Genomic DNA, 83,106 nt, shown 5'->3' with positions numbered 1-83,106 from the left:
CGCAGGAAAGATCCCACTCCCCACCCGAACCCCGTCCAAACCCTCACCGCCGGCCCACGAATAGGACTCAGAACGATAAGTCTCGTTCCCGCTTGAAGTGATCCAATTGCAGAAATCTGCAGGATAAGCACCCCGCTGAAGGGCCACCCCCGATTTCAAGGACCCCGACTGTAAACCAACCTTAGAGAGGCATCGCTATCGGGTCGCAGCGCCGGCTTGGAGGATAAACGGGACCCCGTTGTGCTCGCACACCAACTGGATACTGCTAAGAAGCAGTCCCGGCAAGGGAACGCCCGATCGCATCCTTTGTTCTCGGCAACGCGCCTCAGGTTCTTCTCCGACGAGAACAGGCCGCTCTGGTTTCACGGGCAACGTCGAGTGCATCAGGTGGATCAAGTCAGCCGTGTAATCGAGCGCTTTACCACCGGGATTGAATATTTCGGGATCAAGTGCAAGAACGAAGTGGCCAACATTGTCCCCAAGTTCCGGCGACGAACCGGGAAGGGCAGCGTTTGATAAGGCTGCGCTGAGAACCTGCACCATCACCGAGAGCCCATATCCTTTATGTCCACCTGTCTGGGTGGTCGTTCCACCTACTGGCGCGTCCACCTTCGCGCCGTGTGCGCAGTTATTCGTAGGCGAGCGTGGAGTCTGTGATCGACTTGCCTGCTCCGTCTACAACCCATCCTTGAGGCAGTTTTTCTTTCTTGAGGGCATACATCTTGACTTTGTTCATCGCGACCGTGCTTGTGGACATATCCAGCACGAACGGTTCTCCACCGCTGGACGGCGCTGCGAACGCAAGTGGATTGATGCCAAGCGCCGGATGCATCCCGCCGGTCGGGATTACCGCGACCGATGCGGCCGTTGTAGTAATCATGCCAATCAGTCCCCTGGCGGCAGCGCGTCGGACGTAGTACCCGGCAGCGCCGAAATGATGCGAGTTAAACACAGCGACAGCGCCAACACCCAAAGTTTGAGCCTTATCGATTGCGAGATCCATCGCTTTCATCGCGGCAGGGTGACCTAGGCCAGCCTTCGCATCCAAGACAGCAATCGCCGGTGTCTCGGTAACTATTTCCGTCTGTGCCCGCATGTCCAGACGGCCACCGCTTACCAGCGCGTCGTACTTCATCAGCATTGAAATGCCGCGGGAGTCGATTCCGGATAAGTCGGCGTCACTCATGGCGATGGCAGTTATGTTGATATTTTCCTCGGACATTCCCCAGTGCCGGAGGATGATTTCGATCTGCTCGCGGATCTTTCCAACACCAGAGAATTGCATGGTGGTCTCCCTTTTTTGTGTTGATACCTTCGGCAGTTCCCTATTCCAGCGTTTTTCAGCTATCGCGCAACTGAGAGAGCTGGTTGACCACCGCGGACGGAAATTCACCGCGGAGAACCTGACAAATGTAGTCCGCTGCCTCTAGCGCTACCCGTATGAGTGATTCCTCGGTTTGTCCACCGATGTGGGGTGTAATGATCACATCGCATCGTGCCAGCAGAGGGTGCCCATCGGGCAGTGGTTCCACCTCCGCCACATCAAGCCCCGCACCACCTAGATGGTTCAAGTTAAGAGAGTTCAACAGCGCATCATCGTCTACCACTCCCCCGCGCGCCGTATTGATAATGACCGACCCTTGCTTCATCTTCGCCATCTGGCTTTCACCAATGAGATGCCTGGTCTGCGGTATCAGCGGTACGTGAATGCTCAGAGCATCTGAGTCTTGGAGCAAGTCCTCGAAAGATACAGGTCGAGCACCTCGCCGCTGAATCTCCTCACTGGTGAGACCCGGATCGAAAGCGATAACGTTCATGCCGAATCCTGAGGCGGCGATCCGTGCCACTTCAGCAGCGATTCGGCCGAACCCAACGAGCCCTAGAGTACTGCCACGCAACTCGCGACCGGTTAGTTGGGAACGCGAATTCGAACTCGAACCAGCTTGGTTGGCCCTATCAGCCGAAATTAGATTTCGCCGCAAAGCAAGTAGTAAAGCGATAGCGTGTTCAGCCACAGCGACCGTATTGGCCTGTGGGGTGTTCGTCACCACTACTCCGGCCGCGGTAGCGGCGCGGACATCGACCGTGTCGGTCCCGACTCCATGCCGAGCAATAATTTTGAGTAGGGGCGCCGCATCAATCTGCTCGGCCGTGACGCGTGCGGTACGCAACAGAATGCCTTCCACCTTCGATGCGACCGCACCGAACTCCACTTTGTTGGGGCCGTAGCCTAGAGCGACATGGGCCAGACTGCTAAGGTTCTCCAGCGCCTGTTCGTGGACGGGATGGGGAATCCACACGAGCGGTCTACTGCTACTCATATAACGTCAGCTCCGGGTTTCCAACGGCGTCGAGGTACTGATGAGCCTAAATGGCTCCTACTTTCCTTGACGGAACCATATTTTTCTCATAGTATGAGAAAAGTTTTCATACTATGGTAGAATTTACCAGATTGTGCTAGCGCTGTCAATGCCGTGCACCGATATGAATGATCGGCAACCGTCAGTGCAGAAGCTGGCCCGAACCGATAATCACCATATGAAAAATAGGGTCCGCTTTGGGTGTGCCTGTAGACAATAAGACCGAAGGAGGCAACCGTGGTTACCGAGAAGGATCATGTGACGATGCGTTCATTGGAACGTGCAATTGACATACTTGAGGTCCTTGAGGATGCAAGTATGCCATTGCGTTTGGTTGACATAGCTTCCAGGACTGGCCTGCACAATGCCACCACCCAGCGCATTCTTGCAGTGCTTGAAACCCGGCGCCGGGTCGAGCGCGATGGTGCAGGCTATCGAGCCGGAGTTTCACTGATTTTCGGTGCTCACGCTTACGTCACCACCAATCCCCTGGTTGCGGCCGCACGCCCGGTGCTTCAGGAACTTGCCAGCCGGACCACGCTGACGACCTCGTTGTTCGTGCGCAGCGGCTGGCACCGCGCCGCCGTCGCCCGTGTCCACGGGTCAAGGCCGTTGGGATATGAGCTACCGATCGGAGCGAAGCTTCCACTGTTTCTAGGATCCGGAAAGACTTTGATAGCCGAACTGTCAGCTGAGGAGTTGGACGCTTTTCTTACGGCTGTGGAACCAATGATCAATGCCGATCGGAAGGTGGTCAGCAGCGAATCGCTTCGGTCTGACCTTGCGCAGGTCAAAAAGCAGGGGTTTCATGTTTCACGTAGCGAAAGGCAGATCGGAGCGCTGTCGATTTCTGCTCCTGTCCGCAGTGCGCGTACGGCCAACATCATAGGCGCTCTCGCCATCGGCGCAGCTCGGGAAGATGTCCCCGAGCACGAGACTGAGGCGCTTACCGTCGAAGTCCGCCGAGCTGCTGCCGCCATCGTCGCTAATTAGGCGCGGTTCAGATACGTGCTCTTAAAATGATGGGACTGGTAGCTGCGAGAAATACGGCGTTGGTCCAGAAGATCCCCGACACTCCGAGCGGTGCAGCGATAGCGCTTACGACAAGGGGAATCGCCGTTTGAGCGAGGCGATTGGCTGTGATCCGGAGGCCCAGCGCCGCCCCGTGCAATCTCGTGGGGGTTTGTGCAACTACCCACGCGAGGGTCAGTGGTTGAGGAAGTCCCAGGCCTACACCGAGCAGGACCATCACCACTCCTGCGCCCAGCTCTTCAACGAGAGGAAGGGCAATAAGACCTGCGGTCGCTAAGGTCATAGACGCCATAAGAAGCCATTTACGCCCGCACCACTCAATCAGCTGCCTCATACCGATGCGGGTGCCAACGGTAACTGCAGCACGGAGTGCTAAAAGCCACCCCACCGTGGTGATGCTGACTTCGGATTCGATTGCCCATAAAGGGAGAAACGTATATAGAAGGTCTATTGTCGCAATGACGAAACCACTCACCGTCAAGGCGCGCCAGAGGCCAGGCGTGGTGAGCACATTCAGCGAATCACTGCGCAGGCTGGTTACCGGACGAATTCCGGTGCCGGCAGGTTCAGCCCGCCATAACGGATAAAAGGTTAGGAGGGAGAGCCCGGCCAGAATCCCAAGCAAAATCAGACCCGCCACAGTGTCTGGCTCTTCCTGTGCGCTGACACTCATCGTCGCTATAGCGGTGACGCCGAGTGGGCCAAGCATCTGCCCCACCGAGCCCCAGGCGGTTAGCGTTCCGAAAGCTTTGTCGCTGTTGCGACCACCGGTCCGCTGGGCCACATAGGCTTGTTGGCCTACGACAGCAACAAGCTGGCCCAGGCCCATGAGGGCGGCCGCACCGGGCAACCATCCATATCCGGGTAGGACGACTGTCGCAGTGATGCCAATCGTGACGGTGAGGATGCCAAATAGGCATAGGCGGCTGCCCCCATACCTCCCAGCCAGACGCCCTACAGGTAGCGCTGCAATAAGGGCGGGGACGGCAAATGAGGTGACAATCAGTCCGAGTAGGAAAGGGTCAGCGCCGGCCTGAATGGCGCGGTAGCCAATCATCAATCTGCACCCGACGAAAACGGCCTGCATCAACATAGCCTGGGCGGATAACGCCACCGTCCACGACCGGTTGTGCCCGCGTGGCCTCATCGCCGTATCGGAACATTAAAGCCTTCGATGAAGGTAGTCCCTGCGGGCCGATCCCGGTCGTGTTCATGCACACGATTTAGCCGTAACGGCATCTCAGATATCCCCTAATACTGCGGAGAGCCGGTTTGCCGCGTCTTGAATGCTTCGCAGCGCCTTCTCACAAGCTGCATCGTCCAGGCGGGTGCGCGTTCCCGCGACACCGAGTGCACCAATCAACGAATGTCTGATGCCGAAGACCGGTACCGCAACAGCGGCCGTTTCCGGGTCTCGCTCCCCCTGGGATATGTAATATCCCTGATCGCGGATTGCGTCATAGGGCGCACCCTCCGCCCCGGAGAAAGCCATCAGGACTCTTGCGCTCGCGCCTCGGTCGAGCGGCAGTTTCGATCCCTCTTCCAAGCTATAGCGCAACATGCGAGGGGCGTGCTGACGGTACAGACAGACCCGGTGCGGTCCTTCGCGGACGTAAAATGCCGCGGTTTCCTCAGTCTTTTCGACGAGACCGCGAAGGGCTGGGCGCACGTAGTCCGCGAGGTCGAACGCCTCCTCATACTGCTGTCCCAGCCGCAATACCGCGGAACCGAGCCGGAACGATCCTTCGGCCTCTCGGTGAAGAAACCCGAATCGCTCCAATGAAGCTGCCAATCGGAGGATGGTGCTGGGATAGAGCCCCGTCCTTTGCGCGAGTTCTGACAGCGTCAGACGCGGGCGACCCCCGACGAACGCGTCGAGGAGGGACAGTGCGCGCTCTACTGATTCGACCTTCTGCTCGGCCATCCGCCGTTGTTCCCGTCCCTGGCACTCCACGTCTCACTGCCATAGCCTATGCTGTACAGCAAAACAATCTTCTGTCTGATAGAAACATTACCATCGAGCGACCCACTGCTGTTGTTCGGAGACATCCCAGTAGCCCAACCCATTGAGGAATACATCGATGAGCTTCACTTGCCATACAACCAATGCCGGGGATAGTTCGTTCACCCCCGGTCGCGCGGCCCCAAGAGTTTTCACCGCAGCGGAGGGGAGCCGCACATGAGCCGAGCACTCCCCCTGTGCGGGATCAAGGTCGTCGAGTTCTCACATATGGTGATGGGACCGTCCTGCGGCCTCATCCTGGCCGACCTCGGCGCAGACGTAGTCAAGGTCGAGCCCACGGGCGAAGGCGACAAGACCCGTCACCTTCCAGGATCCGGAGCCGGATTTTTCCCCGCATTCAACCGGAACAAGCGCAGCCTGTCCGTCAACCTGAAGTCTGCTGAGGGCATCTCCCTGGTGAAAGAGCTCATCGCCGACGCCGATATCGTCACGGAAAATTTTCGCCTCGGCGGCCTCGACGCCATGGGCCTGGGCTACGAGGAGCTGAGCAAGACCAACCCCGGCCTGATCTACTGTTCGTTGAAAGGGTTCCTTGCCGGCCCCTATGAGCACCGAGCCGCCTTGGATGAAGTAGTACAGATGATGGGTGGACTGGCCTATATGACGGGCCCACCTGGGCGACCTCTACGCGCGGGCTCATCGGTCAACGACATCATGGGCGGCATGTTCGCAGTGATCGGCATCATGGCAGCCCTCCAGGAGCGAACGAGCAACGGGAAGGGACAATTCGTCAGAAGCTCGCTCTTTGAGAACAACGTCTTTCTGGTAGCGCAACACATGGCCCAATTCGGTGTGACCGGAGCTCCCGCAGCGCCCATGCCGGCACGGCTGTCCGCTTGGGCCGTATATGACGTTTTCCAATGTGCAGACGACCTCCAGGTGTTCGTCGGTGTCGTCACGGACACACAGTGGCAAACCTTCTGCTCCCACTTTGGACTCGAGCAGCTAGCCACGAATCCGCTGTTCGAAACCAATACCCAGCGGGTAGCAGCGCGGGCGGATCTGATGCCGCAGCTTAGGGAACTGTTCGGACGTCTCACGCGGGCCGAAATCCTCCAACGCTGCGAAGCCGCGGGATTACCCTTTGCGCCGATCCTCAGCCCAGAAGAGCTGTACGCGGATCCGCACTTGCAGCAGAGCCCCGGAGCTCTCATTGATGTGACCCTCGCCGACGGCTCAACAGTCGGAATTCCGGCGCTGCCTCTCGAGCTCCACGGAAGCAGGTTGGGTCTGCGTCGCGATATCCCCCGGGTCGGTCAGCATTCCAGGGAAATCGCCGCTCGGCTGGGGTATAGCCCCGAGGAGATCTCCCGACTGGGCGAATCGGGAGTGCTCACCTTCGATCACGCCGCTGCAGCGGTCGCTACCGACGACGACTCCTTCGTCAAGGACCTTGGAACGGCCTAACGCCACTGCTGCAGGTTGTCGTTTCCGACTGAGCTCCGGCATCACGTCAGAACCGCAATGCTTGACGGCACGGCGGGATTATGGGCAAAATGTGTTATCTTGATCACATGATAATTACTCTCACACAGTGAGAATCACAGCGCTTTATTTGGGTCGGCTGGACTGACCAAAAAATTCACGAAGGCAGGTACTCAGATTGAGTGATCGACAAATGACCGGAGGGGGTGGCGGTTTGGAGCCGGTTTCCGCTAGGAGCAGGAACCTTCTTGCTCTTGCGACTGCTGGGATTCTGCTCGTCGTGTCCATCCTGATGGCGATTCGTTCGGCCAGCCTGGGTTACTGGGAGGCACTGGGGCCGGGGCCGGGATTTTTCCCTCTTTGTTTGGCTCTGATGTTGGGTTCGCTCTCCCTTGTCTGGGGTCTGCGGCAGTGGCGAAACGGACACGTTGCAGCAGAACCAGCCGGTCAGGCGGCCAAGGACGATGAGCAAGAACAGCCCAATAACATCAAGCAGATCGCCGCTATCGTCGGCAGCCTCGTCGTTCTCGCCCTGGTCTTGGAAGTTCTGGGATTTCAGTTGAGCATGCTGCTTTTCCTGATTTTCCACCTTCGAATCCTGGGGCGCCGCCGCTGGTTGCTCACCATCGTCCTGTCGGTTGCGGGCAGCTTTGGCCTCTTCATCCTGTTCACGAAGGTGCTCTCCATTTTCTTGCCGGCGTCGTCCATTCCCTTCTTGAATAATCTGGGGTTCTGATCAACATGGGTCCATTCGATTCCTTGATGCAGGGCTTCGCTGCTGCACTATCACCGGAAAACGTCCTGTACGCCCTGATCGGCTGTCTCATCGGGACCGCGCTCGGTTTGCTGCCCGGTATCGGGGCTACAGCCGGCATCGCCATCCTCCTGCCGATTACCGTCGGGATGGAACCGGCGTCCGCCATCATCATGTTGGCCGCAATCTTCTATGGGACCGCCTATGGCGGAACGATTACCAGCGTGCTGCTCAACATACCGGGCGAAAGCGAATCGGCGATGACCTGCATCGACGGTTACCAGATGACCCTCAAAGGCCGCGCCGGTGTAGCACTGACCATCGCAGGGATCGGCTCCTTCATCGGAGGCACCGTTGCAACAATCGCCCTTGTATTCGCCGCCCAACCGCTGGCCCGTCTCGGCCTCAAAATGGGCCCTCCCGAGTTCTTTGCCCTGGTCATCGTCGGCATCGCCCTACTGGTCGGTCTGGTCGGAAAATCCGTCGTAACAGGCCTCATCTCAGCACTCGTCGGCATGATGATTGCGATGATAGGTATTGACCCGGTCGCAGGGTTGCCGCGTTTCACCTTCGGCAGCGCACACCTTCTCGACGGTATGAGCATCGTTCCGGTGCTCGTTGGTGTCTTCGGTCTCGGTGAGCTGCTGCATGTCGCCGGTGGCGGATCACCACGTCCCGCAGCGCCGCGTCTGCGACATCTCATTCCTACCCGCAAAGATGCTCGACGAGCGGCCCCCGCCATCCTGCGCGGCACCGCCATCGGGTCGACAATCGGACTCATCCCGGGCGTCACCAGCGCAGTTTCGTCCATCCTTGCCTATAGCGCTGAACGCAAGATCGGGAAACACCGCTCAGAGCTCGGAACCGGAGCTATCGAGGGAGTTGCGGCTCCGGAAACCGCGAACAACTCGCATTCCAACGCCGCTTTCGTTCCGCTGTTCACGCTGGGTATCCCTGCGTCCCCTGCGATTGCCGTCCTGATGGGCGCCTTCCTTCAGAACGGGTTGACTCCGGGCCCCCAGCTGTTCGTCACGAATCCTCTCCTGGTGTGGACCATCATCGCCAGCCTCTTCGTGGGCAATGCTCTGCTTCTCATCCTCAATGTTCCGCTCGTGGGGCTATGGACGAGAGTGCTGGCAATTCCCTCCTCCGTCCTTACCTCATTCATCTTCGTTTTTGTGGTGATCGGTTCCTATGCGGTGAATGTCAGCGTGGCGGACATCCTCATCATGGTGTTCTTCGGCATCGTTGGCCTGGTTTTTCGCCGGGTCGACATTCCAGTCGCTCCCTTGGTGCTGACCCTGATCCTTGGCCCGCTGCTCGAATCCGCCTTGCGGCAATCCCTGCAGATTTCGGGCGGCGATTTCTCGATCTTCGTTACTCGACCAATCGCCCTCGTACTACTGATCGTCGGCGCCCTCATCATCATCCTCTCGGTCCTCGGTTCCCGGCTGAAGGCCAAGAGCGAGATGCCGATGGACGCTGACGGCTAACCCATACCTAGCCCACATATATCTACCAATTCACGCCGAGCAAAAAAGAGCAGAACCCGGCGTCAACAAAGGAGAAACACGATGAAACGCAACATCATTGCAGTAGGCGCGGTGGCAGCGCTGGCGCTGTCCGGTTGCGCCGGCGGCGGCAAGTCCGGCAGCACAGGGGCGGGCTCGAATTCTGAAGGCAGCGACTACCCCAGCGAAGCGATTACGATGCTCATCGCTTTCGACGCCGGCGGATCCACCGACGTAGGTGCACGTTTGCTGGCCACCGCCCTCGAAGACGAACTGGGCGTGCCCATCACCATCGAGAACCGTCCAGGAGCTGGTGGTCAGATCGGCTACACCGCCATCGCCAACGCGGAACCCGATGGCCAGACGATGGGTGTCACCACCCTGCCCGGTGTGGTTGTTGCGCCCCTGGCCGGAGATACGGGAGCGGAGTACGCCGTGGAGGACTTCGAACAGATCGCCCTGCAGGTGATCGACGCGGGCGGCATGATGGTTGCGCCCGACAGCCCGATAAACAGCGTTGAAGATCTCGTTGCCGCAGCCAAGGAGAATCCGGGAGGAGTGCGAGCCGCTACAACCGGCATTGTCACCGGGGATCACTTCGGCATGCTGCTGCTCGAAGAGGCAGCGGGCAGCGACCTTCAGGCCGTTCACTTCAGCGGCAGCGCACCGGCAACCACTGCGTTCCTTGGCGGCAATAACGTCGAAGTCCTCATTGCCAACGTCTCGGACCTGACCACCCTGGCCGAGAACGGCAGCGGGAAAATCATTGGTCTGATGTCCGAAGAGCCGAGCCCGCTGCTCCCCGATGTTCCGACCTTCGCCGAAGCGGGATATGACGAGGTGGTCACCGGTTCAGCGCGAGGCTACGTCTTCCCGGCAGGAACCTCCGAAGACAAAGTTGAAAGGATTTCAACGGCGATCGGCAACATCATGGAGGATCCGGAGTTCCAGCAGGAAATGAAGGATCTAGGCCTGGCACCGGAATACAAGAACGCCGACGAGTACAGCCAGTTCTGGGACGAGACCGTAGAGACCACAAGAGAACTTCTTCCCCTCCTCGAGCGGGACTAATCCCGCGGACCTACAGGTTCAGTGAAAGGAAAATTGGTGACGGAACAAATTGACCTTGGTAACGCACAAGGCTCAGACCAGCAGGGCAATTTACTGAAGGCTTTTGCGGCGATTCCATCCGCAAACATTGGTGATGGGATGCAACGGCTTGGACTGCTTGACTCATCGATCCAATCAGTGTGGCCCGGTGCGTGCGTTGTGGGCCCCGCCTTCACCTGTTGGACACGGCCCGGAGACAATTTCTGGATCCACAAAGCGCTCGAGGAAGCCAAAGCAGGGGATGTCATCGTCGTCAATGGTGGGGGCGATGTAACCCGGGCATTAATTGGTGAACTGATCGGGATCCGGGCCAAGATCAAAGGGATCGCCGGGTTCGTGATCGATGGTGCGGTCCGGGACGCTGACGGTCTAGCCGAGTACGGGATGCCGGTATTCGCCCGTGCCATCACGCCCGCAGGCCCATACAAAGACGGACCGGGAATGCTGTCCATACCAGTCGCCGTTGGCGGCGTGTCGGTTGCCCCGGGCGACATCATCGTCGGCGATTCCGATGGCGTTGCTGTCGTCCCCAGGGCGAAAGCTGCGGAAATCCTTGTCGCTGCTACGGCAGTTCAGGATCGTGAGAATGAGCGGCGCGCCGGTTACGAAGCAACACTTGACGCGATGCTGACGCAAAGGCCTACATCATGACCGTCGTTGTCGGCTACATCCCGACAGCTGAAGGACGAACGGCTATGGCTGCCGCGATGGAAGAGGTACATGAGCGGGGCGACAAGCTGATCATTGTGAACTCCGCGACCGGATCTGCCTATATGGATTCCTCAATGGCCACCACCGAGGACCTCGAAGAGCTAGTGAAAGCATCTAAATCACGAGGAATCGACGTCGAGGTTCGGCAGTTACCCCGCGGACAAGCAGCAACGGAGGAGATTCTTCAAGTAGTTGAAGACACTAACGCGCGCTTGCTAGTCATTGGGCTGCGACGCCGCTCACCGGTGGGAAAGCTGTTCCTGGGAAGTACTGCACAGGAACTATTGCTAAAGAGCACCTGTCCCGTGCTCGCCGTCAAGCCCGGCACTTGACGGGTGGATGTTTCGGCAAGAATCCGGCTTGCCGAAACATCCAACGCTGGATGGCCGGCTCCGGCCTGGGAGCACGACAGCAGGTTTCATCAGACACCTTGGCAACGCCGCAAGAGAGCAGCAGTTCCGGAAGGAAGAACGAGACACCTGAGATGCCCTTAATCACCTCAAACGAGAAGAAAGCCAATGAATAATTATCCCAGTGTCCAAATCCTCGAACTTGGTATGCGGGAAGGAATGCAGATCGAAAGCGCCGCCATTCCTACCGCTCGCAAGATCGAACTGCTCGATGCCTTGTCCCGAACCGGACTGAAACACATTCAGGTCGGATCCTTCGTCAGCCCTAAATACACCCCTCAGATGGCGGAGATCGACGATATAGTCCAAGGGTTTTCGCCCAATCCAGGTGTCGAGTACAGCGCTCTGGCTTTGAATGAGAGAGGACGCGAACGGTGGCGGCAGTACGTTCCTCCGTTAGCCGTTCCCGAGAGCGTCGATCGACCCCGAACATCGGTCCAACTTTGCGACGTTTTTGCCCGACGGAATGTGAACCGTACCCAACAAGAAGAAATCGACTCCTGGCCACGAGTCATTGCAGCAGCCCAAAAAGCCGGTTCTACAGAGGCAGCTATTGCCATTCAGTCCGCGTGGGGATCGAACTGGTTGGGTGAGTTCAGCGAAGATCAGCGGCTCGATCTCCTTGATCAGCAATATCAGCTGTGGATGGACGCTGGAATTCCCGTTCGCGAGGTCAGGATTGCTGATCCGATGGGCTGGAATCTGCCTGACCGGGTCGAGGCACATCTCAAGAATATTCTTGAGCGCTGGCCGTCAATCACTACCTTCCAACTGCACCTTCACAATACGAGGGGCACCGCGATGCTGTCGGCGTACACGGCACTTCGCACTTTGGACACTCGCCACACGCTGGTCCTCGACAGCAGCATCGGTGGAATGGGTGGTTGCCCATACTGCGGAAACGGACAAGCCACCGGCATGATACCGACCGAGGACCTAGTCGACCTGCTCGAAGAACTTGGCATCCCCACCGGGGTGAATCTCGATCTGCTGATCGAGGCGGCCATCCTCGCTGAGGATATCGTGGGGCGCCGCCTCGACGGTCACCTTTCCAAAGCAGGTGTGCGCCCGCGGGGAGAAAAGCTTTATCCGATGGACCTTCCCTTCATTGAGACCCTTGAGCAGGCCCAACACTTCCGTCTCGGAAAGGATGTCTATCAAGGCGCCCTATCACCGTGGACGAAACCAATCCAATCACCGGCCCGCGATGCTTTAGAGAGTTGAGTAAAGCGAAATAGGGACGGTCCGCAAGCTCTATCGGTGGGACTGGCGCTTAGTGGGCGTAAACACTTTGAAGAGCGGAATCCGAACCTGAAAGTCGACCCACCTGAAGAACTTGCTCTGTCGGGGCGATGGTGGGGTAAATCGGTCGTCGTGGGAGGAGGGTTGTTCCGATCGTCCTGCGGCGCGGCGTTGATTCCCTCATCGGTGGAGGTCTCGTCGGTACGGCGGAAGACGTCGCTGGTCGCGTACTCGATGGATTAGTCCCCCCCCTCCTTGGCTCCATTCAGACGGTTTTGCTAGGCGGGGAATCGTTTCTGCTCGCGGTTGTCGAACGGAATAAAGTTGCAAGGCTATGGCGGGTGACTTGGATTCATGTATGACAAAAAGGTTGAAAACATCGAAAGTTCTCCTGTTGTGGAGGAGATGATCCATGCTTGGGCCAGCGAAACAGAGAACAGTCACGCACCTGAGCAGTTGCATGCTCGTCAGCGAGGGCGACCACCAAACGGCCTGACCCCTGCTGTGCAGCATTCAGTCCGCTTTGAAAGCCGTCCACCTGTACGTGCGCGTTGACGGAACCCAGTCCTGTCGCTTCAGGAGTGCGCAGTAAGGCGTCGACGTAGCTCCCGAAGGGCGAGGTCGGTCCGGGAGGTGGCGCCGCTGATCCGGAGAAGTGCTTGGACGTGGACCGCGACAGTATAGGGGCTGGTGCCCAGTTCAGCGGCGATGGCATTGTTTGATAAGCCTTTAACGGGGCGGTTCAGCACGTTCTGTCGGAATGGGGTTGCTGGTGGTGCGTCGGAGAATTCTGCGGCAACGTGATTGAACGCGACAGCAGTACGCCCTGGCCATTGTCGAAGGTATTCGCGGCCTTGCTGAGTTCGATCACAGCGGCGCTTTTGTGGCCTTGGCGCAGAGCCGTTTTTGCTGCGGTCAGGTGGTAGCGGGCACGGTCGGGTGCGCTGAGTAATGCGAGCGCGATGTCGTCCCAATCCGTTTGGGGCGCAGGTTCATCAACGTGGTGAGTGAGGATTACTGTTGCGAAGGCTCGCCGGTGCCTGGAGGCATATCCGTTGAAGTCCAAGTGACGCAAGAAGCTCTGCAGTTCGTGCGGGGCGGCGCCGGCATCGAGGGCAATCTGGGCAGTCTCCCACGCCCGGTTAGGCCGGTGGCATGGCCGCGCTTGTCGACGCAGCTTTGGTACGCCTCGAGTACTGTGTGGACATGAAGGGCACATGTATCAATGTGAGATCCCATATCACCCCGGCTAAGTCCGTTTCGCATGTCATCGGTTGCACCACGCAGTAGGAGAACAGGTGTCGATTGCCGGATGCATAGGTCCGGGTCGGTCCTGAACTGGAGCCGGTGTGACATACGGGGCTTCTTTTGGAGGAGGCGCTCATGGCAATCGGTCAGGTCATTCATTCTGCGTCTACCCGAGATGGCGCGCGGTTGGCCTATACGGAGAATGGTTCTGGTCCGGCGCTGGTCATCGTCGGGCACTGGCCCTCGCATGTGGTCATGAACTGGAAGAGTCCTGTGTGGCATCACTGGCTCGAAGGACTCAGCCGCTCCCGCCGCGTCATCCGGTGTGACAGCCGAGGAACGGGCCTGTCGGCCGGCGGACGGAGCGCTGCGTCGCTTGATACGTGGGTGGAGGATTTGGAGACTGTTGTCGCGGCGGTGGGCGTGGTTTCGTTCGCCGTTTTGGGGATGTTGAACGGGGGCCGGTTGCCATTGAATACGCAGTGCGGCACCCGGATAAGGTCGACGCTCTCATCCTTTATGGGACGTTCGCCCTCGGACGGGAGAGGCGGGGAGACGCCCGCAGCCAGAGGAAGGGTGAAGCGCTGCGCACCCTCATGCAGTTGTCATGGAATGAGGAGAACGCGGCGATCCAGCAACTGTGGAGCGCGCGCTTCATTCCTGGTGCGTCCTTGGAACAACTGAGGTCTTTCAACGACCTACAGCGAACTGCGGCAGGAGCGGATGCCGTGTCAGAGTCGTTGGATATCTGCCATCGCATCGACATCACCGTCCGTGCGAGCCAGGTCGACGTCGCCACCCTCGTGATGCACAGCCGCAACGACGCAACGGTGCCGCTTGAGGCGGGCTACCTAGTGGCCACTCTCATTCTCGGAGCTGAATTCCTTTTACTCGAGAGCAATAACCACATTCTGCTGGCCAAAGAACCGGCCTGGGCGACTTTTCTCTCCGCCGTCGATGACTTCCTCAAGCCGCACTCCATCGAGGTTTTGCGGACCGTCGAGTACTTGTCGGCCAGGGAGCGGGAGCTTCTCCGCCTGATCGCTTCCGGACTAGATAACGCAGCGATCTCCCGCCGGCTCTTCATCAGCCCGAATACCGTGCGCAACCACATCACCCACATGTTCGGCAAGCTGGGCGTCTCCAACAGGGCGCAGGCAATCGTCCTCGCCCGCGACGCCGGAATCGGCGGACGCTGACCATCCATGGGACTGAAGTCCCATGAATGAGGCGCGGTAGCCAAAGATCCCCCGGGAGATGGGACCCACTCCTCATGGCAGCGGGATCCTGAAAGCGCATGGTAGAGGCAGGACGCGGGGAGCAGGAAGAAGGACAGGTCATGGACACCACACATGAGTCACTGAGAGCCCTCGACCCCGTGGTGCCGTCGGGAGTGCCGATTCATGATCCTAAGATGGCTGTCGCCGAGCTGGTGAATGCGGCAACCGATGCCCACTACCAAACCCGCACAGCCCTGAAACGACTGGTCACCACGGCCAGGACACAGGTGCTGATGATCCTGCGGGACAGAGCCTTGGACGTGGTGCACCTCCAGGCTGGCCTTGAAAGGGCCCGCTGCGACATCTACGGGATACGCGGACCCGTCTGAAAACACTCACCGCGCTCGGCCGTTTACGTGCCACCACTGCGTAGACTCACCGACACTTTTGCGTGCGCCATGCGATAACCAGAGTTACGGCAGCAGTGAAAGAGCCACACGCTGGTTCATCGCGGAGGGCAGTGGCAGGGAATTCTAGTGCTCCGCCCTCGGGCCACTGCGAGCGAAGAACTCCATCCGTAATAACAGTCCTTCCGCTGCTACCCAGATTCGCCACACCAGGCGGAAGCGGGCCGTCCCACCTATTGCCTTGTAACCCTTGGGTTACAAGGCAATAGGATAAGACACTTGCTCTCCCCCGCCACTGCTGCTCTTCTCATGTCTTGCAACCCTGCCTCCTGACCTAGGGGTGCGGGATTCTCACTGCAGAGTTGGTTGCGAGACAACTTGAGGTATTCAGCCCCTGAGGGTGGCCCGCGGAAAAGGTCCTCATCGTTTGCCAAGCTCGGTCAACTCGCTCGACCCTCGAGGTCAGGACGGATCCTATTGGAAGTTGACAGATTCCAGCAGCAAGTGCTGGTGCGTCAACCTTTCGTTTATTGTTATCGAACCTTTACATTCGCGCCCTTCAGGCACCGGAACTCCGCTGATAGCCTGACCTCGCCGGCGCTAGGATCGTCCCAGCCATGGTCACAGGGGGTAGACATGGCGCGCTCGGTCATGCGTTCTGCAAGCATCGGATTTGCACTGGTGGTGGCGACAGCCGCTCAACTTATCGGTCCTGCCGGACCGGCACAGGCCACGAACACTCTGGCGAGCGAAATCGCCGCAGTAGCCCACGAATCGTTCTCGTTCAACAGCAAGGGCACCAAGGAATCACTCGTCGCGTCTCTGACACCGGTAGCCACGGCTGCGCCCGGGCCAGCACGCATCGAGGACGTCGCAGGCACGGCAGCCGGCTATATCGACGGGGTGCGCTACCGGGAGGACTTTGACGGGCAACAGGCCTATCTCTATGACCTTCATCTGCTATCCCACCTCGACGGGGCCGCGCGCAAGGCAACCGACCCCGCAGAGGCAGAGGTTTTGTCCTCCGCACTGACCGACCTGCTGCTCGCGGGGCGTTTGACAGCCGAGACCGCGGTGGGCGATGCACGTACCGCACTCACGACGCCACCGGCGGAAGCAGCGGGAGCCGCAGTAGACCAGCTGGCCCGGGCGTCCGCAGAACGGAACCTCGCCGCTGCTGAGAAGTCCCTCTCGCAAGCGCGCGACGCCCTCGCCAAGGCCTTCCCGGCCGCCGCTGAAACCCACTTCGCCAAGGCCTGGCGGGACGGCACCAACGCACTGGCCGACCTCGGCATCACCTTCGCCGGCGACCGTGACAGCGACGGCATCCCGGACCGCGCTGAACTCAGCGTGGGCGGCTCGCCGCTTCTTTTGGACACCGACGGGGACGGCCTCTCTGACGCCTTCGAATTCAACGCCATGGCCGTCCTGGCGCTGAACAACACCGACACCGACGCGGATGGCGTGCCCGACGCCGCCCAAGACCATGACGGTGACGGCCTTACCGCTGCGCAAGAACAGACCGCGAAGACATCGCCGGTTGACCCGGACACGGACGCCGATGGCCTCACCGATGACGTTGAGCCCTCGTACGGCACTGATGCATTGGCTGCCGACACCGACGGAGATACTCTGCCAGACGGCGCAGAAGCGCGCGGCGGTACTGACCCGACCAATCCTGACACGGATTCCGACGGTGTTTTCGACGTGGATGAGCTCCTGTCCGTTTCCGTGGAGGGACCCGGCGGAGCGTCGGCCGTGGTAACTGGCGCCAATCAGTCGGCGTTGGGCGCGCGAATCGCCATAGTCGCCGACGCCGATAGCCGAACCGGCGCCGATGCGCGCCTGGGAGCTGCTTTTGAATTCGAGTCCCCCGGCGAAGGCATGGCTAAGGCCGAGATTACCCTGCCCTATGACACCGCCGGAGTGCAGTTGGGCCAGGCTGCCGAGCGGGCGCGGGTGTTCTGGTTGGACGAATCCGCCAACGCCTGGGTTCCTGTAGCCGGTGACCAGCGAGTTGATGCCGCGGCCGGGACGGTGACCGTTGCGGTAAGCCACTTTTCCACGTACGCCGTCTTTGACATCGTGAACTGGAATGAGACGTGGACCGCCAAGGACAACCCCTGCCGCACACGAACCGACGGCGGTGGCGATGACGTCGTTTTCCTCGACCTTGCCCTGTCCATCGACTCCTCCGGTTCCATGTCCTGGAACGACCCGCAGGGCCTGCGCAAGGACGCGGCGAAGAACTTCGTCGACGCGCTGCTGCCCGAGGACCGTGCCGCTGTCATCGACTTCGACAGCTTCGCGCGTGTCCTGCAGCCGCTGACCACCAATAAGGACGCGGTCAAGGGCGCGATTGACCGTATCGACGATTTCGGTGGCACCAGCATCTCGGCTGGTGTGAGCGCGGCGAACAACGTTCTCGCGAACAACAAGGACGCCGAGCGTGGCCGGGTTATGATCCTGCTGACCGACGGCGACGGGACCTGGAATAACTTTCATCTCACGCAGGCCAAGCAGAACCTGATCACGATCTACACCATCGGCCTCGGCAGCGCGGTGAACTCCGGCCTGCTCAACACCATCGCCACCGAAACGGGCGGTAAGTACCACCAGGTCGACGACGCCGCGGAACTCCCGGAGGTGTTCCGCCGCATCAGTAACGACACCGGTGGCGACGAGGGCGTCATGAGCGACTCCGACAAGGACGGACTCAACGACTGCGTTGAAATCCAGGGTGCTCACAGTCCCGGCACTGGGCTCCGCTACGTTTCCGACCCATTCGACGCCGACACCGACGGCGACGGGCTGGCCGACGGCCAGGAGGTCCTTCCTCTCGGCACCAGCATCGGGGTCCCGACCGCGTCTGACACTTTCCAGGTTCTCTCCGACCCCTCGAACACCGACACGGACGGCGACAGCCTTCCTGACCCCGCCGAACTGGACGAGGAAACCAGCATCTGGCGCGCCGATTCCGACGGTGACGGACTCAGCGATTCCGACGAGCTGAGCTGGGCCACCGACCCGCTCACAGGTGACACGGACGGTGACGGCTACACCGACGGCACCGAGGTCGCCGACACGGACGCCGGGTTCAGCCCTGTCGTCTTCGATGACCCCATGAGCCCCGATGAGTGGGCCAGCGAGTACGCCAAAGGCGCGGCACTTGGTGACGCCGGGGACGGCACCACCGTGCCCTACTTGCTGGGCACCATCAGCTCCTCAGCCGTAAGCTTCATCCCGGTGGTCGGCTGGATCGCCGGTGCCATCCTCGACCTGCGCGACGCGATCGCCAATACCGTCAAAACCGACTGGGTAGCGGCCGGTATGTCTCTGGCCGGCATCGTGCCCTACGTCGGAGACACCGCCAACATCATCGCCAAAGTCACGAAGTTCCTCGGCCGCAGCGCACACCTGCTCGACGACGTCGTCGCCGCGATCGCGAAGCTGGAGGACTTCCCGGCCAAAGCCCGTGCGGACATCATCGCCGGCATCAACAGCAACTGGGACGCTCTGCGCAAGGCATCCCCGGACATGGACGAGGCGAGCTTCCTCCGGCTTGCCTCCTCCAGACAAGGTGCTGACCACATTGTCGCAGCGCTGAACCGTTCAAAGGTTCAAGTCGGCACGCCCCTGCCCTTCGTCACTCACTGGCGCGAGGCAGAGACCGCCGTGGCGGGCCTCTTCGGAGTGGCCAACACGCCGCTGTCACGGCAGGTCTTTAGGACTCCTCCGGGCTTCAGCACTGGCCGAGTCGCCGATCTGGTCGACGGCAGTATCATGCGAGAGGTGAAGTCAGGATTCGTGCCATATCGCTCGCGCATACGTACACAGATTCTCAAAGATGCTGCCATTTTGGGCGACAAAGTGGATAACGCAGATATCAAGGACGTCGTCTGGCACTTCGTCGGCGGTCGGACGGGGTCTTTGGGTGCGGACCCGAGGATCTTGGACCTGCTGGAAGAGCACGGCATCCAATATGTTATTCATCTGCCATGAAGTACTACCCACAACTGACGAAACGCCAGGCTGTCTCGGCTCTGGAGGAGTTCCTCGCCGAACGCGCTCCGGCGCTTGAGCGGTTCCGTCAAGCGCTCCGTGCGGACGGTCGGGACCCGGACACCCTCTTGGACGGGACAACCCAGGGGCTGGTTCCGCTGTGGGGCTGGGTTTTGAGCGGACTAACAGGACCGGATGCGCCCGCGTGCACCGACCCCGCCACAGTGCCGCACGAGGACTGGCCAAGTTGGGAGCGCTTCACAGCCGAAACCGAAGCGATCCTCTCCTATGAATCCGTCCAGTTGCTCGATGGGTTCATCTCGTACCTCGTGCGGGTAGTGGAGGACCGCACTCCCACTGCTCAGTGGCAAATTGGTCAGCATCCGAATAAGCGCTACCAATTCCGCAATCACCCTGTGTTGGCCGGAGCCGATCGTCAGATCTTCTTTCCGGGGCCAGTCGCATCCAGCGCCCGGGAAGTGGTTCGCGGCCGAAGAGCACCCGCGAACGACGAGATGGCGGGATACGCCCAAGCAGTCATCGAGGCGCTGAGTGCCGAGGAAACCAGACACGAACCGCCCGAGCCGCTCGTCGAAGTAGAAGACCTCGGCGATCACCCGATCCGCGGCCGTGAAATCGAAGTGTCCTTGCGGGAAGACATCGCCCACGAATACTCCCGGCAGGTGGACCATATGGTCAAGACCCTGGCGATGGAGGACGGGATCACACGCGTCATCCGCGAAGACCGCGAAGTCCTCCTCGTCGCCACACCCAGCTGGAACACCACGCAACTTCAGGAATGGGTCACCCAGGCACTAAGGGATGCCGGAAACGACCATTCATAGGACATTCCTGCTCCTCAGCGCTCAAAGCGGCGCAAGGCGTGATTCACGGGCAGGCACTACCGCTGACTACTGGTATCAGGGGCCTACGATGCCCACTATTGCTATGGCGATGATTACAGCCGCCAATGCCGTGACCCTTACGATGAGGCGCTGGGCGGTACGCAGAACAGCAAAGCAGACCGCCGCCGGCACTAGGATCCCCGCCATGGCGATGGTGATGAGCATCGTTGTGTAACCGGGCCGCATACCCGCGTCCCTCGGCGCGCCTAACCCTGTTGATTCCAAGTAGATGGCGAGCACGCAGCCGAGCATGACGAGTGCACCAGTAATGCTGAGGGCGACGCAACCCCCGATAGCCATCTTCGAATCATCATGCGCGCACCCCCTCCCCTGCGAAAAATCCCCGTCCATCAGAAATATGCCCCATTCTCGGTGCTGTTAGTCGCCCCGTGAAGAGCACCGATATCAGTGCGGTGAGAGTTTTTCGGCGCGGCGCCCGCCATAGGTGATGGTGACGAGTTCTTCGTTGCCGACACCGAGGCTGAGTCTCGACGTGACGCATGGACCGCGTGGCGCGGGTCGGAACGAGCAGGGGAACACAGTCCCGGGTGGAGCCGCCCGGCGCTCTACCTTCATTAGCAAGCCCTGGCGATCAGCAAGACCACAAGATCCTGGGCTGATTCGCCGACAGTACCTTGACCGTGCACGTTGTCACTATATCCCTCGGGTTTTGAGCGGACGAGCGTGCCGTCCCACAATAAATGGTTCTCTGCGCTTCCTGAGGGGTGTCATCTGCATTTGGTGAGCCACTGTTGGGCGTCATTGATTGTGGTGAAGTGCCGGGTGGGGTAGGGCGGGTGGTGTTGTTGTTTGTAGTAGGCAGTGATCACCGGGTCTTCGGTCTCGACTCCGACGATGGCCAGGGCCGCGATATTCAGTCCCGTCGCGAGGGTGTGCAGCGCTTCTTCCGTCACGGAGATCAGGTGATTGAGGCGGATGAGCATCGGCGGGCAAACGGACGGACTGAGCTGGTTGGCCCGGTCGACGATTCCAGCAGCGACAGCGTTGTCGACTTCCGTACTGGCCACACACTCGAGCCATAACACTCCCCCCCGCATTTCGGCAGTGAAGTGCTCGTTGGCGGCAAAAGCACTGTCAGGATGAGCGTCCTTACTGTCTGGTTCACCGTCTTCCCTGAGCCAGGCAATGGCGTCGGACTCGTTGTCGAAGTACCGACTGGGCGTGGCGGAGCGGTAATTGAACGCAGTAAGGACCCTACCCACCTCATCCACACCAACGACGGCGGTGCGGGTGGAACATGTGTCATCAATGAGCAACTGCTTGGCCTCGACAGTAATCCGCTCGACCAACCCAATATGCACCAGCAGAGGCCGCTTTCCATGAGGAGATGCGGCCGTGACCGCCTCGATCGTGGAGTGAATATCCTCTGTGTGTATCGTGACGCCTGGCGCCCACCGCAGGCGCAGAAAGTTCCCATCATCGCTCAACGTGTACCGCCCAGAGGATGGCTCCTGAGACCTTTCCATTTCTCCCCCAGTTCTGACGATCCCTCGTCGTTGCCGCCCCGCCCACCCCATGATGCCGCATCTTCAATCACTACGTGGCACACAAAATGTTCCACTACGTGTGCCAATGAAAGTGACGAAAGGAGCTCGCGTAGCACCCTGGCCACAGACGCGGCTTTCTCGGTTACGCCGAAGGCACTGCGGCGTATGCCTAACCACCACCCCCCCCTTCTCGTTACGCGCGTTAAGGCGAACCCGGCGCGAGTCTGGGACGCAAACCCGCGGAACCCACGCGGTCAGCCGGGTTACCGAACAATGAAGGCCTCACGAATGCTCAGCGAAACCGAGCTGCTCAATACCCAGGGGACAGCTGTTGTTATTGAAGACGACCTGGATATCCGTAACCTCGTCTGTGCGTGCTGCGCCGAGCCGGGTTCGACGTGCGCTCAGATGCGACAGGGCGCGACGGGGTAGAGGTCGTACGCAGTAGTACCCCACGCGCCGCCCGTCAGGCCAAAAACACCAATGAATTTACAGTCCCCATCATGGAGCCCAGATGCGCACGCCTCACACGGGGGCTCCTGCAACCCAGGGAAATAATAGGCTTTCTGGGCTCGGAGAGAACGTGTACTCTCGAGGCAGTGACACGGGGTGCCGGTATCAACCGGCTGAGATGACACCTGTTGAACCTGATCCAGTTCGTACTGGCGAAGGGATGTCCTGCCAAACCCAGGTGTTATCGGTCCCGCATCTTTTCGCCCTGACCCTCAGGGAGCCTTATGCAGATTACAGAACAGATCGTCCTGGTCACCGGCGGTGGCCGCGGTCTCGGCCGCCGCATCGTCCAAGCCTTCGCCGCCGAGAGTGCCCGGGTGATCATCAACTACCACGCCAGCCGGGACGCCGCCCGGCAACTGACGAATCACTTCGGCTCGTCTCGGGCCGTGGCCCTGGAGGCTGATGTCACCGATCCCGAACAGGTGGCCACCATGCTCGAACGAGCGCAGGAACACTTCGGCGCCCCGGTCACCACCGTGGTGAACAACGCCCTGGCGGCCTTCTCATTCAATGGGGATGCCCGCTCACATGCAGCGAAAATTGGTTGGGACGAGTTCGCAGCCCAGTTCTCCGGGAGCGTCCGGGGGGCCCTGAACACCACGCAGGCGGCCCTGCCAGGCATGCAGGAACAAGGCTTCGGGCGGATCATCAACATCGGCACCAACTTGTTCCAGAACCCCGTGGTGCCCTACCACGACTACACCGCAGCGAAAGCGGCACTGCTGTCCCTCACCCGAACCCTGGCCAAGGACCTGGGCGGGCACAATGTGACAGTGAACATGGTCTCCGGAGGGCTGCTGCGCACCACCGACGCCAGCGCAGCCACCCCCGAAAAGGTCTTCGACCTTATCGCCTCCTCCACACCATTGAGACACGTCACCACACCGCAGGAATTCGCTGACACCATCCTCTTCTTCGCCTCGCCCTGGGCGAGGTCGGTTACCGGGCAGAACCTGGTGGTCGACGGCGGGCTAGTCATGGACTGAGCCGGACACCCATAAGCGCGTACCGGCAATTGCACCTCAACGCTTTCCTCTTCGGCGCCCGCCATCAAGGCAGCGCCCCAACTCCCCCGTGGAGCAACTAGGGGACATTTCGTACTGGAAACTGAACCTTCAGCAGTCCCCCACCTCATCACCCTCCCGTAGATGGTCGAGCAGCTTATCCAGCTCGGGCCTACCGGCCATCGTTCCGCTCACACCATGGTCGGTGAACATCCGGTTGCAGCCGGCCGCTTTCAATGTTGCGTGCTGCAGGTCTGCGTTCTGCTCCAGCGTGCTGACCCTGGCATACCCGATGCTTCCCATCTCGACTCGCCCTCAAGCTCATCAAAGGACTTTTTTACTTTGTTGAGAATAACCGCTGAGCGCGGACCCGCGGTGGGAGGACTGGCGGCTACGCCGCGTCACCGGCGTCGACGGTTCTTGAGCGGCGGTAGGCGGGGCGCGTGGCCAGGTCATGGCGGGATCAAAAAGGTACACCAAGCACTACGCCAGGCTGATGGACGATCGGATCGAGGAATTCATCATGCGCAAGGAACTGATCATGCTCATCGCGGCCGAACTCGACGTCGAAAACTGCCAACCCACCGACTTCCCCAAGCCACGCCGGATGTACGTGTGGATCCGCTATCCCTCAAAAGCAATTCGCATCCAAGCGCATGCGATCGCCTACACACGGACAGCGGTGAAGATCCGATTCCTCGAACCGTTGATCAAAATCCAGCGTGAGGGCTGAATGTGGCTCAATGCGATCACGCTTGCGTCACCCAATGACGGGGACTGATTTGGAGGCGTAGGCCCCTTATCCCGATGCCTCCGGTGGAGTGTCGACGTCCCCTCGGGCAATGTGGGTCCGAGCTTTAGCGTAGGCACCGGTGATGTAGTCCTCGAGCTTGGCGCGTTCGATGCGCCACTGGCCTCGGCCGCCAATCTGAATGGCTGGCAGCTCTCCTGACTGGATGAGTCCTCGGATGGTGCTGTGCTTGGTGTTCAGCTCGTCTGCTACCTCCTACCTGCTACCTGCTGCAGGGAGAGGAAGCGCAGCGGCCTGGACTGCTCATCAAGGGAGTGCTCTGTCATGTACCCAGCATTCCAGCTACCGAACACTGCGCCGTCGATCGACGCCTTAAAGGGTGGAAGCGGAACCGCACCATGAACTACTCCCCGGAATTCAGACCGGTGATGAAGATCGTAGGGGATGGTTCGTTGGCTGACATGGGCTGTTTCGTTGTGCAGAGCGGGCCTTTGTTGAGCCCCTCGACGACGGGGGCATCCGATGGGACGCCATCGGTGTGATTAGCGGTTGATCGGGTTTCCTAGGACGATCTCGCCGATAATCGCGGAGGCTGCTGCGAGTCCGCTGGCTGCTGCGTTGATGACTTGGGCCATGGGTTCGCTGGTGTTGCCTGCAGTCCATATTCCGGGCACGCTGGTGGCGCCGTTGGGGCCGGTCTCAATACGGGTGGCGACAACGTGATCGTTGATGGTGAGGTCGGTGGGGAACAGGCCGAGGGGGGCAAGGAAGTCGGCCCGGGCATGCACGGTGGTTGCGATGACTAGGACGTCGAGGTCGATGTGGCTGTCATCGTTCAGGCGGACGCCGGTCAAATCGTCATCGTGGCTGAGTACTTCGACCACGGTTGCAGGCAGGACGGCAATGCCCCGCTCGACCAGATCCTTGTACTGGTCCGCAGTAGGTGGTGCAGTGTGAGTCAGCACGGTGACGTGTGGGGTGAGCAGTCGGAACATCATGGCCTGATGGATGGCCATCGGCCCGGTGGCAAGCACACCAATGCGCTGGCCGCGCACCTCGTACCCGTGGCAGAAGGCGCAGTGCAGTACGTCCTTACCCCACCGCGCGCCAAGGCCGGGCACGTCTGGTAGTTCATCTTTGCCGCCCGTGGCGACGACGATCCGGCTTGCGCTGATTGAGCGGTCGTCGAGCGTCAATGTGAACGCCCCGGCGCTACCGTGGATTGAGGACACGGTCCCAGTGACGAGTTGACCACCGTATCGTTCGACTTCAATCTGTCCGAGCCGGTACAGCTCGGCGGGTGGCGTGCCGTCGCGGGTCAGCAGGTTGTGGACATGGCCAGCGACGGCGTTGCGGGAGGTGGTGTTATCGATGACGACCACGGTTTGGCCAAAACGGCCGAGTGTGACTGCGGCGCTGAGTCCAGCGGCGCCGCCTCCAATGACGGCGACGTCGTAGGCGTGGGAACTGGAGCTTTTGCGGTCGCCATGGGGTTTGTCGGCTTGGGTCGTAGCCGCAGTCTGTCCGGTGGTGTTATGCGGGTTCTCTTTGATGGTGTGTTGATTCATGATTGTTCCCGGTTCTGGTTGAGGTAGCCACCCAGACGGTGCGGGTGGTGCGAGGTTCGAGTTCGAGGTTGTTGGAGAACCGTTTGAGCAGGTCTTCAACTGCGTGGCGGTCGCTCGTGCTCAGGCCCGCCAAGTGCGAAAAGCGCGCGAACCACTGTTGGGCGTACTCCCGCGCGGCAGGGGTGACGGGTGCGGTGGTCGTTACCTCGGACTTGGCGACGATGAGGCCGGCGTCCTCGATCACTGACGTCCAATCGGGGTAGTGGTTCCATCCCTCGGCTGCCGCGGCGCGGTGGCAGCGCTGTTCCAGCAGCACTTCGCGGGGATTGATGAGGAAGCTGGGCAGAGTAGTGAGTTCAACGATGACCAGGGATCCATTGGGTGCCAATGCTCGGTGAGCTCCCGACAGCAGTCGGGCAGGATCGGCGACATGGTGGAGTGAGGATGATGCCCAGATCAGGTCAACCGGCGTCTCGGGTAGCGCTGGGAAGCCCTCGTCGAGGTCGGCTTCGATCACGGTAAAGTCCTGCTCGCGCAGCAATTCGAGCATCTGCCGGTTGTTGTCGACACACGTTATAACGGCATCAGGGTACCGTTCGCGCAGTAATCGGCTGCCTGCGCCGGTGCCAGCGCCGAGGTCGACGATGGTGTGCGCTTCTGGGCCGGTCAGGTTCAGGACGGCCGTGAGGTGCTCGCTGAACACCTCGGCATCGAGGTCGAGGCCGCGGTGCTGGTCCTGGTCACCGAACCGCTGGTGGTGCTCGTGCGGGTGATCTTTATTCTCGCTGGCGATGTGGTGACTCATAATCCCCACTGTAGACAGTGAATGCTTCTAAGGCATAGTCTCTTGCGTATGAAGCAAGATATTGACGCCCTCGTTCGTCAGCGCATCCGGGCCCTCCGTCTGGCCCGGGGCTGGTCATTAGATGCCCTGGCCAGCTCCTGTTTTCTGAGCCCTTCGACGTTGAGTCGTATCGAGACCGGGGACCGGCGCATTGCACTGGATCAGCTCGTACCGATTGCCCGCGCCTTAGAGACCACCCTCGATGAGCTCATCAGCTCCCAGGAGGATGAGGATGTGGTCATCCGACCCCAGCCCGCGCATCGCGCGGATGTGACCACCTGGCTACTTTCGCGTGACCGCGCCGCGGCAGGAGTGGTGGTGGTCAAGACACGGGTGGGTGCTGGAGTGGCGCTAGCACCCGAGAGCCAGGTGCATCCGGGGTGGGAGTGGTTTACCGTGTTGACCGGTCGGGCCCGCTTGGAGCTTGGCGACCGGGTGCTCGTCGTTGAGGCCGGCGAAGCAGCAGAGTTCTCCACGATGGTGCCACACCGGATCAGCGCTGTCCCTGAGTCCGGAGAACTAGAAATCCTGTCGGTATTCAATCGTGACGGCGAACGGGCGCACTTGCACGATATGTGATCAGGCGCGAGCGGGATCGCCCGTGGTGCCGTAGGTGAGCTAAATGGTTTTCGAGGCTGCGAGGGCTCGATTCCGGTATTCGATCGGACTCAGGCCATCGAGTCGGAGTTGGATTCTGATGTGGTTGTACCAGCACATGTAGTCCTCCAGCTCTGCAGTGAAGGCGTCAACACTCACATGCCGGGTGTGGTGAAACATCTTTTCTTTCGGGAGCACTTCATCACTCGGTTCCGCTTCCGGGTTTTCCTCGTAAAACATCACGTGCATCTCCGTCTGGTCGGCGAGCTGAAGTCGCAGTCGCCCACTGGTCTGCTCTGGCGAATACTTCTTCCTCAAATCAGCTTCCACCTTGGCACGCAGCTTCCGGTTCGTCTGCAGCTTCGCAGGCTTCGGTCGGGACGCGCGCTCGTACGTCATGACATGAGCCGTCGTCGCACTTCCCATGACTGCTGGTATCAGGAGCCAGCATGCCCAGTACTGCTGCGGCGACGACTACAGCCGCCAATGCTCCCACCACTACGGTGAGGCGATGGAAGGTATGGAGAAAAGCGAAGCAGGCTCCCGCGGGCACCAGGACCCCTGCCCCGGCGCCCGCGATAAGCAACGCGGTGTACCCAGGGCGTAGACCAGCATCCCGGGGAGCACCTAACCCGGTCGACTCCAAGTAGATGGCGAGCAGGCAGCCGAGCGTGACGAGTACACCGGCGATGCTGAGGAAGGTGCAACTCCAGTTGGCCAACCTCGAGGAGTCCTGAGCCCTGTGGTAATTGTCGGGCTCGTCGTCGCCGTTGGTCCCGCAACCAGTGACGGGTTCGTCCCTTGTCATTGGAACTCCCCCCAGAATCGCTCATCGGAACCGTGCACAGCTGCCATGTTCAGCTAACGACTCCGGCCAGAGGCTCTGTGCTGATCACGGATTCAATCTCCTGACCCACGACGTCGAGGATCTGCTGGAAGCCCGGTTCCTCAATAGGAAAGTGCCCACAACCGGCGATCTCGATGAAGCGATGCTCACCGGCCAATCGACTCAAATACTTGATACTGATGCGTGCAGGGGTCCATCGATCATCCTCCGGATGGACCAGCACCACAGGGGGCCCGCTGTACGATTCGGGAAGCACGGCCGGGCCGGCTTCCAGGAAGGCCCGGAACCAGCCCAACGGCATCGACCCGCCACCACCGCGTCGATCCCGCAGGACCTGTGCCGAGAGCCGGGGATCATTGGAAATCTTCCGCATCGGAGCAATCCACCGCAGAGGAAGAGATAACCGCTGAACCGGCCCTCTGACGAACCTCAGAAACGGCTTGGAGGCCCGGGCCACCCACGGGGCACGCACAATCACCGAGCGAACCTCGAGATCGCTGACATCAAGCAAGCACGTCGCGATGACCCGATCGCCCCTGCCACTTCCAGCCGCTGTGTCCAAGGCGAGCATCCCGCCCATGCTGGCGCCCACGAAAAGCAACGGCCTGTCGTCAGCAATTCGCTCCGCAAGATCCACCAGAAGCTCCTGCCAGTCCTGATACGAGACCTGCCCACTTCCCACTGGCTGCGTGTGACCGTAACCGGGAAGGTCCACGAGTGTCACGAGGGCCCCGAGTTGCGACAGGTGCGCGGCAAAAGGCCACATCGCCGCAGCGTTTCCTCCTGCACCATGAATCAGAAGCATCCGAACCGGTGCTTCCGAGGAGCCCACATGTTCAAGATGAATGTTCCACCGGCGCCACCTCCACGACTCCGCGGCACGCCTCACAGCCGGGTCGATCGGACGGACATAGGGCTCATACTGGCGATCGACCGAGGTGAAATCCATACCCCCCAGCGTAGTTACCGCACCACCGGTTGCAGTTGATCGCACTGCCACTACGGATTATGCACCTCAAGGTTCGGTGAAGGATCCGTTACCGCACCATCCTCACGTCGATGAAGACGGGGTTCTGTTCGTTGGGCTCCTCGATGCATCGCCTGTGCCTGGAAGGCCATCTCACTCAGCGGTCATTGTGCTGCCCATACTCATCAAGAGACGACGCGTGCCCGCTGCTGGAACCAAGGGGATTCGTGCGGGACAACGCAGAACAGTAATCCCGCCGGATCCTTCAACACGACCCATGTACGACCCTGGGCGGCCCTGGTTGCCCCCAAGCCCACTAGCCGGCTCACTTCGGCATTTACATCATCGGTTTCGATGTCGAGGTGGAACCGTGGGGCTGCGTCTCCTACGTTCTGGAGTCCAACCCACGACATCGCGGCTGGGTCGACGAGCGCGGTGAACTCCGGGTGGTCGTGCACTAGTTGCGCTTCCGCGAGCAGTGCGGAGGACCAGAAATCACGAGTCGCGGTGAACACGTTGTCTGGGGCGTCTATGACAACTTCGCGGAGCAGAATCCGATGCATCGCTCCACTGCATCACGTGCACGTGTTTGATCACAAGGAATGCGGCACGAACACGTCTTCGGGGGCTGACGTCCAATCGATCAACAACTGTGACTGCCCGTAGGCCAATCCCCAGCGGTCCACTCTCAAGCACACGTCGTTCCGCCGGTGATCCTGTCCTGTCCGTGGGCGTTTGCGGGCAAACTGTCAAGGGTCGCCTCGAGGGGCGCATCGTCTCACCTGGAGGAGAATATCCACTGCATGGAACAGCCATGGAACAAAATGGGGTTCACATCTATCAGGGTCGGTGGGGCACGTGCAACAGAAGGCAGAGCGTTCGGTCCGGCGATGAAAAACGGTAGCACGCGAGCTCGGTCGCGTGGCCTTGAAGGTAATCAGCCGCCTTGAAGACGCAGCCGATTCGAAAGCTTTCGAGGTGTGCGCACGAGTCGGGTACGCCGCTAACGGATTACTCCACTTCGTCATCGGAATGATCGCCGTCAGCGTGGCGGCCGGCGCCCGGGGTGACATTGAACGATCAGGAGCAGTAGAGGCCCTTGCCGATCTACCCGGTGGATTCGTTCTTCTCTGGGCGAGCTTCCTAGGCGCCGCGGCGCTGGCCCTTTTTCAGCTGAGCGAGGCCGCTTTCCGGTGGAAGCACCGGGACATGAAGGAAAAAGTCCTGAAGCGTATGAAGGCCGGTTCCAAGGCCGGTGGGTACGCTGCGGTTTCTGTGTCGTTCGGTGTCTATGCCCTGGGCGGGGAGACCGATAGCAGCGCCGAAGCCCGGGAGTTCTCCGCGGCCCTTCTGTCGGCTCCCCTGGGTGCGGCGCTGCTGGTCGCCGTGGGGGCAGGGATCATCGCCGTGGGGTGCTATTACCTTTTCAAGGGTGCCACGAAACGCTACTGCAAGGACCTCGAGAAGCAACTGCGCGGCGCCCGTGGTGCCGTGGTCGAAGTTCTAGGTTCAGTCGGTTATCTCACTAAAGGCCTGGCTCTGGCGGTCGGGGGGGGGGTGCTGATCATCGGAGCCGCTGTTACTTCCTCGCCTGGGAACTCCTCCGGCTTGGACGGGGCGTTGAAGGCTGTACAGGAACAGTTCCTTGGCACGGTCGCCCTCTCCATCATCGCGCTTGGGCTCATGTTCTACGGGCTCTACAGCATTGTCCGTGCACCCCTGGACCGCATGTAGCACCATGCTTCCCACTCCAGTGGACACGGTTGGCTTCAGCCGTGATTGATTTATCGGTTAGCGGGTGCATATGGTCGGGCGGATTGTTCATGCGGAGGAGGCGCGGATGGGACTGTATACGGCTCGTAGTGCGCTCAGCCTCATCGGGATCCTTTTCCTCAGCCTGTTACTCACCTTTCCCGCTGGCGCGACCGATTCGGGATTGAAGGGAAGACCCGCATCGGCGCCGGTGTTCGGCGCCGTCAATTTCGTCGCCGACGTCGGCGCTGATGTTGGATGGCTGGTCCTGCCGGTCGCAGCGCTCTGGCTGCTTATCCGTCGTGTACCGTCATCTGCCACTTAAGTGGCAGTCGCCGCCATCGGTTCCGCTGTTCTCACCACGGCCGGTTCTGTCCTGGCATCCCGGTTACCGCCATTGGGAGGAGCGGTGGTGGCCGGAACCGAAAAGGCCGGTTTGCTCGACGAGGGGATTCTTGGCCTGACGATCACCAGTGGAGTGCTGCTGCTTGTTTTCCTGCCGGTCGTTCCGTCACGGGCACGGGCGACGTCCATCACCACGGCAGTGGTCATCGTCATTGTTTACGGGGGCGCACGGGTCATTGGCGGCCCGGCAGAGTTCTGGTCTGCGGCCGGTGCGTTCCTGACCGGGATTGGGTGGACGGCGGTGAGTGCGGTCGCTTTCCGGAGGTGGCGGTGGGAACACGGATACATTGTCAGCTCTTGGCTGGAAGGGCTGCCCACCGCCGACCCGGCTGCACTTCTTCCGGCACCTACCCGCGATGCGGTCCTGCCCAATGGCCGACACACACTCCTGATCCTTCTGGGCCCGGCCGTGCTGATAGGAGCGGCTCTAACCGGCGCAGGTCTGGCTATCACCCGATTCCTACCCATGGTTCGGAATCTCGATGAAACAGGAATTGCGTGGTTTGCTGGTAACCGCAGCGACAGCCTGACAGTGCTGGCCACCCTCGTGGGTGCCCTGGGCACGACATCGGGGGTCGTGGCGGTCCTTCTCATCAGCACCCCACTGGCTTTTGCCTGGACTCGGCGCCGGGCACCGGCGGCGTTCCTCCTCACCGCTGTCGTTGGTGAAACCGCTTTGTACCTCCTTGCCGGGATGATCGTGGACCGAGTGAGGCCCACCGTGGACCATCTATCCGAGGGGGTTCCTCCTACCTCCTCGTTCCCTTCCGGGCACGTCGCGGCGTCCCTGGTGGCTTATGGAGGTGTCGCTTTGCTCCTGGCCACATGGATGAGGACCCGTTGGCGGTATGCGGCGGTCGCACCCGTCCCGTTGATGGTGATCGGTGTTGCCCTGTCCAGGCTGTACTGGGGCGTTCACTACCCCACCGACGCACTGGCCAGCAACCTGTACGCATCGGTCTGGCTTGCCGTGTGTCGGCGGGCTTTCCGTCCGGACCGCGGATCGCCCCACCAACGCGCTAGCACCGCGAACATCAACAGTTCATCCCGGTCGGTCGGCACAAACTCGCCAATGAAGAACGAACGGTGACGGGCAGACAGCACCAGCACCAAGGGTCCGATCCTCAAAGACTGCTCGGCTGTGGAGCTCCCGGACCGGCATCGGGTTCTGGCACACTGGTGACACGTACTCGCCAGTACACGATGAGGTCCCTACCGTAGAAAAATGGGTGTGGCTGGGGTCACATGGGGGAAGGCCTATCCCTTTATCGGGCCAGCCGTGACGCAGCGTTGTGTTCCGGTTTTGATGCTGAGCCCGGGCAGTCCTTCTGCGCGGGCGGTTCCAAAGGGGAAATCTATGGCCGCGGTGATCGAACTTTTCCATGATCGAGACAATGCATTCAGGTTCAGATTGAAGACACCGGACGGGACGGTTATCGCGGTCTCCAAAACGTTTTCGGACAAGGCGGCGGCCGTAGCGGGAATCCGGGCCGTTCGTGAGTGCGCCGGAACTGGCCTGATCACGGATCTTTGCATGCCGCGGCCTTACACAGCAGGAGTCGCGCGACGACCCGTAAGGCACGCAGATAGATAAGCCCCTCTCTCGAGCGCGAGTGCAGCGCCAGCCAAGGAGGTCAAGGGTCGGAGCGGACCAGGGCGGGCATGGCCGTGGTACTCAGCCGGAAGGCCGGCCGGCCGGCGAGAGATCTCCACCGCTCATGCGGAAGTCATCGCTAATTGGAGTCGCCGCGGTAGGCGATCGGCGAATTCAGGCGTCGTTGCTGATGGATGAGCACGGCATTGGATGCGAGCAAATCGCTCAGAGGTCATCTAGAAGTCAAGCGTCCAGATAGTAGCCCCTACCCCACGAGAGGTAATCCTGCGGCGATGGGCCTGCAATCCCGTCTCGGTACCCGATGCGTCCCCGTTAATAGCCCGCTTCTTGGGACTGCCGGAGTGCGAAAGCTGGGGCGAGCACCCAATGACAGCTCCGACGGCCCGTCCCATCAGAGCCCCTGAGCCCAGTGATCCCATGGTGTCAGCGCTGATAGCGACGGCGTCGACCAATGGAAGGCGCATGGATGTTGCAACCGTGGCCAGCAGAGCGACACCCTGACGTTCCAACCATGGCGATATCGTGTCAGGAGGATCAGTTTCTTCCTGCACCCTCCGTGGGGCGGCAGGTTCACGAGCGGCTCGGAATCGGGCCCCTCGAAATCCCTGGCGGACACTATGCTCCTGAGTAACCCGGACGCTGCGACTGCAGCGCTCAACAGTTCGGCACGAGAGGTCAGTCCGGCGTGGGATCAGTGAATTCGACGGGCCGCACCCGTTTTCGCTGCTGGTGGATGTCAGTACACTGGGACGCATGACCGGGCAGGACCCGGCCCTGTCCAGGGCCGCTGCGGCTCCTCACGGCGACGCAGGCGTCCTGGAGGACGGCGCCGTCGACTCCGTACCGGTCGGCAACGGCGACACTCCGCAGCTTGCGGAAAACGATGCTATCGACACGTCCCTGCGCAGTGCGGCCCAGCGGTCCCGCACTTTTGCCGGCATCCTGGTGAACACCGCCCTGGCCAACATCACCACCAGCTACCTGTGGTTTGCGCTGACGTTCTGGGCGTACCTGCAGACGCGTAACGTAATTGCCACTGGAGTGATCGGTGGTGCGTACATGCTATTGATCGCCCTTTCCAGCATCAGCTTCGGCACCTTCGTGGACCGCTACCGCAAGCTTGCCGTGATGCGCTTCGCCGCCGGCTTCACCCTGGGAATGTTTCTGCTGGCCGGCGCTCTGTTCCTCCTGACACCCTCCGCCTGGCTGCTGGACCTGACACGGCCGTGGTTCTGGGTTTTCACCCTGATCATCCTGATCGGTGCGGTGGTCGAGAACATGCGCAACATCGCCCTCTCCACCACGGTCACCATCCTCATAGATCCGGACCGACGCGCCAATGCCAACGGACTGGTGGGCATGGTCCAGGGACTGATGTTCATCGTCACCTCGGTGCTCTCCGGGCTATCGGTCGGACTGCTCGGCATGGGCTGGACTGTCGCCGTGGCCGTGGTGCTCACGGCATTGGCCTTCGCACACCTGCTCACGCTCCACATGCCCGAAGAAGTGCGGGCTGCAGCCACGGATGCGCAGGGCGGATTCGACCTGCGCGGCTCACTCGCCGCCGTGCTGGCCGTTTCCGGGCTGTTCGCGCTGATCCTGTTCTCCACCTTCAACAACTTCGTCGGAGGCGTCTACATGGCATTGATGGATCCCTACGGCCTGGAGCTGTTCCCCGTGGAATTGTGGGGCACCTATTTCGCTCTCGGCGCCACCGGGTTCATTGTGGGAGGCGCGCTGATCAGCAAGTTCGGACTCGGAGCCAACCCGTTGCGCACCATGCTCATCGCGGTGACCCTGATGGGTGGCCTCGGTGCAGTGTTCACGCTGCGGGAATGGGCATGGCTGTACATTGCCGGCATTTGGCTCTACCTGGCACTGGTGCCTTTTGTGGAGGCCGCCGAGCAGACGATTATCCAGCGGGTGGTGCCCCTGCATCGGCAGGGGCGGGTGTTCGGATTCGCCATGGCGTTCGAGTCCGCAGCAGCCCCGATCACCGCGTTCCTCATCGCGCCGATCGCTCAGATCTGGATCATCCCGTACGCACGCTCCGCTGAGGGTGCGGCCCAGCTGGCCCCGCTGCTGGGCGAGGGCACCTCCCGCGGCATCGCCCTGGTGTTCCTGTTCGCTGGAGTCATGATCATCGCAGCTGCACTGCTGGCCTTCCTGACCCCGGTCTATCGCCGGGTCACCGCGTCATATACACAGCCGCCTGCAGGGGCACCGGAGACGGCGACAGTGCACTCACGCCCTCGTCCTTCCGATCAGTAGGAACGGCATCGGGAGGCTTCCTCGCCAGAATCCGGCACAGTTAGGCAAGCCTCGGGCGAGCCATCCCTTCGCTTGACGCGGCAAGCGGCTTCGGCTATCTTTCACGACGGCGACGCTCAGGGTCGAGCCAGTAATTGCTGACCCCCGCGTCGTCGAAATGGACGTTGGTGCCGGGCGCGACGATCTCGTCAATCCGGTCCAGGGTCGCCTGATCGAGTTCCAGTGAGGCCGCGCCGAGCTGCGGCTCGAATTGCCCCATGGTCCGAAGTCCAATGATCGCGCTCGAGACCGGCGAATGCCGCAGCACAAATGCTAGAGCCAGATAAACAGGCGGAACGCCAAGATCATCGGCAAGCGCCCCGAACTGATTCGCGGCGTCGAGCTTGGCTGCGATCTTCGGGTCGTCGAGATCGGGTGCACCCTTCTGCGACCCGCGGCGTGTGGTGGGAAGGTCCTTGCCCTTGCGGTACTTCCCACTGAGCCACCCGCCGGCCAGCGGGCTCCACACGAGGGTGCCCATGATGTGCCGGTGAGTGGTCGGGAGAAGGTCCGGGCCTAATGGAAAGGCAGTTCGGCCCTTATGATCCCGCTCAAAGACACCAGCAGGACCAAAGCATTCCGATCGATAGGCTGGGGTCGTGGTGGGCAGCAGCCCCTGCGGACCCTGGTTAGGAGCAATATTGGACACGCGAAAGCTGAAGTATTTCCTGGCGGTCGTCGATCACGACGGCTTCAATCGCGCGGCGGAGCACCTGTTGATTGCGCAGCCGTCGCTGTCCCAGACAATCGCCGGCCTGGAACGCGACCTCGGCATTCCCCTGTTCCACCGAATCGGACGGCGGGTGGTGCTGAGCGAGGCGGGTAAGGAACTGGTAGGTCCCGCCCGGCTCGTTATGAGGGACCTCGACGCCGCACAGTCGGCGGTTCAGGCTCTGCGCGGGGTTCGCAGCGGTCGACTGGATATCACCACCATGCCGTCCCCCGGGATCGAGCCGCTCACCTCAATGGTGGCGGCTTACACCCGGTTGCATCCATCCGTCCGGCTGAACATCGGAGCTGCGTTCACGCCGGAGGACGTGATCGAATCGGTTCGGAACGGCAGCTTCGAGCTGGGGTTGGCCGGGTCCCACGAACCCATCCGGGTGCCCGGAGTCAATGTCCTCGAGCTCGGCCGACAGCCCCTGATCCTCATCGTCAATCCACAGGCTGACCGCTTCGGCTCCGGAAACGCCATTCAGCGAGAAGACCTCGCCGGACACCGCCTGATAGCTAGCCAGCGCGGGTCACTGATGCGGTGGTTGGTGGATGATGCGCTTGCCCGCGGGGTCGATACGGAAATCGTCGTCGAGGTGGCCCACCGTACATCAGTGCTTCCCTTGGTCCTGGGCGGGATCGGCCATGCCGTGATGCCCTCCTCGTGGGCCCCGCTGGCCCAAAAATCCGGCCTTCGTACCCTCGTCATCGAGCCCGTGTCGTATCTGAATGTGGCCCTTTTGAGCCGGTTGGCGAACCTCACTCCCGCTGCACAGTCGTTCCTCGCCGTGGCCCGGCAGTCTGCCCGCGTGGACTGACTGCCGTTGATAGGTTGGGCCTATCTGCCGTATCGAATCTTGGTCTTGGACGCCCGCTCGGGGCTGGAAGTCTACTTGTTGAGGAACAGGCAGTCCCACACTGCTAACACTCAACCCAGGAGATCGGCCATGGGAGTTACCCAGACATTCGATATTGCATCCATTCCCGCGGACGGGATCGGCAAGGAAGTCGTAGCCGCAGGCCGGCGTGTCCTCGACGCCCTGGCTGATAATTCCTCCGGCAAGTTCGCCTTCAACTGGACCGAATTTCCCTGGGGATCGGAATACTACGAGCAGACTGGGCAAATGATGGCCGCTGACGGGCTCGAAACCCTCAAAGGTTTCGACGCCATCTACTTCGGTGCTGTGGGGTGGAAGAACGTGCCCGACCACATCAGTCTCTGGGGACTGAGGCTGAACATCACCCAGAACTTCGACCAGTGGGCCAACGTACGGCCCGTGAGGTTCCTGCCCGGCATCCAGTCCCCCCTGCGCAAGGCAGACACCACCGAGCTGGACTGGGTTGTGGTGCGCGAGAACAGTGAAGGCGAATACGCCGGGCTGGGAGGACGCAATCTGAGCGGCCGGGGGCCGGGCAACGAGGTTGCCTTACAGACCGCGCTCTTCACCGAGAAGGGTTGTGAACGGATCATGCGTTTCGCCTTCGATCTGGCACGCACCCGTACCGTGAAGAAGGTGTCCAGTGTCACCAAGTCCAACGCGCAGCAGTACGGCATGGTTCTGTGGGACGAGACCTTTCACCGGGTCTCGGCCGACTATCCGGACGTGGAGACCGAAAGCGTGCTGGTGGACGCAATGAGCGCCAAATTCGTCCTGCGCCCCGAAGACCTTTCCGTCGTCGTCGCATCCAACCTCAATGCGGATATCCTGTCCGATCTCGGCTCAGCTCTTGCAGGAAGCCTTGGTCTGGCCGCCAGCGCCAACCTCAACCCCGAACGGCGCTTCCCGAGCATGTTCGAACCGGTACACGGCACTGCGCCCGACATCGCCGGCAAGGGCATCAGCAATCCGATCGGCGCGATCGCCAGCGCCGCCCTCATGCTGGACCATTTCGGCCTGCACGAGGAAGCCCGCCTGATAGAGGCGGCAATCGAACAAACGACGGCGGCCGGCCATCTCACGCAGGACGTGGGAGGCAACACCAGCACCGAGGCAGTAACCGACGCCGTCGTCGAGGCCCTCGTCCGGAGCTTGGCTACCGTCTAGCAGGCTGAGCCGCCGACGGTGGCCGGACCAGCCCCGGCAAGCGAAGATCCAAGTGCTCTTCATGCCCGCACCGGCAGCCTCGGTGCGGGCATGGGAAGCTGCCGGAGACGTTGCTCAGCAGTCATCCGGCGTAGGAGTCAGCGGGCCCTTGCCGCTGAGCACGGCCAGAATATTGTCCACAGCAAGGTTCGCCATGCGCTCACGGGTGGCATGCGTCGCTGATCCGACGTGAGGAAGGGCGGTGATGCGCAGGTGGAGCAGGACAGGTGCCGACGGATCGCGGAGTGGCTCCGTGTCGAACACGTCGAGGCCGGCCGAGTGGATTTGCCCGCTGTCGAGCGGGCCACGGCCCTCGCGATCTGGCCAAAACCCGCCAGCCCCAGGATTGCACCCGACACGTCGAGGCCGAGGTGCTCATCGAAGCGGGTGCGCCGCCACTTGCCGGAGCGGAGGTCGTCATTCGCTCCGATCAGTAACCGCCGCGCAGAGAAAATGAGCGCAAAGGTGGTGTCCGCAGTGGTCTCGAAAAGGACGTTCGGAGTATCTGTGACGATCACACTGGAATTCCTGGAGGCCTCGACGTCCACGCTGCCGAACCCAGCATGCGGCAGGGCCACAATCTTCAGATTCGGTGCGGCCTCCAAGAAAGCTCGGTCCACCGACGCATAAACGACAAGCAGGCCGTCCGCGTCCGCAGCGAACGCCCGAAGCGCCTCCGCGGACGCGGGGACTATCTCGTCGTCGGGCCAGAGCACGACGACGTCCGCGCGTCCGTGGAGGCGGCCAACCCCTCATCCGGGCAGCCACGAACGCGTGACGGCGACCATGGGACGGCGTTGACGGTGCTCAGGGGTTTCCATCGTCTCTCCTGTCGAGCAGATGCCGAGTTCTGTCAGTCGCTCAGCGAGCGCATCACCGAGTAGAGGTCGCTCTTCCCTTCGAACCCGATTCCCGGAAGGTCGGGCATGGTGATATAGCCGTCCTCGACTTCCACGCCGTCGGGAAATCCCCCGAACGGCTGGAACAGGTCGGGGTAGGACTCGTTTCCGCCCAGTCCCAGTCCCGCCGCGATGTTCAGGGACATCTGATGTCCCCCGTGGGGGATGCAGCGCGTCCGGGACCAGCCGTGCTCGTCGAGCATCGAGAGGGTCCGCAGGTATTCCACCAAGCCATAGCTCAGCGCGCAGTCGAATTGCAGCCAGTCCCTGTCGGGACGGAGGCCGCCGTAACGGATGAGGTTGCGGGCGTCCTGCATCGAGAACAGATTCTCCCCCGTCGCGAGCGGCTTCGCGTAGACACCGGCCACCTCTGCCTGGGCCTCGAAGTCGAGGGGATCCACCGGTTCCTCGTACCAGAACAGGTCATACGCCGACAGCGCTTTCGCGTACTCCACGGCTGTCCGTGCATCGAATCGCCCATTGGCGTCGACCGCCAGCCGCTGCCCCGGGCGAAGCATCCCCAGCACTGCTTCGATGCGCTGCATGTCCTCAATCAGGGGAGCTCCGCCGATTTTCGCCTTGACCGTCGTGTAGCCGCGGTCGAGGTAGCTCTGCATCTCGTCACGGAGCCCCTGGATTCCGCGACCCGGCTGGTAATACCCTCCGGCGGCATAGACGAACACTTTGTTGTCCGCCAGCCCGTTGCCGTGGCGCTCGGCCAGCAGCTGGAAGAGGGGCTTATTCTCGATCTTCGCCACCGCGTCCCACACGGCCATGTCCATCGCTCCGACGGCGACCGACCGTTCACCGTGTCCGCCCGGCTTTTCATTTGCCATCATGACGTCCCAGATCCGGCCGGGGTCGAGGTTCTCCCCCGTGTCGTCGAGCAGGTCCGCGTGATCAGCGGTCTTCACCCGGGGAATGAAGCGCTCCCGCATCATCGAGCCTTGCCCGTACCTGCCGTTGGAGTTGAACCCGTATCCGACCACGGGGCGTCCGTCGCGCTGCACGTCAGTGATCACGGCCACCAGGCTCAGCGTCATCTTACTGAAGTCGATGAAGGCATTGCGGATCGACGAGCTGATGGGCAGGGTTTCCTCGCGAATTTCGACGATCCTCACGCGGTTGCACCTGCATTCGCCACTTGATCGAACGCAGCAACCAGCGCGTCGGACACTTCGTCAGTAGTTGAGGATCCTCCAATGTCGGGCGTCCGCACACTCGTCTTCTCCAACACATGCTCCATGGTGTCGAGCAGCGCCTTGCCTGCTTCCTCCTGTCCCAAATGGTCCAGCATCATGGAGGCGGCCCAGACCTGGCCCATCGGGTTCGCCTTGCCCTGACCCGCGATATCGGGCGCTGAACCGTGGACGGGCTCGAACATCGACGGGAACCTGCCCTCGGGGTTCAGGTTCGCCGACGGCGCGATGCCTATACTGCCGATGATGGCGGCGCCGAGGTCGGTCAGGATGTCGCCGAAGAGATTGGATGCAACGACGACGTCGAAGCGGGCGGGATCCAGCACGAACAGTGCTGCGAGGGCGTCGATGTGGTACTCGGAGATCTTCAGGTCGGGGTGTTCTGTTCCGAGTTCCCGCAGGATCTCGTCCCAGAACGGCATGGTGTGGATGATGCCGTTCGACTTCGTTGCCGAGGCGAGGATCCCCTTTCGCTGCTCAGCGAGGTTGATGGCGTAGCGCATTGCGCGCTCGACGCCGAACCTGGTGAAGATCGACTCCTGGATGGCGAGTTCCTGGGGAGTACCGCGGTACAGGCGTCCTCCGCTTTCGGAATATTCTCCCTCGTTGTTCTCGCGCACCACGAGAAAATCGATGCCGCCTGCGGGGATCTTCCTTAGTGGACTCTCTATTCCGGCAAGGAGTTTCACCGGCCGCAGATTGATGTACTGCTGGAAGGCACGCCGGATGGGAATGAGCAGGCCCCAGAGCGACACGTGGTCCGGAACTCCCGGGAAACCAACTGCTCCGAGGAATATCTGATCACACTCCGCAAGCTGCTCGATTCCGTTCTCGGACATCATCCGACCCGTACGGGAGTAGTACTCGCATCCCCACTCGAATTCCTCCCACTCGAAGGAGAACCCGTATCGTCGGCCCGCGAGTTCGAGGAGCTTCTGCGCCGGGGGCATCACTTCTGTGCCGATTCCATCACCAGGGATGACGGCGATGTGGTAGTTCGGTGTTGTCATGGGTTACCTCCGGGGTTACAGGGAGAGTTCGGGCAGACTGACGTACAGGACCTGGGTGAAGGCAAGATAGAAAGCACCTACCACCGCTATGGCCACGCCGAGATCCAGGGCAAGGTTTTTCAAACTGGGCCGTTCCGTGCGCATCATCACGGCGACGAGGGTGAAGAACAGGATTCCACCGATGAGGTAACCGAGCACTGGCAGCGAGATGACCCAGGCGATCAGCAGCAGGAGGGCGCGGCCGAGATCCCGATAGCCGAGCCGACCGGTGTTGTCCCAGCCGCTTTCGTGTCGCCAGAGCACGCCACGGGCGATCAGCATCACGCTGAGCAGCGCGAGCACGGCCATCACCACGTCGGGGAAAAGCCCTCCGTAATCGCTGGTGTAGTTCCGCTGGATCCAGAAGATGAAGCAGAAAAGAAGGACAACAAAGCCTCCGATTATATTTCCCATATCAATCGTTCTCTGCTCGGTCGGCAGCGACAGCCGGCGCTGCCTCCGGGGGGGTCCTTTGGGCTCGTCTCTTCTGGAGCATGGGCCAGACCGCGGAGATCAGGCACATGGCGATGAGGACAAGACTGATCGGGCGGGTGAAGAACGTGGTCCACGGCATGTCGGCGCCCGACGACGTCAGGATGCCCTGCACGAGGCCCGTCTCCGCGATCGATCCGAGAACCAGACCGAGGACGATGGCCGCTCCCCCGATGCCGACGCGCTGCAGCAGGTATGCCACGATACCGAGGGCGAGCATGATGAACACATCGAAGACCGAGCTCCGAATCGCATAGGCGCCGATGATCGATAGGACGGTGATGGAAGGGGCGAGATAACGAACAGGCAGGGCCATGACCCCGCGCTGAAGTCCCCGTCCTGCAATGAGACCCACCGGAACCATCATCACGGCCGATACCGCCAGGGCAAGGATGAAGGTGTACACCAGTGTCCCCGAGGTTTCGAAAAGTTCCGCGCCTGGACGCAGACCGTGCAGGAGCAGCACTCCCAGGATGATCGCATCGGGGGGGGTTCCCGGTACTCCGAGCGTGAGCGTGGGAATGAACCCGCCGCCGACTGTCCCGTTGTTCGCCGACTCCGAGGCAATCACGCCATCGATTTCACCCTTGCCGAACGTTTCGGGATGCTTCGAAGCCCGTTTCGCCTCGTTGTACGCCACGAGGTTCGCCACACTACCGCCGGCTCCGGGAAGGATTCCCACCGCCGTGCCGATCAGTGACGACCGCAGCAGGTTCACCGGCCGTCCGAGAACGTCCTTCACCATGCCGAACAGGCCGGCCTTCTGCCCGCTGTCGTCAGCCATCTGCGCGTCGCGGGTCCGCAAGGCAATGAGTCGGATGACCTCTGGAACCGTGAAGAGGCCGATGAGCGCCGGTACCAGCGGAACTCCGCCCTGAAGCATCGGGTCGCCGAAGGTGAATCGGACGTCACCTCCGACGGGAGCGATGCCGATCGTCGCGATGAGCAGACCGATCAGGCCTCCGATCAAGCCCTTGAGGAGGGACCCCGAGGCAAGGCTCGCAATGATGGTGAGCCCGAACATCGCAATCCAGAAGTACTCCTGGGGGCCGAACCGCAACGAAAACGATGCGAGGGGGGGCGCAAGGAAGATCAATGCGACGACGCCGATGATTCCCCCCACGAACGAGCCCATGGTTGCACCCACGATGGCGTACTCACTGCGGCCCTGGCGGGTCAGCGGATACCCGTCAAACGCCGTGGCGATCGAGGACGGGGTTCCGGGGGCGTTGACGAGGATCGCCGTGAACGCGCCGCCATAGATTGCGCCCATGTAGAAAGCACCGAGCAGAACAAGTCCCGGCGTCGGGTCCATCGCGAAGGTGAAGGGGACGAGCAGCGCGACACCCATCGTGGCGCTGAGTCCCGGCATTGCCCCGAGAGCCATGCCGCTCAAGGTGCCGATGAGCACCAGGAGCAGCATGGAGGGGGCAAGGTTGGCCAGCAGGCCTTGCCCGAGTGCTTCGAACATGTCAGGGAACCATTCCGAGCCTGGTCAGCAGGTCCTCGTAGACGGCCGTCCGCTCTTCGGTAAGTGCGGCTGCCTCGTCGGGCCCGTAGTTCTCCAGCACGAAGCCCTGCTCTTCGAAGGCCTTGATTAGCTCAGGATCTTCGTTCACTTCCTGGAAAGCGTCAGCGAGGGTCTGGACAATCTCGTCAGGCGTTTCCTTGGGTACAGACACCCCGCGGTATGCGCCGTCGGAGAGTTCGTGGCCCTGTTCGGCAAATGTCGGCACGTCGGGGAAGCTCGCCATGCGCTCGTCGGTTGCGACCGCGATTGCCCGGACCTGATCCCCCAGCTGCGAGATCTGCGGGGTGTAGGACATGAGCGCGTCCACGTGCCCTCCGAGAAGCGCGGGCACTGCCGTACCTGTCCCGGAGAACGGCGTGTAGGTGAGGTCGATACCGGCCATGTCCGACAACATGAGCGTGCCGATATGGTTGGCCGTGAAGTCACCGCTACCGCCCACAGAGATGGCTCCGGGATTCTCCTCGGCCTCCGCGATGAAGTCATCAAGGGTCTGGATGTCGCTGTCCGCAGGCACCAGCAGGACATTCGGCGTGCTTTGGAAGATGTACACCTGCTTGAGGTCTTCGGTAGTGTAACCAGCGTCCCCGCGCAGCATGGGCTGCAGGATGATGTGCGGGAGGTTGCTTCCCATGACCGTGTAGCCGTCAGGCGCGGTGCGGGTCAGCTCTGACCACCCCAGCGCTCCACCGCCACCGGGCTTGTAGGACACGTTGACGGTCTGCCCGAGAATCTCACCCAGCTTTTCCTGCTGCAGCCGTGCGGTGATGTCGGATTCCCCTCCAGCATCGAAAGGAAGAACGTAGTCGATGCGCTTTTGCGGATATTCAGCGGCAGCACCGCCGCCACCAGCACCACATCCTGTTGCAGCCAGAGCCAGGGCGACCATTCCGACGACGGAAGAGAACATTCGACGGCTTTTCATCTTTACCTCCATTGGTAAGCGTTAGCGCTGATCAGGTTGTGCAGTACTGGTTCGTACGGCTGGCACTTGATGGACTGCCAGCCATGTACCACCATAGGGGTCGCGTCAGACGCGGCCATGCAGTGAAGACTAATCGCGCCGGAACTTCGTGTCGCAGACAGAAATCCTCTTACACGTATAGGAAATGCCTATCCCACCCGGTCAGCGAGTCATGCCGGAAGAACTGGTGCGCGGGAGGGCGAGTGTGCGGGAGGGCGAGTGTGCGGCGTCGCGGAGACGAGGTGCCGGCAGTTCCTGCCAGGACGAGGTGCCGGAACAGCGTCGACGCCGGACCCGGGCGTGTATCGGGTTCGGGTTTGCCGGGATCACAGGAGAAGAGAGCCGGCGGCGGCTGGGGGGTGCCTGGTCTCAGGAGGCACAACGCCGCCGGCTCTCGAATAGGGGACTGCCGCACCGAACCGATTCACCCGACCAGTGGGGCTGGTGGCGGGTCGGGAAGCAGTGATGTGAGCCGGCGTTCGACGGCGCTGAACTCACTTCCATGACTTTATGGAGGACGTTCCACCCTGCACACGAGTACTCGCCACTCGAATCCGCCGTTCCGAACTACCTGTTACTTGGTTCCCTGGCATCGCGCACCTCATTCACCTGAGTACGCGCGCTCCAGCACCCCGATGTCGAGTTTGCCCATAGTCAGCATCGCGGACAGCGCACGCTGGGCCCCGGCGGTATCCTCACCGCCGATCAGCGAGGGCAGGGCGGTCGGCACGACCTGCCAACTCACTCCGTACCGATCCTTGAGCCAGCCGCATCGCCCGGACTGCCCCCCGCCCGCGGTCAGGGAATCCCAATAGTGGTCCACCTCGTCCTGGCCGGTGCAGCCGACCTGGAAGGATACCGCGTCGGTGAAGGGCACCGCCCGTGCACCGTTGAGAGCGAGGAAGGGCTGTCCGTCGAGTTCGAAGGACACACTCACCGCCGGGGCATCTTCCTCAGCCCCCGACCTCGCAACAGCAAGGATCCGCGAATTGCGCACCACCCCCGTATAAAGTGCGGCCGCGTCTTCTGCCTCACTTTCGAACCAGAGGCAGGGTGTGATGACACTCATGGCCTTTCCTTTCCGTGCGGCAGGTCCCCGCCGACGTCGTCGTTGCCTGTCGATGCCTGTAGTCGCCCATCGGGGCTCAGCGCAGACGCTAATCCACCTGCCCCGCGCCATCAAGACCTAGGCTGGAGGTATGCCGAAACCCACTCCCACCCGATCCCGCTTTCCGCGGCTCGGCTGGTTCGCTGCTGATCTGGGATTGATCGTCGTCTTTGCAGCCTCGGGCCGAACCACCCATGACCACGGCCTCTCCCCCGCGGGAATCCTCGCCACCGCTGCCCCCTTCCTGATCGCGTGCACCGCCGCGTGGCTGGTGCTGCGGGCCTGGCGGACGCCCACCCGCGTGTGGCCCACCGGCGTCGGGATCTGGATCATCACCGTGCTGCTGGGACTCCTGCTGCGATCCGCCGCGGGTGGGGGGATGGCCGTGAGCTTCCAGCTGGTGGCCCTCGCTGCCCTCGGTGTACTGCTCGCCCTGCCCAGGCTGGCCGCGATGCTCGTCCGCCGGTTCGCCGGCCGATCGCGGGGCACGGGTGCACCGGGACGCCCTCAGGGAGGTACGGTGTTGGAGAACCCCATCGCCATGAAAGGGCACCGATGATCACCGCTTTCGTCCTCATCCAGACCGATGCCTCACGAATCCCGGAATGCGCCCAGGAGATCTCCGAAATCGAGGGCATCAGCGAGGTGTATTCGGTGACCGGCGAATGGGATCTGATAGCGGTTGCACGGGTCACGAAGCACGAGGATCTGGCTGACGTCATCGCGGACCGCCTGTCGAAGGTCGAGGGCGTCGAATCAACGACGACGCAGATCGCCTTCCGCTCGTACTCGCGGCACGACATCGACGCCGCTTTCTCCCTCGGCTTCGACAGCTAGCAGCACTTCCCGAAGGAGCGGCGGCGCACCGCCCGCTAGAAGGACCCGCTCACCGCTACCCAACGGTCGAGCACCTTCGCCGCCGCCCCGGAGTCGATCGACTCGCGCGCTCGCTCCATCGCAGTCGAAATACGGGTGACGAGCGCGCCGTCGGAGCTGTCGTCAAGCGCTACGAGCCCGGCCGCGGCATTGAGGACGACGGCGTCGCGCACCGGCCCGCGGTCGCCCGCCAACAGCTGCCGCACCACGCCGGCATTGCCCTGTGCATCCGTACCGCGGAGAGCGTCCACATCCACAACGGGCACTCCGAAATCGGAGGGGTGAACCAGATACTCCTGCACCTTCCCGTTCCGTACCTCCCAGACAGCCGACGAGCCGCTCGTGGTCAGCTTGTCGCGTCCATCGCTCCCCCGGAACACCAGGGCACGGATTCCACGCGCCGCGAGAACTCCTGCCATCAGCGGTGCCATCCGGGCATCGGCACAACCCACCGCCTGCGCGGCAACCCCCGCCGGATTACTGAGCGGCCCGAGGAAGTTGAATGCCGTCGGAACGCCCAGCTCCCTACGCGGTACTGCCACATGCCTCATCGACGGGTGGAACACCTGGGCGAAGCAGAAAGTGATCCCCGCCCGCTCGGCGGTGGCCGCGACCTCCGCCGGAGCCAGATCGAGCCGCACACCGAGCGCTTCGATGACGTCTGCCGCGCCTGAGGACGACGACGCACCCCGGTTGCCGTGCTTGACCACTTTCGCACCGGCGCCCACCGCGACAAGCGAAGCCATCGTCGAAATATTGAGCGTGTCCAGCCCATCTCCCCCGGTGCCCACGATGTCGAGCGTTTCTCCGGAGACGGCGATGCGGTTCGCGCGTCCGAGCATCGCCTCGACGAGCCCGACCAGTTCATCCACCGATTCGCCCTTGGCGCGAAGCGCGAGCAGGAACCCCGCGATCTGGGAGTGCGTAGCCTCCCCCGACATGATGCTGTCCATCGCCCAGCGGGTCTGCACAACCGTCAGATCCTGCCGTGCAATCAGGGCGCCGAAGAGCAGAGGCCAAGTGGTCCGGGGGCTTCGAACGCTGTAAATTGCAGTCACCCCCCTAGGTTATCTACGAATTGTAGAAAGTCATCCCGCCTGTTCTTCCGCGCCAGTAAAGGGAACTCCTCCTCACCTACGGGGCATAGCGCCCGACCCGCCCCTTTCTGCATTGGTGATCCTGCCGAACTTAGAGACATAATGATCCTGTGACATCTGCGACTCAAGCTCCCAGCGCCGCCGCTCATCCCGCGCTCAACCGCCCCAACATGGTTTCCGTCGGAACCGTTGTGTGGCTGTCGAGCGAACTGATGTTCTTCGCGGGCCTTTTTGCCATGTACTTCACCCTGCGATCCACCTCGGGCGAGCTGTGGGCACTCGAATCGGACAAGCTCAACGTCCCGTTCGCGCTTGTGAACACGATCATCCTCGTGTCGAGCTCCTTCAGCTGCCAGTTCGGCGTCTTCGCCGCCGAACGGCTCCAAGCACGCCGCACCGGAGGGCTGTTCTCCCCGCTCCGCTGGGGCATGGTCGAGTGGTTCTTCCTCACCTTCCTCCTAGGGGCGGTCTTCGTTGCAGTGCAGGCCTATGAGTACGCGATGCTGGTGTCGGAAGGTGTTGCACTCTCCTCCAACGCCTACGGTTCGGCGTTCTACATCACGACGGGCTTCCACGGACTCCACGTCCTCGGTGGCCTGATCGCCTTCCTCTTCATCATCGGCCGGGCCTACGCGGCGAAGCGGTTCGGCCACTTCGAAGCGACCTCCGCCATCGTGACGTCCTACTACTGGCACTTCGTAGACGTGGTCTGGATCGGCCTCTTCATCATTATCTACTTCTTGAAGTGATCCTCCTGTAGACTTTTCTACTAGCGGTAGAATTCAAGGAAGAAGTTCAAAGCTATGGCAATACGGCAGACAGGAACCATCGCGTGAAGGCATTATCACAGAGCCGGCGTCACCCACTGGCGGCAGTAGCGCTGCTGTTGCTGGCCCTGCTCGTCACCGGCGGAATCTACGCTTTCGCCAGTAGTGCCAACGAAGCCAAGGCTCAGACGACGTCCTTCTCAGCCACCGATGTGGAAGAGGGCAGCAAGCTCTTCGTCGCGAACTGCGCTTCCTGCCATGGGCTCGGCGCTTCAGGATCGGACGCCGCCCCCTCGCTGATCGGCGTCGGCGCAGCTTCTGTCGACTTCCAGGTGGGCACCGGACGCATGCCCATGCAGATGGACGGGCCCCAGGCCCAGGTGAAGCCGGTTCAGTTCACGGACGAGCAGATCCGGCAGATGGCCGCGTACGTGGCCTCCCTCGGAGCGGGCCCCGCCATCCCGGGTGAGGACATCCTCGATTCGTCGGAGGGAGACTCCTCGAACGGCGGTGAGTTGTTCCGCGTCAACTGCGCCATGTGCCACAACGCCGCAGCGGCCGGTGGGGCACTGACCCGTGGAAAGTTCGCACCGTCGATCGACGGCACCAGCCCGAAGCACGTGTACGAAGCCATGGTCACCGGGCCGCAGAACATGCCCGTGTTCAGCGATGCCAACATCACTCCCGAGGACAAGCAGGACATCATCGCTTTCCTCGACACGATCGATGAGCAGGGCTCCCCCGGTGGAGCCGAACTCGGTGCGCTGGGACCGGTGTCCGAGGGCTTGTTCATCTGGATCGCAGGCCTCGGCGTCATCATTGCCTTCACCATCTGGCTGACGTCCCGGTCCTCCTAGTCTTCCCAGCCCTCCTGGGGTTGGCGGTTTGTTGACGAATTGCGAAGAAACTAAAGAAAGTTGAGAGGGATCATGGCCGACAGTAGTCACGGCAGTCCGAACACCTCGGCCACCGTAGCTAAGCCGGGCCAGGGTGGCGTTGATACGTTCGAGAACCCTGGCCTCCCGCCACACCGCCCACGCCTTGCAGACCGGGACCGGCGCGCAGAGAAGAGGGCTGAACGTCAGGTCGCGCTCCTCTTCGTGATCTCGATCATCGGCACCCTCCTCTTCTTCGTCGGCTACTTCTTCATCCCGCTGAATGACTCCATTGCCCGGCTTCGGCTGCAGAACCTGATGCTGGGCTTCGGGACGGCGTTCGCGATGTTGGGAATCGGCGTCGGAATCGTGCACTGGGCAAGGACGCTCATGCCGGATCACGAGGTGACCGAGAGCCGCCACGAGATCCGCCCCGAGAAGGATCGCGCTGACGCAGAGAAGATCATCGGCGACATCTTCGAGGAGACGGGAATCAAGCGTCGCCCCCTCATCCGGAACACCCTGCTCGGTGCGATGGTGCTCGCTCCCCTCCCCGCCATCGCCATCTTCCGCGATCTGGGTCCTCTCCCCGGAAACGTCCTCCGGGAGACCATGTGGGAGGCAGGTACTCGTCTGACCCGCGACCCGAGCGGCACCCCCATTCGCGCCGCCGACGTGACGGTGGGCTCGGCGTTCCACGTCATTCCCGAGGGACTGAACGAAGCAGAGCACAAGCTCGAGGAGAAGGCGAAGGCAGTCGTCCTGCTCATGCGTCTTGACCCCGAGGAACTCAATCCTTCCCCAGGCCGCGAGGATTGGGCCTACGAAGGAATTGTCGCGTACTCGAAGATCTGTACGCACGTCGGCTGTCCGGTAGCGCTGTACGAACAGCAAACCCACCACCTGCTGTGCCCGTGTCACCAGTCGACCTTCGACGTGACACAGGAGGCCAAGGTCATCTTCGGCCCGGCGGCCCGCCCGCTCCCACAGCTTCCGATCGATGTCGACGACGAGGGCTATCTCGTGGCGACGAGCGATTTCCAAGAACCCGTAGGACCTAGTTTCTGGGAGCGAGGCTGACCATGAGCAGCTCAACTGCGATACCGGCATATGAGCCGAAGACGCGCGTCGGCAAAGTCACCAACTATGTCGACTCCCGCGTAGGTGGATCAGCAATGGTCAAGGAGTTCGGGCGCAAGATCTTCCCGGACCACTGGACCTTCATGTTCGGCGAAGTAGCGCTCTACACCTTCGTGATCCTCCTGATCTCGGGGACATTCCTGACCTTCTTCTACGATCCGTCCATGGCGGAGACGCACTATGAAGGAAGCTACCTGCCGCTGCGCGGGGTCGAGATGTCCGTCGCCTATGCGTCGTCGCTCGATATTTCCTTCGACATCCGCGGCGGGCTGTTCATGCGGCAGGTACACCACTGGTCTGCTCTCCTCTTCGTTGCAGCAGTGGCCGTCCACATGCTGCGCGTCTTTTTCACCGGTGCCTTCCGGAAGCCCAGGGAATTCAACTGGGTCGTTGGCTGCGTTCTCCTGATCATGAGCCTGGCAGCAGGCTTCACCGGTTACTCGCTTCCCGACGACCTGCTCTCCGGAAACGGCCTACGCATCATCGACGGCGTCATGAAAGCCATCCCGGTCGTCGGAACCTACCTCAGCTTCTTCCTCTTCGGAGGAGAATTCCCCGGCACCGCGATTATCGGCAGGCTGTACGTCCTCCACATCCTCCTGATTCCTGCGCTGATCCTGCTGCTCATCGGAATTCACCTGTTCATGGTGGTCCTGCACAAGCACACCCAGTTCCCCGGCCCGGGCCGCACCAACACGAACGTCGTCGGCTACCCGGTCGGTCCCGTCTACGCAGCGAAGGCCGGCGGCTTCTTCTTCATCGTCTTCGGAATCGTCGCCGCGATCTCTGCCGCCTTCACCATCAACCCGATCTGGAACTACGGTCCCTACGATCCCTCCCCCGTCTCGGCTGGAACCCAGCCGGACTGGTATATCGGGTGGGTCGACGGCGCACTACGGTTGATGCCCGGAACACTCGGAGCGTTCGACTTCGAATGGAACATCCCGTTCCCCTGGGGCGTGAACACGCTTTCGCTGAACGTCCTGATTCCGGCCCTCGTCCCAGCGGGCATCGTCTTCACGCTGATGTTCGCCTGGCCCTGGATCGAAGCCTGGGTCACCAGGGACAGGCGCGAGAAGCACCTGCTCGACCGACCCCGCAATGCACCGACCCGCACCGGCATCGGCGTGGCAGGAATCGTGTTCTACTGCGTCCTGTGGGCCGCTGCTAGCTCCGACCTCATTGCCACCCACTTCCTGGTGTCCCTGAACGACGTGACCTACTGGCTCCGTTTCCTCGCGATCTTCGGGCCGGTCCTCGGCTTCATGGTTGCACGGCGAATTGCGCTTGCCCTGCAGCGCAAGGACCGCGAGATCGCCCTGCACGGCAGGGAGACGGGACGAATTGTCAGGCTCCCCCACGGCGAGTTCATCGAAGTGCATGAGCCGGTGGACGAGTACAAGCGGTACAGGCTCGTCAGTTTCGATTCCCCCCAGGTTGCACTTCCGGCGGCGGACGCACACGGCAAGGTCGGCCTGTCGGAGAAGGCCAGGAGCAGGGCTTCACGGTTCTTCTTCGAGGACCGCGTGGCCCCGGTGACGCCTTCCGAACTGAGCGCCGCCCACTCCGGTCACCATGGCGAGATCGCCGAATCCCAGGACCGGGAGTCGATCGCAAGCCACTAGCTATGAAGTTCCGCGTGGAGAGGGTCCGTACAGCTCAGCTGTCCGGACCCTCTTCCGTCTTTTCCGGCGACCATAGATTCGGCTCTCCCCATGCATGCCGCAATTCCACGTTCCCGTGCCCGCCTCGTAGCAAAGGTGGTGACCGAGGTTTTCGCTCCCGCTGTGCTCCTCTCGGCACTGCTGTTGATCGTGAGCGTCCACACCGCGGGATTCGCCCGTGGCATCGGTTCCGGCCTGTTGGCCGTCCTGTTCGTCACGGGGCTTCCACTCGTCGCCGTGATCCTGATGGTGCGGGCAGGTAAGGTCACCGACCACCACATCAGCAACCGCCGGCAGCGCGCTCCGATCCTCTGCGGATCACTGGTTTCCATCGCCCTCGGCGTGTGGGTTCTTCAGCTGATCGACGCGCCGGCTGATCTGGTCCGTGCCGTCCTCAGTTCAGTGGCTGGGATCGTCGCGGTTCTCGTCGTCAACCTGGTCTGGAAACTCTCCGCCCACTCGGCCGTTGCGGTTTTCTTCTCGATGATCGTCCTGGTCCTCGTCGGCGTACCCGGCGTGGCCGCACTGGCGATTCCGGTGGCAGTGGGCTGGTCCCGAGTCGTACTGGGGGCTCACACTGTAGCCCAGGTCCTGGCGGGCTGGCTTGTCGGCGGAGGCATTGCACTGCTGTACCTGACGTTGGTCGCCTGATCCGCCGGCACCGACGACGACACGGGCGGAGAGGTTCAGGAGAGCCGGTGTGGGGTCAGCCCAGGCGCTTGGAGCTGTACCCCCGCGGCGTCCGGACGCCGGGACGCTGGAGCGGCACCCACAGCTTGTACCGGTCAGCCCGATAATAGGACACCGAAAAGTCCACCATCGTCCGCGAGACGTATGCGTGGCGCTGGATCTTGAGCAGTGGTGCACCCATTTCGACGTTGAGCAGCCTTGCGATGGACGGAGATGCTGCTGTCGCCTCGATGGTGTCTTCTCCCCACTCCATCACGAGCCCGTACTTCTCGCTGAGGACGTTGTAGAGCGACGTCGGCGGAGGTTGATCGAGGATACCCGGGACACGATGGGACGGGATGAAATTCTCGTCCACGCTCATCGGCTCCCCGTCGGCGAGGAGTTGGCGCCGAAACCGCACCACGGGCAGTCCGAGCTCCACCTGCAGTTCCCGGGCTACGTGCGGACTGGCTGCAATCTGTTCGAAGCTGAGCACATGGGCATCCGGAACCATGCCCCGGCGCAGCATCTCCTCGCTGTAGGAGGTCAGCTTCATCTGAAGGTCGAGCTTGGTATGGGCTACGAAGGTCCCCAGTCCGACAATACGCTCGAGCACCTCTTCGGCCACCAGTGCGTCGATGGCGTGGCGTACCGTCATCCGCGCCACTCCGAAATGGAGGGTGAGCTGACGTTCGGAGGGAATAGCGGCACCGGGTTCCCCGTGGTCGCGCACATAGTTCCGCAGGATCTCGCGGAGCTGGACGTGCTTGGCCACCGGAGAGGAATCATCCAAGGCGGCGACATCGATCAGCCTGGCCGCTCGCACCTTCGTCACCCCGTTTTTGTTTTACTTCCCGGCTACTTCGTCCCGGCCGGACCGGCCGTGCGAGCCGCCGCCCGGTATGCGACTAGTGGGCGTGGTCTCCGCGACTGTATTCGTACACCCAGCCGACCAGAGCGACGACCGCAAGTCCTGCCCCGATATAGAGGATCCACCAGCCGATAGCCAGGCCGAGGAAGCCTGTCGCCGAGGCGAGACCCAGGACGAGCGGCCACCAGCTCCAAGGGCTGAAGTGACCCTGCTCCCCCGATCCTTCGTGGATTTCGGCGTCGAGGCGGTCTTCGGGGCGAAGACCTACCCGTTTGCCGGTGAAACCGAGGTAGAAGCCGATCATGCCGGCGAGGCCGGCGGTGAGGAAGAGCCCCAGGAAGCCGACCGGTTCCTGCCATTCGACGAGGACACCGTAAACGGTTCCCACCAGGGCGAAAAAGGGCGCCAGATAGATGAAGAGCTTGGTTTCTACGCGCATGCCTTAGGCGTCCTTCCGGTCCGCAGCGCCCAGCGCCTGCCCAGCCGCACCGTCAGGGGTGTGGGTCTGCTGCAGTTCCGGGTGGTGGAGGTCAAGAGCTGGCCGCTCGGAGCGGATCCGGGGCAGCGAAGTGAAGTTGTGCCGTGGCGGTGGGCAGGAGGTGGCCCATTCGAGTGACGCCCCGAAGCCCCACGGGTCGTCGACTTCCACCTTCTTGCCGCTTCGCCAGGTGATGTACACATTCCAGAAGAACGGGATGAGCGATGCGCCCAGGACGAAGGAGGCGATAGTGGAGAACTGGTTCATCGCAGTGAAGCCGTCTTCCGGCAGGTAATCCGCATAGCGGCGAGGCATGCCGATGACGCCGAGCCAGTGCTGGATGAGGAACGTTCCGTGGAAGCCGAGGAACAGGAGCCAGAAATGGATCTTGCCGAGGCGCTCGTTGAGCATCTTGCCGGTGAACTTCGGCCACCAGAAGTAGAAGCCGGCGAACATCGCGAAGACCACGGTGCCGAACACCACGTAGTGGAAGTGGGCAACCACGAAGTAGGTGTCGGAAACATGGAAGTCCAGCGGCGGTGACGCGAGGATGATCCCGGTAAGCCCGCCGAAGAGGAAGGTGACGAGGAAGCCGAGGCTCCACAGCATCGGGGTTTCGAAGGTCAGGGACCCCCGCCACATGGTGCCGATCCAGTTGAAGAACTTCACCCCGGTGGGTACCGCGATCAGCATGGTCATGAAGGCGAAGAACGGCAGGAGCACCGCACCGGTGACGTACATGTGGTGCGCCCAGACCGTCACCGACAGCGCTGCGATGGCGATCGTCGCATAGACGATGCCCTTGTAGCCGAAGATCGGCTTCCTGCTGAACACCGGGAAGATCTCTGAGACGATGCCGAAGAAGGGCAGCGCGATGATGTACACCTCAGGGTGCCCGAAGAACCAGAACAGGTGCTGCCAGAGGATCGCCCCACCGTTCTCCGGATCGAAGATGTGGGCGCCGAAGCGGCGGTCGGCGCCGAGCGCGAAGAGCGCGGCGGCGAGTGGCGGGAACGCCATCAGCACGAGGATCGCCGTGACGAGGGTGTTCCAGGTGAAGATGGGCATCCGCCACATCGTCATTCCCGGAGCCCTCATGCAGATGATGGTCGTGATGAAGTTGACCGAGCCGAGGATGGTGCCGAACCCGGACAGCGCCAGGCCGAACACCCAGAGATCCCCGCCGATGCCGGGTGAGAAGGTAGTGCTCGACAGCGGGGCGTAGGCGAACCAGCCGAAGGAGGCTGCTCCCTGCGGGGTGATGAAGCCCGAGACGGCGATGGTGCTGCCGAAGAGGAAGAACCAGAAGGCCAGCGCGTTGAGCCGCGGGAAGGCGACGTCGGGCGCACCGATCTGCAGGGGCATGATGACGTTCGCGAATCCGGCGAACAGGGGTGTCGCGAACATCAGGAGCATGATGGTGCCGTGCATGGTGAACAGCTGGTTGTACTGCTCCTTCGTCTGAAGGATCTGCATGCCCGGCTCGAAGAGTTCGGCGCGGATGACCAGCGCCATGACTCCCGCGAAGCAGAAGAAGACGAACGAGGCGATGAGGTACATGTACCCGATGGTCTTGTGGTCGGTGGAAGTGATCCAGTTGACCACGATCCGGCCTTTTGACCTGGGGACCACGCGGGGAGCCGCTATCGTGCCGGCTTCCTCAAGGGTGTATTCGTAGGTTGACATCAGCTACTCCTGGCGGGGTCGAAGTCTGGATCCGCTTCCGGGTAGGAATCGCGGTCGTACTCGTCTCCGAGCTGGCCGTCTTCCAGTTGTGCCATCTGGCGATCGAACTCCTCCTGGGACACGACTGCCACATTGAAGAGCATCTCGGAGTGGTACTGGCCGCAGAGCTCGGCACATTTGCCGTCGAACGTTCCCTCCCGGGTGGGAGTGAGGTTGATGTAGTTCGTGCGCCCGGGATAGAGGTCACGCTTCTGGAGGAAAGCCGGAACCCAGAAGGAGTGCTGCACGTCGCGCGCATTCAGCTGGAGTTCGACCGACCGGTTGACCGGCAGGTAGAGCGTGGGAAGGGTTTCCGGAACGCCCGGCTCTCCCGTGAGATTCGCCTGGACCCCTACGGAGTACTTGTCCTCGTTGACGTAGTTGAAGTCCCAGGACCACTGCTTGCCGCGGACATCGACGATGACGTCCGGCTCTGCGACCCTCGCGTCGATCGCGCTCTGCTCACGCTCGGTGAAGTAGAAGAACACGAGGACCATGAAGAGCGGAATGGTCAGGTAGAAGACCTCGAGAGGCAGGTTGTAGCTCAACTGCCGGGGAAAGCCCGTGTCGTTGCGGCGGCGGCGGTATGCCACCATGCACCAGATGATCAGGCCCCACGTGATGATGCCGACCACAAGGGCCGCGATCCACGAGTTGACCCATAGGTCCATGATGATTCCCGTGTGGTTGGTGTTGTCGCGCTCGGCGGGCAACCAGCCCTTTTGGGCTTCAACTGAACAACCGGACAATAGCAGTGCGCCGCCCAGCGAGATGCTGGAGATCTTCGCGATCCTGGCTTTCCTGCTGCCGGTTCGGTCCTGCGAACTCACAGACGGACCTTCCTTCTCTACGCGTGTTGCCACCCGCAGTCTGCTGCAGTCCGGGGTGCACATCCAGTTTTACTACTCACTGTAGAGCTTACCCTCAGTCGGGGCCATCCTGTGACAAGCAAAAGGGCCGTCCCGCACCGGGAACGGTGCTTTGGAACGGCCCTCGAGACGTGCTAAAGGAGTGCTAGTGGAAGGAATCTCCGCAGGCGCAGGATCCGCCGGCGTTGGGGTTGTCGATAGTGAAGCCCTGCTTGGAAATGGTGTCCTCGAAGTCGATCGAGGCGCCCGACAGGTAAGGGACGCTCATCTTGTCGACGATGACCTCGACGCCGTCGAAATCCTTGACCGCATCGCCGTCGAGCACGCGCTCATCGAAATACAACTGATAGATCAGGCCCGAGCAGCCGCCGGGCTGGACAGCGACGCGGAGGCGCAGGTCGGTGCGGCCCTCCTGCTCGAGAAGGCTGCGGACCTTCCCTGCGGCGACGTCGGAAAGCTTGACCTCGTGCTCGGCAAGGTTTGCCTCTGCCTGCTCGGTGCCGGTTTCGGTGGTGGAAGTGCTCATTGTGTCTCTCCTAGCTCGGATCCGTTGCTGAAACGACCGCGTCGGTTCCGTCCACGGTGTCGAAGTGCGCGGGTTGGTCCAATGGTACGCCGGTCCTGCCAAGCGGCACGGCAACCATTACAACGCACGGAGCGCCCATTTCATTTCCTCGGGCGGCTCACGGGCGGCGAATCACGCGCTGCGCAGACCGCCGTCGTTGATGCGGGCCAGCAGGAGTGCCTCGGCGAGGACCGCCTTGCGGAACTCGTCGAGGTGCAGCGACTCGTTGGCACTGTGTGCCCGGGAGTCCGGGTCCTCGACGCCGGTGATCAGGATCTGGGCCGCCGGGAACAGTTCGGTCAGGTCGGCGATGAAGGGAATGGAGCCTCCCATGCCGGCCTCGACGGCGGCAACGCCCCATGCCTCTTCGAGTGAGGCGAGGGCAAGCTGCGAGGCCGGTTCCGACGTGTCGGTCGAGAACGGGCTGCCTGTCTCCCCCGCCGTGAACAGGACACGGGCGCCGAAGGGTGCGTTGGCCTCTACATGGGCCTGCACCGCACGCATCGCCTCCTCCGGGTCCTGGCCGGGGGCGAGACGGAGACTGAACTTCGCCTTCGCCCGGGGAAGGAGGGTGTTCGAGGAGAGCGCCACACTGGGAATGTCCATCCCGATGATGGACAGCGCCGGCTTGTGCCACAGCCGGGACGCGATCGATCCCGTGCCGGCGAGGCGGACGCCGTCGAGCACCGAAGCATCAGCCCGGTAGTCCCGTTCGTCGTAGTCGACCGACGCGGAGTCGCCGCCGACGAGTCCCGGGATGCAGACGTCCCCGGCGTCGTCGTGGAACGTGGAGATCAGGCGCGCCAACAGGGTCGGCGCGTCAAGCACCGGGCCCCCGAACATGCCCGAGTGCACCGCGTGGTCGAGTACCTGCACCTCGACGGTGCCGTCCACCAGTCCGCGCAGGCTGGTGGTGAGGGCAGGCACACCCACCTTCCAGTTGCTCGAGTCGGCCACCACGATGACGTCGGCGGTGAGGAGGTCGCGGTGCGTCTCGAGGAACTTCCGGAAGGTGGGTGATCCGGCCTCCTCCTCGCCCTCGATGAAGAGGGTGACGCCCACCCCGAAACCGGTCCCGAGGACTTCGGTGAGCGACCGCAGCGCTCCGACATGCGCCAGAATCCCCGCTTTGTCGTCGGCTGCACCCCTTCCGTACAGGCGGCCGTTCCGCTCGACTGCCGTGAACGGTTCGCTCTCCCACAGATCCGGGTCCCCCGGCGGCTGGACATCATGGTGGGCGTAGAGAAGCACGGTCGGCTGGCCTTCCGCCGCGGGTCGGCGGGCGACGACGGCAGGACCGCCGGGGACGCCGTCGTTGTCCACGCGGAGGATGGAGACCTCGTCGATGCCGGCATCGCGGATGAGCTGCGCAACGGCTTCGGCGCTGCGGTCCAGCTCGTTCGGGTCGAAAGCCTCCCAGGCGATGCCCCGGATATTTACCAGGGAGGTCAGCTGCTCGACGATCCGGGGGAAATCGGCGTCGACGCTGGCGCTGAGTGCCTGCGCGCTCGGATGGGTGCGGTCGGCCGTCGGAGCGGCCTGTTCGAAGGAGTTCATGGCATCGACCCTACACACGCCGAGGCCCGGATCAGCGGACCGGCCGCACCGTACGGGTGGAATGGTGGTGCCGGGGCGGCGGGTATCCTGAGAGTGTGTTTGGACGAAAGAAAGACGCCCCAGCGGCTCAGGAAGTTATCGACAGTACCCGCCCCGAGGCGAGAGGGAGCACACGCGTTTCCGGCAAGGGAGCACCCACTCCCAAACGGAGCGTTCAGGAAGCCGCGCGGAAGCGGCCCCTGGTTCCTCATGACCGCAAGGCGGCGCGCGAGCAGGGCAAATCCGCTGCGCGCGATGATCGTGCGCGGATGCGGCAGGCGCTGGACACCGACGACGAGCGTTACCTCCCACTGCGGGACAAGGGCCCCAACCGGCGCTATATCCGCCAGTTCGTCGACGCCCGCTGGAACATCGGAGAGTTCCTGATGATCGCGGCGCTGGTGTTCGTGGTCCTCAGCTTCTTCCAGTCACTCGCAGTGCAGAGCGCCGTCCTTTTCGCTTTCTGGGTGCTGATCATGGCCGTGATCCTCGACTGCGTCCTCCTCCGGCGCAAGCTCAAGGCCAAGCTCACCGCCAAGTTCGGCGGTCCGCTGTCCGGCGACCTCTGGTACGGCATCACGCGTGCACTGCAGCTGCGACGCCTGCGCCTGCCCAAGCCGCAGGTGAAGCGTGGAGCCTACCCCTCCTGATACGGAGGTGATTGCGCCGCCGTGCTTCGATGACCCTCAGCGGAGGCGCTTGGCCAGGCTGCGGTTGATGCGGGCGGCCCAGAACGGACCCTCGTAGAGGAACGCCGTATACCCCTGCACCAGGGTGGCACCGGCAGCCAGCCGGGCCGCGACGTCGTCGGCGTCCTCGACCCCGCCCACCGACACGATCGCGAGGTTCTCGCCCACTGCTGCCCGTAGCCTCTTGAGGACTTCCATCGAGCGGGCCTTCAGCGGAGCGCCGCTCAAGCCGCCGACGCCGAGCGCGATGACCGCGTCGGGATCCGTGCGGAGACCGGACCTGGTAATGGTGGTGTTGGTGGCCACGATGCCATCGAGGCCGAGCTTCAGCGCCAGCGCGGCGACGTCGTCGATGTCCTGGTCCGTCAGGTCCGGCGCGATCTTCACCAGCAACGGGACGGAACGACCCGCCGCGCCGTCCGCGGTCTCCCGCACAGCGGTGAGCAGCGGTTCGAGCGACGCAACGTTCTGGAGCAGGCGGAGGCCCGGGGTGTTCGGCGAACTGACGTTCACCACGAGGTAGTCGGCAGCGGGTGCAAGTTCCCGCGCGCTGGTCAGGTAATCCGCAGTCGCCCGGCGGAGGTCCACGTTCTTCGTCTTGCCGATGTTCACGCCCACGATGGGCCGGTTCACACCGTAGCGCTGCTCGAGCCGCGTCCGTGCCGACACCAGGCGGGGCGCCACGGCGGCGGCGCCGTCGTTGTTGAAGCCCATCCGATTCAGGACGGCGCGGTCCTCGACGAGCCGGAACAGGCGGGGGCGCGGGTTGCCGGGCTGCGCGGCCCCCGTGATCGTCCCGATTTCGACATGGCCGAACCCGAGCGCCGTCAGCGACAGGATCCCCCGCCCTGCCTTGTCGAAGCCTGCCGCCAGGCCGAACGGGGACGGGAACTCGAGACCGAACGCAGATGTCCTGAGGTTGGGGTGCGGCGCGCAGAAGCGGCGCAGCGCCCATCCCGCAGGCGTCCGGTCAACGGTCCGGATCAGCGTTGCACCGAGAGTGTGTGCGCGCTCCGCGTCCATGCCGGCGAAGGCAAGGCGGAAGAACGCTGGGTAGATACGCATGCTAATAAAGTCCCACGTTTGGCGGCGCTCGAACAACTTCGGCATTGGACGGGCGTTATCCTCGGGAGAATGAGCTTGCTGTGGGAGCCGGACTATTTGGGCCCTGATTACCGGATGGCCGAGCTCGGGCTTCCACCCGACGACGAAGGACCCTGCACCGCAACCCTCGTTGCCCATGAGCCGCAGGAGGGACTCCCCCCGGCATCCGTTCCTGACGGCGGATCCCGCACCGTTCGCGCCGTCCTGTACGTGCACGGCTGGAGTGACTATTTCTTCCAGAAAGCGACGGCGGAGTTCTTCACAGCCCGCGGCGTGGCATTTTTCGCGTTGGACCTCCGGAAGTTCGGCAGGAGCCTTCGACCCTGGCAGACCCCTGGCTTCACCACGGACCTCGCTGAATACGACGCCGACATCAGCGCCGCGGTCGACGCCCTCACCGACACACTCCGACACCGCAACGGAGCGGACGCCGTCGTCCTCCTCAGCGTGATGGCTCACTCGGCCGGAGCCCTGACCGCCGCTCTCTGGGCCGCACGGAACCCCGGCACCGCCCATTCCCTCGTCCTCAACGGCCCCTGGCTGGACACCCAGGGCAGTGCACTGTTGCGTTCCGCGACGCAGGGCCTGCTGGAAACGGTCAGCCGCTTCCGCCCGAAAGCCCGGCTCCGCGTTCCCGAGCTCGGCTTCTACTGGCGGAGCATCAGCCGGAGCGCCGAGGGCGAGTGGGATCTGGAACCCTTTTGGCGGCCCGAGACGGGGTTCCCGTTGCGGGCCGGTTGGCTGGCCGCGATCCTCTCGGGTCAAGCCGAGGTGGCCCGCGGCCTCTCGTTGCCCATGCCGGTGCTCGTGCTGGCCTCTTCTTCCTCGACCATCGGCACCACCTGGAACGACGCGATGCTCGAGTCCGACAGTGTCCTGGACGTCTCGGTAATGGTGCGTCGCGCCGTCGAACTGGGGTCCTGCGTGACCGTGTGCCGTTTCGACGGCGCACTGCATGACGTCCTGCTCTCCCGCCCGCCGGTCCGGTCCCGGGCATACCTGCAGCTGGGCCGCTGGCTCGACGCCTATGGCTTCCGGGACGGGGAGGAACCCGGCTCCTGACAACTGCTCCCTACGCCGGGCCGGTACCTGACGCGGCGCGGTCCACGGCCCCGCCGTACCGCCGGTCGCGCGCCGCATATTCCTCGATGGCGCGCCACAGGGTCCGGCGGTCCACGTCAGGCCACAGGGTGTTCATGAAGACCATCTCGGCATAGGCGGACTGCCACAGGAGGAAGTTCGACAGTCGCTGTTCCCCGGAGGTCCGCAGGAACAGGTCCACGTCCGGCAGGTCGGGCTCGTCGAGGAAGCGCTGAATGGTCTTCTCGCTCACCGTCGACGCCCGCAGCTTCCCGGCCGCTACCTGTTCGGCGATCGCCTTCGCCGCGTCGGCGATCTCGGCACGCCCGCCGTAGTTCACGCACATGTTCAGTGTGCACGTGGCGTTTCCCCGCGTGTATCGCTCGGCTTCCTCGAGTTCGTTGATGACCGACTGCCACAGCCGGGGCCTCCGTCCCGACCAGCGGATCTCCACGCCCCACTCATTGAGCTGGTTCCGCTGCCGCCGCAGCACGTCCCTGCTGAAGCCCATGAGGAACCGCACCTCGTCGGGCGAGCGCTTCCAGTTCTCCGTCGAGAAGGCATACACCGACACATGACGGACGCCGATCTCGATCGCTCCCGCCATGACGTCGAGCAGGGCCGCTTCGCCCGCCCGGTGACCCTCCGTCCGTGGAAGCCCGCGCTCGTTCGCCCAGCGCCCATTGCCGTCCATGACGATCGCCACGTGCTGCGGAACGAACTGCGGAGGGATCGGCGGGGCTTTCTCACCGCTGGGGTGCGGTTCCGGTGGTCGAGGCGGCAGTGCCGGGTTCTTCATACACGCTCCACATGCTTGAGGGATTTGACGACGCGTTCGAGGTGCCACTGCAGGTAACCCGCCACGAGTCCCGCAGCCTCCCGTCGTGCCTGGTTGTCCGAAGCATCGGCGGCGTCCCAGTCCCCCGTCAGCAGCGCTGCGAGCAGTGCCATGGTGGAGCCCGACGGCGACGCCGCGCCCGGCGGGCGGCAGTTCGCGCACACCGCACCGCCGAGAGCCGCCGAGAAGGCATCGTGCGGCCCCGGCGAGCCGCACCGGGCGCAGTCGGTGAAGCTCGGTGCCCACCCGGCGATGGAGAGCGCCCGCAGCAGGTACGAGTCGAGGATCAGTTCTGCCGGGTGGAGCCCCCTGCTCAGCGCCGAGAACGCACCGGCCACCAGGGCATAGTGTGCACCTGATCCTTCACTGCCGATGTCCGTGAGCCGTTCGGCCGTCTCGGCGATGGCAGTGGCGGCGGTATAGCGGCCGTAGTCGGCCGCTATACCGTGCCCGTAGGCTCCCTTGGTCTGCGCCTGGGTGACGACGTCGAGGTTGCGCCCTGACGCGAGCTGCAGGTCCACGGCCATGAACGGCTCGAGGCGTGAGCCGAATTTGCTGCTCGTCCTGCGGACGCCCTTGGCTACAGCCCGGACCTGCCCGTGCTCGCGGGTCAGCAGGACGATGATCCGGTCCGCCTCACCGAGCTTGTAGGTCCGCAGGACCACTCCCTCGGAGCGGTAGGTCCGGGATGCTGATGCTGATGCTCTTGACACTCCCCCAGTCTCCCACCTCGTTCCTACCTCGTTCCCACCGGGAGCCCTGGGGCAGGATCTGGCACTCCAGCAGGGTCAGTCGCTGTCCCGGATGGCGCGGTTGACGGCGGACACGACGGCCTTGAGTGCTGCCATGGTGGTGTTGGCATCGATTCCGATACCCCAAAGGACCCGTTCGCCGACGGCGCACTCGACGTAGGCGGCTGCCCTCGCGTTCCCTCCGGAGGACAGCGCATGCTCCGTATAGTCGAGCACGCGCACGTCCACCCCGTCCTGGCCGAGGATCTCCAGCAGGGCCGCGATCGGACCGCTCCCCTGTGATGACCGCCGCTGCTGCACGCCGTCCACCACAAGGGTCGCGGTGAGCTTGAACTGGCCGTCCTCGGCTGTGTCGGTGTTCACCGAGGTGAGGGCGTAGTGGCCCCACTGCCCGGCGCTGCCTGCGCCCGGCTCCCCGGCTGCGCGCGTCGGCAGGTACTCGTCCTGGAAAGCGGCCCACAGCTGGGGTCCGCTGATCTCGCCGCCCACGGTCTCGGTGCGGCGTTGGATGACCCCGGAAAATTCGATCTGTGCGCGCCGTGGCAGGTCGAGGCTGTGTTCGTTCTTGAGGAGGTATGCCACGCCGCCCTTGCCCGACTGCGAGTTGACCCGGATGACTGCCTCATAGCTGCGGCCGATGTCCTTGGGGTCGATCGGCAGGTAGGGGACGCCCCAGGGAATGTCATTGACAGTGGCACCGGCGGCTGCGGCGTCGCGCTCCATGCTGTCGAAGCCCTTTTTGATGGCGTCCTGGTGGGAGCCGGAGAAGGCAGTGAACACGAGGTCACCGCCGTACGGGGAGCGCTCGGGCACCGCCAGCTGGTTGCAGTATTCGGCGGTGCGGCGGATGGCATCCATGTCGGAGAAGTCGATCTGCGGGTCGATGCCCTGGCTGTAGAGATTCATCCCGAGGGTCACGAGATCGACGTTGCCCGTCCGCTCGCCGTTCCCGAAGAGGCATCCCTCGATGCGGTCCGCTCCCGCCAGATAGCCCAGTTCCGCCGCGGCAACGCCCGTTCCGCGGTCATTGTGCGGGTGGAGGGACACGATGATGTTGTCGCGGTTCTCCAGGTTCCGGCACATCCATTCGATGGAATCGGCGTAGACGTTGGGGGTAGCCATCTCCACGGTGGCCGGCAGGTTGAGGATCATCTGGCGGTCCGCTGACGCTTCGAAGACCGTTGCCACCTCGTTGCTGATGCGTGCTGCAAAATCGAGTTCGGTGCCGGTGAAGGACTCCGGTGAGTACTCGTACGTGACGTGGGTGTTGCCGAGGCTCTCCTCGAACTTGCGGCAGAGCCTCGCGCCCTGCAGCGCGATATCGATGATGCCGTCGCGGTCCTGGTTGAAGACGACCCTGCGCTGGAGCACGGAGGTGGAATTGTAGAGGTGCACGATCGCACGGTCCGCGCCCTCAAGGGATTCGTAGGTGCGCTCGATCAGGTGCTCACGGGCCTGCGTGAGGACCTGGATGGTGACGTCGTCGGGGATGCGGTCACCCTCGATGAGCTGCCGGACGAAGTCGAAATCGGTCTGTGACGCCGACGGGAAGCCCACCTCGATCTCCTTGTAGCCCATGCCGACCAGGAGGTCGAACATCCGATGCTTGCGCTCGGGGCTCATGGGGTCGATCAGCGCCTGGTTTCCGTCCCGGAGGTCCACCGCGCACCAGCGCGGCGCCTTGGTGATCAGCTTGTCCGGCCAGGTGCGGTCCGGGAGTTCAACGGTGATCTGATCCTGGAACGGCGTGTATTTGGAGAACGGCATTCCGGAGGTTTTTTGTGCGTTTCGCATGGGGGCTGGCCTTATCTCTTGAACCTACTAAGCGCTGGCGGCCGGGCAACACGGACTCCGCAGCGAGGTGTGGCCAGCAGCTGAAACAAGCTCGGGGGCTTAGGAAACCTCGCCGCGGCAGATAAGAAGGGTCAGCTCTGCGCGCATTTTTCCACGATAGCACGCCACCTAGAATGGGCTTTTGGCGCAGTGCCGGCAGAACCGATGGGGAATTGACGAAGGAGCACCAATGGTAGAGACCAGGAACTATGCGAACGCCGTGGAAACCGGCGTCCGCCCGCAGGACGACCTTTTCCGTTCGGTGAACCACGAGTGGCTGGAAGTCACCGACATTCCGGAGGACCGGTCACAGGAGGGCTCCTTCACGGCCCTGCGTGACGCTTCGGAGCTCGCCGTGCGCAGCATCATCGAGTCCGTCGCTCCCAGCGACAGTGCAGGTGACAGTACAGGCGACAGCACGAAGATCGGGACGCTCTACGCGGATTTCCTGGATACCGCGCGCATCGCCGAGCAGGGCCTTGCCCCCGTCGAAGGCATGCTCACCCGCATCGACAGCGTGTCGGATACGGAGGGACTGATCCGCCTGAGTGCCGAGTTCACGCGGTCCGGCATCCAGGGAGTCTGCGCGCCGTATGTCAGCAACGACGCCGGTAATCCCGACCGGTACCTGCTGCACGTGTACCAGTCGGGGCTCGGCATGCCCGACGAGTCCTATTACCGGGAGCCGCAGTTCGTCGGAACCCGCGAAAAATACCGCTCCCTGCTCGAGGAGCTCTTCGAACTGGCCGGCTATGCCGGGGCTCGCCAGGCCGCAGCACGCGTACTCGAGTTGGAGACGGTACTTGCAGCGTTCCACATGAGCACGGTGGACCGCCGGGACCCGCAGAAAACCTACAATCCGACCACCCTGGAGGGTGCGGCCGGGCTGGCCTCCTTCACGGACGCGTGGCTGTCGGTGATCACTGACGATGCCTCCCAGGCAGCAGAGCTGGTGGTGTCGCAGCCGGACTACCTGGTCGGCGTCGAGGGCGCGCTGTCGACGGTGCCGTTGCCTGCCTGGAAGGACTGGCTTGCGAGCCGCGTCCTTCTCTCCGCGGCGGACTACCTCGACGAGCCGTTCGTCGATGTCGTTTTCGCCTTCTACGGAACGCACCTCGCCGGCACCCCCCGGCTCAAGGAGCGCTGGAAGCGGGGTGTCGCACTGGTGGAAGGGTCGCTCGGAGAAGCGGTCGGCAGGGAGTACGTGGCACGGCACTTTCCGGAGAGCCACAAGCAGCAGATGCTCGAGCTGGTGGCGAACCTCATCGAAGCCTACTCGAGGAGCATCTCGTCCCTGGCCTGGATGAGTGAGGAGACCCGAGACAAGGCGCTGCTGAAGCTTTCCCAGTTCACCACGAAGATCGGTTACCCGGACGAGTGGATCGACTATGCACGGCTGGACATCAGGGCGGGCGACCTGTTCGGCAACGTCTGCCGCGCGAGCGAGTTCGAACACCGGCGCCAGCTGGGCAAGCTCGGCGGACCGATCGACCGCGGGGCCTGGTTGATGACCCCCCAGACGGTCAATGCGTACTACATGCCCACCATGAATGAGATCGTTTTCCCGGCAGCCATCCTCCAGCCGCCGTTCTTCGATGCCGGTGCTGATCCGGCGGTGAACTACGGCGCCATCGGCGCCGTCATCGGGCATGAGATCGGGCACGGCTTCGACGACAAGGGGTCCCAGTTCGACGGCCGCGGCGCGCTGGCCAACTGGTGGTCGGACAAGGACCGGTCGGCCTTCGACGCCCTCACGTCACAGCTCGTCGACCAGTACGCCGTCCTGGCGCCCGTGGAGGCGCCCACCCAGACTGTGAACGGCGAACTGACCCTGGGGGAGAATATCGGCGATCTCGGTGGTCTCAGCATCAGCTACCTGGCCTATCTCATCAGTCTCGACGGCGCCGAAGCACCGGTCCTTGACGGACTGACGGGCGCACAGAGGTTCTTCTCCTCGTGGGCTCGCTGCTGGCGCCAGAAGATTCGCCCTGAAGAGGCGGCACGCCGCATCACGGTCGACCCGCACTCACCGAACGAGTTCCGGTGCAATCAGGTGGTGCGGAATCTCGACGAGTTCCACGAGGCGTTCGCAACCACCCCGGGGGACGGCCTCTGGCTGGAACCGGACCAGCGCGTCCGTATCTGGTGACGGTTCGGTTCGGTAACCTCGGCTGCGCTAGAACCCCGATGCCTGCTGGCACACCTCTTCCTCGGCGGTCTGTCCTTGCAGCTGGCCACCCAGCGGATCGGGTTTGACGGTGACACCTGTCAGGAAGTCGGCTCCCACCAGCACTTCGACGCCGACGGCCGAGGGACTGGGGATCAGCTGGGCAGCATCGATCCCGAACAGGGCCGCGATCTCCGCTGCTGCGGCGTCGTAGCCGGCGCCGAAGTACACCTGGGTGACCGGCGCTCCAATCGATTCCAGTGTCTGGGCTGATTCATAGCCCTCCGCCACCAGCATCGCCTGCACCCGGGTCGCGCGTGCTGCGGATCCGGTACCGTTCACCACGGTGACCGGAACGGCGGCGGCGTCGATGGCGGGGCGTGCGGGAGCCGGCGCCTCGGTCTCGTCCGAACCGGAGTCCCCGGAGGGCGCCGGCGACGGTGAGGGGGACGGCTCGGTGAGGCTGCGGTCCTCGCGCATCGCGGCGAACAACGGCTCGGCCGCTTCCTCATCCAGGACCAGCCGGTTGGGATCCAGTTCCCAGGGCATGGTCGGTACAGTCACGAAGGCCATGTTGCCAAGGTCCACGTCCTTGACCCGGTCGGCCAGCTTCAGGAGGGCCGTCACCTGGGACAGGCCGTCATCGACCGTCAAATTGCGCGTGATCGTCTCGGCGATGGAGTAGAGCCGGGGAAGATTGCTCAGGGTTTCCTCGGCCTGGACCTTCCGCGCCATCGAGGCGAGAAAGGCCTGCTGTGCCTTGATTCTTCCGGCATCGCCGCCGTCGCCGAAAGCATGGCGCGTCCTCAGGAACGCCAGGGCCTGCTCGCCCTCCACCTCGCTGGTTCCCGCGGGTAGGCTCAGCCCCGAGTACTCGTCCTCCACGGGCTCGGTGACACAGACCTCGACGCCGCCGAGGGTTTCCGAGAGTTCCTTCACGGCGTCGAAGTCGGCCATCATGAAGTGGTCGATGCTCAGGCCTGTCAGGCTGTTGATTGCTGCAACAGTACAGCCCGGTCCGCCGGAGGCAAGGGCACCGTTGAGCTGGCCGAGGTCCATGGCCGTCGAGCGTTCTCCGCCGGCCGGCGGAAGGCAACTGGGCAGGGGAACCAGAAGGTCCCGCGGAAAACTGAGGACCGTCACGTCCTCGCGGTCCGCGGAGAGGTTCATCAGCATCATCACATCGGAGTTTCCGCCTCCCGGGGGAAGGGTTTCTCCCCCCGCGGTCTTGCCGCCGGGGCGGGTGCGGGTGTCGGTGCCGAGGATCAGGATCTGCACCGGGTCGGTGTTCAGGTCCACCGGCAGCGCCGATTCCTGGCCCGACCCCAGGTTGAGGGGCTGCGTGTCGACGTTCGCCTGGAGACGGAACAGCTGGATGGCGACGAATCCGACGAGCGCAACCAGCACGGCGGCGAGCGTGAACGCGACCATCACCAGGCCGCGCCCGGCACGCGTTCTTCCCAGGTGGCGGCCGCCCGGGATCCCTACGACATCCCGGTCGCCGGAGTCGGGAACGGAAGCACCGGCGGGCCGGATCGAACGTCGGTTGCTCATGAATGGCCTCTTCCACATGGGTAGGGCTCTGCCAGCGTCAGAACCCCAGACGAACGAGCTGCTTCGGGTCGCGCTGCCAGTCCTTGGCAATCTTCACATGAAGGTCGAGGTAAACGCGGGTACCGAGCAGTGCTTCTATTCCGCGCCGGGCATTGGTCCCCACCTCGCGGAGCCGTGCACCACCCTTGCCGATGATGATCGCCTTCTGGGAGGACCGCTCCACATAGAGGTTCACATAGACAGTGAGCATCGGGTCGTCGTCCGGGCGGCCTTCCCGTTGCACCATCTCCTCGACCACCACCGCCAGGGAGTGCGGAAGCTCGTCACGGACGCCTTCGAGGGCGGCCTCGCGCACCAGCTCCGCCACCATGACCGCTTCGGGTTCATCGGTCAGTTCGCCGCCCGGGTACAGTACGGGCGAAAGCGGCATCTGCCTGCTGAACACCTCTCCCACGGTCTCCACCTGGAATCCGTCCGCTGCCGACACCGGCACGATATCCGTCCAGCCGTCCGCTCCGAGGACATCGGTTCCCAGTTTGGCCACGGCGAGGAGCTGTTCCGTCAGCGCCTGCCGGTCCACGAGGTCGGTCTTGGTGACGACGGCGATAAGTGGCTTGCGCCTGAGCCGCCCCAGCTGCTCCGAGATGAACCGGTCACCCGGACCGATCTTCTCATTCGCCGGCAGGCAGAAGCCCACGGCGTCGACTTCGGAGAGCGTGTCCGCGACCAGGTCGTTGAGCCGCTGGCCCAGGAGCGTGCGCGGACGGTGGAGGCCCGGCGTATCCACGAGGACAACCTGGGAGTCCTCCCGGTTGACGATCCCACGGATCGTGTGGCGGGTCGTCTGAGGTTTGGCCGAAGTGATGGCGACCTTCTGCCCCACCAGGGCATTGGTCAGGGTGGACTTGCCCGCATTCGGCCTGCCCACCAGGGACACGAACCCGGCCCTGTGATTATCGCCACTCATGTTCTGCCGCCATTTCCTTCTCGTTGGTGTGCTGGTCCGGGAAATCCTGCTCCCGCAGGAAGACGATGATGTGTGACACCCGGTTCCGGCGGCCCTCAAGCCGCTCGGCGCGCAGGCCTATACCATCAATTGTCACCTCACTGCCGACAATCGGCACCCTCCCGAGGGTCTTCGCCAACAGGCCACCTACGGTGTCGACTTCCTCGTCCTCGAGGTCGATGCCGAACAGTTCACCCAGATCGTCGATCGCCATGCGGGCGCTCACCCGGTAGGTGCCGTCGTCGAGCTGTTCCTGCTCCGGAACCTCGGAATCGTACTCGTCGACGATCTCGCCGACAATCTCCTCGATGAGGTCCTCCAGCGTCACCAAACCGGCCGTTCCGCCGTACTCGTCGATGACGATCGCCACATGCGTCGATTCGCGCTGGAGCTCCTGGAGGAAGTCCCCGACCGGTTTCGACTCCGGAACGTAGCGCACCTCGCGGCATACCGGATCCACCGATCGGCTCTGGCTCTGCGGCGGACGTCCATGCAGCTCAGCAACCACATCCTTGAGGTACAGGATGCCCAGGATGTCGTCGGAGCTCTCTCCGATGACTGGAACGCGCGAGTAGCCGGAACGCAGGAACAGCGACAACGCCTGATGCAGGGTCGAACCGGATTCGAGAGTGACCATGTCGGTTCGCGGAACCATGACGGCGCGCACCTTGGTGTCGCCGAGTTCGAAGACGGAGTGGATCAGTTCGGCCTCGTTGTCCTCGATCATCTCCGCGTCGCTTGCACGGGACAGCAACTCCCGGAACTCCTCCTGCGTGAAGAACGCGGCTTCATCGAGCGACGCCCCCGGCGTCACCGTGCTGCCGATGCGCACGAGCCACTGTGGAACGGGACCGAGCAGCGTGCACAGCAGTGAGACGAAACCCGCGGTGAACTGCACGACGGCGGACGCGTGGGCGCGGCCCAGCTGGCGGGGTGAGACCCCGACGAGGACGAAACCGATGCCTGCCATCACTGCGGTCGCCAGGAGCCCGGCGAGCCATACGTTGTCGAGCACGTCGTGGAACAGGATGGCGACGGCAACAGCTCCCGCCATCTCGAACCACACCCGCCAGAAACGGAGCGCATGCATGTGGGCAACCGGCGATTCGAGGATCCGGCGGAGCGACGCCCCTTTCGCGGACTGCAGCAGGGCTTCGCCGTCCTGCCGTGGGAGGTAGCTGAACGCCGCCTCCGCTGCGGTGACGAGGGCCGCGATGAGGATGAAGGACAGGCCCATGAGCGCGAGGAGCCAGATGATCAAGCGGTTGTCTCCTGGGGTGCCTGTCCGCCGAGGAACTCGGTGAGCAGTTGGCGCTGCAACCCGAACATCTCTTTTTCTTCCTCTGGCTCGGCATGGTCGAATCCGAGGAGGTGGAGGATTCCGTGAGTGGTCAGGAGCATCAGTTCCTCCCCGGTGCTGTGGCCGGCGGCTTCGGCCTGGCTCGTGGCCACCTCGGGGCACAGCACGACGTCGCCCAGCATGCCTGCAGGCGTCAGGCGGCCGGCGGTGCCTGGCCTCAGTTCATCCATGGGGAAGGAGAGGACATCTGTGGGCCCCGGCTCGTCCATCCACTCCACGTGGAGCTTCTCCATGGCCGCGACGTCGACGAGGATGATGGAGAGCTCCGCTTCGGGGTGGACGAACATCGCCTCGAAGATGAAGTTGGCGAGGCGCACCAGCGTCGTCTCGTCCGCCTCGAAGCCGGACTCGTTGTTGACCTCGACACTCACGCGGAACCCGGCTTCGACCCGTTGCGGGAATATCCCGCGGCCTGGGCTTCATCCCACCTGCTGTAGGCGCTCACGATGTCCCCGACGAGCCGGTGACGGACGACGTCCGAAGCGTCGAGCTCTGCGAAGTGGACATCGGCAACTCCCTGAAGGATCTCGCTGACCACGCGTAGCCCCGAGCTCGTTCCTCCGGGAAGGTCGACCTGGGTGACGTCGCCGGTGACCACCATCTTCGCGCCGAAACCCAGGCGCGTCAGGAACATCTTCATCTGCTCCGGTGTGGTGTTCTGCGCCTCGTCGAGAATGATGAACGCGTCATTGAGGGTTCGTCCGCGCATATAGGCGAGGGGTGCGACTTCGATGGTGCCTGCAGCCATCAGGCGGGGGATGGAGTCGGGATCCATCATGTCGTGCAGTGCGTCATACAGCGGGCGCAGGTAGGGATCGATCTTGTCGCTGAGCGTTCCCGGCAGGAATCCGAGCCGCTCCCCCGCCTCGACGGCCGGGCGGGTCAGGATGATGCGGTTCACTTCCTTCTGCTGCAGGGCCTGGACGGCCTTGGCCATGGCGAGATAGGTCTTGCCGGTTCCGGCGGGCCCGATGCCGAAGACGATCGTGTTGCTGTCGATGGCATCGACATAGGTGCTTTGATTGAGGGTCTTCGGACGGATGGTGCGCCCACGTGACGTCAGGATGTTCACCGAAAGGGCGGTCGAGGGGCGGCCGGCGCTCTGCGTCTTCAGCATGGAGATCAGCTGATCGAGCACCTGCGGGCTCATGGGAGCGTTCTTGTCCGCCATGCTCCGGATCTCCTCGACAAGCCGCTCCGTCCTCAGGACGTCCGCGGCTGGACCTGTGATGGTGAGTTCATTCCCCCGCGCCTGGAGTTCCACGCCTGGAAAGGAGGTTTCGATGAGCTGCAGCGCTTCGTCGTTCGTGCCCAGCGCCTGGACCATCTGTTCGCCCGATTCGAATCTCAGAATCCTGGTGTCTAGTCCTGCTGCGTTGATTCCTGTAGTGCTCGGTGTGGTGCCCGGTGAGAATTCGCTCATAGCACGGCCGTTCGGCCTTTGATCGCCCCTTATCTGCTGAAGTTTCCTTGGTTAATGGTACGGCACGGCAACCGGAGGGCCTCTGAACTTCCCTTGAAGCGAAAGACCAAATCCGCCTCTGCCGGCGATCGGAGTCGAGCGATCAAAGATCCCAACTTCGCATCAGCTTCGTATCGATACCGTTTCAGTAGTGGCGGCACTGCACCTTTCCAGTGCTCGCCCGCGGTGGCTGTGCCAAGCTTTTATCCGGATATAGCGACGGTGCTTCGAATGCACCCCGCTGCGCCGCGGTGCACCGGAATTGTTCGGAAGGGAAGGAGGCAGATGGGCAACTCGAATCCACTACGCGAAAGCCGGCTCGGCCTTCGCGGTCTCCTGTTCTCCACCGGAGGGGTGCTCCTGGTCAGCAGCCTCCTCTTACTACCGGGCTGCACCGGGTTCTACAGCGGCGAACCTGAAACCCCGTCGGCACCGTCGAGCTCCGATGTCGTCGCCGCCGACCTCGGGTCGCAGGCCGCGGCGCGGCAGGAGCCGGACACGCAGAGCTCAGCGCCGAGCACCGTCCTTCCGGTGTACTGGCTGGGCCGCGCCGGGGACCCGGAGGACAGCGTCCTGCTGTACCGGGAGTTCACGCCGGCGGCCGGACCGAACAGTTCTGGTGACCCGATTGCCGACGCGGTGCGCCACATGACCGCCGAAAAGCCGCTCGACGAGGATTTCTTCACCCCCTGGTCGCCTGCCTCCCGCGTCAGTTCCTCGATCTCCACCCGGAACGTCATCACCGTCGACATCTCCTCCGATGCATTCGAGGAACAACTGGCGCCCGGCATGGCGGAAAACGCCGTCCAGCAGTTGGTCTTCACGGCGACCGCGGCAGCCGCGAATGCCGGGCTGATCACCGGCGGCGAGGTGAGCTCGGTGTTGGTGCTGGTGGACGGCGAAGCGGGGTACAGGGCGTTCGGGGACGTCGAGCTCAGTGGCGAACTCCAGAGGGACAACTCGCTCGTCGCGCCGGTCTGGATCATCAACCCCCAGGACGGGGAAGTCCGTGACCCTTCGACGGTCGTGGTTTCCGGGAGCGGGCATTCCGATTCGTCGACCTTGTCATGGCGGATCGACAGCGCCCCCGATGCGGAGGTGGCAAACGGTGAACCAGCTGACGGAGACACTACCGACGGCGACCCTGTCAAGGAAGGCGCCACCGACCTGGAGAGCCCCGCGGGCACCACGGGCACGTACAGCTTCACCGTCGCACTGCCGCCGGGACGCTACGAGATCAGCGTCTTCCGCCTTGAGTCGGACGACGCCGGCAAGCAGCACGAGCGGTTCACCGACACCAAGACCATCGAGATCAAGTAGCCGAAATCGCGAGTAGCCGGACCCGGCTGAGTGCGACTGCAGAGCGCGCAGTCGGACCCGGCCAAGTGCAGCTGGAGAGCGGGCCGATGTTGACGGCCCCGGAGCCTACCAGCGTCCGAGCAGCTGATTCAGGAGAACCAGTGCAGCGGGTCCTGCTGAAGAGGACCGCAGCACGTGCGGTCCGAGCCTCGCTGTCAGCGCACCGGCACCGACGAATCCGTCGACCTCGCTCCCGCTGATCCCGCCCTCCGGGCCCACCACGACGGCGGTGGTACCTCCTGCAGCCAAGGCACCGGTACCGGACGTGATGCGGTCCGCCAACGACTCGACGGCATTCTCGGAGAGCACGAACACCCGATCCACGGACGGAATCCAAGCGGTGAGCTGGGTGCTGTTCAGCAACGGGTCCACCGAGGGAACGAACGAGCGCCGCGACTGTTTCGCAGCTCCCCGAACCACTGCCTCCCACTTCCGGCGACCCTTGTCGGCCTTCTCGCCGCGCCATCTCACGATGCTCCGTTCGGACTGCCAGGGTATGACGCCGTCGACCCCCAGTTCCGTCGCGGCCTCGATGGCCTGTTCGTCGCGGTCGCCCTTGGCCAGGGCCTGGACGAGCACCAGGCGGTTTCGGGGCGGGTCTTCCTGTGCCGCGGAGTTCACGGTCACCGCCAGGAGCGTCGGTGCCGCGTCAAGCACCGTACCGCTGAGCCGGAATCCTGCCCCGTCCGAGATATCGACTGCCTCACCCGATTCCATGCGGCGGACCGTCGCGGCATGCCGCGCCTCCTCGCCCCGCAGCTCGAAGACGCTGCCGGCAGTGGCTGAGCGGACGTCGGCAGGATCGCCGAAGAACAGCGGGTTCGTCACGGTCAGAGGTTGCCCAGGCGCTCGCGCAGGCGTGCGAAGACCCCGGAGCCGCTGGAAGCGAGCTGGCCGTCGGTATATTCCTCGCCGCGCAGGCCTGCAAGCTTGCGCAGCAGCTCCTCCTGCTCAGCATCGAGGTTCCTCGGCGTTTCGACATTGAGGTGAACCCGCAGATCGCCGCGGCCGCTGCCCCGCAGGTGGGTGACTCCGAGGCCGCGGAGCGTCAAAATTTCGCCGGACTGTGTCCCGGCCTTGATGGCAAGCTCCTGGTCGCCGTCAAACGTGTCGAGCCGGACCGACGTCCCGAGGGAAGCCGCGGTCATGGGGACGCTCAGTGTGACATGGAGGTCGTCGCCCTCGCGCAGGAACGTCGAGTCGGTGTTGACCCGGATCTCCACGTACAGGTCACCCTGCGGTCCGCCGGCGGTTCCCGCCTCACCCTGGCCCGACAGCTGGATGCGCGTCCCGGTGGCGACGCCCGCGGGCACCTTGATGGTCAGGGTGCGGCGCGCGCGGATGCGTCCATCGCCGCTGCACTCATGGCAAGGGTTGGGAATGACCGTCCCGAACCCCTGGCAGGAGCCGCAGGGCGCGGTCGTCATCACTTGCCCGAGAATGGACCGGACTGCACGCTGGACCTGACCGGAACCTCCGCAGATGTCGCAGGTGCGTGGCGACGTGCCGGGCTGGCAGCAGCTTCCGTCACAGGTGGGGCACACGGCCGCGGTGTCGACGTCGATCTTCTTGTTGGTGCCGAAGACGGCGTCCTTCAGATCGATACGGACGTTGATCAGGGCATCCTGGCCACGGCGCATGCGTGAGGGCGGCCCGCCCTGGCCGCTTTGGCCGCCGAAGAACGTCTCGAAAATGTCCTGGAAGGCGAATCCGGAACCGGAGTAGCCGCCACCGAACCCGGTGTCGGTTCCGTTCTCATTGCCGGTGGTGTCATAGACCCTGCGCTTCTGCGGGTCGGCCAGCACCTCGTAGGCGTGCGTGACGCGCTTGAACTCCTCGGCGGCGTCCGGCCCTGAATTCACGTCGGGGTGGAGCTTCCGGGCCAGCTTTCGGTAGGCCTTCTTGATTTCCTCTCCGCTGGCACCCTGCGCCACACCGAGAACTTCATAGTGATTACTCACTCCTGCACATCACTTCCTGTTGACGAACTGTTCATCCTGCAACCCGCGGCGTGTCCCGCAGAATTTCGGTCTCTGTTCTGACTGTTTCCTCTATCAACCGGCGACGGGCCGCGTTCCTTCCCGACACCGGTCGCGCGGCACGAAGTTCCTCTGCGCTATTCCTCGAGGATCCGCGAGAGATATCGTGCCACTGCGCGCACAGCCGCCATGGTGGTGGGGTAATCCATCCGCGTCGGGCCGAGGATCCCCAGCTTCGCCCCGGAATCGGGCCCGTACCCCGTCGCGATGACGGAGGCTTCCGAAAGACCGCCGTAGGGGTTCTCGCTGCCGATCCGCACCGAGACTCCCCGGTAGTCCTGCTCCATCTCCGACAGGAGGCGCAGCATGACCACCTGTTCCTCGAGCGCTTCGAGTACGGGGCCGATACTGAGGGGGAAATCGACGGTCGACCGCGCCAGATTCGCTGTTCCGGCCAGCACGATGCGGTCCTCCCGCCCGAGTCCGGCCAGGTGCTCGAGTGATTTCAGCAGTGCACCGCCGGCATGGCGCAGGTGCTGCGGCAAGACCTGCGCCGCGTGCGCGAGCTCGGCGGGCAGGGCCGTCAGCCGGACCCCGGACACCGCGCCGAGGATGCGCTGTTTAAGGTCCGCGAGTTCCGCTTCCTGAAGTGTTCCGGGAACGGGTACCACCCGCTGCTGGACCGTTCCATTGGTGGCGATCAGCACCACCAGGACCTGCTGCGGTGCGAGCAGCACGATCTCGATGTGCCTTACCGCCGCACCGCCGAGCCGGGGAAACTGCACCACCGCCACCTGGTTGGTCAGTTGGGCGAGGATGCGGACAGTGCGGTCGACGACGTCGTCGAGATCCTCCGCACCCTCGAGCAGTGCCTGGATGGCGCGTTTCTCGGGAGCCGAGAGCGGCTTCACCTCCGAGATGCGATCGACGAAGAGCCGATAGCCCTTGTCCGTGGGGATCCTGCCCGAGCTCGTGTGGGGCGCAGTAATCAGCCCCTCCTCCTCGAGGACGGCCATGTCGTTCCGAATGGTGGCGGAGGAGACGCCGAGGCCATGGCGGTCGACGAGGGCCTTGGAGCCTACCGGCTCCCGCGAATGGACATAATCCTCAACGATGGCCCGCAGCACTTCCAGACGCCGTGGCTCACTCATCCTTCATCACCTCCAGGACACTTATCCGGCATTTCCGCCGGCACCGGAAACGATTGGCACTCAACACACCCAAGTGCCAAGTCTAGTACGTCTGCGCGGATTGTTAGCATTGGAAAATCCGGCCCGGCCCCGGAACAGGGTAAATAGCGCCGGACGAATACCACCGGAAAATGGAAGCGAGATACAGCAGTGGCCGACTACGCCTGGGGGGCACAGGACATTTCCGTGCCCGCGCGCACCGAGTTGCCGGAGGTGGCGGCTGCTGCGGGCCTGGTGCTCGAGGACGTGCAGACCGGATTCGTCGGCGCGGTGGTGCGCGTGGAGAAGTCCGGGGGGCTCCACGTGATGGTCCTCGAGGACCGGAAGCTGCGGCACAGGACCTTCCGGCTGGGGCACGGATTCCTCCTCGACGGTAACCCGGTCCGTGTTACTGCACCTACGAAGGCAGCGCCTGCCGGACCTCAGCGCACGGCCTCGGGGTCGGTGCGGGTCGAGGGCGGCCGCGCAAGGACGGCCAAGGCGAGCCGCATCTGGGTGGAGGGCAAGCACGACGCCGAACTGGTGGAGAAGGTCTGGGGAGACGACCTCCGGCACGAGGGGATCGTCGTGGAACCCCTCCATGGCATCGACGACCTCGAGGGAGCGGTCCGTGCTTTCTCACCGGGCCCCGGCCGACGCCTCGGAATCCTGGTGGACCACCTCCTCCCGGGCACCAAGGAGTCCCGGCTCGCGGAGCAGGCGATGGCTCAGCGCGGCGCCGCCGGCTCCGTGCTCATCGTGGGACACCCCTATGTGGATGTGTGGCAGGCAGTGAAGCCCGGCGCCCTGGGCCTCGCCGCCTGGCCCGTGGTGCCACGCCACCAGGACTGGAAGACCGGTATCCTCGCCGGACTGGGCTGGCCGCACTCAGACTCCGCTGACGTTGCCAGAGGGTGGAAGAGAATCCTCGGGAGTGTCACCACCTATGCCGACGTCGAGGCGTCACTCCTGGGGCGGGTGGAGGAGGTCATCGACTTCCTGACGGCGCCCCAGGCCGGAATTTGACAGACTCCCGCCTGGATCCAAAGTATCCTTGGGGAAACGGTTCGAATGGGAAGTCCCGCCGCGCAGCAAAGGAAGAACGTTGTCCAACACCGCCGACAGGCATCAGCACACCGGCCCTGACGAGGGCCGGTCCGCGTTCGAGGGCTCTCCGGCAAACGCGCTTCCACTCACGGCTTCCGAGGACCGGCAGTTCGCCACCCTCGCCCATTTCGGCGGCATCCTCGGCTTCGTGCCGTCGCTGCTGATCTACCTGATCTTCAAGGACCGTGGCCCGTTTACGGCGCAGGAGTCCAAAGAGGCGTTGAACTTCACTCTTCCGCCCACGATACTCGCCCTTGCTACGTGGCTCCTGTCCCTCCTGCCTGCTGTAGGTGGAGTCTTCGCGGTTGTCAACGCCCTGATCTGGGTGGCCATCGCCATGTGCTCGGTCACGGCCGGAATCCAGGTCAACCGGGGCAGGCCGTATCGCTACGCCCTCAACCTGCGCCTTCTTTCCTAGGTTCGCGAAACGCCGGGCCGTCGGCGAAATGCGGAGCGCGGGTCGGCCTCAGAAGGCCCGTCTTCAGTCCGGCAGCAGCCGGCGTACGACGGCGTCGGCAAGGAGTCGTCCGCCGTCCGTCAGTCGGACCAGACCCCGAAACGCGTCGACGGGTTCGACCAGGCGGTCGGCAATGAGCCCGGCCACTGCCCGCCTGCCCTCGGGTTCCAGCGTGGCGGTGGGCAGTCCTTCCCGCAACCTGACTCGTAGCATCACATCCTCGACGTACCGGTCGCGGGCCGAGAGCACTTCCCGTCCGGCAGCCGGCGAACTTCCGGCGTCAAGTGCCGCAGCGTAGGCGCGGGGGTGCTTGGCGTTCCACCAGCGCACGCCGCCCACATGGGAATGGGCACCGGGGCCTATCCCCCACCAGTCGTCGCCCTTCCAGTACGCGAGGTTATGGCGGCACTGGTCATCGACACTCAGCGCCCAGTTGCTCACCTCGTACCAGTGCAGGCCGCCTGCGCCGAGCTTCTCGTCTGCCACGGCGTACTTGTCCGCGTGGTCGTCGTCGTCGATGGCCGGGACCTCTCCCCGGCGGATCCGGCCGGCGAGTTTGGTGCCCTCCTCGATGATGAGTGCGTACGCCGACACGTGGTCGGGGCCGTACGACAGCGCGGTCTCAAGGGACGTCCGCCAGTCGGTCATGGACTCACCCGGCGTTCCGTAAATCAGGTCGATACTGACTTTCAGGCCGGCACGCCTGGCCCACTCCACAGCCTGCGGGACCCGCTCGGGAGAGTGGGTCCGGTCGAGGACCTGCAGGACGTGGGGCACAGCCGACTGCATGCCGAAGGACACCCGGGTGAAGCCGGCTGCTGCGAGTACCTGCAGCGATTCCTCGGTCACTGAGTCCGGGTTCGCCTCGGTGGTGACCTCCGCCCCGGGAACAAGCCCCCAGAGCTCGACGGCAGAAGCGAGGATGCCCGCAAGGTCCCGGGCGGGAAGAAGCGTCGGCGTACCTCCGCCGAAGAAGACTGTCGACATCGGCCTGCGGGGCACGCCGGACGCCGAAAGGGCCCCTGCCGCGAACGTCAGCTCCTGCCGGGCGGTACCTGCGTACTCGTCCTGGGAGGCTCCCCCACCCAGTTCCGTTGCCGTGTAGGTGTTGAAGTCGCAGTAGCCGCAGCGCACGGCACAGAAGGGGATGTGGACGTACAGTCCGAAGTTCCGGGCATTGGCGCCGTTGGCGGTGTGCTCCGGCAGCACACCGTCGGCCGGAGCAGGGAGCCCGAGCGGGAGGGCGCTAGGCACGGACGGGACGGGCGGGTTGGAGCGTCACTTCTTGGCTTTGTCCTTCGACTCATCCGAGGAAAGCGCTGCGATGAAGGCTTCCTGCGGCACTTCGACGCGGCCCACCATCTTCATGCGCTTCTTTCCCTCTTTCTGCTTCTCCAGCAGCTTGCGCTTACGGGTGATGTCACCGCCGTAACACTTGGCCAGCACGTCCTTGCGGATGGCGCGGATGCTCTCGCGGGCGATGATGCGCGCTCCGATCGCGGCCTGGATCGGCACCTCGAACTGCTGCCGCGGGATGAGCTCGCGCAGCTTGCCGGTCATCATCACGCCGTACGCGTAGGCCTTGTCGCGGTGGGTGATAGCGCTGAAGGCATCGACCTGCTCACCCTGGAGCAGGATGTCCACCTTCACGAGGTCGGCGACCTGCTCGCCGTCCGCCTTCCAGTCGAGCGAGCCATATCCGCGGGTCTTCGACTTCAGCAGATCGAAGAAGTCGAAGACGATCTCGGCCAGGGGCAGCCGGTAGCGGATCTCGACCCTGTCCTCGGACAGGTAGTCCATACCGCCCAGTACACCGCGACGCTGCTGGCAGAGCTCCATGATGGCCCCGACGAACTCCGAGGGCGCGAGGATCGTCGCCGACACCATCGGCTCGCGGACCTCGGCGATCTTGCCGGTGGGGTACTCGCTGGGGTTCGTCACCTTCAGGACGCTCTTGTCCTCGAGCGTCACCTCGTATTCGACGTTCGGGGCAGTCGAGATCAGGTCGAGGTTGTACTCACGCTCAAGGCGCTCACGCGTGATTTCCAGGTGCAGCAGCCCAAGGAATCCGACGCGGAAGCCGAAGCCGAGGGCCGCCGAGGTCTCGGGCTCATACAGGAGGGCGGCGTCGTTCAGAGTGAACTTGGCCAGCGCGTCGCGGAGCACCGGGTAATCGGTTCCGTCCAGCGGGTACAGCCCGGAGAACACCATGGGTTTCGGGTCCTGGTATCCGCCCAGCGACTTGGCGGCAGGCTTGGCGAGGTTGGTGACGGTGTCCCCTACCTTCGACTGGCGTACGTCCTTCACACCGGTAATCAGGTAGCCGACCTCACCTACGCCCAGGCCCTTCGACGGTTTGGGTTCGGGTGAGCTGACGCCGATCTCGAGCAGTTCGTGGCTAGCCCTCGTGGACATCATCTGGATCCGCTCCCGCGGGCTCAGTTTGCCGTCCACCACCCGGACATAGGTGACCACGCCCCGATAGGTGTCATACACGGAGTCGAAGATCATGGCGCGTGCAGGAGCATTGGGGTCACCGGTCGGGGCAGGCAGGTCACGCACGATCTTGTCCATCAGGGCCTCGACGCCGACACCGGTCTTGCCGGAAACCATCATCACGTCCTCGGGCGCGCCACCGATGAGGCTCGCCAGTTCGGCTGCGTACTTCTCCGGCTGCGCGGCGGGCAGATCGATCTTGTTGAGGACAGGAATGATCGTGAGGTCGTTCTCCATCGCGAGGTACAGGTTCGCGAGCGTCTGGGCTTCGATGCCCTGCGCTGCATCCACCAGGAGGATTGCGCCTTCGCAGGCGGCAAGCGATCGTGAAACCTCATAGGTGAAGTCGACGTGTCCGGGCGTATCGATCATGTTGAGGGCGTAGGCAGTACCGTCGACCTCCCAGGGAAGGCGGACGGCCTGCGACTTGATGGTGATGCCGCGCTCACGTTCGATGTCCATCCGGTCCAGGTACTGGGCCTTCATGTCGCGCTGCTCCACCGCACCGGTCAGCTGGAGCATCCGGTCCGCGAGGGTCGACTTTCCATGATCGATATGGGCGATGATGCAGAAATTCCTGATGATCGCCGGATCAGTGGAGGCTGGCACCGGTGCGGTGCGGGCCATGGGTGACACGTGGGTTCCTCACTACTACGGGACGGATGGGCAGCAGGACGATAACCTGTTCCCTGGCTGCTCGGTTAACAGTGTCCCATGGACGGTGAATGCCGGTTGAATCCTGTGGCGCGCAGGCCCGGGTGAAGGCGCGTACCGTGGGGCCATGCGCCTCGACGTTCGCACCCTGTTCCGCCTGACGACCTCCGCTGGAAAGCTGCTCCGGCGCTCGGCGCCGAAATCACGGGCGACGCCGATTCCCCGCATTTCGTATGCACCCAACCTCGACGGCAAACCTGACCCGGGCGAGATCGTCTGGACCTGGGTTTCCTATGAAGAGGACGCCTCCCAGGGCAAGGACCGTCCGGTCCTCCTGATCGGCCGGAACGGCGGCAGCCTGCTGGGCCTGATGCTCACGACGCGTGACCGCAACAACACCTCCGCCTCCGATGATCGTTACGTCGATATCGGCACGGGTCCGTGGGATCCGCAGGGGCGTCCCAGCGAGGTGAAACTCGACCGCATCATTCCCGTCGATCCGGCAGGTGTGCGGCGGATCGGTGCGCTGCTCCCGCGGGCGCGATTCGACCGGGTGGTGGCGGCACTGCGGGCAACGCACGGGTGACTGCTGTGCGCTTTCCTCTTGGAGAGCCGCGCGGCCACCGGCCCTGCGCGACGGGTGACCGCAAGCCGGCCTGAATTCTGCTAATCTGTATAGCTGTGTGTCCGAGCAGGTCGACGGGCACTTTGGACCAATCGCCACGGTATCCCCACGCCGCTCAGTCGATGGTTGGCCGAAATACCCTCACGACCAGTCCGCAATACAAAGAAAGTTCTCATACGTGGCAAATATCAAGTCCCAGAAGAAGCGCATCCTCACCAACGAAAAGGCGAGGCAGCGCAACAACTCGGTCAAGTCCGAGCTCAAGACCGCAATCCGGGCAGTAACCACTGCTGTTGATTCGTCGGACAAGGACGCTGCAACCGCAGCCCTGCAGAATGCCGGCCGCAAGCTGGACAAGGCAGTCAGCAAGGGTGTTCTTCACAGGAACAACGCAGCTAACCGCAAGTCCGCAATCTCCAAGAGGGTCAACGCCCTCTAAGCGACTTCCCGCTTTATGTTTGCGTGGCCGGCCCTCTGGGCCGGCCACAGTCGTTTAACCGGCCAGCCGGCAGCCACTTCCGGCCGTCCGCGCTGACCGGGCCGGTAGGGTGTCTCCGGATGCGCGAGGCTACCCCTCGCCGACGGCGATGACCGTAACCGCCCGCTCCACCGCATAGACAGGATCACGGGAGCCTCCCTTGACCTGTGCGTCGGCTTCTGCAAGCACCTGGATGCACCGCGCAAGGGACGATGAGGAGAACCGCTGTGCTTCACGGCGCGCCTGGTCAACCTGCCAGGGGGCCATGCCGAGGTCGCGGGCAAGCTGCGCAGAAGAGCCGCGGGCTCCGTGCACACGGGCCACTGCCCTCACCTTCATGGCAAGGGCCGCGACGAGCGGAACCGGATCGGCGCCGGTCGCCAGCGCGTGCCGCAGCATGGACAACGCCTGAGCCGTCCTGCCTGCGAGCGCCGCATCGGCGACCTTGAATCCGGTGGCCTCGACCCGCCCGCCATGGTATTTCTCGACTGTTACGGCGGAGACATCGCCCACCGAGTCGGAGATCAACTGCTGGCATGCTGCGGCGAGCTCCGCCAGGTGGGTTCCGACGGCGGCCACCAGTGCCCGTACGGCGTCGCCGTCGATTCTGCGGTGTGCCAGCCGGAATTCAGCGGTCACGAAGTCGACCTTCTCCGAATCCTTC

General features: G+C 63.0%; 80 protein-coding genes, 2 pseudogenes and 2 riboswitches (1 of these 84 only partly in view). Of the genes and pseudogenes, 37 read left to right on the top strand and 45 right to left on the bottom strand.

Annotated elements, in window-relative coordinates:
• Positions 1–195 precede the first annotated feature (195 nt).
• Genes IWX65_RS18030 through IWX65_RS03605 form a run of 3 tightly spaced genes read right to left on the bottom strand, consistent with a single transcriptional unit; the run spans position 196 to position 2,300 of the window.
• Complete coding sequence (locus tag IWX65_RS18030) at positions 196–609, bottom strand: Ldh family oxidoreductase (protein WP_196881068.1); 414 nt, start codon at positions 607–609, stop codon at positions 196–198.
• Positions 610–628: 19 nt separating this feature from the next.
• On the bottom strand, positions 629–1,285 hold the full coding sequence (locus tag IWX65_RS03610) for an Ldh family oxidoreductase (protein ID WP_196881067.1): 657 nt from the start codon (positions 1,283–1,285) through the stop codon (positions 629–631).
• 55 nt (positions 1,286–1,340) lie between these two features.
• Positions 1,341–2,300: a hydroxyacid dehydrogenase gene (locus IWX65_RS03605; protein WP_196881066.1), complete on the bottom strand. Its 960-nt coding sequence runs from the start codon at positions 2,298–2,300 to the stop codon at positions 1,341–1,343.
• A gap of 297 nt (positions 2,301–2,597) precedes the next feature.
• Between IWX65_RS03605 and IWX65_RS03600 the strand changes: the two genes are divergently transcribed.
• Entirely contained in the window at positions 2,598–3,353 is a 756-nt protein-coding gene (locus IWX65_RS03600; RefSeq protein ID WP_196881065.1) for an IclR family transcriptional regulator, read from the top strand.
• Between the two features lie 7 nt (positions 3,354–3,360).
• Here the strand turns inward: IWX65_RS03600 and IWX65_RS03595 are convergent, their stop codons facing one another.
• Both IWX65_RS03595 and IWX65_RS03590 read right to left on the bottom strand, forming a co-directional pair.
• Positions 3,361–4,479: an MFS transporter gene (locus tag IWX65_RS03595; RefSeq protein WP_196881064.1), complete on the bottom strand. Its 1,119-nt coding sequence runs from the start codon at positions 4,477–4,479 to the stop codon at positions 3,361–3,363.
• Positions 4,480–4,632: 153 nt separating this feature from the next.
• Positions 4,633–5,316: an IclR family transcriptional regulator gene (locus IWX65_RS03590; protein WP_196881063.1), complete on the bottom strand. Its 684-nt coding sequence runs from the start codon at positions 5,314–5,316 to the stop codon at positions 4,633–4,635.
• Between the two features lie 255 nt (positions 5,317–5,571).
• Here IWX65_RS03590 and IWX65_RS03585 point away from each other — a divergent pair, with 255 nt between their 5' ends.
• The 7 genes from IWX65_RS03585 (at position 5,572) to IWX65_RS03555 (ending at position 12,560) form a co-directional block, all read left to right on the top strand.
• Positions 5,572–6,822 (top strand): CaiB/BaiF CoA transferase family protein, encoded by a 1,251-nt coding sequence (locus tag IWX65_RS03585; RefSeq protein ID WP_196881062.1) that lies wholly within the window; start codon positions 5,572–5,574, stop codon positions 6,820–6,822.
• Positions 6,823–7,033: 211 nt separating this feature from the next.
• On the top strand, positions 7,034–7,576 hold the full coding sequence (locus tag IWX65_RS03580; protein ID WP_334683623.1) for a tripartite tricarboxylate transporter TctB family protein: 543 nt from the start codon (positions 7,034–7,036) through the stop codon (positions 7,574–7,576).
• Between the two features lie 26 nt (positions 7,577–7,602).
• A complete protein-coding gene (locus IWX65_RS03575) occupies positions 7,603–9,087 on the top strand; it encodes a tripartite tricarboxylate transporter permease (RefSeq protein WP_334683614.1) in 1,485 nt (494 codons plus the stop codon).
• Between the two features lie 81 nt (positions 9,088–9,168).
• On the top strand, positions 9,169–10,176 hold the full coding sequence (locus IWX65_RS03570; RefSeq protein ID WP_196881059.1) for a tripartite tricarboxylate transporter substrate binding protein: 1,008 nt from the start codon (positions 9,169–9,171) through the stop codon (positions 10,174–10,176).
• Between the two features lie 33 nt (positions 10,177–10,209).
• Entirely contained in the window at positions 10,210–10,866 is a 657-nt protein-coding gene (locus IWX65_RS03565) for a methyltransferase (protein WP_196881092.1), read from the top strand.
• A complete protein-coding gene (locus IWX65_RS03560; protein ID WP_196881058.1) occupies positions 10,863–11,258 on the top strand; it encodes a universal stress protein in 396 nt (131 codons plus the stop codon). The genes IWX65_RS03565 and IWX65_RS03560 overlap by 4 nt, the downstream gene beginning before the upstream one ends.
• Before the next feature lie 186 nt (positions 11,259–11,444).
• Positions 11,445–12,560: a citramalate synthase gene (locus IWX65_RS03555; protein WP_196881057.1), complete on the top strand. Its 1,116-nt coding sequence runs from the start codon at positions 11,445–11,447 to the stop codon at positions 12,558–12,560.
• A gap of 593 nt (positions 12,561–13,153) precedes the next feature.
• Here IWX65_RS03555 and IWX65_RS18025 read toward each other — a convergent pair.
• On the bottom strand, positions 13,154–13,327 hold the full coding sequence (locus tag IWX65_RS18025) for a LuxR C-terminal-related transcriptional regulator (RefSeq protein WP_196881056.1): 174 nt from the start codon (positions 13,325–13,327) through the stop codon (positions 13,154–13,156).
• 981 nt (positions 13,328–14,308) lie between these two features.
• Here IWX65_RS18025 and IWX65_RS03545 point away from each other — a divergent pair.
• The 4 genes from IWX65_RS03545 to IWX65_RS03530 all read left to right on the top strand — a co-directional run bounded on the left by IWX65_RS03545 (position 14,309) and on the right by IWX65_RS03530 (position 20,300).
• Positions 14,309–15,025 carry a helix-turn-helix transcriptional regulator gene (locus IWX65_RS03545; RefSeq protein WP_196881055.1) on the top strand — a complete coding sequence of 239 codons (717 nt, stop codon included), beginning with the start codon at positions 14,309–14,311 and terminating at the stop codon, positions 15,023–15,025.
• 140 nt (positions 15,026–15,165) lie between these two features.
• The gene (locus IWX65_RS03540) at positions 15,166–15,435 is read left to right on the top strand and encodes a hypothetical protein (protein ID WP_196881054.1); all 270 of its coding nucleotides are present in this window, start codon (positions 15,166–15,168) and stop codon (positions 15,433–15,435) included.
• Between the two features lie 654 nt (positions 15,436–16,089).
• Positions 16,090–19,455, top strand: coding sequence for a VWA domain-containing protein (locus tag IWX65_RS03535; protein ID WP_196881053.1), 3,366 nt, complete (start codon positions 16,090–16,092; stop codon positions 19,453–19,455).
• The gene (locus tag IWX65_RS03530) at positions 19,452–20,300 is read left to right on the top strand and encodes a hypothetical protein (RefSeq protein WP_196881052.1); all 849 of its coding nucleotides are present in this window, start codon (positions 19,452–19,454) and stop codon (positions 20,298–20,300) included. The genes IWX65_RS03535 and IWX65_RS03530 overlap by 4 nt, the downstream gene beginning before the upstream one ends.
• A 788-nt stretch (positions 20,301–21,088) precedes the next feature.
• Here IWX65_RS03530 and IWX65_RS03525 read toward each other — a convergent pair.
• The gene (locus IWX65_RS03525; protein ID WP_196881051.1) at positions 21,089–21,682 is read right to left on the bottom strand and encodes a DUF7793 family protein; all 594 of its coding nucleotides are present in this window, start codon (positions 21,680–21,682) and stop codon (positions 21,089–21,091) included.
• Positions 21,683–22,064: 382 nt separating this feature from the next.
• Positions 22,065–22,139, top strand: a riboswitch (cyclic di-GMP riboswitch).
• A gap of 324 nt (positions 22,140–22,463) precedes the next feature.
• Positions 22,464–22,559, top strand: a riboswitch (TPP riboswitch).
• 46 nt (positions 22,560–22,605) lie between these two features.
• Here IWX65_RS03525 and IWX65_RS03520 point away from each other — a divergent pair.
• Entirely contained in the window at positions 22,606–23,370 is a 765-nt protein-coding gene (locus IWX65_RS03520; protein WP_196881050.1) for a 3-oxoacyl-ACP reductase, read from the top strand.
• A gap of 129 nt (positions 23,371–23,499) precedes the next feature.
• Here IWX65_RS03520 and IWX65_RS03515 read toward each other — a convergent pair whose 3' ends face one another.
• Positions 23,500–23,691 (bottom strand): recombinase family protein, encoded by a 192-nt coding sequence (locus IWX65_RS03515; RefSeq protein ID WP_334683612.1) that lies wholly within the window; start codon positions 23,689–23,691, stop codon positions 23,500–23,502.
• 220 nt (positions 23,692–23,911) lie between these two features.
• On the opposite strand from IWX65_RS03515, the gene IWX65_RS03510 reads away from it, so the two are divergent.
• Entirely contained in the window at positions 23,912–24,121 is a 210-nt protein-coding gene (locus IWX65_RS03510; protein ID WP_196881049.1) for a hypothetical protein, read from the top strand.
• A 66-nt stretch (positions 24,122–24,187) separates the two neighbouring features.
• Here the strand turns inward: IWX65_RS03510 and IWX65_RS03505 are convergent.
• The 3 genes and pseudogenes from IWX65_RS03505 to IWX65_RS03495 form a co-directional block, all read right to left on the bottom strand.
• Positions 24,188–24,382 (bottom strand): annotated as a pseudogene (locus IWX65_RS03505) (helix-turn-helix domain-containing protein); the annotation flags it as partial.
• Positions 24,383–24,681: 299 nt separating this feature from the next.
• On the bottom strand, positions 24,682–25,707 hold the full coding sequence (locus IWX65_RS03500; RefSeq protein ID WP_196881048.1) for an NAD(P)/FAD-dependent oxidoreductase: 1,026 nt from the start codon (positions 25,705–25,707) through the stop codon (positions 24,682–24,684).
• A complete protein-coding gene (locus tag IWX65_RS03495; protein WP_196881047.1) occupies positions 25,673–26,512 on the bottom strand; it encodes a class I SAM-dependent methyltransferase in 840 nt (279 codons plus the stop codon). The genes IWX65_RS03500 and IWX65_RS03495 overlap by 35 nt, the downstream gene beginning before the upstream one ends.
• A gap of 48 nt (positions 26,513–26,560) precedes the next feature.
• On the opposite strand from IWX65_RS03495, the gene IWX65_RS03490 reads away from it, so the two are divergent.
• Entirely contained in the window at positions 26,561–27,130 is a 570-nt protein-coding gene (locus tag IWX65_RS03490; RefSeq protein ID WP_196881046.1) for a helix-turn-helix domain-containing protein, read from the top strand.
• A 39-nt stretch (positions 27,131–27,169) separates the two neighbouring features.
• Here the strand turns inward: IWX65_RS03490 and IWX65_RS18020 are convergent, their stop codons facing one another.
• From IWX65_RS18020 to IWX65_RS03470, 4 genes and pseudogenes are all read right to left on the bottom strand, one after another.
• Complete coding sequence (locus tag IWX65_RS18020; RefSeq protein WP_442859159.1) at positions 27,170–27,328, bottom strand: IS3 family transposase; 159 nt, start codon at positions 27,326–27,328, stop codon at positions 27,170–27,172.
• A 60-nt stretch (positions 27,329–27,388) separates the two neighbouring features.
• A pseudogene (locus IWX65_RS18015) lies at positions 27,389–27,565 on the bottom strand (IS30 family transposase); the annotation flags it as partial.
• Between the two features lie 440 nt (positions 27,566–28,005).
• A complete protein-coding gene (locus IWX65_RS03475) occupies positions 28,006–28,944 on the bottom strand; it encodes an alpha/beta fold hydrolase (RefSeq protein WP_196881043.1) in 939 nt (312 codons plus the stop codon).
• Positions 28,945–29,147: 203 nt separating this feature from the next.
• The gene (locus IWX65_RS03470; protein ID WP_196881042.1) at positions 29,148–29,525 is read right to left on the bottom strand and encodes a VOC family protein; all 378 of its coding nucleotides are present in this window, start codon (positions 29,523–29,525) and stop codon (positions 29,148–29,150) included.
• A gap of 358 nt (positions 29,526–29,883) precedes the next feature.
• Here IWX65_RS03470 and IWX65_RS03465 point away from each other — a divergent pair, with 358 nt between their 5' ends.
• The 5 genes from IWX65_RS03465 (at position 29,884) to IWX65_RS03445 (ending at position 35,005) form a co-directional block, all read left to right on the top strand.
• The gene (locus IWX65_RS03465; RefSeq protein ID WP_196881041.1) at positions 29,884–30,696 is read left to right on the top strand and encodes a DUF1206 domain-containing protein; all 813 of its coding nucleotides are present in this window, start codon (positions 29,884–29,886) and stop codon (positions 30,694–30,696) included.
• Positions 30,697–30,802: 106 nt separating this feature from the next.
• Positions 30,803–31,039, top strand: a complete 237-nt coding sequence (locus tag IWX65_RS03460; RefSeq protein ID WP_196881040.1) for a hypothetical protein — start codon at positions 30,803–30,805, stop codon at positions 31,037–31,039.
• 87 nt (positions 31,040–31,126) lie between these two features.
• Positions 31,127–32,209: a phosphatase PAP2 family protein gene (locus IWX65_RS03455; protein WP_196881039.1), complete on the top strand. Its 1,083-nt coding sequence runs from the start codon at positions 31,127–31,129 to the stop codon at positions 32,207–32,209.
• Positions 32,210–32,344: 135 nt separating this feature from the next.
• Complete coding sequence (locus IWX65_RS17680; RefSeq protein WP_334683611.1) at positions 32,345–32,713, top strand: YegP family protein; 369 nt, start codon at positions 32,345–32,347, stop codon at positions 32,711–32,713.
• 774 nt (positions 32,714–33,487) lie between these two features.
• Positions 33,488–35,005 (top strand): MFS transporter, encoded by a 1,518-nt coding sequence (locus IWX65_RS03445; RefSeq protein WP_196881037.1) that lies wholly within the window; start codon positions 33,488–33,490, stop codon positions 35,003–35,005.
• 94 nt (positions 35,006–35,099) lie between these two features.
• Here IWX65_RS03445 and IWX65_RS03440 read toward each other — a convergent pair whose 3' ends face one another.
• Entirely contained in the window at positions 35,100–35,693 is a 594-nt protein-coding gene (locus IWX65_RS03440) for an aldo/keto reductase (RefSeq protein ID WP_334683610.1), read from the bottom strand.
• Here IWX65_RS03440 and IWX65_RS03435 point away from each other — a divergent pair.
• Positions 35,686–36,576, top strand: a complete 891-nt coding sequence (locus tag IWX65_RS03435) for a LysR family transcriptional regulator (protein WP_196881035.1) — start codon at positions 35,686–35,688, stop codon at positions 36,574–36,576. The two genes, IWX65_RS03440 and IWX65_RS03435, sit on opposite strands and share 8 nt — an antisense overlap.
• 129 nt (positions 36,577–36,705) lie before the next feature.
• Positions 36,706–37,803 carry a tartrate dehydrogenase gene (locus IWX65_RS03430; protein WP_196881034.1) on the top strand — a complete coding sequence of 366 codons (1,098 nt, stop codon included), beginning with the start codon at positions 36,706–36,708 and terminating at the stop codon, positions 37,801–37,803.
• Positions 37,804–37,940: 137 nt separating this feature from the next.
• On the opposite strand, the gene IWX65_RS03425 is transcribed toward IWX65_RS03430, so the two are convergent.
• The 7 genes from IWX65_RS03425 to IWX65_RS03395 form a co-directional block, all read right to left on the bottom strand.
• Entirely contained in the window at positions 37,941–38,558 is a 618-nt protein-coding gene (locus IWX65_RS03425) for an NAD(P)-dependent oxidoreductase (protein WP_196881033.1), read from the bottom strand.
• A 137-nt stretch (positions 38,559–38,695) separates the two neighbouring features.
• Positions 38,696–39,862 carry a mandelate racemase/muconate lactonizing enzyme family protein gene (locus tag IWX65_RS03420; RefSeq protein ID WP_334683609.1) on the bottom strand — a complete coding sequence of 389 codons (1,167 nt, stop codon included), beginning with the start codon at positions 39,860–39,862 and terminating at the stop codon, positions 38,696–38,698.
• Complete coding sequence (locus IWX65_RS03415; RefSeq protein ID WP_196881032.1) at positions 39,859–40,950, bottom strand: tartrate dehydrogenase; 1,092 nt, start codon at positions 40,948–40,950, stop codon at positions 39,859–39,861. The genes IWX65_RS03420 and IWX65_RS03415 overlap by 4 nt, the downstream gene beginning before the upstream one ends.
• Positions 40,951–40,965: 15 nt before the next feature.
• Complete coding sequence (locus IWX65_RS03410; RefSeq protein WP_196881031.1) at positions 40,966–41,403, bottom strand: tripartite tricarboxylate transporter TctB family protein; 438 nt, start codon at positions 41,401–41,403, stop codon at positions 40,966–40,968.
• A 1-nt stretch (position 41,404) separates the two neighbouring features.
• Positions 41,405–42,952, bottom strand: a complete 1,548-nt coding sequence (locus tag IWX65_RS03405; RefSeq protein WP_196881030.1) for a tripartite tricarboxylate transporter permease — start codon at positions 42,950–42,952, stop codon at positions 41,405–41,407.
• A 1-nt stretch (position 42,953) separates the two neighbouring features.
• Positions 42,954–43,934, bottom strand: coding sequence for a tripartite tricarboxylate transporter substrate binding protein (locus IWX65_RS03400; protein WP_196881029.1), 981 nt, complete (start codon positions 43,932–43,934; stop codon positions 42,954–42,956).
• A 640-nt stretch (positions 43,935–44,574) separates the two neighbouring features.
• Positions 44,575–45,042, bottom strand: a complete 468-nt coding sequence (locus tag IWX65_RS03395) for a VOC family protein (protein ID WP_196881028.1) — start codon at positions 45,040–45,042, stop codon at positions 44,575–44,577.
• A gap of 130 nt (positions 45,043–45,172) precedes the next feature.
• On the opposite strand from IWX65_RS03395, the gene IWX65_RS03390 reads away from it, so the two are divergent.
• On the top strand, positions 45,173–45,640 hold the full coding sequence (locus IWX65_RS03390; protein ID WP_196881027.1) for a DUF3054 domain-containing protein: 468 nt from the start codon (positions 45,173–45,175) through the stop codon (positions 45,638–45,640).
• Positions 45,637–45,918 (top strand): Lrp/AsnC family transcriptional regulator, encoded by a 282-nt coding sequence (locus IWX65_RS03385; RefSeq protein WP_196822240.1) that lies wholly within the window; start codon positions 45,637–45,639, stop codon positions 45,916–45,918. The genes IWX65_RS03390 and IWX65_RS03385 overlap by 4 nt, the downstream gene beginning before the upstream one ends.
• 35 nt (positions 45,919–45,953) lie before the next feature.
• On the opposite strand, the gene trpD is transcribed toward IWX65_RS03385, so the two are convergent.
• Positions 45,954–47,015, bottom strand: coding sequence for an anthranilate phosphoribosyltransferase (gene trpD, locus IWX65_RS03380; protein WP_196881026.1), 1,062 nt, complete (start codon positions 47,013–47,015; stop codon positions 45,954–45,956).
• A gap of 149 nt (positions 47,016–47,164) precedes the next feature.
• Between trpD and ctaE the strand changes: the two genes are divergently transcribed.
• The 5 genes from ctaE (at position 47,165) to IWX65_RS03355 (ending at position 52,151) form a co-directional block, all read left to right on the top strand.
• On the top strand, positions 47,165–47,803 hold the full coding sequence (gene ctaE / locus IWX65_RS03375; RefSeq protein WP_196822238.1) for an aa3-type cytochrome oxidase subunit III: 639 nt from the start codon (positions 47,165–47,167) through the stop codon (positions 47,801–47,803).
• Positions 47,804–47,886: 83 nt separating this feature from the next.
• Positions 47,887–48,678 carry a cytochrome bc1 complex diheme cytochrome c subunit gene (qcrC, locus tag IWX65_RS03370; protein WP_196881025.1) on the top strand — a complete coding sequence of 264 codons (792 nt, stop codon included), beginning with the start codon at positions 47,887–47,889 and terminating at the stop codon, positions 48,676–48,678.
• A gap of 72 nt (positions 48,679–48,750) precedes the next feature.
• Entirely contained in the window at positions 48,751–49,776 is a 1,026-nt protein-coding gene (gene qcrA, locus IWX65_RS03365; protein ID WP_196881024.1) for a cytochrome bc1 complex Rieske iron-sulfur subunit, read from the top strand.
• A 2-nt stretch (positions 49,777–49,778) separates the two neighbouring features.
• Entirely contained in the window at positions 49,779–51,461 is a 1,683-nt protein-coding gene (qcrB, locus tag IWX65_RS03360) for a cytochrome bc1 complex cytochrome b subunit (RefSeq protein WP_196881023.1), read from the top strand.
• A 90-nt stretch (positions 51,462–51,551) separates the two neighbouring features.
• Positions 51,552–52,151: a phosphatase PAP2 family protein gene (locus IWX65_RS03355; RefSeq protein ID WP_196881022.1), complete on the top strand. Its 600-nt coding sequence runs from the start codon at positions 51,552–51,554 to the stop codon at positions 52,149–52,151.
• A gap of 55 nt (positions 52,152–52,206) precedes the next feature.
• Here the strand turns inward: IWX65_RS03355 and IWX65_RS03350 are convergent, their stop codons facing one another.
• The 6 genes from IWX65_RS03350 to IWX65_RS03325 all read right to left on the bottom strand — a co-directional run bounded on the left by IWX65_RS03350 (position 52,207) and on the right by IWX65_RS03325 (position 58,234).
• Positions 52,207–52,980, bottom strand: coding sequence for a GntR family transcriptional regulator (locus IWX65_RS03350; protein WP_196881089.1), 774 nt, complete (start codon positions 52,978–52,980; stop codon positions 52,207–52,209).
• Between the two features lie 97 nt (positions 52,981–53,077).
• Complete coding sequence (locus IWX65_RS03345) at positions 53,078–53,479, bottom strand: cytochrome c oxidase subunit 4 (RefSeq protein WP_196881021.1); 402 nt, start codon at positions 53,477–53,479, stop codon at positions 53,078–53,080.
• Between the two features lie 3 nt (positions 53,480–53,482).
• The gene (gene ctaD, locus IWX65_RS03340; protein ID WP_196881020.1) at positions 53,483–55,204 is read right to left on the bottom strand and encodes an aa3-type cytochrome oxidase subunit I; all 1,722 of its coding nucleotides are present in this window, start codon (positions 55,202–55,204) and stop codon (positions 53,483–53,485) included.
• The gene (gene ctaC / locus IWX65_RS03335) at positions 55,204–56,073 is read right to left on the bottom strand and encodes an aa3-type cytochrome oxidase subunit II (protein WP_196881019.1); all 870 of its coding nucleotides are present in this window, start codon (positions 56,071–56,073) and stop codon (positions 55,204–55,206) included. Before ctaC ends, ctaD begins: the two co-directional genes overlap by 1 nt.
• Positions 56,074–56,257: 184 nt before the next feature.
• Positions 56,258–56,638, bottom strand: a complete 381-nt coding sequence (locus IWX65_RS03330; protein WP_196881018.1) for a HesB/IscA family protein — start codon at positions 56,636–56,638, stop codon at positions 56,258–56,260.
• A 171-nt stretch (positions 56,639–56,809) separates the two neighbouring features.
• On the bottom strand, positions 56,810–58,234 hold the full coding sequence (locus tag IWX65_RS03325) for a dipeptidase (RefSeq protein ID WP_196881017.1): 1,425 nt from the start codon (positions 58,232–58,234) through the stop codon (positions 56,810–56,812).
• Between the two features lie 95 nt (positions 58,235–58,329).
• Between IWX65_RS03325 and IWX65_RS03320 the strand changes: the two genes are divergently transcribed.
• The gene (locus tag IWX65_RS03320) at positions 58,330–58,923 is read left to right on the top strand and encodes a DUF3043 domain-containing protein (RefSeq protein ID WP_196881016.1); all 594 of its coding nucleotides are present in this window, start codon (positions 58,330–58,332) and stop codon (positions 58,921–58,923) included.
• 36 nt (positions 58,924–58,959) lie between these two features.
• On the opposite strand, the gene IWX65_RS03315 is transcribed toward IWX65_RS03320, so the two are convergent.
• The gene (locus IWX65_RS03315) at positions 58,960–60,027 is read right to left on the bottom strand and encodes a quinone-dependent dihydroorotate dehydrogenase (protein ID WP_196881015.1); all 1,068 of its coding nucleotides are present in this window, start codon (positions 60,025–60,027) and stop codon (positions 58,960–58,962) included.
• Positions 60,028–60,096: 69 nt separating this feature from the next.
• Between IWX65_RS03315 and IWX65_RS03310 the strand changes: the two genes are divergently transcribed.
• A complete protein-coding gene (locus tag IWX65_RS03310) occupies positions 60,097–61,128 on the top strand; it encodes an alpha/beta hydrolase (protein WP_196881014.1) in 1,032 nt (343 codons plus the stop codon).
• A gap of 10 nt (positions 61,129–61,138) precedes the next feature.
• Here the strand turns inward: IWX65_RS03310 and IWX65_RS03305 are convergent, their stop codons facing one another.
• From IWX65_RS03305 to leuA, 3 genes are all read right to left on the bottom strand, one after another.
• The gene (locus tag IWX65_RS03305; RefSeq protein WP_196881013.1) at positions 61,139–61,945 is read right to left on the bottom strand and encodes an isoprenyl transferase; all 807 of its coding nucleotides are present in this window, start codon (positions 61,943–61,945) and stop codon (positions 61,139–61,141) included.
• Entirely contained in the window at positions 61,942–62,697 is a 756-nt protein-coding gene (gene recO / locus IWX65_RS03300) for a DNA repair protein RecO (RefSeq protein WP_196881012.1), read from the bottom strand. Before recO ends, IWX65_RS03305 begins: the two co-directional genes overlap by 4 nt.
• A 75-nt stretch (positions 62,698–62,772) precedes the next feature.
• Positions 62,773–64,530, bottom strand: a complete 1,758-nt coding sequence (gene leuA, locus IWX65_RS03295) for a 2-isopropylmalate synthase (RefSeq protein ID WP_196881011.1) — start codon at positions 64,528–64,530, stop codon at positions 62,773–62,775.
• Between the two features lie 229 nt (positions 64,531–64,759).
• On the opposite strand from leuA, the gene IWX65_RS03290 reads away from it, so the two are divergent.
• The gene (locus tag IWX65_RS03290; protein ID WP_196881010.1) at positions 64,760–66,718 is read left to right on the top strand and encodes a M13 family metallopeptidase; all 1,959 of its coding nucleotides are present in this window, start codon (positions 64,760–64,762) and stop codon (positions 66,716–66,718) included.
• Between the two features lie 27 nt (positions 66,719–66,745).
• Here IWX65_RS03290 and IWX65_RS03285 read toward each other — a convergent pair whose 3' ends face one another.
• The 5 genes from IWX65_RS03285 to IWX65_RS03265 are packed head-to-tail and all read right to left on the bottom strand — an operon-like array spanning position 66,746 to position 72,079.
• Complete coding sequence (locus IWX65_RS03285) at positions 66,746–68,290, bottom strand: LCP family protein (RefSeq protein ID WP_196881009.1); 1,545 nt, start codon at positions 68,288–68,290, stop codon at positions 66,746–66,748.
• A 37-nt stretch (positions 68,291–68,327) separates the two neighbouring features.
• Entirely contained in the window at positions 68,328–69,257 is a 930-nt protein-coding gene (gene era / locus IWX65_RS03280; protein ID WP_196881008.1) for a GTPase Era, read from the bottom strand.
• On the bottom strand, positions 69,244–70,533 hold the full coding sequence (locus tag IWX65_RS03275) for a hemolysin family protein (protein ID WP_442859158.1): 1,290 nt from the start codon (positions 70,531–70,533) through the stop codon (positions 69,244–69,246). Before IWX65_RS03275 ends, era begins: the two co-directional genes overlap by 14 nt.
• Before the next feature lie 20 nt (positions 70,534–70,553).
• Positions 70,554–71,027 carry an rRNA maturation RNase YbeY gene (gene ybeY, locus IWX65_RS03270; RefSeq protein WP_196881006.1) on the bottom strand — a complete coding sequence of 158 codons (474 nt, stop codon included), beginning with the start codon at positions 71,025–71,027 and terminating at the stop codon, positions 70,554–70,556.
• Positions 71,024–72,079: a PhoH family protein gene (locus IWX65_RS03265; RefSeq protein ID WP_196881005.1), complete on the bottom strand. Its 1,056-nt coding sequence runs from the start codon at positions 72,077–72,079 to the stop codon at positions 71,024–71,026. Before IWX65_RS03265 ends, ybeY begins: the two co-directional genes overlap by 4 nt.
• Before the next feature lie 324 nt (positions 72,080–72,403).
• On the opposite strand from IWX65_RS03265, the gene IWX65_RS03260 reads away from it, so the two are divergent.
• Positions 72,404–73,438 carry a GerMN domain-containing protein gene (locus IWX65_RS03260; RefSeq protein ID WP_196881004.1) on the top strand — a complete coding sequence of 345 codons (1,035 nt, stop codon included), beginning with the start codon at positions 72,404–72,406 and terminating at the stop codon, positions 73,436–73,438.
• A 105-nt stretch (positions 73,439–73,543) separates the two neighbouring features.
• Here the strand turns inward: IWX65_RS03260 and IWX65_RS03255 are convergent, their stop codons facing one another.
• From IWX65_RS03255 to hrcA, 3 genes are all read right to left on the bottom strand, one after another.
• On the bottom strand, positions 73,544–74,305 hold the full coding sequence (locus tag IWX65_RS03255; protein ID WP_196881003.1) for a 16S rRNA (uracil(1498)-N(3))-methyltransferase: 762 nt from the start codon (positions 74,303–74,305) through the stop codon (positions 73,544–73,546).
• Positions 74,306–74,307: 2 nt separating this feature from the next.
• Positions 74,308–75,438, bottom strand: coding sequence for a molecular chaperone DnaJ (dnaJ, locus tag IWX65_RS03250; RefSeq protein WP_196881002.1), 1,131 nt, complete (start codon positions 75,436–75,438; stop codon positions 74,308–74,310).
• A 155-nt stretch (positions 75,439–75,593) separates the two neighbouring features.
• Positions 75,594–76,607, bottom strand: a complete 1,014-nt coding sequence (gene hrcA, locus IWX65_RS03245) for a heat-inducible transcriptional repressor HrcA (RefSeq protein WP_196881001.1) — start codon at positions 76,605–76,607, stop codon at positions 75,594–75,596.
• Positions 76,608–76,796: 189 nt separating this feature from the next.
• Here hrcA and IWX65_RS03240 point away from each other — a divergent pair, with 189 nt between their 5' ends.
• Both IWX65_RS03240 and IWX65_RS03235 read left to right on the top strand, forming a co-directional pair.
• Positions 76,797–77,651, top strand: coding sequence for a DUF3097 domain-containing protein (locus IWX65_RS03240; RefSeq protein ID WP_196881000.1), 855 nt, complete (start codon positions 76,797–76,799; stop codon positions 77,649–77,651).
• A gap of 79 nt (positions 77,652–77,730) precedes the next feature.
• The gene (locus IWX65_RS03235) at positions 77,731–78,150 is read left to right on the top strand and encodes a DUF4870 domain-containing protein (protein WP_196880999.1); all 420 of its coding nucleotides are present in this window, start codon (positions 77,731–77,733) and stop codon (positions 78,148–78,150) included.
• Positions 78,151–78,213: 63 nt separating this feature from the next.
• Here the strand turns inward: IWX65_RS03235 and hemW are convergent, their stop codons facing one another.
• Positions 78,214–79,443 (bottom strand): radical SAM family heme chaperone HemW, encoded by a 1,230-nt coding sequence (gene hemW / locus IWX65_RS03230; RefSeq protein WP_196880998.1) that lies wholly within the window; start codon positions 79,441–79,443, stop codon positions 78,214–78,216.
• Between the two features lie 24 nt (positions 79,444–79,467).
• Positions 79,468–81,321, bottom strand: a complete 1,854-nt coding sequence (gene lepA / locus IWX65_RS03225) for a translation elongation factor 4 (protein ID WP_196880997.1) — start codon at positions 81,319–81,321, stop codon at positions 79,468–79,470.
• A 145-nt stretch (positions 81,322–81,466) separates the two neighbouring features.
• On the opposite strand from lepA, the gene IWX65_RS03220 reads away from it, so the two are divergent.
• Together IWX65_RS03220 and rpsT are read left to right on the top strand one after the other, a co-directional pair.
• On the top strand, positions 81,467–81,925 hold the full coding sequence (locus IWX65_RS03220; protein ID WP_196880996.1) for a type II toxin-antitoxin system PemK/MazF family toxin: 459 nt from the start codon (positions 81,467–81,469) through the stop codon (positions 81,923–81,925).
• Between the two features lie 217 nt (positions 81,926–82,142).
• A complete protein-coding gene (rpsT, locus tag IWX65_RS03215) occupies positions 82,143–82,403 on the top strand; it encodes a 30S ribosomal protein S20 (RefSeq protein ID WP_196822208.1) in 261 nt (86 codons plus the stop codon).
• Between the two features lie 129 nt (positions 82,404–82,532).
• Here the strand turns inward: rpsT and holA are convergent, their stop codons facing one another.
• Positions 82,533–83,106, bottom strand: partial view of a DNA polymerase III subunit delta gene (holA, locus tag IWX65_RS03210; RefSeq protein ID WP_196880995.1) — the 3' portion only. It continues 437 nt past the right edge of the window; the window shows 574 of its 1,011 coding nt (coding positions 438–1,011); its start codon lies off the right edge, out of view; the stop codon is at positions 82,533–82,535.

It is taken from the genome of Arthrobacter sp. CAN_A214, from assembly GCF_015751955.1.
Classification (GTDB): domain Bacteria; phylum Actinomycetota; class Actinomycetes; order Actinomycetales; family Micrococcaceae; genus Arthrobacter_D.
Note: the sequence above shows the minus strand (reverse complement) of the source record. Positions and strands in the feature narration are given on the sequence as shown.

Excerpts from the sequence above, each read along its gene's own strand:
- IWX65_RS03610 (WP_196881067.1), bottom strand. The coding sequence starts at position 1,285 with ATGCAATTCTCTGGTGTTGGAAAGATCCGCGAGCAGATCGAAATCATC.
- IWX65_RS03595 (WP_196881064.1), bottom strand. The coding sequence starts at position 4,479 with ATGCAGGCCGTTTTCGTCGGGTGCAGATTGATGATTGGCTACCGCGCC.
- IWX65_RS03590 (WP_196881063.1), bottom strand. The coding sequence starts at position 5,316 with ATGGCCGAGCAGAAGGTCGAATCAGTAGAGCGCGCACTGTCCCTCCTC.
- IWX65_RS03585 (WP_196881062.1), top strand. The coding sequence starts at position 5,572 with ATGAGCCGAGCACTCCCCCTGTGCGGGATCAAGGTCGTCGAGTTCTCA.
- IWX65_RS03580 (WP_334683623.1), top strand. The coding sequence starts at position 7,034 with ATGACCGGAGGGGGTGGCGGTTTGGAGCCGGTTTCCGCTAGGAGCAGG.
- IWX65_RS03575 (WP_334683614.1), top strand. The coding sequence starts at position 7,603 with ATGCAGGGCTTCGCTGCTGCACTATCACCGGAAAACGTCCTGTACGCC.
- IWX65_RS03570 (WP_196881059.1), top strand. The coding sequence starts at position 9,169 with ATGAAACGCAACATCATTGCAGTAGGCGCGGTGGCAGCGCTGGCGCTG.
- IWX65_RS03560 (WP_196881058.1), top strand. The coding sequence starts at position 10,863 with ATGACCGTCGTTGTCGGCTACATCCCGACAGCTGAAGGACGAACGGCT.
- IWX65_RS03555 (WP_196881057.1), top strand. The coding sequence starts at position 11,445 with ATGAATAATTATCCCAGTGTCCAAATCCTCGAACTTGGTATGCGGGAA.
- IWX65_RS03540 (WP_196881054.1), top strand. The coding sequence starts at position 15,166 with ATGGACACCACACATGAGTCACTGAGAGCCCTCGACCCCGTGGTGCCG.
- IWX65_RS03535 (WP_196881053.1), top strand. The coding sequence starts at position 16,090 with ATGGCGCGCTCGGTCATGCGTTCTGCAAGCATCGGATTTGCACTGGTG.
- IWX65_RS03530 (WP_196881052.1), top strand. The coding sequence starts at position 19,452 with ATGAAGTACTACCCACAACTGACGAAACGCCAGGCTGTCTCGGCTCTG.
- IWX65_RS03520 (WP_196881050.1), top strand. The coding sequence starts at position 22,606 with ATGCAGATTACAGAACAGATCGTCCTGGTCACCGGCGGTGGCCGCGGT.
- IWX65_RS03515 (WP_334683612.1), bottom strand. The coding sequence starts at position 23,691 with ATGGGAAGCATCGGGTATGCCAGGGTCAGCACGCTGGAGCAGAACGCA.
- IWX65_RS03510 (WP_196881049.1), top strand. The coding sequence starts at position 23,912 with ATGCGCAAGGAACTGATCATGCTCATCGCGGCCGAACTCGACGTCGAA.
- IWX65_RS03500 (WP_196881048.1), bottom strand. The coding sequence starts at position 25,707 with ATGAATCAACACACCATCAAAGAGAACCCGCATAACACCACCGGACAG.
- IWX65_RS03495 (WP_196881047.1), bottom strand. The coding sequence starts at position 26,512 with ATGAGTCACCACATCGCCAGCGAGAATAAAGATCACCCGCACGAGCAC.
- IWX65_RS03490 (WP_196881046.1), top strand. The coding sequence starts at position 26,561 with ATGAAGCAAGATATTGACGCCCTCGTTCGTCAGCGCATCCGGGCCCTC.
- IWX65_RS18020 (WP_442859159.1), bottom strand. The coding sequence starts at position 27,328 with ATGTTTCACCACACCCGGCATGTGAGTGTTGACGCCTTCACTGCAGAG.
- IWX65_RS03475 (WP_196881043.1), bottom strand. The coding sequence starts at position 28,944 with ATGGATTTCACCTCGGTCGATCGCCAGTATGAGCCCTATGTCCGTCCG.
- IWX65_RS03470 (WP_196881042.1), bottom strand. The coding sequence starts at position 29,525 with ATGCATCGGATTCTGCTCCGCGAAGTTGTCATAGACGCCCCAGACAAC.
- IWX65_RS03460 (WP_196881040.1), top strand. The coding sequence starts at position 30,803 with ATGGGACTGTATACGGCTCGTAGTGCGCTCAGCCTCATCGGGATCCTT.
- IWX65_RS17680 (WP_334683611.1), top strand. The coding sequence starts at position 32,345 with ATGGGTGTGGCTGGGGTCACATGGGGGAAGGCCTATCCCTTTATCGGG.
- IWX65_RS03445 (WP_196881037.1), top strand. The coding sequence starts at position 33,488 with ATGACCGGGCAGGACCCGGCCCTGTCCAGGGCCGCTGCGGCTCCTCAC.
- IWX65_RS03430 (WP_196881034.1), top strand. The coding sequence starts at position 36,706 with ATGGGAGTTACCCAGACATTCGATATTGCATCCATTCCCGCGGACGGG.
- IWX65_RS03415 (WP_196881032.1), bottom strand. The coding sequence starts at position 40,950 with ATGACAACACCGAACTACCACATCGCCGTCATCCCTGGTGATGGAATC.
- IWX65_RS03410 (WP_196881031.1), bottom strand. The coding sequence starts at position 41,403 with ATGGGAAATATAATCGGAGGCTTTGTTGTCCTTCTTTTCTGCTTCATC.
- IWX65_RS03405 (WP_196881030.1), bottom strand. The coding sequence starts at position 42,952 with ATGTTCGAAGCACTCGGGCAAGGCCTGCTGGCCAACCTTGCCCCCTCC.
- IWX65_RS03400 (WP_196881029.1), bottom strand. The coding sequence starts at position 43,934 with ATGAAAAGCCGTCGAATGTTCTCTTCCGTCGTCGGAATGGTCGCCCTG.
- IWX65_RS03395 (WP_196881028.1), bottom strand. The coding sequence starts at position 45,042 with ATGAGTGTCATCACACCCTGCCTCTGGTTCGAAAGTGAGGCAGAAGAC.
- IWX65_RS03390 (WP_196881027.1), top strand. The coding sequence starts at position 45,173 with ATGCCGAAACCCACTCCCACCCGATCCCGCTTTCCGCGGCTCGGCTGG.
- IWX65_RS03385 (WP_196822240.1), top strand. The coding sequence starts at position 45,637 with ATGATCACCGCTTTCGTCCTCATCCAGACCGATGCCTCACGAATCCCG.
- qcrA (WP_196881024.1), top strand. The coding sequence starts at position 48,751 with ATGGCCGACAGTAGTCACGGCAGTCCGAACACCTCGGCCACCGTAGCT.
- qcrB (WP_196881023.1), top strand. The coding sequence starts at position 49,779 with ATGAGCAGCTCAACTGCGATACCGGCATATGAGCCGAAGACGCGCGTC.
- IWX65_RS03355 (WP_196881022.1), top strand. The coding sequence starts at position 51,552 with ATGCATGCCGCAATTCCACGTTCCCGTGCCCGCCTCGTAGCAAAGGTG.
- IWX65_RS03345 (WP_196881021.1), bottom strand. The coding sequence starts at position 53,479 with ATGCGCGTAGAAACCAAGCTCTTCATCTATCTGGCGCCCTTTTTCGCC.
- ctaD (WP_196881020.1), bottom strand. The coding sequence starts at position 55,204 with ATGTCAACCTACGAATACACCCTTGAGGAAGCCGGCACGATAGCGGCT.
- IWX65_RS03330 (WP_196881018.1), bottom strand. The coding sequence starts at position 56,638 with ATGAGCACTTCCACCACCGAAACCGGCACCGAGCAGGCAGAGGCAAAC.
- IWX65_RS03325 (WP_196881017.1), bottom strand. The coding sequence starts at position 58,234 with ATGAACTCCTTCGAACAGGCCGCTCCGACGGCCGACCGCACCCATCCG.
- IWX65_RS03315 (WP_196881015.1), bottom strand. The coding sequence starts at position 60,027 with ATGCGTATCTACCCAGCGTTCTTCCGCCTTGCCTTCGCCGGCATGGAC.
- IWX65_RS03310 (WP_196881014.1), top strand. The coding sequence starts at position 60,097 with ATGAGCTTGCTGTGGGAGCCGGACTATTTGGGCCCTGATTACCGGATG.
- IWX65_RS03305 (WP_196881013.1), bottom strand. The coding sequence starts at position 61,945 with ATGAAGAACCCGGCACTGCCGCCTCGACCACCGGAACCGCACCCCAGC.
- leuA (WP_196881011.1), bottom strand. The coding sequence starts at position 64,530 with ATGCGAAACGCACAAAAAACCTCCGGAATGCCGTTCTCCAAATACACG.
- IWX65_RS03290 (WP_196881010.1), top strand. The coding sequence starts at position 64,760 with ATGGTAGAGACCAGGAACTATGCGAACGCCGTGGAAACCGGCGTCCGC.
- IWX65_RS03285 (WP_196881009.1), bottom strand. The coding sequence starts at position 68,290 with ATGAGCAACCGACGTTCGATCCGGCCCGCCGGTGCTTCCGTTCCCGAC.
- era (WP_196881008.1), bottom strand. The coding sequence starts at position 69,257 with ATGAGTGGCGATAATCACAGGGCCGGGTTCGTGTCCCTGGTGGGCAGG.
- IWX65_RS03275 (WP_442859158.1), bottom strand. The coding sequence starts at position 70,533 with ATGGGCCTGTCCTTCATCCTCATCGCGGCCCTCGTCACCGCAGCGGAG.
- IWX65_RS03265 (WP_196881005.1), bottom strand. The coding sequence starts at position 72,079 with ATGAGCGAATTCTCACCGGGCACCACACCGAGCACTACAGGAATCAAC.
- IWX65_RS03260 (WP_196881004.1), top strand. The coding sequence starts at position 72,404 with ATGGGCAACTCGAATCCACTACGCGAAAGCCGGCTCGGCCTTCGCGGT.
- hrcA (WP_196881001.1), bottom strand. The coding sequence starts at position 76,607 with ATGAGTGAGCCACGGCGTCTGGAAGTGCTGCGGGCCATCGTTGAGGAT.
- IWX65_RS03220 (WP_196880996.1), top strand. The coding sequence starts at position 81,467 with ATGCGCCTCGACGTTCGCACCCTGTTCCGCCTGACGACCTCCGCTGGA.